This is a genomic window from Paenibacillus sp. FSL K6-0108, from assembly GCF_045040695.1.
Classification (GTDB): Bacteria; Bacillota; Bacilli; order Paenibacillales; family Paenibacillaceae; genus Paenibacillus; species Paenibacillus pabuli_B.
The window spans coordinates 5,651,617-5,766,959 of the sequence record NZ_CP150288.1 but is presented as its reverse complement, the minus strand read 5'-3'; the positions used below and the strand labels follow the sequence as shown (position 1 = coordinate 5,766,959).

General features: G+C 46.4%; 100 protein-coding genes (1 of these 100 running past the window's edge). 72 read left to right on the top strand and 28 right to left on the bottom strand.

From position 1 onward, the window contains the following. Positions 1–285: the start of an ATP-binding protein gene (locus tag MHB49_RS26220; protein WP_405153568.1), read on the bottom strand. The gene continues 2,658 nt to the left of window position 1, outside the view; the window shows 285 of its 2,943 coding nt (coding positions 1–285); it begins with the start codon at positions 283–285; its stop codon lies beyond the left edge, outside the window. 208 nt (positions 286–493) lie between these two features. Further along, the gene (locus tag MHB49_RS26215; RefSeq protein ID WP_405153567.1) at positions 494–1,636 is read right to left on the bottom strand and encodes a response regulator; all 1,143 of its coding nucleotides are present in this window, start codon (positions 1,634–1,636) and stop codon (positions 494–496) included. Positions 1,637–1,946: 310 nt separating this feature from the next. Here MHB49_RS26215 and MHB49_RS26210 point away from each other — a divergent pair, with 310 nt between their 5' ends. From MHB49_RS26210 to MHB49_RS26200, 3 genes are all read left to right on the top strand, one after another. After that, the gene (locus MHB49_RS26210) at positions 1,947–2,690 is read left to right on the top strand and encodes a collagen-like repeat preface domain-containing protein (RefSeq protein WP_405153566.1); all 744 of its coding nucleotides are present in this window, start codon (positions 1,947–1,949) and stop codon (positions 2,688–2,690) included. A 106-nt stretch (positions 2,691–2,796) separates the two neighbouring features. Then, the gene (locus MHB49_RS26205) at positions 2,797–3,054 is read left to right on the top strand and encodes a hypothetical protein (RefSeq protein ID WP_405153565.1); all 258 of its coding nucleotides are present in this window, start codon (positions 2,797–2,799) and stop codon (positions 3,052–3,054) included. 288 nt (positions 3,055–3,342) lie between these two features. Continuing rightward, positions 3,343–3,699, top strand: a complete 357-nt coding sequence (locus tag MHB49_RS26200) for a hypothetical protein (protein WP_405153564.1) — start codon at positions 3,343–3,345, stop codon at positions 3,697–3,699. A 188-nt stretch (positions 3,700–3,887) separates the two neighbouring features. On the opposite strand, the gene MHB49_RS26195 is transcribed toward MHB49_RS26200, so the two are convergent. The 3 genes from MHB49_RS26195 to MHB49_RS26185 form a co-directional block, all read right to left on the bottom strand. After that, positions 3,888–4,529 carry a peroxiredoxin-like family protein gene (locus MHB49_RS26195; protein WP_405153563.1) on the bottom strand — a complete coding sequence of 214 codons (642 nt, stop codon included), beginning with the start codon at positions 4,527–4,529 and terminating at the stop codon, positions 3,888–3,890. 56 nt (positions 4,530–4,585) lie between these two features. Continuing rightward, on the bottom strand, positions 4,586–5,098 hold the full coding sequence (locus MHB49_RS26190) for a hypothetical protein (protein WP_405153562.1): 513 nt from the start codon (positions 5,096–5,098) through the stop codon (positions 4,586–4,588). Between the two features lie 179 nt (positions 5,099–5,277). Next, complete coding sequence (locus MHB49_RS26185; protein ID WP_247898879.1) at positions 5,278–5,862, bottom strand: TetR/AcrR family transcriptional regulator; 585 nt, start codon at positions 5,860–5,862, stop codon at positions 5,278–5,280. A 675-nt stretch (positions 5,863–6,537) separates the two neighbouring features. On the opposite strand from MHB49_RS26185, the gene rarD reads away from it, so the two are divergent. From rarD to MHB49_RS26165, 4 genes are all read left to right on the top strand, one after another. Then, positions 6,538–7,416 (top strand): EamA family transporter RarD, encoded by an 879-nt coding sequence (gene rarD, locus MHB49_RS26180; protein ID WP_405153561.1) that lies wholly within the window; start codon positions 6,538–6,540, stop codon positions 7,414–7,416. Positions 7,417–7,765: 349 nt separating this feature from the next. After that, complete coding sequence (locus MHB49_RS26175; RefSeq protein WP_405153560.1) at positions 7,766–10,921, top strand: GNAT family N-acetyltransferase; 3,156 nt, start codon at positions 7,766–7,768, stop codon at positions 10,919–10,921. A gap of 1 nt (position 10,922) precedes the next feature. Next, complete coding sequence (locus MHB49_RS26170; protein ID WP_405153559.1) at positions 10,923–11,801, top strand: amidohydrolase family protein; 879 nt, start codon at positions 10,923–10,925, stop codon at positions 11,799–11,801. A gap of 253 nt (positions 11,802–12,054) precedes the next feature. After that, on the top strand, positions 12,055–13,218 hold the full coding sequence (locus MHB49_RS26165; protein WP_405153558.1) for an iron-containing alcohol dehydrogenase: 1,164 nt from the start codon (positions 12,055–12,057) through the stop codon (positions 13,216–13,218). 118 nt (positions 13,219–13,336) lie between these two features. Here MHB49_RS26165 and MHB49_RS26160 read toward each other — a convergent pair whose 3' ends face one another. Together MHB49_RS26160 and MHB49_RS26155 are read right to left on the bottom strand one after the other, a co-directional pair. Beyond that, on the bottom strand, positions 13,337–14,395 hold the full coding sequence (locus MHB49_RS26160; protein ID WP_405153557.1) for a hypothetical protein: 1,059 nt from the start codon (positions 14,393–14,395) through the stop codon (positions 13,337–13,339). Positions 14,396–14,472: 77 nt separating this feature from the next. Continuing rightward, positions 14,473–15,264, bottom strand: coding sequence for a hypothetical protein (locus MHB49_RS26155; RefSeq protein ID WP_405153556.1), 792 nt, complete (start codon positions 15,262–15,264; stop codon positions 14,473–14,475). 328 nt (positions 15,265–15,592) lie between these two features. Between MHB49_RS26155 and MHB49_RS26150 the strand changes: the two genes are divergently transcribed. Next, positions 15,593–17,623, top strand: coding sequence for a methyl-accepting chemotaxis protein (locus MHB49_RS26150; protein WP_405153555.1), 2,031 nt, complete (start codon positions 15,593–15,595; stop codon positions 17,621–17,623). A 262-nt stretch (positions 17,624–17,885) separates the two neighbouring features. Then, positions 17,886–18,308, top strand: coding sequence for a hypothetical protein (locus tag MHB49_RS26145; RefSeq protein ID WP_405153554.1), 423 nt, complete (start codon positions 17,886–17,888; stop codon positions 18,306–18,308). A gap of 162 nt (positions 18,309–18,470) precedes the next feature. Here MHB49_RS26145 and MHB49_RS26140 read toward each other — a convergent pair whose 3' ends face one another. Further along, a complete protein-coding gene (locus MHB49_RS26140; RefSeq protein ID WP_405153553.1) occupies positions 18,471–18,833 on the bottom strand; it encodes an iron-sulfur cluster biosynthesis family protein in 363 nt (120 codons plus the stop codon). Positions 18,834–19,089: 256 nt separating this feature from the next. On the opposite strand from MHB49_RS26140, the gene MHB49_RS26135 reads away from it, so the two are divergent. The 8 genes from MHB49_RS26135 (at position 19,090) to MHB49_RS26100 (ending at position 31,607) form a co-directional block, all read left to right on the top strand. After that, positions 19,090–20,118 (top strand): LacI family DNA-binding transcriptional regulator, encoded by a 1,029-nt coding sequence (locus tag MHB49_RS26135; RefSeq protein ID WP_247898866.1) that lies wholly within the window; start codon positions 19,090–19,092, stop codon positions 20,116–20,118. A 181-nt stretch (positions 20,119–20,299) separates the two neighbouring features. Then, positions 20,300–21,571: a sugar ABC transporter substrate-binding protein gene (locus MHB49_RS26130; RefSeq protein ID WP_247898865.1), complete on the top strand. Its 1,272-nt coding sequence runs from the start codon at positions 20,300–20,302 to the stop codon at positions 21,569–21,571. A 98-nt stretch (positions 21,572–21,669) separates the two neighbouring features. Beyond that, positions 21,670–22,557 carry a carbohydrate ABC transporter permease gene (locus MHB49_RS26125; protein WP_379442998.1) on the top strand — a complete coding sequence of 296 codons (888 nt, stop codon included), beginning with the start codon at positions 21,670–21,672 and terminating at the stop codon, positions 22,555–22,557. After that, the gene (locus MHB49_RS26120) at positions 22,550–23,395 is read left to right on the top strand and encodes a carbohydrate ABC transporter permease (RefSeq protein WP_072734634.1); all 846 of its coding nucleotides are present in this window, start codon (positions 22,550–22,552) and stop codon (positions 23,393–23,395) included. The genes MHB49_RS26125 and MHB49_RS26120 overlap by 8 nt, the downstream gene beginning before the upstream one ends. 82 nt (positions 23,396–23,477) lie before the next feature. After that, a complete protein-coding gene (locus MHB49_RS26115) occupies positions 23,478–25,010 on the top strand; it encodes a glycoside hydrolase family 30 protein (protein ID WP_405153552.1) in 1,533 nt (510 codons plus the stop codon). A 62-nt stretch (positions 25,011–25,072) separates the two neighbouring features. Next, positions 25,073–28,072 carry a beta-galactosidase gene (locus tag MHB49_RS26110; RefSeq protein WP_405153551.1) on the top strand — a complete coding sequence of 1,000 codons (3,000 nt, stop codon included), beginning with the start codon at positions 25,073–25,075 and terminating at the stop codon, positions 28,070–28,072. Positions 28,073–28,349: 277 nt separating this feature from the next. Then, entirely contained in the window at positions 28,350–29,684 is a 1,335-nt protein-coding gene (locus tag MHB49_RS26105; RefSeq protein ID WP_405153550.1) for an AbfB domain-containing protein, read from the top strand. 78 nt (positions 29,685–29,762) lie between these two features. Then, the gene (locus MHB49_RS26100) at positions 29,763–31,607 is read left to right on the top strand and encodes an RICIN domain-containing protein (protein WP_405153549.1); all 1,845 of its coding nucleotides are present in this window, start codon (positions 29,763–29,765) and stop codon (positions 31,605–31,607) included. 88 nt (positions 31,608–31,695) lie between these two features. Here the strand turns inward: MHB49_RS26100 and solA are convergent, their stop codons facing one another. Beyond that, the gene (gene solA / locus MHB49_RS26095) at positions 31,696–32,841 is read right to left on the bottom strand and encodes an N-methyl-L-tryptophan oxidase (protein ID WP_405153548.1); all 1,146 of its coding nucleotides are present in this window, start codon (positions 32,839–32,841) and stop codon (positions 31,696–31,698) included. A gap of 324 nt (positions 32,842–33,165) precedes the next feature. On the opposite strand from solA, the gene MHB49_RS26090 reads away from it, so the two are divergent. The 11 genes from MHB49_RS26090 to MHB49_RS26040 all read left to right on the top strand — a co-directional run bounded on the left by MHB49_RS26090 (position 33,166) and on the right by MHB49_RS26040 (position 42,539). Continuing rightward, entirely contained in the window at positions 33,166–34,110 is a 945-nt protein-coding gene (locus MHB49_RS26090; RefSeq protein ID WP_405153547.1) for an amidohydrolase family protein, read from the top strand. A gap of 61 nt (positions 34,111–34,171) precedes the next feature. Next, the gene (locus MHB49_RS26085; protein ID WP_405153546.1) at positions 34,172–35,521 is read left to right on the top strand and encodes an extracellular solute-binding protein; all 1,350 of its coding nucleotides are present in this window, start codon (positions 34,172–34,174) and stop codon (positions 35,519–35,521) included. Positions 35,522–35,548: 27 nt separating this feature from the next. After that, entirely contained in the window at positions 35,549–36,493 is a 945-nt protein-coding gene (locus tag MHB49_RS26080; RefSeq protein ID WP_405153545.1) for a carbohydrate ABC transporter permease, read from the top strand. 25 nt (positions 36,494–36,518) lie between these two features. After that, positions 36,519–37,382, top strand: coding sequence for a carbohydrate ABC transporter permease (locus MHB49_RS26075; RefSeq protein WP_405153544.1), 864 nt, complete (start codon positions 36,519–36,521; stop codon positions 37,380–37,382). Positions 37,383–37,582: 200 nt separating this feature from the next. Next, positions 37,583–38,056 (top strand): HIT family protein, encoded by a 474-nt coding sequence (locus MHB49_RS26070; RefSeq protein ID WP_405153543.1) that lies wholly within the window; start codon positions 37,583–37,585, stop codon positions 38,054–38,056. Positions 38,057–38,102: 46 nt separating this feature from the next. After that, positions 38,103–38,591: an NUDIX hydrolase gene (locus MHB49_RS26065; protein WP_405153542.1), complete on the top strand. Its 489-nt coding sequence runs from the start codon at positions 38,103–38,105 to the stop codon at positions 38,589–38,591. Between the two features lie 116 nt (positions 38,592–38,707). After that, positions 38,708–39,103 (top strand): hypothetical protein, encoded by a 396-nt coding sequence (locus tag MHB49_RS26060; RefSeq protein ID WP_405153541.1) that lies wholly within the window; start codon positions 38,708–38,710, stop codon positions 39,101–39,103. A 105-nt stretch (positions 39,104–39,208) separates the two neighbouring features. Then, entirely contained in the window at positions 39,209–39,964 is a 756-nt protein-coding gene (locus tag MHB49_RS26055) for an exodeoxyribonuclease III (protein ID WP_405153540.1), read from the top strand. A gap of 270 nt (positions 39,965–40,234) precedes the next feature. After that, positions 40,235–41,218, top strand: a complete 984-nt coding sequence (locus MHB49_RS26050; protein WP_405153539.1) for an alpha/beta fold hydrolase — start codon at positions 40,235–40,237, stop codon at positions 41,216–41,218. Positions 41,219–41,268: 50 nt separating this feature from the next. Beyond that, positions 41,269–41,415, top strand: coding sequence for a hypothetical protein (locus MHB49_RS26045; RefSeq protein WP_405153538.1), 147 nt, complete (start codon positions 41,269–41,271; stop codon positions 41,413–41,415). A gap of 146 nt (positions 41,416–41,561) precedes the next feature. After that, entirely contained in the window at positions 41,562–42,539 is a 978-nt protein-coding gene (locus MHB49_RS26040) for a diaminopimelate dehydrogenase (RefSeq protein WP_405153537.1), read from the top strand. A 181-nt stretch (positions 42,540–42,720) separates the two neighbouring features. On the opposite strand, the gene MHB49_RS26035 is transcribed toward MHB49_RS26040, so the two are convergent. Together MHB49_RS26035 and MHB49_RS26030 are read right to left on the bottom strand one after the other, a co-directional pair. Further along, positions 42,721–43,575 (bottom strand): pentapeptide repeat-containing protein, encoded by an 855-nt coding sequence (locus MHB49_RS26035; RefSeq protein WP_405153536.1) that lies wholly within the window; start codon positions 43,573–43,575, stop codon positions 42,721–42,723. A 107-nt stretch (positions 43,576–43,682) separates the two neighbouring features. Next, positions 43,683–44,726 (bottom strand): LacI family DNA-binding transcriptional regulator, encoded by a 1,044-nt coding sequence (locus MHB49_RS26030; RefSeq protein WP_405157240.1) that lies wholly within the window; start codon positions 44,724–44,726, stop codon positions 43,683–43,685. A 245-nt stretch (positions 44,727–44,971) separates the two neighbouring features. On the opposite strand from MHB49_RS26030, the gene MHB49_RS26025 reads away from it, so the two are divergent. The 5 genes from MHB49_RS26025 (at position 44,972) to MHB49_RS26005 (ending at position 51,262) form a co-directional block, all read left to right on the top strand. Then, positions 44,972–46,246 (top strand): DUF4038 domain-containing protein, encoded by a 1,275-nt coding sequence (locus MHB49_RS26025; RefSeq protein WP_405153535.1) that lies wholly within the window; start codon positions 44,972–44,974, stop codon positions 46,244–46,246. 63 nt (positions 46,247–46,309) lie between these two features. After that, on the top strand, positions 46,310–47,356 hold the full coding sequence (locus tag MHB49_RS26020; protein WP_405153534.1) for a Gfo/Idh/MocA family protein: 1,047 nt from the start codon (positions 46,310–46,312) through the stop codon (positions 47,354–47,356). Next, positions 47,356–48,453 (top strand): ethanolamine utilization protein EutH, encoded by a 1,098-nt coding sequence (gene eutH, locus MHB49_RS26015; protein WP_405153533.1) that lies wholly within the window; start codon positions 47,356–47,358, stop codon positions 48,451–48,453. The genes MHB49_RS26020 and eutH overlap by 1 nt, the downstream gene beginning before the upstream one ends. Positions 48,454–48,535: 82 nt before the next feature. Beyond that, positions 48,536–50,446 (top strand): beta-glucoside-specific PTS transporter subunit IIABC, encoded by a 1,911-nt coding sequence (locus MHB49_RS26010; protein WP_405153532.1) that lies wholly within the window; start codon positions 48,536–48,538, stop codon positions 50,444–50,446. Positions 50,447–50,719: 273 nt separating this feature from the next. Next, entirely contained in the window at positions 50,720–51,262 is a 543-nt protein-coding gene (locus MHB49_RS26005) for an NADPH-dependent FMN reductase (protein WP_405153531.1), read from the top strand. Between the two features lie 210 nt (positions 51,263–51,472). Here MHB49_RS26005 and gdhA read toward each other — a convergent pair whose 3' ends face one another. Then, positions 51,473–52,849, bottom strand: a complete 1,377-nt coding sequence (gene gdhA / locus MHB49_RS26000) for an NADP-specific glutamate dehydrogenase (RefSeq protein WP_405153530.1) — start codon at positions 52,847–52,849, stop codon at positions 51,473–51,475. A 389-nt stretch (positions 52,850–53,238) separates the two neighbouring features. Here gdhA and MHB49_RS25995 point away from each other — a divergent pair, with 389 nt between their 5' ends. The 4 genes from MHB49_RS25995 to MHB49_RS25980 all read left to right on the top strand — a co-directional run bounded on the left by MHB49_RS25995 (position 53,239) and on the right by MHB49_RS25980 (position 56,688). Continuing rightward, positions 53,239–53,712, top strand: a complete 474-nt coding sequence (locus MHB49_RS25995) for a GreA/GreB family elongation factor (protein WP_111618621.1) — start codon at positions 53,239–53,241, stop codon at positions 53,710–53,712. Next, a complete protein-coding gene (locus tag MHB49_RS25990; RefSeq protein WP_113053601.1) occupies positions 53,702–54,208 on the top strand; it encodes a cation:proton antiporter regulatory subunit in 507 nt (168 codons plus the stop codon). The genes MHB49_RS25995 and MHB49_RS25990 overlap by 11 nt, the downstream gene beginning before the upstream one ends. A gap of 3 nt (positions 54,209–54,211) precedes the next feature. Then, the gene (locus MHB49_RS25985) at positions 54,212–55,417 is read left to right on the top strand and encodes a cation:proton antiporter (protein ID WP_405153529.1); all 1,206 of its coding nucleotides are present in this window, start codon (positions 54,212–54,214) and stop codon (positions 55,415–55,417) included. 323 nt (positions 55,418–55,740) lie between these two features. Further along, positions 55,741–56,688: an alpha/beta hydrolase gene (locus MHB49_RS25980; protein ID WP_405153528.1), complete on the top strand. Its 948-nt coding sequence runs from the start codon at positions 55,741–55,743 to the stop codon at positions 56,686–56,688. 63 nt (positions 56,689–56,751) lie between these two features. On the opposite strand, the gene MHB49_RS25975 is transcribed toward MHB49_RS25980, so the two are convergent. Next, entirely contained in the window at positions 56,752–57,630 is an 879-nt protein-coding gene (locus tag MHB49_RS25975; RefSeq protein WP_405153527.1) for a PhzF family phenazine biosynthesis protein, read from the bottom strand. A gap of 180 nt (positions 57,631–57,810) precedes the next feature. Here MHB49_RS25975 and MHB49_RS25970 point away from each other — a divergent pair, with 180 nt between their 5' ends. The 7 genes from MHB49_RS25970 (at position 57,811) to MHB49_RS25940 (ending at position 64,959) form a co-directional block, all read left to right on the top strand. Next, complete coding sequence (locus MHB49_RS25970) at positions 57,811–58,737, top strand: NADP-dependent oxidoreductase (protein WP_405153526.1); 927 nt, start codon at positions 57,811–57,813, stop codon at positions 58,735–58,737. Positions 58,738–58,839: 102 nt separating this feature from the next. Next, entirely contained in the window at positions 58,840–59,469 is a 630-nt protein-coding gene (locus tag MHB49_RS25965) for a type 1 glutamine amidotransferase family protein (RefSeq protein ID WP_405153525.1), read from the top strand. An 82-nt stretch (positions 59,470–59,551) separates the two neighbouring features. Continuing rightward, positions 59,552–60,289, top strand: a complete 738-nt coding sequence (locus tag MHB49_RS25960) for a cyclase family protein (protein ID WP_247898834.1) — start codon at positions 59,552–59,554, stop codon at positions 60,287–60,289. Between the two features lie 255 nt (positions 60,290–60,544). Further along, positions 60,545–62,002, top strand: a complete 1,458-nt coding sequence (locus MHB49_RS25955) for an ATP-binding protein (protein WP_405153524.1) — start codon at positions 60,545–60,547, stop codon at positions 62,000–62,002. Positions 62,003–62,022: 20 nt separating this feature from the next. Beyond that, complete coding sequence (locus MHB49_RS25950; RefSeq protein ID WP_405153523.1) at positions 62,023–62,715, top strand: response regulator transcription factor; 693 nt, start codon at positions 62,023–62,025, stop codon at positions 62,713–62,715. Between the two features lie 119 nt (positions 62,716–62,834). Beyond that, complete coding sequence (locus MHB49_RS25945; RefSeq protein ID WP_405153522.1) at positions 62,835–64,340, top strand: S-layer homology domain-containing protein; 1,506 nt, start codon at positions 62,835–62,837, stop codon at positions 64,338–64,340. Positions 64,341–64,353: 13 nt separating this feature from the next. Further along, entirely contained in the window at positions 64,354–64,959 is a 606-nt protein-coding gene (locus tag MHB49_RS25940; RefSeq protein WP_405153521.1) for an ankyrin repeat domain-containing protein, read from the top strand. 103 nt (positions 64,960–65,062) lie between these two features. On the opposite strand, the gene MHB49_RS25935 is transcribed toward MHB49_RS25940, so the two are convergent. Continuing rightward, a complete protein-coding gene (locus MHB49_RS25935; RefSeq protein WP_247898830.1) occupies positions 65,063–65,263 on the bottom strand; it encodes a hypothetical protein in 201 nt (66 codons plus the stop codon). Between the two features lie 188 nt (positions 65,264–65,451). Here MHB49_RS25935 and MHB49_RS25930 point away from each other — a divergent pair, with 188 nt between their 5' ends. Continuing rightward, the gene (locus tag MHB49_RS25930) at positions 65,452–65,931 is read left to right on the top strand and encodes a hypothetical protein (protein ID WP_405153520.1); all 480 of its coding nucleotides are present in this window, start codon (positions 65,452–65,454) and stop codon (positions 65,929–65,931) included. A gap of 90 nt (positions 65,932–66,021) precedes the next feature. Here the strand turns inward: MHB49_RS25930 and MHB49_RS25925 are convergent, their stop codons facing one another. The 3 genes from MHB49_RS25925 to MHB49_RS25915 form a co-directional block, all read right to left on the bottom strand. After that, positions 66,022–67,848 carry an ABC transporter substrate-binding protein gene (locus MHB49_RS25925; RefSeq protein WP_405153519.1) on the bottom strand — a complete coding sequence of 609 codons (1,827 nt, stop codon included), beginning with the start codon at positions 67,846–67,848 and terminating at the stop codon, positions 66,022–66,024. 65 nt (positions 67,849–67,913) lie between these two features. Continuing rightward, positions 67,914–69,428, bottom strand: a complete 1,515-nt coding sequence (locus MHB49_RS25920) for an ABC transporter permease (protein WP_405153518.1) — start codon at positions 69,426–69,428, stop codon at positions 67,914–67,916. Positions 69,429–69,440: 12 nt separating this feature from the next. Then, positions 69,441–70,883, bottom strand: a complete 1,443-nt coding sequence (locus MHB49_RS25915) for an ABC transporter permease (RefSeq protein ID WP_405153517.1) — start codon at positions 70,881–70,883, stop codon at positions 69,441–69,443. Positions 70,884–71,029: 146 nt separating this feature from the next. Here MHB49_RS25915 and MHB49_RS25910 point away from each other — a divergent pair, with 146 nt between their 5' ends. Then, positions 71,030–72,781, top strand: coding sequence for a dipeptide ABC transporter ATP-binding protein (locus MHB49_RS25910; RefSeq protein ID WP_405153516.1), 1,752 nt, complete (start codon positions 71,030–71,032; stop codon positions 72,779–72,781). A 101-nt stretch (positions 72,782–72,882) separates the two neighbouring features. Here the strand turns inward: MHB49_RS25910 and MHB49_RS25905 are convergent, their stop codons facing one another. After that, positions 72,883–73,671: a hypothetical protein gene (locus tag MHB49_RS25905; RefSeq protein WP_405153515.1), complete on the bottom strand. Its 789-nt coding sequence runs from the start codon at positions 73,669–73,671 to the stop codon at positions 72,883–72,885. 112 nt (positions 73,672–73,783) lie between these two features. Continuing rightward, entirely contained in the window at positions 73,784–74,545 is a 762-nt protein-coding gene (locus tag MHB49_RS25900; protein ID WP_405153514.1) for a LuxR C-terminal-related transcriptional regulator, read from the bottom strand. 146 nt (positions 74,546–74,691) lie between these two features. On the opposite strand from MHB49_RS25900, the gene MHB49_RS25895 reads away from it, so the two are divergent. The 5 genes from MHB49_RS25895 (at position 74,692) to MHB49_RS25875 (ending at position 81,506) form a co-directional block, all read left to right on the top strand. Then, positions 74,692–74,982: a hypothetical protein gene (locus tag MHB49_RS25895; protein ID WP_405153513.1), complete on the top strand. Its 291-nt coding sequence runs from the start codon at positions 74,692–74,694 to the stop codon at positions 74,980–74,982. Positions 74,983–75,261: 279 nt separating this feature from the next. Beyond that, positions 75,262–76,719: a glycoside hydrolase family 1 protein gene (locus MHB49_RS25890; protein ID WP_062325655.1), complete on the top strand. Its 1,458-nt coding sequence runs from the start codon at positions 75,262–75,264 to the stop codon at positions 76,717–76,719. A 228-nt stretch (positions 76,720–76,947) separates the two neighbouring features. After that, positions 76,948–78,372: a glycoside hydrolase family 1 protein gene (locus MHB49_RS25885; RefSeq protein ID WP_405153512.1), complete on the top strand. Its 1,425-nt coding sequence runs from the start codon at positions 76,948–76,950 to the stop codon at positions 78,370–78,372. A gap of 234 nt (positions 78,373–78,606) precedes the next feature. Then, positions 78,607–79,458, top strand: coding sequence for a BglG family transcription antiterminator LicT (gene licT / locus MHB49_RS25880; RefSeq protein WP_405153511.1), 852 nt, complete (start codon positions 78,607–78,609; stop codon positions 79,456–79,458). A gap of 128 nt (positions 79,459–79,586) precedes the next feature. Continuing rightward, positions 79,587–81,506, top strand: coding sequence for a beta-glucoside-specific PTS transporter subunit IIABC (locus tag MHB49_RS25875; RefSeq protein ID WP_405153510.1), 1,920 nt, complete (start codon positions 79,587–79,589; stop codon positions 81,504–81,506). A 103-nt stretch (positions 81,507–81,609) separates the two neighbouring features. Here the strand turns inward: MHB49_RS25875 and MHB49_RS25870 are convergent, their stop codons facing one another. Further along, on the bottom strand, positions 81,610–82,503 hold the full coding sequence (locus MHB49_RS25870; RefSeq protein WP_247898818.1) for a LysR family transcriptional regulator: 894 nt from the start codon (positions 82,501–82,503) through the stop codon (positions 81,610–81,612). Positions 82,504–82,687: 184 nt separating this feature from the next. Here MHB49_RS25870 and MHB49_RS25865 point away from each other — a divergent pair, with 184 nt between their 5' ends. After that, the gene (locus MHB49_RS25865; RefSeq protein WP_405153509.1) at positions 82,688–83,272 is read left to right on the top strand and encodes an ankyrin repeat domain-containing protein; all 585 of its coding nucleotides are present in this window, start codon (positions 82,688–82,690) and stop codon (positions 83,270–83,272) included. Continuing rightward, positions 83,269–84,615, top strand: a complete 1,347-nt coding sequence (locus MHB49_RS25860) for a uracil/xanthine transporter (RefSeq protein WP_405153508.1) — start codon at positions 83,269–83,271, stop codon at positions 84,613–84,615. The genes MHB49_RS25865 and MHB49_RS25860 overlap by 4 nt, the downstream gene beginning before the upstream one ends. An 81-nt stretch (positions 84,616–84,696) precedes the next feature. Here MHB49_RS25860 and MHB49_RS25855 read toward each other — a convergent pair whose 3' ends face one another. Continuing rightward, positions 84,697–85,074: a PilZ domain-containing protein gene (locus tag MHB49_RS25855; RefSeq protein ID WP_405153507.1), complete on the bottom strand. Its 378-nt coding sequence runs from the start codon at positions 85,072–85,074 to the stop codon at positions 84,697–84,699. Between the two features lie 251 nt (positions 85,075–85,325). On the opposite strand from MHB49_RS25855, the gene MHB49_RS25850 reads away from it, so the two are divergent. From MHB49_RS25850 to MHB49_RS25840, 3 genes are read left to right on the top strand one after another with little or no spacing between them, the layout of a single operon-like run. Next, a complete protein-coding gene (locus MHB49_RS25850; RefSeq protein WP_405153506.1) occupies positions 85,326–85,775 on the top strand; it encodes a DUF6386 family protein in 450 nt (149 codons plus the stop codon). A gap of 35 nt (positions 85,776–85,810) precedes the next feature. Beyond that, complete coding sequence (locus MHB49_RS25845; protein WP_247898813.1) at positions 85,811–86,437, top strand: SMI1/KNR4 family protein; 627 nt, start codon at positions 85,811–85,813, stop codon at positions 86,435–86,437. Positions 86,438–86,472: 35 nt separating this feature from the next. After that, on the top strand, positions 86,473–86,799 hold the full coding sequence (locus tag MHB49_RS25840; RefSeq protein WP_405153505.1) for a hypothetical protein: 327 nt from the start codon (positions 86,473–86,475) through the stop codon (positions 86,797–86,799). Between the two features lie 360 nt (positions 86,800–87,159). Here MHB49_RS25840 and MHB49_RS25835 read toward each other — a convergent pair whose 3' ends face one another. Next, positions 87,160–87,630, bottom strand: coding sequence for a MarR family winged helix-turn-helix transcriptional regulator (locus tag MHB49_RS25835; protein WP_405153504.1), 471 nt, complete (start codon positions 87,628–87,630; stop codon positions 87,160–87,162). Between the two features lie 108 nt (positions 87,631–87,738). Here MHB49_RS25835 and MHB49_RS25830 point away from each other — a divergent pair, with 108 nt between their 5' ends. Continuing rightward, positions 87,739–88,659 carry an alpha/beta fold hydrolase gene (locus MHB49_RS25830; protein WP_247898810.1) on the top strand — a complete coding sequence of 307 codons (921 nt, stop codon included), beginning with the start codon at positions 87,739–87,741 and terminating at the stop codon, positions 88,657–88,659. Positions 88,660–89,041: 382 nt separating this feature from the next. On the opposite strand, the gene MHB49_RS25825 is transcribed toward MHB49_RS25830, so the two are convergent. Further along, positions 89,042–89,959 (bottom strand): hypothetical protein, encoded by a 918-nt coding sequence (locus tag MHB49_RS25825; RefSeq protein ID WP_405153503.1) that lies wholly within the window; start codon positions 89,957–89,959, stop codon positions 89,042–89,044. A gap of 116 nt (positions 89,960–90,075) precedes the next feature. Between MHB49_RS25825 and MHB49_RS25820 the strand changes: the two genes are divergently transcribed. The 6 genes from MHB49_RS25820 (at position 90,076) to MHB49_RS25795 (ending at position 97,943) form a co-directional block, all read left to right on the top strand. Continuing rightward, positions 90,076–91,005 (top strand): zinc-binding dehydrogenase, encoded by a 930-nt coding sequence (locus tag MHB49_RS25820; protein WP_405153502.1) that lies wholly within the window; start codon positions 90,076–90,078, stop codon positions 91,003–91,005. Between the two features lie 634 nt (positions 91,006–91,639). Continuing rightward, entirely contained in the window at positions 91,640–92,188 is a 549-nt protein-coding gene (locus tag MHB49_RS25815; RefSeq protein ID WP_247898806.1) for an RNA polymerase sigma factor, read from the top strand. Continuing rightward, positions 92,178–93,320, top strand: coding sequence for a DUF4179 domain-containing protein (locus MHB49_RS25810; protein ID WP_405153501.1), 1,143 nt, complete (start codon positions 92,178–92,180; stop codon positions 93,318–93,320). Before MHB49_RS25815 ends, MHB49_RS25810 begins: the two co-directional genes overlap by 11 nt. 199 nt (positions 93,321–93,519) lie before the next feature. Continuing rightward, a complete protein-coding gene (locus tag MHB49_RS25805) occupies positions 93,520–94,572 on the top strand; it encodes a polysaccharide lyase family 1 protein (protein WP_405153500.1) in 1,053 nt (350 codons plus the stop codon). A gap of 356 nt (positions 94,573–94,928) precedes the next feature. After that, a complete protein-coding gene (locus MHB49_RS25800; protein ID WP_405153499.1) occupies positions 94,929–96,410 on the top strand; it encodes a methyl-accepting chemotaxis protein in 1,482 nt (493 codons plus the stop codon). Between the two features lie 273 nt (positions 96,411–96,683). Continuing rightward, positions 96,684–97,943, top strand: coding sequence for a GNAT family N-acetyltransferase (locus tag MHB49_RS25795; RefSeq protein WP_405153498.1), 1,260 nt, complete (start codon positions 96,684–96,686; stop codon positions 97,941–97,943). A gap of 130 nt (positions 97,944–98,073) precedes the next feature. Here the strand turns inward: MHB49_RS25795 and MHB49_RS25790 are convergent, their stop codons facing one another. Then, positions 98,074–98,439, bottom strand: a complete 366-nt coding sequence (locus MHB49_RS25790) for a VOC family protein (protein WP_405153497.1) — start codon at positions 98,437–98,439, stop codon at positions 98,074–98,076. 190 nt (positions 98,440–98,629) lie between these two features. Then, on the bottom strand, positions 98,630–100,282 hold the full coding sequence (locus tag MHB49_RS25785; RefSeq protein WP_405153496.1) for an alkaline phosphatase: 1,653 nt from the start codon (positions 100,280–100,282) through the stop codon (positions 98,630–98,632). A 285-nt stretch (positions 100,283–100,567) separates the two neighbouring features. On the opposite strand from MHB49_RS25785, the gene MHB49_RS25780 reads away from it, so the two are divergent. From MHB49_RS25780 to MHB49_RS25765, 4 genes are all read left to right on the top strand, one after another. Continuing rightward, entirely contained in the window at positions 100,568–101,875 is a 1,308-nt protein-coding gene (locus MHB49_RS25780) for a hypothetical protein (RefSeq protein WP_405153495.1), read from the top strand. Between the two features lie 284 nt (positions 101,876–102,159). Next, the gene (locus MHB49_RS25775) at positions 102,160–103,674 is read left to right on the top strand and encodes an AbgT family transporter (protein WP_405153494.1); all 1,515 of its coding nucleotides are present in this window, start codon (positions 102,160–102,162) and stop codon (positions 103,672–103,674) included. A 50-nt stretch (positions 103,675–103,724) separates the two neighbouring features. Next, entirely contained in the window at positions 103,725–104,984 is a 1,260-nt protein-coding gene (locus MHB49_RS25770) for an amidohydrolase (RefSeq protein WP_405153493.1), read from the top strand. 414 nt (positions 104,985–105,398) lie between these two features. Next, positions 105,399–107,642 carry a carboxylesterase/lipase family protein gene (locus tag MHB49_RS25765; protein WP_405153492.1) on the top strand — a complete coding sequence of 748 codons (2,244 nt, stop codon included), beginning with the start codon at positions 105,399–105,401 and terminating at the stop codon, positions 107,640–107,642. Positions 107,643–107,747: 105 nt separating this feature from the next. On the opposite strand, the gene MHB49_RS25760 is transcribed toward MHB49_RS25765, so the two are convergent. Then, complete coding sequence (locus MHB49_RS25760) at positions 107,748–109,349, bottom strand: choice-of-anchor I domain-containing protein (protein ID WP_405153491.1); 1,602 nt, start codon at positions 109,347–109,349, stop codon at positions 107,748–107,750. Positions 109,350–109,607: 258 nt separating this feature from the next. On the opposite strand from MHB49_RS25760, the gene MHB49_RS25755 reads away from it, so the two are divergent. The 5 genes from MHB49_RS25755 (at position 109,608) to MHB49_RS25735 (ending at position 113,325) form a co-directional block, all read left to right on the top strand. Further along, complete coding sequence (locus MHB49_RS25755) at positions 109,608–109,826, top strand: helix-turn-helix transcriptional regulator (protein WP_062325685.1); 219 nt, start codon at positions 109,608–109,610, stop codon at positions 109,824–109,826. Continuing rightward, positions 109,807–110,250, top strand: a complete 444-nt coding sequence (locus MHB49_RS25750) for a hypothetical protein (RefSeq protein WP_405153490.1) — start codon at positions 109,807–109,809, stop codon at positions 110,248–110,250. Before MHB49_RS25755 ends, MHB49_RS25750 begins: the two co-directional genes overlap by 20 nt. A 163-nt stretch (positions 110,251–110,413) precedes the next feature. Beyond that, complete coding sequence (locus tag MHB49_RS25745) at positions 110,414–111,370, top strand: helix-turn-helix transcriptional regulator (protein ID WP_405153489.1); 957 nt, start codon at positions 110,414–110,416, stop codon at positions 111,368–111,370. A gap of 110 nt (positions 111,371–111,480) precedes the next feature. Continuing rightward, positions 111,481–112,692 (top strand): MFS transporter, encoded by a 1,212-nt coding sequence (locus MHB49_RS25740; RefSeq protein ID WP_405153488.1) that lies wholly within the window; start codon positions 111,481–111,483, stop codon positions 112,690–112,692. Positions 112,693–112,881: 189 nt separating this feature from the next. Next, a complete protein-coding gene (locus tag MHB49_RS25735) occupies positions 112,882–113,325 on the top strand; it encodes an Hsp20/alpha crystallin family protein (protein WP_405153487.1) in 444 nt (147 codons plus the stop codon). Between the two features lie 209 nt (positions 113,326–113,534). Here the strand turns inward: MHB49_RS25735 and MHB49_RS25730 are convergent, their stop codons facing one another. Both MHB49_RS25730 and MHB49_RS25725 read right to left on the bottom strand, forming a co-directional pair. Next, a complete protein-coding gene (locus tag MHB49_RS25730) occupies positions 113,535–114,092 on the bottom strand; it encodes a DUF1697 domain-containing protein (protein WP_405153486.1) in 558 nt (185 codons plus the stop codon). A gap of 34 nt (positions 114,093–114,126) precedes the next feature. Further along, the gene (locus MHB49_RS25725) at positions 114,127–114,777 is read right to left on the bottom strand and encodes a hypothetical protein (protein WP_405153485.1); all 651 of its coding nucleotides are present in this window, start codon (positions 114,775–114,777) and stop codon (positions 114,127–114,129) included. Positions 114,778–115,343: the final 566 nt, after the last annotated feature.

The window sequence follows — 115,343 nt, the reverse complement described above, 5'->3', positions numbered from 1 at the left end:
CTCGTATAGAAGGCTGCCATTAATATATATGCGATAAGCAGTCTTTATTTCAGGGATATGAATGCCATAGGACATATTGGATTTAGGCAAAAATACGCGAAGTTGATACGTTCCAAAATTGGACGCTGGACTCGTATCGTTAAAAGTACCGGGAACCTGTGTCAAATTAGCAGTATGTAATGTCTCATTAAAGGATGTACTGGGAGGCAGGAAAGTTTCTGGGTGAAATTTCCACTTTCCGTTCAGTGTAATCGTCTGTTGATCATTAAAGTTCCACTCAGACAAATTCAGATCTCCTTGTACTGCATGAGGCTGGCTGGGAGGGGAGAACTCCGTATACCAAAACAGCCTCATTCCGATTAAAGCGGATAAGTAAATGAGGATAAGCCATGCTACCCTATGTTTTGATAAACTTTTCTTAATATGAATGAATGATGGCAACATGAACAATCCTTTATCATACGTTATAGTGGGCTTGGAGTTCGGATGTTGATTATAATGGTAGTTTTTTCTTTTTCCATTCCTTGAACCATAATTGAATATCGTTTCCTGGGGGAATATCGTATTCCTCTTTTAGTTGTGCCGTATGTTCTTGATAACACTCCATAGTCTTCTGTGGCTCGCCCATTTTGTCATACAGTTTCATTAGAGCAAATAAAGACTTTTCTTCTAACGGATAGAGATGGTGAATTTGTAAATAGGTTGTCAAAGCATCGCTATATCTCTGCTGATCCTCATACCACTGACCGACGGATAAAGCCGTGTTAAGCCACAACTGTTTAAGTCTGTGTCTTTCTCCCTCTGCCCACCAATAATCGTAATCTTGCAAATATTCACCTGTATAGCTGCTTAACTTCTCCAGATAAAACTCTAGGTTATCTTTCGAAACATCAATTGTTCGCGAAGAGGTGTCCCATATGGATACGTCCAAACTAATATGATCTAACTCTAACAAATAACCTTCATTGGCACTCTTTATCTGAAATCTTTTTTCATAGGGGGTTAGACTTTTACGAATATGGTAAATCGTTGTATATAGCTGTGAGTAGGCCTTGTCTATGTCTGTATTACTCCATAATAAGTCTACAATAAATGATTTACGAACAAGCTGTCCTCTATGCTGCAGTAGATACAGGAAAAGTTCCTGTGCTTTGAAGGTTCTCCATTGCATTAACGAAAATTGACCCGGTGATTGCGGCTCCTCAATCATGACTTGTTTGAACATTGTCATCCTTAGGGATTGATGCTCGTCAGGGTAATTCACACGGGGTGTACTTTTGCTGAATAACCGATTCATCGTTTTGGATAACCGATCAAAACGGACCGGTTTTACAATGTAATCCATGGCGTTTAATTCAAAGGCTTCCACAGCGTACTCTTGATAGGCGGTAACGAATACCACCATCAGATCAGGATTAACTTCCAGCAATCGTTCTGCTAATTCAATACCATTGATCTCAGGTAACTCAATATCGATAAACGCGATATCCACTTTAGTATGTTTTACTATATCTATGGCATCGTTTGGGTTTGTGAATTTCCCTATAATATCAAGGTTGATGTTATCGATTTTCATTAATTGAAGCTCCAAATAAGACAACGCTAACAGTTCATCGTCAATAAGAACAGCTCTCATGATAAAGTACTCCTTGTATAGAGTTTATTTAGTTATATCAATTTTATCATGGATGTTGAAAAACGGAATAAAAACTCGAAATATGTAGCGTAGCTATTCACATATAAAAGAGTTATGTACTTCTCCACTTCCATGGCTACCTGAAATAGACATCTTCCATATTGAAAAGATGATATACGAGAATTTCTGATGATCATTTCAATAAAATGTACACAACCGCCACGCGCTACCTAGGGCTTAGAATGGCTGTCCTGATTATTTAAAAAATATTGCTCACCTTAAAGTCATAAGATGAATTGAGGTGAATAATGTGCCCAAGAAAAAAAAGCGAGGTCGTGTACTTCGATATCTGCCGGGAAGAGGAAGTGTTTTTAAATTATCGAAGGGTGATTTTGTAGAGATTTTTATTTCATATAAGGAACTGGAGCGTTTTACAGAATTATTAATTATATCTTCGAAGACAGCACCTGCTGCTATATCGAGACCAACCCCTTTTAATATTAGCGCTCTACAGGAGAATTTAAGGGGTTTACTTCAATTCACAAATACATCAGTGTTTCCGGTCGCTGTTAAAGCGGAATTGCAATCTGTTCTCGAACTTACCATCACTGGAATAGAGATTGTCCCCTTTCCTAGACTCAATACATTAATCAGTTTACAAGATTTAATAGCTCAACTATTGCAAATTACGCTTCTTCTAAACATTTCGTCTCTTCATAAGGATCAGCTAGTTAGTGTGATCAGGTCTACAAAAGTGTCACTAATCATCGCATCAGTGGGGATAAGTGGCTCAGGATCACCAGATCCACCAGACCCACCAGGATTGACGAAGACTGAACCGTTCAATCCTTTTATTGCTAGTTCATATATACCTGGTCAAGTTGTTATCTATGAAGGTAGTTCCTACGTTGTCGATACTGTCGCTCCTTTAGGATTACCAGGCACATCGCCAGATTTTACATTGTTAGTAAGCAGTGGATCGACTGGAGTTACCGGATCAGCTGGAGTCACTGGAGTTACTGGGGCGACCGGATCAACAGTTTCAAGTATCTGAAAACACACCAAATACATCAGGAAGTTCATCGATACCCTTAGGAGCTTCACCCACAACTTTACAAACAATTACGATCACAGCTGTTCCATCTGGAAGTAGAATTTGGTTGACGGGGATTGTTGGTTGGGAGTCAACTGCGGGCACCACTGCACTACAATTCCAAATTCGCCGAGGGGCAACTATTATATTTAGCATTAATCAGCATGCAGTGGGTAACAACACTTTTGGAGCGTCGAGTGTTAATCATGTTGACGTAACGCCTGGAACTGGTAATGTTACGAATACTTTAGCTGCTTTATCAACAGAAGGTTCAGCAAATGCAATAGGAGGAATTACTTTTACTGGGGCATTAATTCAGCCGTAAGATTTTCGATTGAAATCAGATAAACAAAAATCATTTTGGTATGAAACTTGGTTAAGATTAAGGATTACTACGGGGTATAATCATTTAGCTCCGACGTACTGTTAAACTAACGGGAAACGAGAATTGAATATAGAAGAGAAGGTGGCTGGTCAGAGCGATCAGTTGCCTTCTTAAGCTAACGGGCAGGTTCGTTCCAATATGTGATGTCACTAAGCTAGACACTAGAACGAGCTGTGTGGTGAAATATAGGAGTACTAATTAAAAAGTTGAGGAGGCAACAAATACATAATGGTCAATGACTTATTCCGAAAAATTGGTCCATCTCTTTTGAAGAAAAATCTGGTAAAGTTAGCAGCTCAGTTTTTTATTTCAGCGATAATCGGAATTATATATGCATTTATGATCATTGATGAAACAATAGGTGGATATATTAACAAACTATTGCCGAGTAAGGATGGACCGGGTCTTCATCAATATTTGCCCATTGTGATCACAGTGTTAATTTACTCGTGTTTCATTCAAAGAAAAGAAAGAATTTTTCTGGAAAAAATCTCATTCAGTTGTCTTCATATTTTGATTGCAATACTGAGCTTTATTTCTTCTCTTATCGTCATAATGATGGTTCAATTCCCAATGATGTACTAAGAAATGATTACGTTAACGGGAATGATTAGTTGAACAAAAACAAGAAGACAGCCGATCAACGTTGAACTGTACCTCTAATTGCCAGGTGATACCTAACAACAATTGGAGTGCAGTTCATTTAGGATCGGCTGCTTTTACTCAACTGAAGTGCTGAGTATTATGTAGATGGATAGTCGAGAGACAGAAACTTAAAGCTTTCTCAACTCATGCAAAATGTCTTCCGGATCCATTCGCTGCATAAAATCTGGATTGACATAGGCGGAACGAATAATACCCGATTCATCGATCATAAAGGTGGAAGGAATAGGTAGGACCCAGCGGTCCATGGCATTGTATTCCGTTAGGTCCATGCCGACCTGTTTCATAATGTTCTGGATGTAGTCCGGAACGTCGTAAAGAATATTATAGAAAGCTGCCACGAGACCGTTTGTGTCGCTAAGCACTTGGAAGGACAGTTCTTCTTTTTCTTGTTGGGAAAGTGTGTTGTCCGGACTTTGTGGACTGACTGCGATCAGCTGGCCCCCAAGGGCTTCAATATCCGGAAGCAGCTTCTGATAGCTCTTCAGTTGAGTGTTGCAGAACGGGCACCATCCGCCCCGGTAGAAAGTTAGGACAACGGGTCCTTTGGACAATTCGTCATAGAGATTAACCGTTTCTCCCAAAGGATTTTTGAGTGTGAAGTCCTTGGCTTTCTGTCCCTCCTGTCGGCCATAGGCTATGCCCGACTCCTGCTGCTCCTGAATTTGTCGGAACATCTCCGCTTGGATCTCCAAAGGGGTATGCGTTATAAATTCCTGTTTGGCTGTAGCTAAGGCTTGAGTTAATGACATGTGTATTGCTCCTCCTTATTAATTGAAAATATCATCTCAGTATTTCCTTCCCACTCTTAGGCTGATATCTCAGCTGATAGGTCAGACATCTCAAGCCTGCTTTGCCTGCGCAAATGGATGATTTGGGCTGTCAAACCAACGATTAGAATGACGAAGAGACTGGCTTGAGCGCCGAGAAGAATTGGCGAATTCAATTCAGTAACTATGGGGTTGCCATCTGGAACACGACGCAAAATCTCGGAAACAGTTGGCACCATTAACAGAAACGCTGTCAGGCTGAGGGAGATTGTTTCAAGGTACTTGCCCGCACGCCCAAACCTCGAAATATACCCGGTGCCGTATCCGACGAGCAGCAGCAGAATCGTTGCCGCACCAATACCATAGCTGGCTGACTGATGAGCGATGGGGAATACCGTGATAGAGCCGATTAGCATCGAAATAAAATAAACGACACCGGGCCGTGATCGTGGAACAATCCGTCCGTAGCGAGCAAACATATATATAGCTAGTGGAATGGCTGGCAAGCTGCTGAGTGTATGCACCCAGCCGAGTGATGAAATTCCAAACATAGATCTCTCCTTCCAGTCCTTAAGGACAAAGGGGGGTTATTTTGTTCTGCTGATTGATAGTTTTACACGTATGCTATAACATGTCTTCTTCGTAAACTGCGGACATATCATGAACAATACGTGGCCTCCTTCCTAAATAATTTTGGATTGAGAATCTGTAGTTTTCACCATTGGACCAATTACAATGGAAGCGCGAGTCGTTCCAGGAGCGGGCCTGTCACAAAGCTGAATTTATTCGGATCGCCATAGGCCCGCGCCGTAAGCATAGCTCCGTGAATTGCCGCCATGAAAGCTTCGGCCTCGGCATGCGGGGTATTCCTAAGTTGAAGTTGTCCAAGCTGCGATCCGCGATCCAGCACGGACGATAACCACGTTGATAGATACTGGAAATGGGCCCGAACCTCAATGGCAACCTCTTCGGGCAGGAGGGGGAGCTGACTTGCCAACAGCGCGCAGACACAAATCGGAGCGCTAGCGTCCGCAATGCAGGCTTCCCAATAGCCGGCGTAGCGGCGAAGCTGTTCTAGAGCATCGGATACATGGAGTTCAATATTCTCCAATCCGGCTTGAGCTTCTTCTCGATATTGCGCAACCAGTGTTCGAACCAGATCGACCTTGCTTGGGAAATGGTGATGGATGCTCGCCTTACGAATCCCAACCACTTCAGCGATGTCGGCATAACTGAAACCGTTGTAACCGCCAGCGATGATCAAAGAACGGGCACAAGTCAGGATGTCATTAGAGGTAGTAGGTAAATTTTTCATATCTTTATTCTACCTACCAGTAGGTAGGTTGTCAAGTGACTCCTATAATTTTAAATCCTGACTTCTTCAATTCTTAGATTATTGCATATTTGTCGAGAGACAAGAACTTGTACGATTACGCATGCTTTGTCATAACCGGAATTGGAAGCAGAGACTTTATTCGGGAGTCCTCAGTTTTCTGCCATCACGGCAATAATCTGCTGAAATGCCTGTTTTGCTTCAGGGATTGGATAGAGAGGGAACACATGGGATATTTTGGAATAATCATTAGAAATGGTGATCAATCCCCAATTCCTGCATTTTTACATGCCATAGGAGACTATCTGGATAACCTCCCTCATAAGTTCCCACAAAAAACGTTACTTTTGCTACATTGGTAAAATCACGAGCTTTTGGGCAAACGTTAATGAAATATTTCCCCCTGCGGAATCGCCCATAATTGTAATTTGTTGTGGAGAATCAACAGATTCCAAAACAGTTCGGATAGAGCTCTTCTACTAATTCAGATGTCTCTACATACGTATGTTGGGGGGCTTTGGGATAAATGGGGGCCACAATTTTGGCATCAACAGCCTGGTGCGAGACTTATCAAATACAATTCTTTTCTTTACTTGTGAGAGGTTCAAGACGTATAATCCGTTGAGACATCAGAGCAAAAAGAGGGGAAAAAGGATTATGAATAACGGGTTGGTCAACGCTATTATCGCGTATATCATGTGGGGGATTCTCCCGCTTTATTGGAAGTTGTTTAGCGAAGTTCCGGCAGGCGAGATTCTGTCGCATCGGGTTGTATGGTCGTTTGTTTTCATGGGTATTCTGGTAGCCGCCCAGCGCCGCTGGGGTGACATAAAGCGGATTGCGACTAATCGCTCGCTCCTGCTGTCGCTCGCCACAAGCGGACTGCTGATTGCTGCCAATTGGCTCATCTTTATCTGGGCAGTCAACAACGGGCATGTCGTTGAGACGAGTCTCGGCTATTATTTGAACCCGTTGCTGAACGTGTTGTTAGCGGTTCTATTCCTTCGTGAGAAGCCAAACCGCGGTCAATGGCTTGCGATTGCCATCGCTGGTGCAGCTGTACTCATCATCGCGATTGACTATGGGCGGTTTCCGTGGGTCGCGATCTCGCTGGCTGCGTCATTTGGTTTGTACGGCCTGGCGAAGAAGAAGATCAAGCAAGACGCTTCTATAGGCTTATTCTCAGAGACGGCTGTAGTCCTGCCTGTTGCGCTTGGTTACTGGATCTATTTGGCCGTTGTGGGGAAAACAACGGCGTGGACGCTGCCTGCGCCGACGTTCATCGAACTGCTTCTTTCCGGTGTAGTCACGGCGCTGCCGCTGCTCTTTTTTGCGCGAGCAGCCGCCCGGATGTCCCTGTCTACGCTTGGCTTTGTTCAATATATTGGGCCGACGATCATGCTGATACTGAGCATATTCGTATTCAAGGAATCGGTCTCGCCGGTTCTGCTCGTTGGCTTTGCGCTCATCTGGACAGCGCTCGTCGTATATGCTACAGCATCGATTCGCGGCACGAAACTCGCGAAGGCGAGCTGATGTCACAGGATCCCGGTATCATCAAAATGGCTCTTTCCGCCTTATCGGTCGGAAAGAGCCATTTTTTTTGTTTATGGTGTTATCTGCCGCACCCTGAGCACACTACGTTGACAGTGACTAACCCTAGCTTCGTCCATCCTTGACGCTTCGAACAAAAGCTTCCGAAAGGCACTTATATGATTGAAAAGAAAGATTTTTAATCCTCTGAAAATGTTTCCATTTATAGTATGATAAGACTATCGCTAGCTTCTTCAAACATGGCCTGTATCATCTCTGCGGCTATCGGGCAAAGGCCATATCGGAAAGATCACGAAGACCATCCTATAGATAAAGATAAGGAGACCCAAATATGACCGTAACTTCGATTATCGAACAAATCCGCATTATCGAATACGATCCCTCCTACGCTGCCGCACTCGCTGATATGTGGAACCGCAGCAATGAAAGTTGGGGAGGCGGAACCAACCAGAGAACGGAAGATACCGTTCGTCGGGAGATGGAGAGTTCGTCCAATCTCAACGCGTTTCTCGCTGTTCATGAGAATGAGGTTGTTGGTTTTTGCAGTTTTGCGCACTACCGCTATGACGAGAATGCATTGTATGTACCGCTATTGAATGTTCGTCCCGATTATCATGGCTACAAGGTTGGACGTAATCTGATCCTGAACGCCGTTCGCAAGACCGTGGAAGCGGGATGGCCCCGCCTGGATCTGTTCACGTGGGCAGGTAACACCAAGGCTGTACCGATGTACAAGAAATGCGGGTTCTTCTGGGAGAAAAAAGATGATAATGTGCATCTGATGAATTTTATCCCGACCATTTTGCAGACGGAAGCACTTGCACCTTATTTTGAGGAACTGGATTGGTACGCAGACAGCACGCGTGAACTCGTTATCGAGCCGGATGGCCGACGGGAGCGTGGTTTCGATTTCTTTGATTATTCCTGGCAAAAGGGAGATATCTCCTTGCGAGCCGAATTCGAGAAGTCCGGTCGAGGGCTTACAGCTCTCGAAACACCAGATTACGAAATCTTCACAGAGATCGACGATCATGATCTTGTATTTGGTTCCGAATACAAGGTTCGTTACCGGATCACGAACCGCTCAACTTCCGAGCTGAAGTTCGAGATCAAGGGTCACGACAACAAAAATATTCGTTTTGCGCTGGACGATGCGAGAGCTGTTGCTCCGGGAGAAACGGTATACGTGGAGGGGGCGTTCCACCTTGACCCGGTTAAGGAGGAGCAGAGTCAGAATAAGACCCATCCCGTTGTTGCGAGCACATGGCTGATCGGTGGCAGAAAAGCCGAGTTTCGTATGGGCGTTGCCCCGAAATTTCCGGCTAAGATCAACACGGTGTTGCCTGTAAAAGAGCTCTATAAAGGTATCCCGGCTGAGCTATACCTGAACGTGGATAATAATTTTGATTCCGAAGCGGAGTTCTCTTTTGACCTGCCGGAAGACGAATTTCTGGAGTGGGCAGAACGTTCGGTAAGCTTCACGGTCCCTGCAAAAGGTAAAGCATCTGTACCGATAGCCTTTACATTACATTCGTATGGACTTTATTCGCAAGAAGTCGAGGTAACGGCTGTTCCGACAGATAAACAGGCGGTATCTTTTACAACCAAGCTGTCTGTGTTGATGAAGGGGACAGAGGGACGTTATGGGGGGGAGAACGGAGACCAGTGGGTAGCTGTAAACGGCGCATTCTCTCTCCATATGGGCAAGCAGGATAATATCATGTGGGTTGAATACCCTGGGTCCCGTCACACGTTTTGGTGGACCTATCCGAAGCTGGGCAAGCCGTACGCAGAGGAGCTGTCCAAAAAACAAGCGAGAGAAGTGAAGATTTATCCCGAGGGAGAACGGCAGATTTTCGAGGCCATCTATGACTCGGAGGACTTCCCTGGCTTACAGATCAAGTCTGTCGTCAAGCTGTCTGCGAGCGGAATTGCCGAATTCCATCATGAGATTGAAAATACACGAGGCACAGCATGGGAAGAGGACTTATTTCTGATGAACAATTTTGGATTTTTCGGAAACGGGTTAATCCTTCCTTATCAGGGCCGATTTGTGGATATGGGTGATGATTATGCAGGCGATCCGAATCACTGGGACAGTGCGCAGATTACGGAGAACTGGCTGTTCTGCAAGGAAGAGTATGGTGCATGCGGCATCTATTGGGACCCTTCCCTGAAGCTGATCCGGCCAGAATACACGCTCGGGTTGCAGCATGAGATTGGACGTTTGGAGGCGGGAACTGTGGCGCGTACCAAGGAAACCGTATTTGCCCTGAACACCTTTGCCAAATGGTCGGATTTCCGGGCATTTGCCCGGAAGCAGCGTAACCTGGTCCTCCCATTGTTGGATAGTCACCTTGATCTGACGCTGAGTGGCGGTAATCCATTTACCCCAGAAGTGTTAAAGGTGGAGTTGAACGAACGTAAACTGGTTCCGCTCGCTGGCAAGCTGGAGCTATATGTGCAGTATGGCGGCGAACCGGAGTACATGGCAACGGCCACGGAATTCAATTCGGAACAGCAGTTGGATACGGCAAAGGTGGAGTTCTCCCCTGAGAAAACGAATCTTCATGACGAGCACGGAAGTGGTTGGAAGGTCCGTGGGGTATACCGTGGGGAGGATCGAATTCAGGAGCGAACGGCCCTCTGGTTTCCTCAGACTGGAACAGATGTTGAACGTGTAAGTGAAGAAGGACCAATGGGGACTTTGTACACCGTGAACAATGGCGTATTATCTATTGCTGTGGCTCCGAACTTCGGAAGCGTTGTACACTCTCTGAAATATCAGGGGGAAGAATGGCTGGATAGCTCGTATCCTGAATCGGCACCACGTTCGTGGTGGAATCCGTGGTACGGCGGACTGGGTGTGGGCATTCCCGGCATGAACGGTTTCAGCCGCCAATCGGAATCGAGAGCGGCCTCCTGGACAGAACAGAAGGATCAATCCGGCAACGTTTGGAAGGGCGTAAGGCTGACCACCCGAATTGAGAAGCATGAAATGAATCGAGGCATCACGATTCATCAGCACTATCTGATGCTGCCTGGCGTTCCCGTGCTCTGTACACTGCTTGCCGTAACCAACGAAAGCGGCTTGATGCTGACGAATTATTCCCTTGCAGAGGAGCGTTTTTTTCAACCTTCACCTGTGTTTGCAGAAGGTTGGATAGAGCAACCGGGCAAAGATCGATTCCCGCTTGGCAAGGTGGATGTGGGCCTGCCACTGCAGGATATTTTGCGAACAGGATCAGTTTCGCGTAAACACATGCTTCATGCGGTGAACCGTTATCCAAATCAGAGTGCGTGGGCTTTTGCCAACAATCAAGTCACTGGTCAAAACGTGAATCATCATCTGACACTCCCGAACGGGGAAACGGTCTGGACAGAGCCGACCTATCTGATCTTGGGGCAAATTCCTCTGAATTCGGAGGATCTACATGGCCTTTTGCAGCTAAACTTTGCAACTTCAAAAGGCGAAAAGGAGGCTTAACATGCCGATTATTGATATTCACATTCATCTGTCGGACATTGACAGCTTTCATCGAACGGCGATCGATTTGTCCAAAGTGGATTATTCTGCCGCTGGCCTCAAGGCGGAGTTTGATAAGAACGACGTTATTCTTGGCATCGGTATGGGGGTTACGGAGCAGACGAAGGGAGCATTCCCGGATTCCAGTTCACCCAACCCGATGGGACTTGATTTGGAAGAAACAGTTCCGCAATTCCTCATGGAATGCGTCGGCATTAATCCAAATCACCTTGGTGGTGAACACGCTCAGGACGAACTGGACCGGATAGAAGCACGACTGCAAGCTCCTGAGGTAGCTGGGATCAAGCTATATGCGGGATACTATCATCACTACGTGTATGACAAAATCTACACACCGGTCTATGAACTGGCAGCCAAGTATAACGTCCCTGTAGTCATTCATACGGGGGATACGTACTCCATGAATGGATTGCTCAAGTATGCACATCCGCTGACCGTGGATGAATTAGCCTTTCAACAGCGCGGCGTGAATTTTATGATCTGTCATTTGGGCGATCCTTGGGTGATGGATGCCGCTGAAGTAGTTGCGAAGAATCCTAACGTTTACGCAGATCTGTCTGGCCTCGTTGTGGGTGATCGCCCCCATTTTGAACGGTTTATGAACGAACCCTTGTTCATGGATCATTTCCGCCGGGCGCTGGTATATTCGGATCATTATGAGAAAATGTTGTTCGGGACTGACTGGCCGCTCGCGCCGATCGATCTTTATGCCGAATTCGTCCGCCGACTTGTGCCGGAGCAGCATCATGAGAAGGTATTCTACGAGAATGCTTTTAGTCTATTTCCACGCATTGAACAGCGAATTGCAGATCTGGGTTAAGCACCAGTTCATGATTATCATGAAGCTCCTGCTACTTCTGGTGGCAGGAGCTTTTTTGTCCGGCAAAAGAGTGAATTCAGATCAACCTGTGATTGATTCATACTCATCTGAATCAATAGTTGTCGAAGAAAATGGAAGCATATCGTAATATCTATTCCGATAAGGCATTGCACGCTCAATTTGTTTTTACGAATAAAGACAACTATAATAATGGATGCACAAAATTTCAGACATCTTTGGAGGAACATACGCTATGAAGTCTTTTCAATTTTATAATCCGACCCGGCTGATTTTTGGCAAAGGGCAAATTGAAGCACTAAAAACTGAAGTCCCAAAATACGGAAAACGTGTTTTGCTTGTATACGGTGGTGGAAGCATCAAACGGAGCGGGCTGTACGATCAGGTGCTCGGCCAGTTGAAGGAAATCGGAGCAGAGGTAACCGAATTGGCTGGTGTAGAACCTAATCCGCGTCTTTCCACGGTTCATAAGGGTGTAGAACTATGCAGAACAAATAACATTGATCTGGTTCTTGCTGTTGGTGGTGGAAGTGTGCTTGACTGTGGTAAAGCGATCGCAGTAGGGGCCAAATACGATGGAGACATGTGGGATATTGTTGTGCGCGAAGCAACTCCTCAAGGCGGACTCCCGCTGGGAACAGTTTTGACCATTGCTGCGACGGGTTCCGAGATGAACAACGGATCGGTTATAACCAATCAGGACACACAGGAGAAGTGGGCCTGGTTCAGCGAGTATTCCTTTCCGGCGTTTTCCATTCTTGATCCGGTGAATACATATACCGTACCTTTGGATCAGACCGTATATGGTATGGTGGATATGATGTCTCATGTGTTTGAACACTACTTCCATCTGGATACCAATACACCCGTTCAGCTTGGATTCTGTGAGACCATTCTCCGCACGGTAATTGAAACTGCGCCTCTTTTGATCAAAGATCCCGAAAATTATGAACTGCGCGAGACCATTCTCTATTGTGGAACAATGGCGCTTAATGATGTACTGAATATGGGTCTTGCCGGGGACTGGGCATCTCACAATATTGAGCACGCTGTGTCCGCCGTGTACGACATTCCGCATGGGGGAGGCCTTGCCATTCTGTTCCCGCACTGGATGAAGCATAATCTGGATGTGGACGTAGATCGCTTCAAACGCATGGCTGTTAATGTATTTAATGTGAATCCCGCAGGGAAGTCGGACAAACAGGTTGCTGAAGAAGGTATTGAAGCGTTGCGTACATTCTGGACCTCGATTGGTGCACCTAGCCGTCTGGCTGACTATGACATCGACGATAGCCAGATTGGTGCGATGGCTGATAAAGCGATGCGTTTTGGTCCATTTGGCTTCTTCAACAAATTGCAGCGTGAAGATGTGGTACAGATCTATCAAGCTGCATTGTAATGCAAATCAAAATTTCCATTCCCAACCTGTAGATGGGCCTATTCATCAAGGACGATCCTGTATTTCTCAGGAACGTCCTTGTTTTGGTTCCTTCTGTATGAATCTGATTACGTATTGATTATGGATTCGACAGAAGCATAAAATTATTAATGAATCCCTCTTCCTGAAGAAATATGGCTTCGACTTCTTGCGTTTTCAAATCATAGTAATAAATTCCTCTTTCATTATTCCCCTTTCCTTTCTCGCCTAGAAAATAGAAACCACTCCCATCTTTGGAGAGGAATAATTCACTACTTGCTTTAATCGGAAGATCAATTTCCTTTCTTTGTCCTGTATTGATGTTAATCATACTGTATTTAATTGGATACTTGTTAATATGCTCAGCCGTCGCAATGAGCATTTCGTCTCCTCTGGTAGATAAAGTCAAAATTTGCTCCTTATCTAGTTCAATGACTTTACGAGTCTGTTTGGAGATCGGATCTATCTCAATGATTGTATGTTTGGGAGGAACCATCGGTGTTTGCGTCTTATTGGACTCCTCCATACGATTATATTGCTCTTCTTCAGAATATTGGATGGCATAGGATTTTTTTGTTTCTGGATCATAGGAAATATCCCATGTCGTTGTGTCTGAATCGTGGTCATTCAATATAGTCATTTCTTGAGTTTCTTTATCATAGAAAATGACTTTGACAGGCCGTTCTCCCTTCTTAACAGCAGCCATAACCAATGTATGATCAACGGTATCCGGAATAATCGAATTGATTGCAAACAATTCGGAGCTTAATTGCTGGATTTTCTGTGTTTTTATATCATATGAAAACAACTCGTCCCCCTTATCTTTTCCAGCTCCTGAATAGTAGATGGTGTCTTCTGTTAAGGAAGCCACTGTTAAGGGGTATTGAGAGTTATAGGGTAAATCAGCCATTTTAGTTAAAGTTTTAGTTTGGATGTCATATGTGTAAACTCTCATTATCATTCCATCATTGGTATCTTTTCCATTAACATATTCGGTGTTTGTAATTGAAAGATATTCATGGGTTTGTGGACCGATGGTTTGCATATCGGTGGGGTTCACTTCTTCAATTGCTTGTTTGTCGGAACTACATCCCCCAATGAAGAGAAGGAGGGTAGTTATGACTAAAACGAATTTTGTGATTGAAGATTTTTTTTTCATGATTGAATCATCCTTTTCATTAAGAAGATACGATAAGGAGGCGAATATATCGCCCCCTTTATAAAATATCTTATAAATTAGAATGTATAGAAGTATCTTCCTTTAAACGAAAGGGAAGAAGACCATTTTAAGTCAAAAAGTTCTACACCAGTTTTCCAAATATCTAATGTCGCGTCTGGAAGTGCTCCATTATCTCTCTTAGTTACATTGGCAAAGACATTGTTATCCAAATTGCGCGCATCCAAAACTTGCTCATATTTAGGATTATCTATATCTCCTCTGGTTGCTGCATCACCTTTTTTCAGAGTGTTACTGTTTTCACCAGTTGTATCGGTAAAATTAGTAAATCGTCCTTCACCAAGAACAGTGCTCGTTGTAATAGTGATTTTATTATTGTTATCTCCATAAGTATAGGTTCCAGCTGCTTTTCTAGTGCCTCTTGGTAGTGCTTTATAAGCAGCTAAAGCGAAGTCGTTCCCTTGAGGGAAAACAAACTCCTTTATGTAACCCTCACCATCATATATAACCTTTAAACCTGGCTGTGGAAGAGGATTCTCGATTTTATATACGGGTAAATTTTTTGCTTCTTCTTTAATTTTTTCAACGAACTCTTCTTCACTTTTTAATTTTTCAAGATCCACTTTTTGTGTGATACTCTTTGTTGTTTGATCTTGATAGATGGAAGGGAGGTTTACTGGTTCACCCTTTTCCAGGATAACCATCTGATTGGATCCATCATACTCTAATATTGTCCCCGCCTGCATTCTGGTAGGAATTATACTAATTGACTCTTCCGAATAAGCGAAAGAAGCGACACTACCAACAAATAAGGATGCTGTAACTAATAAAGCTGAAACCACTTTTTTCATTTTTATATCTCCCTCTCAATTTTAAGTATATTTGAAAGCTGGCCAGCTATTCAAAACTCTCAATTATGGAAAAATAAGTATTAACATAAAAGAGTGTAAATTATTTTACAAATTAAGTCAATAAATAAAATATAATACTAGTTACATATAATTTTATTTTTAAATAGAGGATTATAAGATGTGAAAAAACATTTTTCAGTGCAAACGTTTTTCTTGCTGAAAGATTAGATACTATCTACCGATATAAAGTTATCCCATACAAAATTGGACACTAACATCGTAGAAATGGAAGGTGGATTTATTGTTTATCCCGAAGGCGAGAGAGCGCATGATCAACATGTCGTTCAGAGTCAAATTGCCGCTAATGATCAGTTTACTGGTAACCATCGTATTGGCGGTAACTGCGGTATTATCTTACAATGTAGCAGCCGTCATTACTCTCGAGAAAAGCAAGGATGAAATTAAAGCAACCTCTGATCGGATTGGTGCAGGTTTGTTCACCTCACTAACGTTGGAAGAACAGTCCACATTTCTCATTACAACACATCGCACATTCCAGGACCTGCTGGAAATTCGAAATAACGAAGGACAGAATGATGATGTTTTTTTCTCGGAAAATAGTGAACTCGCGGATAAAGCCAATGGGATATTGGCAGACAGCCTCACAGGGATGGAAGGCAACAGTGTTCTTATTCTGTTGGACCGAAAAGGCACCATTGTCGCAGCGAACAACCCTGAAATACTCGGTGAGGAACGCGCCGGCCGTACGTATTTTCAACAGGCAATGCAAGGGCAGAATGTCATCAGTGAGGGTATAATCTCTGAATCTTTGGGGACGCTGGGAACGGTCTTTGCAATGCCAATCTACAATGATAACAAGGAAGTGGAAGGCGTGCTGGCGTCTACTGCTTCAACCTCATTCTTCGTTGACCAGCTTCAGAACATCAATATTAATGAAGAGGGAAAAGTCATAATTCTGGACCGCGTAGGTACAGTAATGTTCAATTCGGCAGATGAAAAGATGGCGGGACAGAAGCTTGAATCTAATGAATATCAGTCACTGATTGATCTGCCTTCTAACAAGCAGTTGCAGCAAGGCGATGTGAGCACAGAGGACAAAGTCGTCTTTTATTCCAAAATTCCAAGATCGGACTGGACCATCATTGTTGAAGACAAACTAAGTGATGTGAAGAAGCCGCTAGGGGCAATAGCGAAGCAGATGTATATTGTCCTGTTCAGCGCGATTGCGGTGTCTGTTATCGCAGGTATACTAATCTCACTGCTGGTTACCAGACCAATCACGAGACTGACAGCATTGTTCAGACAACTTGCAGACGGGGATCTGACGGTGCAGGCCAAGGGCAAATATAGCGGAGAATTCAAACAACTGGTGGACAGCTTTAACACGATGGCGGCGGGCAATCAACAGCTGATTTCCAGTATGAACCATTCCATTAGCGTGCTGAAAACAAGTACAACTGAACTGGATCATTCCACCCAGCAGACCTCGACCTCCATTGCCGAAACCACAACAACGGCGTTTGAAATTTCACGAGCCATGGAGTCTCAGGCCAATGATACGGAAGCGATCGTGGATAAGTTCATGAACGTGGGCCATAAAATTGAGAACGTCAATGAGATGTCACAGTCGGTGAAGCTTAAGGCAGATGAGATCACGGATGCATTCAAGAGCAACCATGAGGTCATTGATGCACTGATTGCAGTGAATGGACAAAACGAGGCCGAAGTAGCCAACATTTCCAAAATTACAGTGCAGTTGGCTGAAAGTTCCTCGGGCATTCACCAAATTACGGGTACGATAACCGAGATTGCGAATCAGACGAAGCTGCTTGCACTCAATGCTTCCATTGAAGCGGCAAGAGCTGGTGAGCATGGACGTGGCTTTGCCGTAGTGGCATCGGAGATTCGCAAACTGGCAGAGCAGACTACATCACAGTCGGAGGATATCAAGCGGATTGTGATGCAGACAATTGATCATGTTGAGCAGAATAACCGGAGTGTACAAGCGATTGAAGCTATTGCCGAACTGCATAAGAGCAGTGTAGACCAGACCAAGGAAACGTTCAATTTTGTCACCCAAAATATGAATGAAATGATGAATCAGGTTCAAGCCATTGCCTCCGAGATTGAATCCATCGAACGCGATAAGGATGACGTCATTGGAGCTGCGCAGAACTTGTCTGCTTCGGGTGAAGAAGTGTCCGCATCCGTGGAGGAAGTAACCGCGACAATGGAGGAACAGTCCGGCATGACCGAGCATCTGTCAGAGATGGTACAGACCATCGATGGGTTGACCAAACAGCTTGCTGAAGCATCCTCCCGGTTCAAAACAAAGTAAACAAGCGCATGATGTCATTTGACATTAAAGGCATAATAAAAGCGTAACGATTCTGGTTCAGTTCAAACCAGAATACAATTCAACCTCCAAGCCTGTTTAGTTAAGGGCGAGGAGGTTTTATTTTTTTATAAAATAGAGACCCAATGACATCCATAGGAAAAATTATTATGGGAAAAGTGAGGTTAACAACGAAACATTTACTGTTATAGCAGTGTCTAAATAGGAAAGTATTGTAAATTTAGAGTGAGAAGGTGGGAACTTGATGCAAACACGAAGAAAAGTATTCATTGGCTTCATCGCATGTCTCTTATTCATTCCTTCAGTAGCTTCAGCTCAAGAAGCTCAACTGAGGGCACCAGTGGTCAAAGCAGTGAAAGTGAAAATGAAAAAAAACTGCCCTTCAGTGATCCTTGAACCACTTCAAACGCTCATAGACGAATATAAACTGAATAAAAAAGAAGAAAAGATCGAAGTGAGTATTATGCTTAGATATGATCTGAACATCTCCAAACAAAACTTTTTGAAAACGAAATTCTCTGCGTTCAAGGACGCTGTCACCGACAGGGAGGGATTCGGAGGATACAGTTTTTTTGCCAAGTTGACGATCACCGAAATAGAGGAAGTGAGTAAATGGGATGCAATCTCCACCATTTCACTCCCATCGGACACGGTGTCCATCTATTAATTAGGTTGAGTAGCCTTTTTACGCTGATCTAGGGGGATTTGGGAGGGTCAAATACAAATATTCATTCCATAACAGTTAATTGATGAGAAATCCACAGCAAAAGCCGGTTAACCCTTATGGGTGCCGGCTTTTGTCCTATGTGTAGTTTCAAGATCAGTGAGCTTATCGTACAAACCAACTGAGCGGCTGCGGCGAAGTGTCTGCGGTATCCCGAAGATCATGGACCTTGACATGATTGCCGTATATCATGGAATCACTGCTCAATCGGTAGGAAGGGAAACTGTTCTCTGATTGCAGGCGAAGGCAAGGCTCGAAATAGATCTGCTGCTGTTTGTTAATGAGAAAAGGAAGCGAATCGGACTCCATCCGAATGTCATCACTGTCAGGCTCGTTAACGATCAGAAGTACAGCAGTACCATCACATCCGCATCCATCGGTGTCATAAAACAGCTTGAAATACCCCGGCCGATCTCCCAGCATCGCGTTAAGTCTTGATTCTGCCAGCGGACTGACCTGAATGTTCATAACGTCGTTCACACTCCTCTAATCACCTTATGAATTCGCTTACAATCTAATATATGGAACAATGGTGTGAAATAGAAGGGGAAGCTGGCTGAATCCGATGAAAATTATAACTTGGTGGGTCATCCGACCGAACGGTTCAATTACCTGAATATCATCGGGGAGACGCTGTGATGGTGCCACGGAATGAAACCCATTTCATCCCGATTCCTTATCTGGTATGATAAGCAGGAAAATAGAGAAAAAGGAAGGTTCCGCTATGACACCGATCACCATATATGACATCGCCAAAGAAGCGAACGTATCCGTATCCACGGTCTCCCGGGTACTGAATGATACGGCACCCGTGCGTGCGAGCACGAGGGAGAAGATTATGTCCATTATTGAAAAACACCAGTTTCAGCCCAACGCACAGGCGCGCAGTCTGATCAAGAAGGAGACCGGCACGATTGCCATTATTCTACCGGACATCACGAATCCGTTTTTCCCGGAAGTATTCTGGGGTGCGGAGAACGAGGCACGCGGATTGGGGTACACGTTCTTTTTGTGCAATACCGCAGGGGATTACAGCCGGGAGTCCGAGTATCTGTCCATTTTGCGCGAGAAGCGGGTAGATGGCATTATTTTTCTAGGTGGACGAATCAACATGCAGGTCTGTCCGGATGACATGGCTCAGGAATTGATCGATATGGGCAAACGCATGCCGATTGTGTTGGTCAATGGCAATATTGCCAAAGGCGGATTCCATCGGGTGTATACGGATGAAGGCGCAGGCGCAGCTCTTGCAGCGGAACATCTGCTGGAACTTGGACACCGGGATATTGCTTTTGTGGGCGGGCTGAGGGAGTTGTCCACCACGATGGTCAAGGTCAGAGCCGTCCAAAAGAAACTCCGTGAACATGGGCTCGAAATTCCAAAAGAACGCCAGATGCTCGGCAGTTTTTCCATTGAAGACGGCAAACGTGAAATGGCAAAACTGCTGGATCGGGACAATCCGCCCACGGGGGTCATCTGTGTGAATGATTACACCGCTATTGGTGCAATCAAGGCAACTATTGAACATGGATTGTCGATTCCCAAGGATATTTCCATCGTCGGCTTTGATGATACGCCGCTTGCCAGCGCGGTAATACCCGAATTAACGACCGTATCCCAGAATACGTACCAACTGGGCAAGCTGGCTGTGGATGCACTGCATGAACTGATTAATCAGGGCAAGCCCAAGAAGCAGACGATCCTGCAGCCAGAGCTGATTATCCGTCAAAGTACAGGGCCTGCGTTACGATAAGGGTCCGATATATGGAAAAGAAAGCGTTGACATTCCCTCAAAGGGTGAAATATAATGAGTGCGTGAATGAAACCCCTTTCATAAAGTGGAACGGGTTTTAATTTCAAGGTTTATGAAACCCATTTCATGAAATGGGTTTCAGTAAAGTTCTTCCATTCATTATACTTAGGGGGCGTATCGTATGAGAAGAAATTTAAAGGTCATTTCGTTGTTGATGCTGGTCATGATTATGGGTCTGACAGCCTGTAGCAGCAAGGACAATGGCAGTTCAACTGGCGGGTCCGGCGGCAAAGTCGATCTTAGCATGACGATCTGGGGATCGGAGGACGAGAAGAAGATTTATCAAGAAAGACTCGACATTGTGAAACAAACGTATCCCGATATTAATGTGAAACTGAACGTCGTTGCCGGGGACTATGACCAAAAGGTTCAGACGATGATCGCCGGAGGAACTGCACCGGACATCATGATGATTGCCGAGAACTATCAGGCGTACGCCTCCAAAAACCAAATTATTCCGCTGGATGACATGATCCAGGCCAACAATGTGAACATGTCAGAACGCTATTCTGACGACATTGCCAACCTGATGAAATTCGATGGCAAACAATTCGGAATGCCTGACCGCGCAGGCGCGATGGTGCTCTTTTATAACAAGGATCTGTTCGACAAGGCTGGGGTGGAATATCCGACCAAGGAATGGACTCAGGAAGACCTGCTCGCTGCTGCTCAGAAGCTGACAGTGAAAGAGAATGGCAAAACGGTTCAATGGGGGTACTACCCTGGCAGCTGGTGGCCGCAATGGATGCAGCTGATCTACCAAAACGGTGGCTCCCTGTTCGATGAGAGCGGCAAACCAACCTTCAATACCGAACCTGTACGTAAAGCGCTGCAATTCATGAATGATCTGACCTTCACGCATGGTGTAGGACCAACACCAACCGAGATTGCCGACATGGGAAATATCGGTGCTGACCCATTGTTCGCCCAAGGCAAGATTGCCATGGAGACGACGGGATTCTGGAATATCGGTTCACTTGCCAAGGTGGAAGGCATCAATTGGGACATTTCTCCGATATGGGGAGAAACCAACGCATTCTTCAATGGCTTCACAATTACGAACGCGTCCAAACATAAGGAAGAGGCATTCAAAATCATAGAAGCGTTGACTACACCAGAAGCACAATTACCGATGATCAAGGCCGGTCAGGATGCTCCGGCAACAAAGGCAGGTCTGTCCAGTGATGAGTTCCTGAATGCCGAGTATGGCGGCAAGAAAATCAACATGGCTGCGTTCAGCGAATCCACCATCTACGCCGAACCATTCAATCCGCAATGGAATGAAATGATGAAGCTCATTAACGACAAGCTGGGTGTCTACTTCAACAATAAAGCCTCACTGGATGATACCGTGACTGAAATTCAGAGCGGACTGGAAAGAATCTACAAATAGATTGTTCAAAGCATAAATAGCATCGATAGGGGACAGACGGAATTCGGCATGAATGAATCCGGGTTTCGTCTGCTCGCTTCGTTATGGGAGGGCTTAACGTGAGAAAAAAGGACGGGAAATGGTTTTATATCTTCATCTCGCCTTGGCTGATTGGATTCCTCGGACTTACTCTGGGGCCGATCCTGTTTTCCATCTACATGAGCTTTACCAATTGGGATCTGTTCCAGTCTCCTGAATTCATCGGTGTGGACAATTACAAAAACCTGCTGACCGATGACCCGATCTTCTGGAAATCCGTAGGCAATACCTTCTTCTACGCATTAATATCGATTCCGCTGGGCATGTCCATCTCGCTCTGGATCGCGTATTACCTCAACAAAAAAATCAAAGGTATTACCTTCTTCCGCATCCTGTTCTATCTGCCATCTGTCGTTCCGGTGGTTGCAAGCTCACTGCTCTTTATCCATTTGCTCGCTCCAACGGAAGGGTTGATCAACCAGGCGCTTGCGATCTTCGGCATTCAAGGTCCTGCCTGGCTGCTTGATCCAAACTGGGTTAAACCAGCCTTGATCCTCATGTCGCTATGGGGCGTCGGGGGCGGCGTGGTACTGCTGCTGGCGGGTATGAAAGGTATTCCTCAGGAGCTGTACGAGGCCGCCGCCATTGATGGGGCGAAGAGCTCGCAATCGTTCTTCCACATTACATTTCCAATGCTGACTCCTGTCATCTTCTTCAATCTCGTCACTGGGATGATCGGAGCGCTTCAGACTTTCGCACAGGTATTTATCGTCACAGCGGGTGGACCAGACAATGCCAGTCAGATGGTCGTTCCTTACCTGTTCCAGAATGCCTTTCAGTTCTACAAAATGGGATATGCATCAGCCATTGCCTGGGTGCTGTTCATCATCATCATGGCGTTGACCCTGGTTGTGTTCCGTTCATCGGCGCTATGGGTGCATTATGAGGAGGGAAAAGCCAATGAGTAATCCATCCACTGTGGAGAAAACGATATCCTACATCTTTCTGATTCTGGTCGGGGTGCTGCTTGCTTCCCCTTTCCTGTACATGATCTCTATCGCACTGGCGAGTGACGCTACAACAGTAAAATCCGCCTTTACCTTCATACCGCTCGAATTCCAATGGTCCAATTTCTACACGATCTTTACGAATAACAATCTGGGTACGTATCTGAAAAATTCAGTCATTATTACCGTGATTACCATTATCGGATCGGTATTGTCAGCTTCGGTCGTATCTTACGGCTTTGCTCGGATCAAGGCGAGAGGCAGTCGATTCCTGTTCATTGTACTGCTCAGTACGATGATGATTCCGGGCGAAGTGACGATGGTTCCACAGTTCATCATCTTCCGTCATCTGGATTGGATCAATACATTCTATCCACTGATTGTACCGAGTTTTTTCGCCGGAGCATTTAACGTATTTCTCATTCGGCAGTTTGTCATGAGCATTCCGAAGTCGCTTGATGAAGCTGCGATGATCGACGGGATGGGGCATCCGGGAATCTACTGGAAGATCATTATGCCGCTCACGTATCCGATTCTTGCGGCTATCGCCATTTTCTCGTTTTCCTACAACTGGGGGAACTTCATGGGGCCGCTCATCTACATCAATGATCCGGAGAAAATGCCGCTCGCGCTCGGTGTTCAGCTTCTGACCACCGTAGGTGGCGGACAGATGCCGCCATGGAACCTGGTGATGATTGCTTCCCTGTTCCTGACCATTCCAATGGTGCTGGTGTATCTGTTCGGGCAGCGTTATGTCTATGAAGCGAATATCAGTGGTGGCAGCAGCGGAATCAAGTAACGGGAGGTGAACGCAGTGATGAAGCCAATCGTGCAAAGCAGGAACTATCTACGCCGCACAAGGGTTAAGGGCTGCATGAACCATGAATGACAGCAAGCACCCTTTCGACAATGTCAATCATAATCATCACAAGCAGCGCAGGCGGCGCAGCCGGAGTTACATCATGGTAGGTGTGGCCCTGGTCGCGCTGCTGGCGGGAGGAGGAATTATCATCAATCATTTTGCCAATGAATCATCCAAAACACTTGCATTCCAAGGAGAGCCGGTACGTCTGAAGCTGGACCAGTCCTATGATCATTTTGAAGGCTGGGGCACGTCGCTCGCGTGGTGGGCCAACGACCTGGGTGGCTGGAAAGATCAAGCAAAGGTCAGTGAAGTCATGGATCTGGTGTTTGATGCTCAGAAAGGGCTAGGTCTGAACATTGTCCGCTACAATATTGGTGGTGAGGAGAATCCGGACATGAAGGCACTTCGGCCCGGAGGGGATGTTCCCGGCTTTCAGCCTGAACCCGGTGTATGGGACTGGGAGGCCGATGCTGGACAACGTGCTGTATTACAGGGTTCTCTGGAACGCGGGGTGAACATTGCCGAAGCATTCTCCAATTCACCACCTTACTGGATGACGATTAGCGGCTCGGTTACAGGTGCTGTGGATGGAAGCAACAATTTGCGCGAGGATCAGTATGATGCGTTTGCCGATTATCTCACAGAGGTCGTGAAGCATTATCGCGATGAGTGGGGCATTACGTTCCGTACGCTTGACCCACTCAATGAACCTTCCTCGGACTGGTGGAAGAAAGGCAACATGCAGGAAGGCAGTCATTTTACCAATGAGAAACAGGCCGAGATTATCAAGAAGGTTGCGGCATCACTGCAAAGCAAAGGACTGGACGGGACAGTAATTAGTGCTGCAGACGATAACAGCATTGACGAGACGGTGCACAATTTCAGTCTCTATGATCAGGATACGCTCGATGCCATCGACCAGATTAATACACATTCCTATAATGGCAGCAAAATGGAGGAACTGCGTACTCTGGCCGAGCGTCACGGCAAGAAACTTTGGATGTCTGAGTACGGAACGGGTGGCAGCGAACCCCATAGTCATGAAGATATGACTTCCGTGCAGGAGCTCGCGGAGCGCATCATGTTTGATCTCAAAATTATGCAGCCTTCTGCCTGGGTGTATTGGCAGGCCGTTGAAGATGAAGGAGCCAACAATAACTGGGGCTTTATTCACGCCAATTTTAATGGAGAAGAGCAGTACGAGATGACCAAACAGTATTATGGCATGGCCCAGTTTACAAAGTTCATCCGTCCAGGGACAACGATTATTCCAACAGATGATGGACGATCTCTTGCTGCATACGATGCAGCAAATCAAAGACTCGTGCTGGTGATTCGCAATGAGTTATCGGCCGGAACCACGGCATTTGAACTCGGGGCGTTTGACCACAGCAGTACTTCTACAGCACAGGTATACCAGACGTCACCTGAACGGAACATGGAGCAGCTTGAAGATATTCCGGTGTACACCAATGGACTGGAAGTATCGACTGCGGACAATTCCATTACCACCGTTGTATTGGAAGGCGTAATGTTGCAGGCGAACTGATGGCATAAAGCAAATGAATTACAGGACATATGAATTCAAACACAGAGAAGGAGGGCTTATCTTTGACAGAGAAACCATCCCTTTTGCTTCAGGAGCAGGAGAAGAATACACAGATTACGACAGAGGACAGCATTCGATCTGAACTGACATACGACCAACGCAGCTTCATTATGAATGGAGAACGCATATTTCTGAACAGTGCCACCATCCATTATTTCCGCATGCCGAAGGAGGAATGGCAGAATGTGCTGATGAAGGCCAAGCTGGCTGGCATGAATTGCATTGATACCTATTTTGCATGGAACGTGCATGAACCTGAGGAAGGACAATGGTCGTTCGATGGAGACAACGATTGCGGGGCCTTTTTGGACCTGTGCGCAGAGTTGGGCATGTACGTCATCACGAGACCGGGACCGTTTATTTGCGCAGAATGGGATTTTGGCGGTTTCCCGTATTGGCTGGAAACGAAGCAGGGAATTCAGTTTCGGCAAAATAATGAAGTTTATCTGCATTATGTGGATTTGTATTTTGACCAGATCATTCCAATTATTCGCGAGCGTCAGCTATCCGCCGGAGGCAATGTTATTCTCGTACAGGTCGAGAACGAATACGGATATCTGATGGACGATGATGCAGCGAGTGCCCATATGAACCATCTTCGGGACAGTCTGGTTGGGCGTGGGATCGATGTACCTCTGATTACCTGTGTAGGTGGCGCAGAAGGCACGATAGAGGGAGCGAACTTCTGGTCGGGTGCTGACGGGCATTATGCAAAGCTTCGGGATAAGCAGCCGGATACACCGAAGATCGTTACGGAGTTTTGGACGGGATGGTTTGAAAATTGGGGTGGACCTTCTGCCATTCAGAAGACGGCGCCATTGTTTGAGAAGCGCATGATGGAGATTCTTCGTGCCGGATATACCGGGATCAGTCACTACATGTTCTATGGCGGAACCAACTTTGGCGGATATGGCGGCAGAACCGTGGGCAGCAGCGATATTTTCATGATTACCTCTTACGACTATGATGCACCGCTGAACGAGTACGGACGGGTAACCGCCAAGTATGCTGTAGCCAAAACGGTAACCTATTTTGTGCATGCATTTGGCGCATTACTGATGGAGACGGAGGAAGTCCCAACAGAGCAGATCATGGTGCGTTATCCGCAAGGTGTTTCTGTACGAGGCAGGTTTAAAGGCAATGAGAAGATCTGGTTCCTGGAGAGTCACAAGGATGAGCGCGAGACGTTTCACGTCACGCTGGAGGGAGGGCGGACACTTCCCGTAGCGTTGAATCCAGGGCAGATTATTCCGATACTGGACAGGGTGAGGATTGCCGAGAATGTATACCTGACAGGCGGTACGGTGATTACGGGCAATGAAGTGGTGAACGGAACATTGACCCTGTTCATCGTGGCCGAGGCGGGACAGCGTTCAGTCATTGAACTGGAAACGAACACCTTGATTGTACAGGGCAGCAGCATGCAAGTGCGGGCAGAACGTAATCCGTACAACGGAGCCTATCGCTTCGATCTGGTACATTTCCGTGAGCCAGGCATCATTCATCTGGAGGCAAGCGGTGTACCTGTTCGGTTCGTGGTTCTGGACAAGAAATCGATGGATCGAACGTGGAGAATCGATGGAGGGGACGAGCCGAATCAGGTGCGTTATGCCATCGGATTGGATGATGTAGATGTCTCACTTACCGGGCAGGTCACGGGTATGATCTCTGATGCGTTTCGGACGATTGTGCTTCTCGGCAGCTGGATTGATGGTGAACGGACGTTGACTGGACGTGAGTTCATATCCGCAGCAGGAAGCGATTCACAGAGCGGCATACAGGATATACAGGATTTACACGTTCAGGACTCAGCCGTAGCCATGCAGCATGCGGAGTTCACAACACCGCCGATGCCACCAAAACTGTCTGATTCTCCTGAGTTGTCTCGTGTGACATTGACAGCGGAACAGCGTTCTTCCAGTGGTCAACCAGAGCACTTTGCTCAGTACGGACAGGATTTCGGGTATCTCTTGTACGAGTGCGACTTTAACCATTCGGTCGATGAAGTCACGACCCTCATTTTGCCCGCTCTTCAGGACACGGCCAGAATATATGTCAATCGTGTGGAACAGGCACTGGTTCGTCAAGTTGGTGCAGCGTGTGTCCAAATGCATACGACGAAAGGAAAGAATACACTTCAGGTACTGGTCCAGCATATGGGCAGGCTGAATTTTTCTCCGCATTTGGGTGAAAGCAAAGGTCTAACCGGGCCTGTATACATCGGTGGGTCCGTTCAGGACATCCGCCGGAATTGGCATTCGGAGCTTGGGGAGGTTCACCTCGATGAATTGAATCATCTTCAAGGGGCCCCGATGCTGAGCAGGAGCTTCACGCTGGACGGAGCAGATCGGGCAATTCTCGTTGGCGCCGTAAGCCAAGGTCTGCGCATCAATGGCATGGATGTTTCAATGGAGGGGTACCAGGACTGGTTCTCGTTCACGACGCTGGATGTTTCCCTTTACTTGCGACCAGGAGAGACCAATACGTTGGAAATGCCTTTTAGCAAATCGCCGCTGAACCGGCTGGAACTGATCCTTTATCGGAGTGAAGATGAATTGAAGGATTGGCGTATGGCTGGTACGGATGCCTTGCTGCCACAACAATGGGAGACGTACGAGGCATTGAATGAGTCAGGTCATCTCCATATCGATGGGCAGGATGCGGCCTATAGTGGCAATCGAAATGCCATGTCTGTGGGAGATGGTTCCTATGGTCAGCCTGTTTGGTACCGCTGGCGCTTCTCCAAGTCAGCTGTACCTGAACACTTCCGAGTGCACTTGATGCTTCGGCTTACCGGGATGAGCAAAGGAACACTTCATCTGAACGGGCACCATCTGGGACGTTACTGGCAGATCGGTCCGCAAGAGGATTACAAAATTCCGGTATCCTGGCTGCAGGACGAGAATGAATTGCTGTTATTTGATGAGGAAGGCCGGAGACCAGAACGGGTGCGCTTCTTGTATGATAACTTGTCCCAGTATCCATGGGTTGTGGTCGAATAGATCATCCTTTAATCGTAGTAGTGCAAAGTTTAACTGAAGTATAGTTTTTCTCCTCAGTTGTTTCTATTCTCTTAGCGGAGACTGCTCAAATGATTGAATCTATAGATTCTGAATCTCCGGGCAGCTCGGCTAAAGTGAAAGAATGACGAGGATCGTTATAACCATTTGTTGAAACCGTTTACATTAATGGATGGCGTGTGGTCACGTGATTTGTGAGGGGGTGATGTTTGGCAAAAGAAAGTTATTCCTGTCCACATTTTCGATAAGGAGATGACCCATGTTCACGATGAAAAGATGGAATACAAGGTTATTTCAAACGTGTAAGTCCGGCATGATCATGCTGCTCGGAGCATTGCTTCTATTCTTTATGTTAGTTCCCAATACAGCCAGAGCAGCGACAAGTGTCTACACGATCTCGGCTTTTACCAATACGAGCGAATCCAATCTGTATATTTACGAATCCTATAATGCGACGAATTACGGGTTGTTAAAAGGGCCAGCCTATACACCCCCGGCCAATCTGATCCGTGATCCCAGCATCATGAAACATACAGATGGATTGTATTATGTCGTTTATACGACGAACTGGTCAGGCAATACGATCGGTATCGCATCAAGTACGGATAAGGTGAATTGGACGTTTGTCCGCAATATTACTCTATCCTTACCCACCACAATTGCACATACCTGGGCACCGGAATGGTTCAAAGACAGCAACGGCAGTCTGAACATCATCGTGTCCATCTCCCCAGGCAACTACGAGAACTTCAAACCTTATGTCATCACGGCGAAAAATGCGACGTTGTCTTCCACAACATGGACTGCCCCCACAGAGCTTACAGGCATTGCACCCAACTACATCGACACTTTTATCATCAAGACCGGCTCAACCTATCACGCGTTCACCAAAAATGAGACCACCAAGTATATCGAATATGCTACAGCCAATTCCCTCAGCGGACCTTACACATTCAAAGGAACAGGAGATTGGGCGGGATGGGGTTCCTGGGTAGAAGGACCTGCGCTTGTTCAGCTGGATAACGGTTCCTGGCGAATTTATTTTGACGGATATTCCACGCAAAAATATTATTACAGCGACTCTGCCGACGGATTCCAGACTTGGAGTGCCAAGCAGGAGCTTGCCGGTCTGACCGGATTGGTTCGGCATATGACCGTGCTGAAGGAGACAGGACAACCGGGTGATATTCGACGGCTGGAATCATACAATGTTCCGGGCAGCTATATTCGCCATTACAATTATCAGGCCCGAATTGACACCAACGTCAACCCTGCGGAGGATGCACAGTTTCGCATCGTTCCTGGACTGGCTGATTCATCAGGGGTATCGTTCGAGTCCATCAACTACCCGGGTTATTTCCTGCGCAATAACAACGGCACGATCATACTGGTGAAAAATGATGCCAGCGCTGCGTTCCGAAATGATGCCACATTCAAACGTGTAAATGGGTTAGCTAACGCAAGTTGGATCTCGTATGCCTCGTTTAGTAACCCCAATCTGTATTTGAGACATTACAATAATGTGCTGCGACTGGAAGCTGTCGTTACCACCCTCGACAAGTCAGACGCGACTTTCCGAGAAGTTGGGTCATAATTGGTGTTCGTGTTCGAAAGGATTGGATTTGTAATTCGTTCAAACGAATTAATCATAATCTCCTAAGGAGTGAAACGGATGAAGTTGTTCAAACGAATGAGTTCGCTGCTGCTTGCAGGAAGTTTGCTGACAGGCAGTTTGGGTCTGGGTACAGAAGCATCCGCAGCCGGTTCTTATACAGCGACAGCTGACCCTTCAAAGCAATATCAGACCATCGAAGGCTGGGGAACATCCCTGGCCTGGTGGGGCAAAGTGGTTGGAGAATATTCCAACCGGGACGAGTATGCGGAGAAGATGTTTAGCCCAACCATAGGGCTGGGTCTGAACGTTCTTCGCTACAACATTGGAGGCGGCGACAATCCTTCATCCAATGTCCTGGAATACCGCAAAGCCGTACCTGGTTATCAGCCTTCCCCGGGCGTGTATGACTGGAACGCAGACGCCAATCAGAGATATATGTTACAAGCTGCCAAATCATACGGGGTCAACGTCTTTGAAGCCTTTGCGAACTCCGCGCCCTATTGGATGACGATCAGTGGCAGTGTGTCCGGTGCGGCGAATGGTGGCAATAATCTCAAAGCGGATCATTATGATGATTTTGCTGATTATCTCACAGAGGTAGTCAAGCATTTCCGGGATAACTGGGGCATTACGTTTGATACGGTAACCCCGCTCAATGAACCGGTCTCCACCTGGTGGAAGCAGGGAAACGATCAGGAGGGCATGCATTTTGACCGGGCAGATCAGAACACCATCTTAAGTCAGGTGCAATCTTCCCTTACAGCAAAGGGATTGTCCACAAAGCTGAGTGCGCCGGAGGAATACAGTCTGGATGACACAACGACTTCCTTCAACAGTTACAGCAGCGCGGTGAAATCGGCGATCAGTCAAATTAACACACATACCTATGGGGGAAGCAATCGTACCGCATTGCGAAATGCAGCGACTTCAGCGGGAAAACATCTCTGGACCTCCGAATATGGAGACGGGGATGCCAGCGGACTCACGATGTCACGTACAATCCTCAAGGATATGCGCAACATGGGAGCGAGTGCATGGGTGTATTGGCAGGCCGTCGACAGTGCGGATGGCTGGGGATTTTTCAAAAATGTACTGAATAACACACAAACGACCAGCTACACTGTAAATCAGAAATATTATGTCATGGGCAACTACAGCAAGTTTATTCGTCCCGGATACAAAATTATCAGCATGAGTGATGCCAATACGCTTGCTGCTTATGATACTGCTTCCGGCAAAGTTGTGCTGGTCACCACCAATTCGGAATCGTCGGACACCAGTGTCACGTATGATCTGAGTCGATTTACCAGCGTCGGATCGTCTGCTCAAGTACATCGGACATCCTCTACGGAGAAGTTGCAGCAGCTGACCAATATCAACATTCAGAATAAAAAGTTCACAGCAACTGCCAAAGCAGGCTCGGTTACGACCTATGTTATATCCGGTATGACTTATAGCGGCAGTACAGGATATGAAGCAGGGGCAATCTATAAGCTCATCAATCGGAACAGTGGTCTCGCTCTGGATGTGAATGGGGCTTCCACTGCCGGGGGAGCAACGATTATCCAGTGGAATGACAATGGCGAGCTGAATCAGCAATGGAAGCTGGAATCCGCAAGCAACGGGTATTATAAAATTCGCAACGTAGGCAGTGGTTTGCTGCTGGACGTGAATCAGAGCTCGACACAAGGAGGAGCTGCCCTGATTCAGTGGCAGGATAACGGGGGCAGCAATCAGCAATGGCTGCCGGTGGATGTCGGAGGATATCTTGTGCTCGTGAACCGCAATAGCGGTTTAACCGTGGATATTAACCAGAGCTCCACAACTGCAGGAGCCTCGACCATTCAATGGGCAGACAATGGCGGAACCAATCAGCAATGGAATTTGGTCAAAGTGAATTAGAAGTGAGTATGCAGATTGTTGATCCTGATTAAAATTTGTTCACGGTGCTCCTTTCTTGAAACATGGCCTCTATATCACACGGCTCGATTCAAGAAAGGAGTTCACGGGAAAGGACGAACCGGCCAATATCCTGATCCGTATGTCCTGTTTGCACCAAGTCAGATAATATTTTACCGACTGCACTTGCAAATTTGAAACCATGACCGGAAAATCCGCCTGCCAGCCATACATGGTCATGGGCAGGATGTCGGTCGATAATAAAGTCTTCATCCGGTGTGAACTCGTATTTGCATACCGCACCACGCTTCAGTTTTCCGGCTGCCAGAGGCATCCGAAGTTCAAGCAATCTCCGCAGATCCCCCTCATCCGTCTCAACAGAACCAAAGGGAGCCTGTGTACTGCCTGGTGTCCACTCCTGCCCCGTATCGTGACGTCCAAGCTTAAGACCCGACCCGCCAATACTCGGAAAGCCATAGTATCCGCCTTCTTTTCCAGCCAGCGTGAAACCGGGAAAGTGATCCTCGGCGAACAATGCCTCAGGTGCATCAAACCACCCCACGGTTTTGCGTACAGCTCGAATGGGAAGGTTCACAAACGGCTTCAGCGTCTGAAACCATGCCCCGGCACTGAGAATGACCTGGTTCGCATAATACGTCTCACCAGCTGATGTGATGACTCCAACAGAATCTGCGCTGCACTCAATATGTTCGACACGTGTATGCGTTAAGAGAGTGGCACCCGATGCTTCGGCTGCCTGACGGAAGGCGAGAACGCAGCGTTCACTGAACAAATATCCTGCATCAGGCTCATACATTCCCTCGTAATGTTCGGGGATTTCAATACCTGGCCAGCGTTTCATGATCTCGGCTGCATGCAAGGTTTCGTACCGAATCCCCGCATCGTCAGCATGGGTTAACCGATTGTAAAAAGAATGGATGTCCGGGTCAACGATATTCAAAACGCCCGATGGTACAAGCAATTTGGCCCCCGTTGTATCCTCCAGTTCTTCCCACAGTTCCTGTGCCAGAAGTGCCATCGCTATATAATCAGGTCCCCCGCTGTACACATGGCGAATAAGACGGGGTTCCCCGTGATGGCTGCCTTCCGTATGCGGAGGATCAAAGGCATCAATTAGCAATGTTTTTAACCCGCTGCGCGAAAGATAATAACCTGCACTCATGCCCATGGATCCGGCTCCAACGATAATAACGTCATAGGATTGTGATATAACCATCCCTCCTTCCACTTATTTTGCAGAGACCCATCTTATACAGGATAATCTAGTCTTCAAATGTACGGCAGTCAATAGAACGGGTTATAGAGAAAGGCGATACAACAATAGAACATTTTGATTAAGGATAAAGTTGTATGTATACCAAAATAGTGGTAGAGTTTTGAACTAAACATTCCGACCTGATTAGTAGGTATTGATGGACTCTAAGTATTCAGTCAAACGTAAACCAAGATTTTCAATTCGCTGTTAACCAAGCAAACTGAACTACGCTTACCCATTACATCTGTGCCGTTAGCAATTCCCCTAAACGGAAGGAGCAAAACAATGTTTTCCAATCCCGACTTTAGAGTTTTTGATATCCATGCCCATCTGCCTTATAAACTTTTGCTGTCTGCTTACAAGAGCCATGAATTAGTGACGCGGTATGGCAAGGAACGAAGTGAGCGAATGCGACTAACCTGGGATTTCCCGTCGGTGGAGGAGCAGGGAGAGGAAGCAGCGAAGCCGTTAATCGAACGGTGGGTGGATGAATTGAACAAATACAATATTGCCGGACTTAACTTTCTGACGGCTCTGGATAATGACAACCTGGCTGAACAAATATCCCTATACCCGGATCGGTTTACCGGTTTCGCCTATCATCCGATCGAAGATGAAGACGCAGCCATTGAGCTGCGACGTGCGGTGGATGAGCTCGGATTGCGAGGATATAAGTTGTTTGGTCCCCTCACCCAGATTCCCTTTGACTCTCCTTCGCTTGATCCGGTGTGGGCGTTTCTTGCAGAGCGCCGCCTGCCTGTCCTGATTCATTTTGGCATGCTTGGTCATGCCGGAGGCATCGTTCATCATCCCAACATCAATCCCCTTGCCATCTTTAATACGGCCCGTGCCTATCCGGATATTCCGTTCATCATTCCTCATTTTGGCGCAGGGTATTTCCAGGAGCTTCTGCATCTAAGTTGGAGCTGCCCTAATGTGTACATCGACACATCGGGTTCCAATCAGTGGGTACGCTGGATGCCATACGAGCTGAACTTGGAGACGTTATTCCGCAAAACCTACGAACTGTTGGGTCCGGAGCGAATCATCTTTGGAACGGATGCAAGCGGATTTCCGCGTGGTTATCCCTATCGTTATTTGCAGGATCAGGTGCGTGTATGCCGTGAACTTCGCTTCCCTGAAGCGGACATTGAACTCATCTTTGGAAATAACGCAAGACGTTTGTTGAAGCTGCCTGTTGGCAAAACCGTCGGTTCTACCAACGCGTAAGCCAAGGAAATAGATAACGTTATAACACTTTTGTTGGAAAAAGAGGGGAGAGTGGCTTCACTTGACGGAATCCGGTTATTTTTCATTCAGGCCAAGCAAGACCCTGCAATTATTGATTGCAGGTTTACTCTTATTGAGCATTACAGCTTGTTCAACCAAGCCATCCGAAGAGTCCGGTTCAGCAGCTGTTGCAGCTTCGGGTGATCAGGCGGAGCCCATCACGATTGAGTACTGGCAGTACGAATTTCCAGCCAAGGTTGAACTGATCAATACCTTAATCCAGGAATTCGAGACTGAACATCCCAACATCAAAGTCAAACAAACCAATTTTCCATACGACCAGTACAATCAAAAGGTTGCCACACTTGTTCCCGCCGGAAAAGGACCGGATGTCATCAATCTGTATTACGGGTGGCTGCCCAAATATGTGCAATCCGGTTATTTACAGCCGCTGCCTGAAAGCAGCTTTCCGGGCATCGCCGAGGCCTTTTTCCCTTTTGTAGATACAGCCAAATTAAACGGAAGCTATTATGCTCTGCCTACAGGCGTGAGAACGCTGGGGTTATTTTATAACAAGGACTTGTTCACCAAGGCTGGACTTGATCGCGACAAACCGCCGACGACTTGGGAAGAGCTTGTCTCGGATGCCAAGGCATTAACGGAAACGGACAAAAACGGCCAGTTGGTGACAGAGGGTTTCGCGTGGGAACCGGGATCCCAGCTTCATCACTGGTTCCGAGACGGATTGTTATATCAAGCGGGAGGCAAAGATACAAGCGAGGATCGTAGGAAAATCCTGTGGAATGATACCCCTGCAGGGCTTGAAGCATTCAAGTATCTGGTTGATTTTGCAACCGTGCATAAGGTAGGAATTAACGGCTTTTACACCGATGATGCCAATGCATTCAAAACCGGGCATGCCGCAATGAACGTGGATGGTTCATATCGATTGGGATCTATCAAAAAAGACGCTCCCGATTTGAATTTTGCTGTCGCACCGCTGCCGGGTTATAAAGGAAAATCCACACAGGCTTCATTCTGGGCCAATGCGATTCCAGCCAATGTTACCGGAGAGAAGTTGGAAGCAGCTACGGCCTTTTTACAGTTTTTGATCAGCAAGGGCGTTCAGGAACAATGGGTGGAGAAGGTGGGTGAACTTCCCGCACAGAAAGAAGTGGCCCTTCAGGACAAGTATGTGAATGACCCGCTGCTGGGCCCTTTTATCTCCCAACTAAACGATGCCAACGCCCACTTCTTCATTGATGAGACGCAGGAGCGTACGTTGTTTGTGAACGCTGTGGATGAGGTGCTTCTTAATCATGTACCGGAAGAACAGGCTTTCAACGATCTGGTAGCCAAAACCCAGAAGCTCTATGACGACTACTGGGCGAAACAGGATAAGAAAAAATAAGTTCTCATTCAAGGAGGCTGCGCAGCTATGAGGACTACCGGGGTGATCCCTTCGCGGCCGAAACGGCGTTTATGGTTCGGACCGGGAATAGGAAGACTCAATTACAGGCATAAGCAGAGGTTATTCATTTATGGCGGTTTGTTGATTCCGCTGATCTATTTTGTAGTCATCCGCATCTTGCCCATCCTGTATTCCTTTAACGTGAGCTTTCGCGAATGGGGCATGCTCTCACCAGACAAACCCTTTGTGGGTTTTGATAATTATGTGACATTGCTCAGTGACCCTCTATTTCTCAAGTCGCTGGTGAACACAGGGATCTACGTCGTTGTTGGTGTGCCTGCACAGTTGATTGCCGGATTAATCGTGGCTCTTCTTCTCCAGCAAGTAGTGAAGCTGCGTGGATTGTTCAGGACGGCCTACTTTATCCCGTATGTAACCAGTGTAGTCGCGGTAAGCTGGATATTCCGGTGGTTGCTGATGAAAAACGGGATAATAAATGCCCTATTTATCGAGTTGGGTCTTGGACCGCAGTCATTCCTGTATTCGCCCTCACAGGCCATTTTCTGGATTATTGCGGTGATGGTATGGCAGAATATCGGCTTTCAAATGCTCATTTTCCTGGCGGGCCTGCAAAACATCCCCAAATTGTATTATGAGGCGGCTGCCATAGACGGAGCCACGGGCTGGCAGCGCTTTGTCCATATTACGATCCCTCTGTTGAACCCGGTCATGCTTCTCTCCGTCGTCATGGCAAGCATTGGGTTCCTGCAATCCTTTACCCAGATACTGAATATGACTGGCGGCGGGCCGTTGGACTCCACCATATCTGTCGTGCTTCATATATACAATTTGGCTTTCAAGAGTTTTGATATGGGCATGGCCTCGGCAGCCACCGTAATTTTGTTTGCCATCATATTCATGCTGACACTGGTTCAGCTTAAAGTGCTGGGCAGCCGTTTTCAACAGGAGTAAAAGGAAAGGAGGGTGCTTTTCAAGGATGAGCAGATCTGCAGCATGGGCCGAAACAAGAACAACAACGCTCCGCTGGAAACGTTCCGGGTCACTGATCAGTTATGCATTACTTACGCTCGGACTTGGGGTGATGGTATTTCCGTTTCTATGGATGATATCAACGTCATTCAAGATGCTGGATGAAATCTACTCTCTGAGCCTCATCCCCTCCAGATTCACATGGGACAATTATGCGGCCATTTTTCAGGGAACTCCATTTCCCCGCTGGATGTTGAACAGCCTATCTGTAGCCTTTATTGCCACCGTGAGCGTCTGTGTATTTGATTCCATTACGGGATACATTCTGGCCAAATTTACGTTCTGGGGGAAACAGGTTATCTTTGTACTCATTCTGAGTACATTAATGGTGCCAACTGAAATGCTGATTATTCCATGGTATCTGGTATCCAGCAGTTTCAACGGCATGGATACGTACTGGGGTATTCTGTTTCCAGGTTTAATATCCGGATTTGGCATTTTTCTAATGAAGCAATTCATGGAATCTCTTCCTTCGGAATTACTGGACGCGGCACGAATAGATGGCATGGGAGAATGGGGCATTTTCCTTCGGATCGCAGTTCCGCTGGTAAGGCCAGCGTTTGCCACCCTCTGCATTCTGACATTCCTAGGCAGCTGGAATTCGTTCATCTGGCCGCTCATTATTACACAGAGTGAGGAGATGTTTACCATTCCGGTCGGGATGGCTTTCTTCTCCAGCGAGGCCAAGGACAGCAGCAACTGGGTGCAGATTATGACCGGAGCAACACTTTCGGCGCTGCCATTAATCGTTCTCTTTCTCTGCTTCCAGAAGCAGATCATTCGTGGCATTGCGACAACAGGTCTCAAATAGCATTCATATGCTTATATAACAAAACAGAACAAAACAAAGCCGGTAACCCCAACAAGGGTGCCGGCTTTGTAATATACTGTTAAGCATAGTAAAATAACACAGAGCACGGTGCTTAACCATAAGCAGACAAATGATGTCTCGTAAGCTTGCCTGTGTCTAATAGCTGGTTGGGAAAATAGGAAAGGAGCTGAATGAGACAGATGCCAGCATCATTTTCACATGAGCCCGAAGGATATGAATGTCCATTTTGTCATGTTTGGGGTATTGAGCGACCTGATCAGGGAACAAAACAAAGGGATATCATCTACCAGAATGAAAAGGTAACGGCATTTATAGCGGGCAAATGGTGGCCAAACAATAAAGGACATGTTCTTGTTATTCCGAATCAACATTTCGAAAATATCTTTGAACTTCCTGCGGATTACGCAGTTGAAATTCACCGCGCGGCTCAGCTTACAGCATTTGCAATGAAAAGTACATATGGGTGCGATGGAATTTCTACGCGGCAACATAATGAGCCTGCTGGCAACCAAGACGTATGGCATTATCATCTCCATGTTTACCCTAGATATATGGATGATCAACTTTATCTGTCAAAGGGTTCTCAGTCTGATCCAGATGAACGCGCTTACTATGCTGATAAGTTGCGTTCTTGGATAAAGGAACACATTTAAGATCCAGAAATAAATATACTATTTTATCTGATTTGGAGGTTGTAAAATGGCGTTTCCGACACACATTGTATCTGCAGGCGGAATTGTAGAAGATGGAGCTGGAAATATCCTTTTAGTAAAAGCCCATGACGATGGTTGGGTGTATCCTGGTGGGATTACTGAAGTTGGGGAAAACCTGATTGATGGCGTGATTCGTGAAATTAAAGAGGAAAGTGGAATAGACGCCACGGTTAGCCATTTAATTAGTGTTGTTTCAAATACAGCAATCCATAAGTGGTATGACGGTGTGACTGATGTCCCTACGAAGGTCATGTTTGATTTCGTGTGTAAAGCTGTGGGCGGAGAGTTAGCCACTTCTAATGAAACGAGCGAATGCAGATGGGTTCCAAAGGAAAATGTTCTGGATTTGATTACTTTACCTGGAATCCGCATGCGTTATGAAGCTTATTTGAACTTTAACGGCTCTGTGAATTATATGGAGTATGTTACGGCGTCAACGACAGAATTTAATGTCAAGCTTCAAAGGAATGTTTAGTTGTACGAGGGGATGTGCATTTTCCATATGAAAATAGGTGATTCGTCCATGGAAGGCAGAACCGACCTTGGATATAATCGGAGACTAAAGCCGAAGCAACCAGGCGGAATACTTCATTGAAACAATTGACGAGACGTGACGGAACAGAACCAGAGGTAACTTTGCCGGGAACAGCTTTTTACCACATGCGTGCAGAACAGACCAAAAGAGAGTACGAGATCAGAGTTTGGGTGCCGGAGAGCTCTCCGCCAGCTTTTGATTATATGAGTGACTATTCCTGGGCTGAACGCCGCGGGTTAAAGCTGTATATGTACGTTGGGAGTCTGGAAGGGGTGTACAAGGATAATGCTCAAGCACAAATGCTGGAAAATACACGTTCTGCGTGTCGCATGATTTTGGCCCAGGGTTATCCTGCCGAGCGGCTGAATTACGTGGAGGAAGAGGGCGGGACGCATGATCTTTTGTTTTTTGCCAAGCATCTGCCCGAAGTATTATCCTGGTTGTATGAGTGATCATATGGCTTAGGTAGTCCTTATTCTGTTTGGATATCGTCACACCTCAGCTTGTCCTTCCGAATTCGCCCATGCTATATTGAGGAGATGTGAGGAGATGAGGATATGAAGCTGGTGTCCTGGAATGTGAATGGATTGCGGGCATGTGTTACCAAAGGATTCATGGATTATTATAACGAGAGTCAGGCTGATATTTTCTGTGTGCAGGAGACCAAGCTGCAGACAGGACAGATCGAGATGGATCTGGGAGAAGACGTATATCAATACTGGAATTATGCTGTCAAAAAAGGATACTCCGGCACCGCCGTATTTACCCGGATCAAGCCGCTATCTGTCTGGTACGGGATAGAGGAAGACAGTGAACTGGAAGGTCGAATGATTACGCTGGAGTTTGACCATTTTTATCTAATCAACGTATATACCCCCAATGCGAAGCGGGATCTGACCAGACTTCCTTACCGTCTGGAATGGGAGGATCGATTCAGAGGGTACGTGCTGCAATTGGAGCAGACCAAGCCGGTTATCGTATGTGGTGACCTGAATGTAGCCCATCAGGAGATTGACCTGAAAAATCCGAAGCCTAATCTCGGCAACTCGGGATTCACCCTGGAAGAGAGAGGCAAGATGACCGATCTGCTGGCTGCCGGATATGTGGACAGTTTCCGTCATCTGTACCCGGATCGTACGGATGTGTACAGCTGGTGGTCTTATATGCCAAAGGTTAGGGAACGGAACGTGGGCTGGCGTATTGATTACTTCCTCGTGTCCAATCAACTGGCTCCGAAGGTGTCCGATGCGCATATTGACTGTCATGTCATGGGCAGTGACCATTGCCCGGTAGGCCTTACGTTACAACTGTAGATGGCAAAGGGTGTATTTGCCTTTTTACAAAATGGTTATCATCAAAACCGCAGGTTTCCGTTATCGGGACCTTGCGGTTTTTTATGTTGTCTGTAAGGTGGTCTTCCCTTTGGTACACGTCTCAACGGTATTCTTCATGCTGCGGGTAGGGAACAGACCTAGACTTAGGTTGGGGAAAGAACTGGACCCGGGATCGTTCCGTTTCCACCCGTACTTGGGTAAGATTGAAGAATACATATAGAAGATGAGTCGGGTAAGGGGTAGAGAACGATGAAGAAGGGGTTACGGAGAGGTTTAAAGGGGCTGGGTGGCCTGATGCTGGCAACAGGACTTCTGCTGCTGGCAGGAACCGCGTACGAGGCGTATCAGTCGACACAGGACATGAAATCTTACACTGCACCGGGCAAAATGTATGAGGTGAGCGGACGCAACATGCATCTCTATACAACGGGAAGAGGAAATGCGACGGTTGTTCTCGCTTCAGGCTGGGGTACGCCTAATCCGTATGTTGATTTCAGCCCGCTATATAACAAGTTGAAATCCCAGGTGAACATTGCGGTGTATGATCGGTTTGGTTACGGGTATAGCGATTATACGGATCGGCCACGTGATATCGATACCATTACGGAGGAAATTCATCAACTGCTGCGAGTATCCGGCCAACGTCCGCCATATATCATGGTAGGTCATTCTCTTGGATCGCTGGAGACCGTGCGATTCGCACAAATGTATCCCGATGAGGTAGCAGGTATGGTCATGATTGATGGAGGTAGTCCCGAATATTACAGCACTGTGGCCATGGAGCCATCGGATTGGTATTTTGATTCAGCACGTTTTCTGGTGAAAACAGGCATTGCGCGTACATTGCTGCATTCGGATCGGATAACGGAATCTTTGGTCGTTGACCCGGATCTCGTTACGGAGTCAATGAGAAAGGCAGCCACCATTTCCACGCTCAAGCATGCTTACAATGACAACGTGATTGGAGAGATGCGCCATTCCAAGGCGAACGCAGCCCGTATCCTGGAGCATAAAAAGGAATTCTCCTTCCCGCTAACCATTCTGACGGCCGGTTCAGAGAAACCGAGCGAAGGCAGCCGGGCATGGCAGACAGATCAAGCCCATTTTGCTGCATGGTCCATTCAAGGAACACAGGTCACTGTGGCACACGCCAAACACGATATTCATAACAGTCAGCCGGATATTGTCGCTAGTAAAATTTTGGAGTTGGTGAAGCGGTCCGGTGAACTATGAAGAACATGATCCAGCAAAAATATAGCAAACAGGACGAGGAGGCAGGATGGATGAAAAAAATCAGAACCGTATCAAGATTCCTTTCCTTACTCCTGGCAAGCTGTCTGTTGTCTCTAACGGTGTTGTCCGTTTCCGTCTTGTTTGCTACTTCTTCCGTAGATGCCATACCTTTTATCCAATCGGTTGGACGTAATTAGAATAAAAGGAATATTTATCCTACCTTGCTGCTCTGCATGCAGGGTATTTTTATTTCAAACTGGAAACCTGACAATTTACATGTTATGTTATATCATTATACTAGATAAAGTAGGCAACTATAGATGAAGACAGGAGAGGATTGAACATGGTCAAAGTTGGTATCGTAGGTTACGGAAATCTGGGCAAAGGTGTAGAGAAAGCGATTACTCAAAACCCGGATATGGAGCTTGTTGCTGTATTTACACGTCGTAACCCGGAGCAGATGGTTGCAGAAGGTACGGAGGTTCGTTTCGAGCACATCTCTGCTGCTGAGCAATACATAGGCAAAATTGATGTGATGATTCTGTGTGGAGGTTCGGCAACCGATCTTCCGGAGCAGACACCTGCAATTGCAAAATGGTTCAATACAGTGGATAGCTTCGATACACATGCCAAAATCCCTGAATTCTATAAAGAAGTTAACGCTGCGGCAGAGCAAGGTGGCCACGTGAGCGTCATTTCCACAGGTTGGGACCCAGGCTTGTTCTCCATGAACCGACTGCTTGCCCAATCGATCCTGCCAGAAGGTAAAGAATACACGTTCTGGGGTAAAGGGGTCAGCCAAGGTCACTCCGATGCCATCCGTCGTGTTCCGGGCGTTAAGGCTGGTGTTCAATACACTGTACCTGTTGAAGAAGTAATCAACAGCATTCGTGCTGGGGAGACACCAGAGCTGTCCACACGTGAGAAGCATCTGCGTCAATGTTATGTGGTTGCAGAAGATGGTGCGAACCAAGACGAGATTCGCGAAACGATTGTATCCATGCCGAACTATTTCTCGGATTACGATACTACGGTAACGTTTATTACGGAAGAGCAATTGAAGGCTGAGCATGAAGGCATGCCGCACGGCGGGTTTGTCATTCGTAGTGGAGTTACAGGCACAGGCCAGAAACAAATTATTGAGTTTGGTCTGAAGCTCGACAGCAATCCTGAATTTACTGCAAGTGTACTGGTGGCTTATGCAAGAGCCGCACAACGTTTAAGTCAGGAAGGACACAAAGGGGCCAAGACAGTATTTGATATTCCACTCGGACACCTGTCTCCTAAATCGGCTGAGGACCTTCGCCGCGACTTGCTGTAGTCCGTTAATTCATTACCGCAGTTGTAAGTCCTGATTATGTATATCTAAAATGTAATACAACACAAATAGCTCGTCCTTCTAAACAGAGGGACGAGCTATTTGCTGTACAAACGAATGAGTACCTATCCATGGTTTAATCATATTCATTGCTAATTCATACTTCATCTTGGGTTAGTCTTCCCTACAGCCAATGTGAGGGAAGGTTTAAATGATAAGGCAACTTGGTATCTGCACTGCCTTTTGCCGAGTTGAGCTGGGATTGTGTCAGAAAGATACTGCCTCTCAGATCTGCTCCGCCCAGATTCGCATCCCGCAAGTCGGCCCCGATTAGATCGGTGTTTCTCATATCTGCGTTTCGTAGGTCTGCCGCTATCATTAAGGCACCTCTGAAGCTCGCTCCCCGAAGGTCAGCTCCTTTTAGATTGGCACCCAGAAAGTCTCTTCCGTTACGCTTTTTGGTCTTCGATTGGGATGGTCCCTTACCCGAAGCTGGAACCTTTGCCCGCACCATCTCGCTGGCCTGTACAAGCAGTTCGTTCACCACCGCCCGATGTGCGGGAATATCGAGACGTAATATGGCAGATGGCTCCAGATCGGTTAGTCGTTCCGTTTCCCGATATACGTCCTTCAACGCGGCATGGATGGATGATGTTTCCGGCAGCTGCAGCATTTCATTGATATAGCTCATCATCTCATGAAGCTGCTTCATGACAGGCAAACAATCGAACATCTCGGCAGCAGATTTGGGATGATTACGCCAATCCCTGCCCGCATATGTAATTTGCGATAGTTTCTGACCAGCTCCAAAACAATCATACACTGTACACCCCTTGAACCCTTTCTGCCGTAACTGTGTATGGATACCGCAGCGGTTATCGGTACGGAGATTGGGACAGGGGGTACCACTGGATTTATCAAAAGCAAAGTCGGAGGATTTGCCATACGGCAAGGCGACACAGCATAGACCAAAACATTGCTCGCAGTCTGCGCTTAAATGCAGAGTAGCCTGATTGCTACTGAATGCTTGGTTAGTCATTTGTACACTTCCTTTAATTAAGAAAATTGCTATTTTAAGGTCAGTACAACTTTACCATCACACTGAAATTTGATCAATATGCCGCATAGTAACGAAGGAAGCGTAGGCTAGAATGGACTTGAGGCAGCAATAGGCATACAGGATCTGCGCTCCACAATTTCCGTATTCACATATATGTGAGCTGCGTTCTTCTCGACACTATCCAGGTTATCCATAATTCGATTCACGGCAGTTTTGGCCAGCATGTCCTTTTTAACATGAACGGTTGTCAGTTCGGGACTGATAACTTTGGCTTCAAAAATATTGTCAAATCCCATCACGGAAATATCTTCCGGTACCCGGAGGCCGATATTCTGTAATGATTTGATCGTACTGATCGCCATATAATCGTTTTCGCAAAAAATGGCCGTAGGCCGTTCATGAAGAAGACTGATGGACTGTTGCAGATGTTCTTGCGGCATAACCAGCATCGGCTGCAGATCAAACGTCAATGCCTCATCAATGGTCAGATGGTGCTCTGCCAGAGCTGCCCGGAAGCCTTCCTCGCGTTTGATAAAGTTCGGAATACGGGTACTGGATTTCACGTAGCCAATACGGCTATGCCCGAGTTTAACCAGATGTTTGCCCGCCTGGTATCCGCCCAAGCTATTATTAATGGAAACAAAGTTCGCATCCACATGTTCAAACGCTGTATCCAGAATGACCACATTGGCATGAATGGATTGAATGGCTTCGATCATGGGTGGAGTCAAATTGATACCGAGTAACAAAATGCCCGCCGAGGGCTGTTCCTTTTCCAGGGTTTGCAATTCATGCTGCAAATCCTGCACATCGATGGATGAAATGACAAGCGTATTGCCGTGCTGTTTGACCTGCTCTGTAATATGGTGAATCAGCTCATTAAAGAATGGAAGAGAATCATAATGCTCTGTAATTATGTCTGTATTTTTGCAGGCCACAAAACGAATAATAGCATTGGACTTCTGGACTTCTCTTCCAGTTTTGATCGTTCTCGGTTTGTATCCATGAGCTTGTGCAATATTCAGTATATGTTCCCGGGTCTGCTCGCTCACGCCAGGTTTATTGTTAAAAGCAAGAGAGACAGCTGCTTTGGATACACCGGCCAGCCTCGCAATATCATCAATTTTCAACATACATCCTCCTAAAATGGACTATATGTGTACAGTATACCACGATTTAAGCTTAAATTTCAGTTGTTTACTAAACTAAACTTAACTAAAGTTTGTAAATAAAAACTAAAATTATAATTGACTGTTTACATATATGATGCTAATATTCAATTGTAAAACGCATTCATTACCCAATATTAGATTAAAAACATATTAAATTAACTAAAATAAACTAATTAATTTAGTTGGAAGGGTGAGGTGGTAAGATGAAGGTTAACATTGCGGCAAACCGCAGGACGTTTGAGGAACAAGGAGAATCGTTTTTCTATTTGGCCGATACCGTTTGGAGTGCGTTTACCAATGCTACGCTGGCTGAATGGGAAGAGTATCTGGATTATCGCAAAATGCAGGGATTCAATGTGTTGCAAATCAATGTGCTGCGTCAATGGGATGCCAGCGAATCTGATCTCGATCTAGAGCCATTCAAGCTGTTGGAGGATGGATCTACAGATTATGGCACATTCAATGAAGCCTACTTCGACCGTGCGGAAGAGATGCTTCGAATGGCAGTAGAACGAGGTTTTACACCTGCACTTGTGCTTTTATGGTGCAATTACGTACCTGATACATGGGCTACGAAGTTTCAGAAGAACAGCAAAATGCCGCTTGATGCCGTCGAGCCATATGTCACTTACGCTGTGAGTCGTTTCTCGAAGTTTGATCCAATCTATCTGGTCAGCGGGGATACGGATTTTCCATCCAACGAGGCGATTGCTTATTATCAAACAGCACTGGAGACGGTGAATCGATTAAATCCATCCAGTTTGACGACGCTGCACATTCAAGGAAGATTGCGGGACATACCGGAGAAATTTATGAATCATGAAGGACTGGATTTCTATATGTATCAGTCTGGGCATAATTCTGAATTTCAATATATGTCACATGAGATTGCAGAGCATTTCTATAACCAACCACAAATGCGCCCCGTGATCAATGGTGAGCCGTGTTATGAACAGATCAGTTATAGCCGCAACGTATATGGACGGTATTCTGCAGGGGATGCTCGCAAGGCGGCGTGGCAAAGTCTGCTTGCTGGAGGGGGTGCCGGAGTGACTTACGGTGCACATGGCATCTGGAGCTGGCACAAAAAAGGCAAGAAATTCGGCATCGTGGAGGGTGAAGGCTTCGACAGTCCTTATGATTGGAGAGCGGCTCTTCGCTTCGAAGGCGCTTGGGACTATTCATTTATGAAGTATCTGTTCCTTCAATATAAGCTGGTTGGTGTGAAGCCACTGGATATCGTATTGAATGCTACCAAAGAAATTCGTGCTGCTGGCAACGAGGACACGCTGGTCCTTTACGTTCCTGTAAATACCAAGGTTCGGCTCAATTTCCCTGTGGAAGAGTACCGGTTTACAACGATTGATCTGGTACATCGTCGCTTTGCTCAGACAGATGCGTTCCATGAGAACGATTACGGCGTACTCCCGATGCATGAGTTCGAACATGATGTGCTGGTTATTGGGACAAAAAAGTAAGGCATCGAACAGCCTGAAGCGGTGAAGCATCATGAAGAATTACATTATAGATGAGGTGAAGGTATGTGGAGAATCGGTATTGTGGGTACGGGATACTGGTCGGAAAAACACATTAAGGCTTGGCAGTTCATTGCCGATGCCGAAATTAAAGGAATATGCGATAGGGATGCGGCAACCCTGAATGATAAATCAGATAGGTTCAACATCCCGGCTGCGTATCGTTACTTGGACGTGGCATCCATGCTTGAAGAGGCTGACGTCGATGTGCTGGATATTATCACACCCCCGGATACACACTTGGAGCTAGTGAAGCTTGCCGCAGCGGCTGGTAAACATATCATGTGCCAGAAGCCATTTGCCCGCTCCATTGAGGAAGCCGAAGAAATGGTTCGGATTGTTGAAGATGCTGGCGTACGCCTCATGGTGACGGAGAATTGGCGCTGGCTTGAGCCTTTTCAGTTGATTAAGAAGCTTTTGGGAGAAAATGCGGTTGGTAACCTGAACACGATTCGTTATATTCATACGGACTTTTACTCACCACGATTTGCACCGGAGCAGCAGCTGCCACAGCCTTTTTTCAGAGATATGCCACAGTTGCTGTTTTATGAGATGGGTGTACATTGGTTTGATACATGGCGATTCCTGTTCGGCGAGCCTGAACGATTATATGCTGAGACTCGCAAGATAAGTTCTTACACGGTAGGAGAAGATAGCGGCATGGTCATGCTCGGTTATCCAAACTATGTGGGATTGATGGACATGAGCTGGGCAACACGACGTGAGTTGGATGAACCTTTGCCGGATCGGGTGCTGCCAGATCACAAGGAGCAGCTGATCATCGAAGGCGATAAGGCTTCCATCAAACTTTACAAGGATGGACGGTTGACCATGATCGATAATGCTGGTGTCGAAACTGTACTGGCTGAACAGACGGAACTGAATTACGAGGACAGTCATCGCAAACTGCAATCCCACTTTATTGAATGCCTGAATACTGGAGCGGAATTTCAGACCAGCGGTTCGGATAATGTCAAAACGCTCCGCCTGGTGTTTGATACGTATGACAGTGCAGCCAACCATAAAGTGCAACGGTATGAAGAGGGGAAATAATGTCTATTAATGATATCGTCATGATCATCATTGCCTTCTTTCTGGTGCTTGGTGCCGTGGACAAGGCTCTCGGGAACCGGATGGGACTGGGGGAGGCGTTTACGGAAGGGATCATGGCTATGGGGACGCTCGCACTGGTGATGGTAGGGATTGTATCTCTGGCGCCCTTTCTCGCAAGCATTCTTATCCCAATTATTTCGCCTATGTATGAAGCGATCGGTGCTGATCCAGCATCGTTCGCCAATACCATCCTGGCCGTGGATATGGGCGGATACGCTTTGGCGAGTCAGATGGCGCAGAGTGATCAGGCAGGACGCTTCGCCTGGGTGTTCCTCGGAACGATGTTCGGACCGACCATTGTGTTCACGATTCCCGTTGCGCTAGGTATTCTAGATCGGAAGGATCATCCATACTTTGCCAAGGGTGTGTTAATCGGCATCAGTACCATTCCTGTCGGTTGTTTAGTTGGGGGTCTGGTAGCAGGCATTGATGTCACGGTCATCTATAGAAACCTGATTATCCCAATTCTGCTGTCTGTACTCATCATAGTAGGTTTGCGCTTTTTTACGAAACAGACCGTGAGATGGTTTAAAATATTTGGAAGCGGTATCACCTTATTGTCCCTGTTCGGGCTGGTAGCTATAGCCGTAAAGACCCTCACAGGTTGGGTACTCATCCCGAATATGGCTCCACTCTCGGAAGGGATCATGACCGTAGGAACAATCGCCATTGTGCTGGCTGGCGCATTCCCAATGGTGGCTGTCATTAATAAGACATGTAAAGCACCGCTTGAACGCGCAGGCCGATTGCTGAACCTGGATGCGCCGACAACAGCTGGACTTGTCGCTTCACTCGCTCACAATATTCCGACCTTTCGGTTGGTCAGAGATATGAATCCAAGAGGTAAAGTGATCAGCATTGCTTTTGCTGTTAGTGGATCATTTGTACTTGGTGGACATTTAGGGTTCGTTGCGGGAATGGATAAAACAATGGTAACTGCCATGATTGTGGGCAAGCTTGCAGGTGGCATCAGTGCGGCACTAGTAGCATCATGGGCAACCCCAGCCAAAACCCAAACGAAAAATAAAATCGGATAACAACGAGATATGAATACAAGTAAATGAGCTTTCATTCATTTTAACGCAGATACTATGGCATCTATGTAAAGGAGCATATACCATGAATCACGACAAAACAGCAAAGGAAATTCTTAGCGCAGTCGGCGGCAATGATAATATTAATAGCGTTATTCACTGTGTAACCCGTCTCAGATTCAATCTGAAAGACATGGAAGCTCCCAATAAAGATGAGATCAAGGAGATTGACGGAGTCCTTACGGTGGTGGAGAGCGGTGGACAGTTTCAGGTCGTCATCGGGAATGAAGTACCCAAAGTGTATGAATCTCTCGTAAAAACGATGGGCATCAGTCCGGTAACTTCGGATTCGGATGCGGCTCAAGGCGAAAAAAAGGGATTGTTTAACCGCTTTGTTGATGTCATTTCCGGTGTGTTCATGCCCGTCGTTGGTGTCCTGTCGGCAGCAGGTATCCTCAAAGGACTATTGGCATTGTTCATAACACTGAATTGGCTCACCGAAGAGATGAGCACGTACAAAATTTTGTTTGCAACAGCCGATGCCTTGTTTTATTTCTTCCCCATCCTGCTTGGATTCTCAGCGGGCAAAAAATTCGGGGGTAATCCATTTATCTCGGCAACCATTGGTGCCGCGCTCGTCTATCCAACCATGACAGCAGCATTTACGGAAGGCACGGCCATGTCCTTTCTCAGCATTCCGGTCGTGTTGATCAACTACACATCGTCAGTTATACCGATCATTATTGCTTCATACCTGGCCGCGACCTTCGAGAAGTGGCTTGCCAAGATTGCGCCTGCTTCCATTAAAATGTTTTTTGTACCGCTGGTTACGCTGGCTGTCATTACACCACTTGTATTCCTGGCCGTGGGTCCGGTGGCAACATTGTTAAGTGACTACCTGGCCAAAGGGGCAATGTGGGTATATGGACTAAGCCCGATTATTGCAGGCTTGATTCTTGCGGGGATCTGGCAGACGGTCATTATCTTCGGATTGCACTGGGCATTTATTCCGATTCTGCTCAACAACGTCATAACGAACGGATTCGATCCAATCAATGGTATGTTGTTTTGCACCACTTTTGCACAGACGGGTGCAGCCTTTGCCATCGCCATCAAAACACGGGATAAACGACTGAAACCGATTGCTACATCCGCAACCATTGCCGGTTTGATGGGTGTAACCGAACCAGCGATCTATGGTGTGACATTGCCTGCCAAGAAGCCTTTTATTATGGCATCCATTGCAAGCGGTATCGCCGGGGCTGTGGCCGGTTTTATGGGTTCCAATGCTTACGGATTTGCCGGTGGCGGTGTGTTCGGTATTCCGCTCTTTATTAATCCGAAAGGGATCGATACCGGGTTTGTTGGATTCATCCTGTCTGTCATTATTGCTTTTGTATTGGGCTTTATTCTGACGTACATCTTTGGTTATAAGAATGCATCCTCGTCGAAGCAGGCTCAAGCATCCCGTGTGACTTCTGATTCGAATGAATCTGCTGACGTTTCTGTCATTACCCCAATCCAGACGGGGACGGAAGCACTGGAGGAGAAAACCGTGTTTAGCCCGCTCACAGGTAAACTGATTCCTTTGACAGGGGTGGGTGACGAAGCATTCTCCAGCGGTGCTATGGGGCTGGGAGCAGCGATTGTACCGACGAAAGGCGTGGCATATGCACCGTTCGATGGTGTGGTAGTTACGATCTTCAAGACGAAACATGCCATTGGTCTGCTGTCCGAGGATGGCGTAGAGATCCTGATCCATGTCGGCATTAATACCGTGAGTCTCAAGGGGAAACATTTTACTTCCTTTGTATCCGACGGGGATGTTGTCAAAAAAGGTGACAAGCTGGTAGAGTTCGATATCGATGGCATCGTGGCCGCTGGCTTGGATATAACGACTTCCGTGATCGTATCCAATACAGCCGTATTCAACGATATTCAGGTTAATGAACAAGGCAATGTTATGCAAGGAGAGACCTTGATTACTATAAAGTAATGCACAATGTATAAGCTTGAAATCACATAAGAACAGGAATCAGAGGGGCAGTTTCTTCGTGTATACGGGGAGACTGCTTTTTTTATTGGACTCTTATCATATATAGAATAAATTCATAACAATAGTTGTATGATAAAAACAAAGTGAAAAAAACATATACAAACTTTATGTAAGTTACTTGACTAAATGAATTTAATTACTTATTATCAACATTAACAGAATAAATTAAACATAACGAAAAAACAAACAACAACACATGAGGAGGAACAAACGATGACGAAACTTAACATTGGAATTATTCTTGGAAGCACACGTGAGGGGCGTTTGAGTCCACAGGTTGGAGAATGGGTAAAGCAGATTGCGGATGCACGTGGAGATGCCAACTATGAGATCGTGGATATTGCTGATTACAAGCTGCCTCTCTTGGGAGAAGCGGATGCAACGGAGCAGGCTACTGCTTGGAATGCGAAGCTGGCAAGTCTGGATGGGTTCGTATTCATTGTACAGGAGTATAACCACAGCATCTCCGCATCGTTGAAGAATGCACTGGATTACGCACGTGAGGCATGGAACAATAAGGCGGCAGGCATTGTAAGTTATGGTTCAGTAGGTGGTGCACGTGCAGCAGAACATCTGCGGGGCATTCTAGGTGAGCTGTCGGTTGCTGATGTTCGTGTTCATCCGGCACTGTCGCTGTTTACCGATTTTGAGAACGGAACGACTTTTAAACCGGCCGATCTGCATCTGACCAATCTGAACGGCATGCTGGATCAGGTGCTGTCCTGGAGCGGAGCTCTAAAAACGGTACGTTCATAAGTGCATGTGAGTCTACAGTTCTCTTTACAGAGGAATTAAGAGACTGATACTGCGATTCGAGTGACATCGTTATCTATATCAATGTTAAAGGGCAGTTCTCCATTCGGGAGAACTGCCCTTTGCTTATTATATCTATGCGATAAGATGCATCGTTTAGCTGTTCTGTTTAGCAGATGTTCGGTAATGCAGAGAGTTATGACACCCGAAGAATTAGACGATACCTTGTGCGAGCATGGCGTCTGCCACCTTCAGGAAGCCAGCGATGTTCGCTCCGGCAAGCAGGTTACCTGCGCAACCGTACTCATCCGCTGCCTCAACACAGCTAGTGTAGATGTTGGACATAATGTCATGCAGCTTGGCGTCCACTTCTTCAAATGACCAGGACAACCGCATGCTGTTCTGCGACATTTCAAGTGCGGACACGGCAACTCCACCAGCATTAGCTGCTTTGGCTGGTCCAAACAGAACGCCTTCTTTATGGAAAACGTCAATCGCAGCCAGAGTGGAAGGCATATTCGCTCCTTCCCCGATCGCTTTAACTCCGCCTTGCACGAGCAATGCAGCAGCCTGTTCGTCGATTTCATTTTGCGTTGCACACGGCAGCGCGATATCACACGGGATAGACCAGATGCCTTCACAGCCTTCGGTATACACAGCATGTGGATGCTCTTTGACATATTCGCTGATCCGCAGACGGTCAACCTCTTTTAATCTTTTTACGGTATCCAGATTGATTCCTTGAGCATCATAGATGTAACCACCGGAGTCACTACACGCCACAACATGAGCTCCAAGCTCCTGAGCCTTCTGAATGGCATAGATGGATACATTACCCGAACCGGAGACAACCACCGTGCTGTCCTTGAAGCTCAGTCCTTTGGATGCCAGCATTTCCTTCACAAAGTACACGCATCCGAATCCTGTAGCTTCCTTACGGGCAAGACTTCCTCCGTACAGCAAGCCTTTACCTGTGAGTACGCCAGCTTCGTGTCCACCACTGATGCGTTTGTACTGTCCGAACATATAACCGATTTCCCGTGCACCTACACCGATGTCGCCGGCAGGTACGTCCGCATCGGAACCGATATATTTGTACAGCTCAGTCATGAAGCTTTGAGTGAAACGCATAACTTCCAGATCTGATTTTCCTTTTGGATCAAAGTCGGAACCACCTTTACCACCGCCGATTGGCAGACCAGTCAGGGCATTTTTGAAAATTTGTTCGAATCCAAGGAATTTAACGATTCCCGAGTAAACGGAAGGATGGAAACGAAGTCCGCCTTTGTAAGGCCCAATTGCGCTGTTGAACTGAACACGGAATCCGCGGTTTACTTGTACCTTACCTTGATCATCTACCCAAGGCACGCGGAACGTAATGACACGTTCTGGCTCAACAAGCTGTTCAAGCAAGCCATTCTCCCGATATTTCGGATGAGCTGCAATGACCGGAATTAGCGAGTCCAGGATCTCTTTGACAGCCTGATGGAATTCACTTTCCTGTGGATTTCTGGCGATAACTGATTCGTAAACGGAATGAACATACTCTGCTGCAGATACTTGAGTTGAATCCTTAGTTATAGTCGACACTTTTTCAATGCACTCCTTTATTGTGTTAAAGTCTTGGGATGGCTATTTGTATAAATTGCATAAAAGTTTGTAGTTAAATATACATGAAACCCAATAAAAATACGAGATAAAAAGCCATAAAATGTTTTTTAAGGGTTATTAAAATCTTCTATGGATCTGTCATACGATGTAAAGGTTAGATATTGAAGACACGCTGAACATTCCTTTAAGCGCTATATAACGTGAAGTTAACCGAATATACTGGATTAAAAAATTTGTTTTGGTAAGATGGTAATAAGACCGCGGGATCCGTGGTTTTTTTATCTATATGAAGGAGGAGAACAACATGATGAAGAAAAACATGCGAATCAACATGGAGAACAAGGCTTGTATAGGAGGTGAGATCTATTATGAACCATAGGTCCTCCTTTCAAAATTGCAGAGAAATGCTGGTGAACCAGCTCATTATATTCGGTGAAGAGAAAAGAACATTTCTCGACGCCTATTTTGACGTGCGTGATCCGGAACGTTCGCAGATGGAACGGCTGCTTGCCACCTATACAACGTGTGTGGAGAAGCTGCTCCTCGGTTCGGATGAAGCTCTGGACTCGGTGGTACTTATCGGTAGCTTGATCCGTTTTGAATACGTTGACTTTCATACAGCTGATTCGTTCACCATTGTTATGCCGGATGATGCGGACCCGGACGCGGGGCATATTTCCTTTCTCTCCCCTGTGGGACGGCAATTATTGCTTGGACTCAAGGGAGAAGTGAGATCGATTAATATACCGGCTGGCTCCATGCGAGTACGCATTACGGATATTGCGTTAAACAATGACTCTTTGAACCGGATGTCCACTGGGGGTGCAGATCATGCACTTTAAAGAGACGGATTTGCCGGGAATTGGACGCAAATATTGGCTGCACACACGAAGCGGTGAGCATCTGGTCATTGTCATCCATAATGATGAGCGTCGTGATCTGTTTCACATGGAATCAGGCGATTCGCCTGAAGAACTGGGAGACATGGTGTCACTAGTCACACTGGATGATGATGAGGCACGTGCGGTTGCGGCTATCGTCGGTGGTATGACGTACAAACCAACCTTTCAGGATGAGCGTGAAGTGATGCTGGAGGGACTGTTAATTGAATGGCTCCGTATTGAGCCTCATTCAGAGAGCATAGGAAGAACGATCGGAGAACTGAATATTCGCCAGGCAACAGGAGCAGTTATTCTGGCTGTGGTGGAGAAGAACAGGACGAAACAGTTTAATCCAGGTCCGGATTATACTTTTACTGCGGGGGCTACGGTTGTTGTCGCTGGTGAACGGGATCAGATTAAACTGTTAAAACAATTATTATCCAATGGACGGCTCTAGCCTATGGATATGCTCATATTCGAAGTGGGAATTGCCGTTGCGCTGATTACACTTACGGGGCTAATATCTGCACGATTACGATTTTCGGTTATACCTTTCTATATCCTGATTGGCATGGCTGTTGGACCGCATGCACCACAGATTGGCATTGTGGATCTGCGTTTTATCGAAAGCTCGTCATTTATTGAATTTATGGGCAGGCTTGGCATTCTGTTTTTACTTTTTTATCTGGGGCTTGAATTCTCGGTATCCCGTCTATTGAAGTCGGGCAAAGCCATTCTGACTGGAGGCATGTTCTACGTTGGACTAAATTTTGCTTCCGGTCTGCTGCTGGGTTGGTTTATGGAACTTCCGCTCAAGGAAACGTTGGTGGTCTGTGGCATTATGACGAGTTCTTCCACAGCGATTGTGGCTAAAGTGCTCGTAGATCTGAAGCGCACAGCCAACCCCGAGACGGAGATTATTATGGGCATGATTATGTTTGATGATCTGTTCATCGCCATTCATATCTCAATCCTGACAGGGCTTGTACTGAGCGGCGCTACCTCATTCCTCAGCGTCTTTCTTGTATCCCTGTCTGCGCTGCTGTTTATTGTTCTATTTTTGATTATAGGCAGGAAATGCATCAAGTATATCGACAAGGCACTCAACATTAAATCATCCGAGTTGTTTCTGCTTACGGTTATGACACTTCTCTTTCTGGTGGCGGGTTTCTCGGAAACCTTACATGTAGCCGAGGCGATTGGGGCTCTGATGATGGGGCTGGTTCTTGGGGAATCGAGACATGCCAGCCGAATTGAGCATCAGATCATGCCGTTTAAGGATTTCTTTGGTGCCATTTTCTTCTTCGGCTTTGGCCTGACCATTGAACCTTCATCCCTCGGGGGTGCCGTTGGAATGACCGTCATTGCCGTGATTCTCACCATCGCCAGCAACTATGGTGCGGGCATAATCGCTGGCAGACTCTCCGGGATGACACCGAAGGCTTCTCTGAACGTGGGCTTTACGCTCGTGTCCCGCGGGGAGTTCTCCATTATCATGGCGAACATCGGCAAGGCAGGAGGCCTGATGGCATCCATTCAGTCCTTTGCCGTGTTATATGTATTGATTTTGGCAGTGCTTGGCCCGATTCTGACGAAAGAATCACCATGGATCTACAATCAATATGCTCGCTTGAGGAAAAGAATGAGGGGGAAAGAGACGGGATGAATTGTGCATCTGTTTGCCACGTCTTTACAGCATAGGTTAGTACACAGATGCAAACACATATTGAATCTTAATCCACTGATAAACCGTACACGCCACACTGCTTGGAGTAGTAATTCTCTCCTTGGTGTGGCGTTTATTTTACCTGGACCGGGGAATGTACTATCCATTTTATTGACAGATGTATGAAGGCTGTTATACAAAGAAGTATACTTATAGATGTATCTTAATGAAAGTCACGGAATGCACGGCTTTTTTTGGTTATATAAGATGATGCTCATGCAATCTGAAGGGGACTCATCTATGACAAGAGGAGAATGAACATCATGGATAATCTGTCTTCATATCATTCAACACATCATTACTGGAAACAGTATCAAGCCTTTTTCCCGGAAGAATTCAGGCTAGGAGACCATGCGAATCCTGAAGAGGAGTGGTGGGAATCAAACGGGGTTCATCTGCACATCGATCGGTTGCCCGCGCCCGAGTCGCCGATCAAAATTCTGTTCATCCACGGAGCCGGAGGCAATGGCAGGTTGCTCGCTCCTTATGCTCGAATGTTGCAGCTCCGAGGCTATGAGGTAGTATCGCCAGATCTTCCGCCGTATGGGCTGAGCTATCCGTTGTCCGGGACACATGTCAACTATGAACTATGGATTAAGCTGCTTGTTTCACTCGCTGATCGGGAATATAGGAAAGACGGCAAACCGATCGTGGCGTTGGGAAGCAGCATTGGAGGCATGCTGGCCTATCACACGAGTGCACGAAGTGAGCACGTACAGGGCTTGATCGTAACAACATTTGTGGACACGAGTGATGCTGATATGCGTGACCAGCTTGCACCGAACCGTCTTATTAGCCGATGGGGCAAACGTATGATGGATCAGTTTCCGGCTTTACTGGATCATATACGGATCTCTGTGAAGCAAGTATCACGTATGAAGCTGATTACCAATAATCCGGATTTAACCCGACTTATTATGAATGATCCACAGGCGGCAGCGACGCGTGTCCCGTTGGAACTATTAAGAACATTCCTGGATAAGAAGCCAGAGGTAACCCCGGAACAGTTTGATCAATGTCCCGTACTGCTGGTTCACCCCGAACTGGACCCGATGACACCATTACGGTTCAGCCAATCTTTTTTTGATCGATTGAAGGTGGAAAAGGAATGCGTAGTGTTGGAAGGAGCAGGCCACTTCCCTATAGAACAGCCAGGGCTGAATCAATTGGAAGAAGCCGTGTTACGATTTTTACATAAGATTCAATTATAAAGGTCATGAAAAATCTTCAGATGAGACAGGTATTCGTATTATAAGTACTGAAACACCTTCTGCTTAAGGGAGGTGAATTTGGATGTTTTCTATCTGAACTGCGACACCGCCGACCTGAATCTGTGTGACTTCATTGGAACTGCCCAGAGTTAATCTGGCTAGGATCTCTGAGGGCCGGTTCATGGTATATCCTTGTTTAATCGTATAAGTCTGATCATGAGGAGTTGGAAGTTGCTGATACTTATGCAGGTAACATAGCAATGCCCCATTGGATGTACCTGTTGCACTCTCTTCCGGTATATCGTAAAGAGGTGCAAAATTACGACATTCTGCCAGAGTGTTCTCTGCATCTGGTTCTAATGCAAACACGTGATAACCTATGACATGATGAGCCTTGCATATTTTAGTGATAAGCTGGAAGTCAGGAACGATTTTTGCCAGAACATCAACATGTTTGACGGCTATCAAGATATCGGGTAGTCCGGTAGATACGATCTGTACAGGTAATTCGGCGTGTAAATCATGTAAAGGAATATGCAAAGAATCGGCAATCTGCTGTCGGTCCACGATCTCTCCAAACTCCGGCAACGTCTGAGACAGATATACTTCACCATTTGCTTCGATAACTACTTTAAGAATTCCAGCCAATGTCTCCAGTGTGTATGTACCAATATCAACGAGCTGTTTTGCCTCCATCAGATAAAATAGCGCAACCGTTGCATGCCCACATAGATTAACTTCATCGTTGGGGGTAAAGTAACGAACTTTGAAATCAGCCTGATCCGATGGCATAACAAACGCCGTTTCTGAGAATCCAACTTGTCTGGCAATCTCCTGCATCTGGGAGTCGGACAAGTGTCCTGCTTGCAAAACAACTCCTGCGGGATTTCCGCCTAAAGGCTTATCCGAAAATGCATGTAAAGTACTTACTTCAATTTCCACATCGCTACCTCGCTTGTTCGTTATTAGGTTCAATAGCTCTACATTATATCACGATTCCTGATCTGGATTAAGAATCCAAAACCTGCTGCTAATTCGTGAGTATAGGTCAAGTGAACGTCCGGGAAGGGTAATGAAGAAGGAGGGTATAACGATAATGCTATAGAAAGGCTGGGATCTCTAATGAAAGCCATTGTGATTGAAAAGTTCGGCGGAGCGGAACAATTGAAGGAAAAGGAAATGCCCAAGCCGGCATGTGGAGTGAATCAGGTGTTAATCCGCATTCATGCTACTTCTGTGAACCCGGTGGATTTCAAAGTCAGACAAGGCCATATGAAAGAGGCAGCGGATTCTTTTCCACTTATATTGGGCGGGGATGCTGCCGGTACGGTGACTGAAGCGGGTTCGAATGTCGCAAGGTTCAGAGCGGGAGATCGCGTATTTGCCCGTCCTCGTCATTTCGGGACCTATGCAGAATATGTGGCCGTGGATGCGGACATCATTGCCCGCATTCCGGAAAATTTGAGCTTTGAGGAAGCAGCAGCCATACCACTGGCAGCCATGACAGCCTGGCAGGCACTTATTGACCATGGGCGACTTGCCAAAGGGCAGAAGGTTCTCATTCACGCCGGAGCAGGCGGTGTAGGGACCTATGCCATTCAGATTGCCAAATATCTTGGTGCTGAAGTAGCTTCCACCGCAAGTGAGTCGAATGAGGAATTGCTTCGTTCGCTGGGAGTGGACCATTTTATCAATTATAAAAAAGAAGACTTCTCGGAGATTCTCTCCGATTATGATGTCGTGCTGGACACGATGGGTGGCGACATTCAGCGTAACAGCTTCAAGGTATTAAAGGCCGGCGGGCATCTGGTATCGCTTGTGGAACAACCAGATGAAAAGCTGGCTAAGGAAGCTGGTGTAACGGCCAACGTGTTCATGATGGAACCCAAAGGGAACCAACTCGATCAGCTGGCTGAGCTCGCTGCTGAGGGCAAGCTGAGACCCATCATTGATGAGACATACCCCTTGAGTGAACAAGGACTGCGTGAAGCACACGAAAAAAGCGAAACCCATCACACACGCGGGAAACTGGTCATACGAGTAGAATAGATGAGAATTACCACTAATATTTCAAATTTAAAAACTTTACTGACGGAAGATGTCAGTGAAGTTTTTTTATACTAGAGGTATCGACTAGAAGGGAAGTGCACTATGCATACCAAAAAAGCATATCTTTATGTATTTGATACGATGTCAGACTGGGAGGTAGGTTATTTAATTGCTGAACTAAACTCGGGAAGGTATTTTAAAAAAGGACTTGCACCGATAGAAGTGGTTTCCGTGGGTGTTGATCAAAATCCGGTGACTACCATGGGAGGATTGGAAATATTACCTCGCATTTCAGTTGACGAGTGTATGTTGGAAAGTACAGATGTGTTGATTCTTCCAGGGGGAAATACTTGGATGGAATCCATTCATGAGCCTATATTGAAAAAAGCTTCGACATCTTTGGAAAAAGGTCATGTTGTTGCGGCAATATGTGGTGCAACCGTTGGACTTGCGAGGATAGGATTGCTGGACGCCAGAAGGCATACAAGCAATGATCTGGAATATTTGAAAATGATTTGTCCTCATTACGTTGGAGAAAAATACTATGAAATGGTATCGGCCGTAACGGATGATAATTTAGTTACAGCATCGGGCATAGCCCCGTTGGAATTTGCGATGCAAGTATTGAAGGTGCTGGATGTATTTACTCCGGAGACTTTAGATTCGTGGTTCAATCTATATCAGACTCATGAACCGAAATACTTCTTCGAGTTAATGAATTCGATTAAATAGCTGACATTTCGATATGTTCGCATGGAGTGGAATAAGATATAATAGTAACAATTTATTCCATTCTATGTATGAGGTGATTCGGATGTCCAATGAGCTCATTCAAGCAATTCAATTATTAAAAGAAAAGAAGTGGGTGGATCTGACCCATACGTTTGGACCGGAATCTCCGCATTTCTCAGCTTTTGATGCGGCGTCATTCGATACGTTGTTTAATCACGATCAAGGTTTCTTTGCCCAGAGTTTCAGGTTTCCGGGTCAATATGGTACGCATCTGGATGCGCCGATCCACTTTGTGCGGGATACCCGGTATCTCGATGAACTGGGCTTGAAGGAGCTTGTGCTACCGCTGGTTGTCATTGATCAATCTGAGGCTGTAGAGAGCAATCCGGATTTCACGCTCGATGTCGAGCATATTCTTGAGTTTGAAAAAGAGCATGGTGTTATCGAACCTGGCAGCTTTGTTGCACTGCGTACCGATTGGAGCAAACGCTGGCCCAGTCATGAAGCATTCGACAACAAGGATGCTGAGGGCAACAGTCATGCACCCGGATGGTCGGTCAGTGCGCTAATGTTTTTATTCGAAGAAAGAAAAATACAGGCGATTGGCCATGAAACCTTCGACACCGATTCAGCCGTGGATTATCAAAAGAACGGATCACTTCTGGCAGAGTATTATGTACTTGCCCAAGATACATATCAGGTAGAGCTGTTAACAAATCTGGATCAGGTACCGGCCAAAGGTGCGGTGATCTTCAACATCGTTCCCAAGGCGGAAAAGGCGTCCGGCTTTCCAGTGCGTTCATTTGCCATTTTACCGTAAAATAAGGTTGACCATAGGTATATGGTAATTGACTCACACGCAGTTCTTTCCGATTGATTCGTATATGTAAATAACAAAAGAGGCGTATTACTCCTCTAATTGTCGAGAAACCCAGGTCATTTATACGACCTTGGGTTTCTCTTGCGTTCAGGCAGAGCAGATTGGAAATACCCAAATTGATATGGGCATTAGGCTCAATCTTGTGTTAACATGTGCACTAAACTAACCCAATAGCATGATTGAGAAGGGGATACCATGTCCATTCGAATAAAAATGTTGCTGTCCTTCACGGGAATGCTCGTCATAAGTCTGCTGTTCATCCTGCTTACGGCGAGTCTGTATACGATTGCTGCAACAGGCGATCTGCAGGGGTTTCGTGATATTTACAAAGTACATTATCAGGTCAACCCGCTTACGGAACAGGGAGAAGCGATCTTTCAAGAGATGAAGTTTCTGGCCAAAAATGATCCGGATGAGCTGCAGAACAAGGTTTTGCTGCGCGAGTACGACATGAAGCTTCGAGCCGAGAAATCAGGGCTCTACATCAGACGAGAGAGTAGCCAGATCTTCGAATCGCTGACCTTCAACCAGCCAGAACTGAAGCAGGCACTGCCTGCCTATGATCTTAACAATTATCAGATTCGCAGCACCTTCAACATCGGTGAGCGATTCTATGCATATGCAAAATTTGATTTTCAATATTCAGATGGGGAACGGGGGAGTATCTTCGTCATTCGTGAGAGAAGTCCTTTCGCTGAACTTACTCGCAAGCTGCTGCCTGTGATGTCACTTCTGCTCATCGGTGTCCTCATCATCGCGAACCTGCTCTTATTCCGCTGGATCACTCGCAGCTTTATTAAGCCATTGAATCAACTTCGGAGTTCAGCCGAACATATTAAGGATGGGAATCTTTCCTTCAAGCTTCAAGTCAGCTCCAATGATGAGGTTGGACAACTCAGCGACGCATTCGAGAGCATGCGAAATCAATTGCAGCGCTCCAATGAGTTACGTCAGCAAGACGAAGCGAATCGCAGAGAGCTCATCTCCAACATTTCGCATGACCTCCGCACACCGATCACCAATATTAAAGGTTATATTGAGGGGATTCGTGATGGAGTGGCCAATACTCCGGAAAAAATGGAGACGTACGTCAATATCATTCACTCCAAAGCAGTTAGCATGGATAAGTTGGTGGATGAACTGTTTTTGTATTCAAAGCTTGATCTGAATCAGGAACCCTTCCTGTTCAAAGTGGTAGATCTTGTTGATTTTCTGGAAGATAGCATTGAAGAACTGAGGTACGATCTGGAGGATAAAGGGGTAGCTTTGGATTGGGATAATCGGGTATCTGGTCCGGTCATGGCTTCGGTAGATCTGGATAAATTAAAACGCACCGTTGTCAATATAGTGGATAATGCACTCAAATATATGGAGAATGAACCAAAACGATTCGGGATTACACTTCAAGCAGATGAAGAATGGACTACGGTAGCCTTTAAAGATAATGGCAGTGGAATACCGAAAGAGGCGCTGCCTTATATATTTGAACGCTTTTATCGGGCAGAGCAATCTCGCAATTCCTCAACAGGCGGAAGTGGTTTGGGGCTGGCGATTGCCCGCCAAATCATCGATGGACACGGAGGCTGCATTTGGGCGGAGAGTAAACCCGATGACGGCACGATCATTTATATCAAACTAAAACGGCTGAAATGAAGAGGGGGGACTAATTGGTAATGACAAACATTTTGATTATTGAGGACGAAACAACGATAGCGGAATTGGAACGGGACTATTTTGAACTCAACGGGTTTTCTGTGGAGCTCTGCCATAACGGGGATGAAGGGCTAATGCTTGCTCTGGAAGGGAATTACAATCTGATTATTGTTGATCTTATGCTTCCGGGACTGGATGGCTTCGAATGTTGCAGGCGCATTCGCGAGGTGAAGGAGGTGCCGATCCTTGTCGTCTCTGCGAAGAAAGAGGAGATCGATAAGATTAGAACGTTCAATTTGGGTGTTGATGATTTTATTACTAAGCCGTTCAGCCCAAGTGAGTTGGTTGCAAGAGCGAAGGCTCATTTGAACCGATATGAGAGACTGCTTGGCAAAAGCAAACCAGCCGAACAGGATGAAATCCATATTCGCGGGCTTCATATCGATAAGGGAGCGCGCCGCGTTTTTGCTAATGGCGAAGAGGTAGCCATTACAACCAAGGAATTCGATCTACTCGTATTTCTTGCGAGTCATCCGAACCGTGTATTCAGCAAATCCGATCTGTTCGAGCGGATCTGGAGCATGGATTCCAGCGGAGATATTGCGACGGTTACCGTCCATATTCGCAAACTGCGTGGGAAGCTGGAGGCAGATCCCAAAAATCCGGAGTATATTGAAACTGTCTGGGGTGCGGGTTACCGGTTCACCGTATAAGTTTCGAGAAAAATTAGATTCAGTTTATAGTTTTTTCATATTTTTGTCCTTGGGAGTTTCTTTTTGTCCTCTATTCTATAGATACAGGCAATTTCAACCTATAGAGGAGGAATTCAAATATGAATCCGATAACCCGAAAAATGGCTACATTTTTAACGATAACTGCATTAAGCACAGCAGTATTCCCGCTAACTACCAATCACGTACAAGCAGCTACATACGCTTCTAACGTTGCAGATACAGCGACACAGCTTACCGACCTGCAGATTGAGGCTGCCATCAAGGAATTGAACAGCTTGGGAATCATGAATGGGTATGCCGATCAATCCATGGGTGAACATAGAGCCATTACCCGCGCAGAATTAGCATCACTGGTATTCAAAACGTTTAATTTGGAGGAGAAGAAGGGAGAAAGCGTTGAATTAACGGACGTTAATCCTGACGCGTGGTATGCACCGTATGCATCAAAGCTCGTTGAACTTGGCATTATGCAGGCGAATAACGGACAATTCAATCCACACAGTCAAGTGACGGATGCAGAACTCGAACAGGTCGTATCCAAAGCGATGCAGCGTGACGTGAAATCCGTTCACCATTGGATGAGTACGTTCTATTCCGAGAACGGTTCGACCACACGCGGGGAAGCAGCGGTTCTGTTGCAAACGGCCCACCAGGCTATTCCTTCGGAGCAGGCTCAAATCCAGAGTGTTAGATCGCTGAATGCCATTACGTTAATTGTCACGTTCGACAAACCGCTGACAGCAGCGGATGAAGTATTTGCCAAGGCCAAAACCGATTTTGCGCTTAGTGGTGGGTTGACGTTGACCAACATGCCTCGTCTGAAAACAGGGTCCATCGCGACCTACATCGTTCCAACTTCCGTTCAACGTGCAGGTGAAGTATATAGCCTGACTTTTAAAGGCCAAGATGCGCGTACCTTTGAAGGCAGTGGCACGAAATTAAGTATGACAACTGCGAGTCAAATAACGAATGATACGTTCGAGATTGAAGCATTACAAGAGAACGGTGTAGTGGATTATGGTTATATCATTTCGGCCTACAGCGGTGGTCGAGGGGCCAATGCGTTTGTGTTGAATGACCAAGAACAAGCAGGAGGCAAAACGTATCAAATTATCTCCTCCATGCAGGCGAGACAAGTCGTGATTACACCAGAAGGTGGCGAGCCCATCGTTGCCAAATATGTTCCGTTCACGCAATCGACAGATGGCAAACAAGAACCGAAGTTCCGTTTACCTGAAGGACAAACATTGCAAACCGGTGTGACATATACGGTTTCTTCTGACTGGGCGAACATCAATAACGCTTCATTCACCGCAAGGTCGTTTGATTCGTTGGAGGTGGCGAGTGCCCAAGCTGTGAGTGAAACTTCAATTGAAGTTACGCTGGCGCAAGATCCTGGAGATGAACTGTTCTCCGGTCGAAGTGTGACATTAATATCACCTAACGGTGACGTTCTGACAGCTACATATAAATATTCAAGCCGGAAAGGCGCCACGGGCGTATTCGACCTTGTTAATGATGGCAAGTTAATCCCAGGCACGACCTATACGATAAGTCCAGTTGGAGATTGGAGTGTCGCTTCTTCGGTAACAGTGACACTGTAGTAAGGGAGGCAGTATGAATAAGTCGCTGATGATAATTATCCTGATAAGCAGTATTTTTGTCTTTCAAGGCTGTGTGCCTGAAGTGAACAATGACTCGAAGGTGGAGGAAAAGATATCGACTTCATCGGATGAACAGCTACTAAAGGCAGCTCTGGAAAAAGACACCGAAAGTATTGAAAAATGGATTCAAGAGGGCGCCAATATCAATGCTCAGGATCAGAGCGGAAGAACAGCTGCCATGATTGCAACATACAACAATGATCTGGCATCATTCCAAGTGTTGATTGAGGCGGAAGCGGACCCATCGATAACGAATCGATATGGAGGGACTGCACTTATTCCGGCTTCGGAGCACGGATACGTTGATGTGGTACGAGAACTTCTGACCCAAACCTCAGTAAATGTGAACCATGTTAATCAACTGGGGTGGACAGCACTACTGGAAGCAATCATTTTAAACGATGGCAATAAAGGGCAGAAGGAGACGATTCAACTACTCATTGATCATGGAGCAGACGTAAACCTTTCAGATCGTGACGGTGTGTCACCGCTGATTCATGCTAAGAATAAAGGCTTCAAGGAAATCGAAGAAATTTTGGTCCAGGCTGGTGCGAAATAATATATCATTTTTATTTTGCATGTATCCTATTAATACAACTTCTAGACTAATAGGCATTCATATAAATAATAAAGGAGGCGTATTCCGCCTCCTTTTTATGTGGTTACTTTTGATCCGAAGAGGGATCCTGATTGAATCGTTGTGAAATTTTCTTCTCTGTCTTCTTACGCCGAATCCAGCGCTTGAATATATTTTCTTCTTTTCTTCCCTGCAATGTTTCCTTCATGCCTTGGATCATAAATTCGGATCTTCGTCTGTCATCCCGACTAATCTCGCGTAGTTCCTTAATAAATTTGTCGTCCATATCTGCCTCTCGCTCATTAAGTATATCCCTATTATACCGAACGTACGTTCTTTTATCAAGTTTTACCATAATCGATTTATTTGGGTTGATTTTTAGTGAGAAAGAGCACAGGTTTCAACCTTCTCCATATGTGAAAATGAAATAGAATTTTCGGTGAAATCGATAAAACTATGTTATGGAGGGTGACGATGAGGACTGGTGGTGATGGAATGAAGCGTGAATGTGTACCAGGAAGATCATGGGCAATCATTATCATGCAAGGGTTACTGAGCATTGGTGCGATCTTTGGAGGAGGAGCACTCATTATCGATCCATCGGGAAATCTTGTTCAGATGCCGAAATCATTGTTGGAACATTCCCCGTTTGGCAGTTTTTTGATACCGGGAATTATACTGTTGTTGGTTCTTGGCGTTATGCCGGCGATTATTGCCATTTCACTCTTTCGTCGCACTCACTGGGAAATAGGTGAAAAACTGAATCCCTATTCGAATCAATATTGGGGGTGGACTTTTTCCTTATATACAGGATTTGCTCTGATTATCTGGATTATGGCACAGGTATACTGGATCCAGCATGTATCTGTTATCCATCTGGTCTATTTTGCTTGGGGAGTCGGTATTCAGATTGTCACTCTGATGCCTGATGTACAGCGAAGATATGCGAGGTAGACTGTTCAATATAAAATACTAATCCTTATTATATGAAACGGCTGCCACGGGATCTTGAGTGATCCGTGTGACAGCCGTTTATATTTATTGTTACTTGGAAGCCTGGTAGGCGCTCAAAAATTCTTTCACTTTTGCCGGATCGGACTTCAGTTCATTCCCGGTCTGCACGAGTGGACTTACTGTAGAGTACGCCTTAAGTTTGTTGTTTTTGTAGAACTGCAAAATGTCATCCTGATTGATGGAGTACAGTACGGCTTTTCTCAGGTCACTACTCTTGGCAACTTCCCGATTGGCTGTGTTAAACAGCAGATAGGAAACCGCATTGCTCGGAATGCTCTGCAATTGCAATTTGCTGTCACCTTTGATGATGTCATACTTCGTTTCAGGTACCCCGTAGTATAAGTGGATTTCGCTACTGCGAAGAGCAGACAGCGCACTGTCAGCATCGGAGATGAACCGAACATTCACCTGAGAGATTTTGGGTGCATATTCGGAGCCTTTACGGTAGCCAGGATTCTGATAGAATACACCTTCGTAATCATTTTTATATGCCAAGATATATGGGCCGCTGGCATACAGGGTGTTGTTGTACGCAGCACCTTCAGTCACAGTATTCTGATCGCCGTAAGGAATGTCTTTATTCACGTCAAACGAAGCTACATCATACGTATTGATGCTCTCAACCTGCTTTTTGGACACAATGCCAGCAGATTGGTGAGCCAGATAGTTCAATACTTGCGGGAAAGGTTCGGTTGTTGTGAGTTTCACAACTTGATACTTCCCGGCAGCGTTATCGGCTTTGTTTTTGTCCGTGACCAGTTCCGTAATTTTGGTACCAAGCCCTTGCTCCAATGCGTCTTTAACCGTGCCGCTGCCACTGGATTGCTGAACGGATTCCAAGGCCCCCAGATCCGTTACCAACTCGGCTTCCTTAATATGTTCGTGAAGGCTGTATGTCCGGTGATCCGGTACGGAATCTTTGTTTTTGGCGCGATCGAGCGAGAAGATGACGTCATCTGCACCGACACGTTCTCCCGTATCTACTGCTTTTTTATTATCAATTTTCGCAAAGTTGATATCGTCTCTGAGAATGAAATAATATTCCGAGTTCCCCTCAGCAATGCTGAAATTGTGGGAGAGTGATCCCTCTGCTGTAAGCTGATCGTCATCTGTCAGGTTAACGAGACGTACATACATATTTGTGTTCAGTTGGTTGATGGAACCGTCATTTCCTTTGATTGGGTCAAGGGAAGTCAGGACGGAGGCGGTTTGTGTCAGAATTAATGGTTCTTTTGTATTTTTGGAGCTATCTTTGAATTCAATAGGTTCCCACGCCATGGCGCGGGATTTGGATAAGCGAACGGTGTCTACATTGAGAATGTCTTTGTTCACAGCCTGACTTTTCAGGGAAATGTACAGTGGAGCGATATAGGCTTGATCGGTGACCAAGCGGTCCTCCAATTGTTTATACGTATCCTTGTATTCTTCCGGAGTTTGGGAAGCGGCCTGATCAATAAGTTTATCGATTTGCTCATCAGCCAGAATGCTGTAATCTCCGCCTGTTTTGAAGAGTGAACGAACTGCGTAATCCGGATTCCCGGTTACCGTTGTCCAACTGGACAGCGCAATGTCATAATTGCCTGCATCCTGCTGGGATTTGTAGCTGCCATAATCTGGCTGCAGGTTCAGCTTAACATTGAAGCCATTCTTGGTGAGCTGGTCCCGGATAATGTTCACGTCATTTTCGGAAGAGCTCTGAGCCAGTAATTCGATGTCTACCGGTTTTTGGTTTTGCGTGTTTTCTGTTGTATCCGATGGTGCGGTTTCAGGCTGGGACTCTGACTTGGTCTTCACACTGCAACCGGAGACCACAAGGACGAGAATCAATAATAGTGCGATCAACGTACGTTTTTTCATGAAAATACCTCCAGATAAGTTCATAATCAATGAAATCCAAATTGAGTTGAATGTTGTATAAGCGGTTAAGCCTTTTCAAGCTTCGGATCAAGCGCATCACGTAGTCCGTCACCCAGAAAGTTGAACGATAGTACGAGCAGAATGATCGCAAGACCTGGATAGATGGCCAGATACGAATGGGTTTCCAGATACGTACTGCCCAGCTTGAGAATGTTGCCCCACTCGGGAATATGCGGCTCCACGCCGAGCCCCAAATAACTCAGACTGCTGGTGGCGATGACTGCTCCGCCGATGGTAAGCGTGGACTTGATAATCATGGGTGCGAGCGAGTTCGGAATAATATGTTTAAAAATAATGGAACGATTGTTGTAACCCAGCGCACGTGCAGCTTCAACAAATTCAAACGTAGATACATAGAGCACACTGGCCCTCATGGTACGTGCATAAGTTGGGATTGAGCCCAGGCTGAGTGCCAAAATAAGATTGACTGTATTGGCTCCGAACGCCGCAATGATGGCGATAGCGAGCAGAATACCCGGAATGGCATAGAGAATATCCAGCAGCCGCATGATGATATTGTCTGTATGTCTTCCATAGAATCCCGAGAATGCACCGAGAATACCGCCAATCAATACCGGAATCAGAGTTGACATGAAACCCACAATTAACGATATACGGGCACCGAATACAATCCGGGAAAATAAACATCGTCCAAAGTCATCTGTTCCCAAGGGATAGGCGAGCGATGGAGACTGAAGCAAAGCCGAGTAGTTATTTTCTACAGCCATGCTGTAATCAAAAGTAAAGAAGCTGCAAATCGATATCGAGAACAGGAAAATGATGAAAAACATACCAGACATGGCTGTGACATTCGGAGCAAGACGCTCCCACAGATCGTTCCAGAAGTTGGATTTTTGTTTACCCTGTCTGCGGATTCGTCCAATGATGGAAATACCCAGCAGCAGTGCGAACACATTCCCTGTGACCGAAGACAGAACCACTATGAGGCTGACCCACAACATCCAGCGTGGGATGATCGAGGCTGAGGTATATCGGGATACGATAAACAGCACAACCAAATCAATCACCAGAATAAACACCAGCGCCGCCATGGCTGGCAAAAACGTGTCCGCAACATAGGGTTTGAATATATTGAGTGCCGAGACCCCAATAACGAACAGCTGGGTCAGCAGCATATACACCGCAAATGTATACTCAATGCTCTTTGTCTTTTTGATCAGGTGAAAAGCGGCCGCCACGATAAAGATATTGCCTGAAATGATACCCAGCAGCTGGACCCAGGCGAGTCTGCGAGTCAACACAGAGATTGTCCCCTGCTGAATCAGATCTCTTCGAATTTGGAGCACCAGCACACTTTGGACCAGCGTGAAAAATAGGTAGATTCCTAGTGCAGTCAGTAGAAATGGCCTGAACACCTGAAGGCTCCAGTCATAGCTGTTGAATAACAGTATCGCCGACAACAGAAGGGAAGTGATCCAAGCGAAGCTTGCCTGACTGTACTCCTGTGAAGACTTAAGACGAAAACGCATTTCTTGTGTAAGTGAACCCGATTTTGTCATAGTGCACCTGCTTTAATATTGTTTCATCTTGGAACGGACTCTGGGATCGACAAAAGCGTACAACAGATCTACCACCACATTAATGATGGAGATTGTAATCGCCGTGTAAACTACTCCGCCCATAATACTCGGAATATCGGGTATAAATTGTTTATCCACAATATAGCTGCCGAGACCGCTGATGTTAAATACTTTCTCTGTTACAGCCGCCCCGCCAAGCATGCCTCCGAATTGAAGACCTACAACGGTTACGATTGGAATTAGCGCATTGCGCACAGCGTGTTTCAGCAGTACCTGTCGTTCGCTTAATCCTTTGGCACGAGCAGTCATCACGTAATCCTCATGAATAACTTCCAGTGTGGAAGAACGGGTCATACGGGCCACCGCAGCGGTTAATCCCGTTCCCAGAACAATCGTTGGCATAATAATGGACAGCCAGTTCTGTGGGTTGAAGGTAGCCGGAAGCCACTGCAGCTTGATCGAAAAATTCAGGATGAAAATAAGTCCTTGCCAAAAATTCGGAATTGATAATCCAATCAATGCAATAAACATGAAGGTGTAATCAAACAGTGAATTGGGCTTGATCGCCGAGATGATACCGATTGGCAAGGCAATGACAAGGGCAAGCAGCAAGGAGATAACGGCCAGTGTTAGCGTGATTGGAAACTTTCTGGCGATCGTAGCCGTGACATCTTCATTCCCTGAAAAGGACTTGCCGAGATCAAATAGCGCTATGCCCTTGATATTGTTCCAGAGCTGGACAAGATAGGGCTGATCCAGGCCATACACATGGTTAAAAGCTGCAATCTGTTCCTGTGTCGCCGTCTCTCCGAGAATGTTGGCCGCCGGATTGAATGGAGACAGGTACAAGATGGTGAATACAAGTGTTGCTACGCCCAGAATGACGAATACGGTCATCAGAATTCTTTCGAATATGTACTTTAGATAAGGATTGCCATACAAAAACATCATGGCGTACATCAGACAGCCCGGAATAACCGATATTGCAAGGAACCACGGTTTATCAATCAATGATTGGAATGTATCGGCCATCGTCAGGCGCTGCTTCCCCTGTTCCTGAAGCTTGCTGAATGTTCGTTCCTTTAATTCCTTCTGAACGGATTCCTCCAGCCACTCCTCCGTCTGTCGTTTAAACTCTGCCTCACTAACTTGCTGCCGAAAAAAACGGTGTTTACGCCTCAACTGTTGTTCTACGTCCGTCCGGAGTGTATCCCGGTAAGAAGTGGAGAGCATATCGCGCTCAACAGCTTGCTGAACCACGGCCCACTCATCCCTTTTTCGTCTGGATTGCCAGATCAGAAGCACAACCAAATTAACGGGCAGTCCGAGAATAAATAGAACATATCGATAGGAGGGATGAAGCAGCATTTTGCCATAATTAAATCCCAGGGTGTAAACAAGCTGTGACATTTTGCTGGATTTTGCAAGATTCAAACCATGCGAGCCTCCTTTCATCTCACTTTAAATTGCATTATTCCGATTGATATAGTATATATTATTTAGAGTATATTTAATTGTCAAGGTATGGAAGAGTATACATATGAGCACAAGTGAAAATATGGATGAGGGCTGGTGATTACATGCAACCTTTGTTGAAAGTAAATGAGTTGTCCGTTTCTTTTCATTCCGGAGAGAGTGAATTTCAGGCGGTGAAAGAAGTCAGTTTTGAAGTGCGGAAAGGGGAAACCCTTGGCATTGTAGGGGAATCTGGCAGTGGGAAAAGTGTTACGGCACGTTCCATTATGCGGCTGCTTGCCTCTCCTCCTTCGCAGATGAAAAAGGGTGAGATCCTGTTTAAAGGGGTAGATCTGGTTCATAAAACACAAAAAGAGATGGAGAGTATCCGTGGCCGTGACATTGGCATGATCTTTCAGGACCCTATGAGCTCTCTTAATCCGACCGTGAAAATCGGGAAACAGATCACCGAAAGTCTGATTAAACATCAGAAGCTTTCCAGAGGGGAAGCAAAGAAGCGGGCGATTGCCATGCTGGAGCTCGTTGGTATCACCAAGAGTGAAATACGTTTCAATCAGTATCCACATGAATTCTCCGGAGGTATGCGTCAGCGGGTGATGATTGCCATTGCTCTCGCTTGCCGTCCTGAATTACTGATCGCAGATGAACCGACAACTGCGCTCGATGTTACCATTCAGGCCCAGATCCTTAATTTGATGAAAGATATGCAGGCACAGCTGGGCACTTCCATTATTCTGATTACCCATGATCTCGGAGTCGTGGCAGGCATGTGTGATCGGGTCGTGGTCATGAAAGACGGGCAGATTGTGGAATCCGGGACAACCACCGAGATTTTTGCCAATCCGAAACATCCATACACGTCCAGACTGCTGAATGCATTGCCTCGATTAGACGAGAAGAAAAAGCCGAAACTCGTGTCGTTGGTACCACGCGATCTGGAGGATGATCAGCCTTTACTGGAAGTGAAGTCCCTCAGACAACATTTTAATCTGGGGAAAGGCAACACTTTAAAAGCTGTAAACGATATCAGTTTCGAGATTCGCCAGGGGGAGACGTTGGGGGTTGTAGGTGAATCGGGCAGCGGGAAATCGACTACAGGCCGAGCCATTCTGCGACTGCATGAACCTACAGGTGGGGATGTGCTGTTCAAGGGAGTGCCGCTCAACCGCCTCTCTGCCTCGGAGATGAAAACGATGAGGCGGCATATGCAAATTATTTTCCAGGACCCGTATGCCTCGCTTAATCCCAAATTTAGAATCATGGACATTATTGGAGAAGCTTTGGATATTCACCATCTTGCCAGCAGCCCCGCTGAACGGGAAAAGCGTGTGGAGGAATTGCTGGAGATGGTGGGTCTCGATCCGGCACATGCCCAGCGATATCCTCATGAGTTTTCGGGTGGGCAGAGGCAGCGGATTGGGATTGCTCGTGCGTTGGCCGTGGAACCTGAATTTATTGTATGTGACGAGCCTTTGTCTGCGCTGGATGTGTCCATTCAGGCTCAGATCGTACAACTGCTTGAGGAATTGCAGCAGCGACTTGGTCTGACATACCTATTCATCGCACATGACCTGTCCATGGTTAAACATATCAGTGATCGTGTAGCTGTCATGTATAATGGGAAGATTGTGGAGCTGGCAGAAAGTGAAGAGCTATATTCGAACCCTCAGCATGCATACACAAAGGCTTTGTTATCGGCCATTCCGGTTCCGGACCCGGCTGTAGAAGCGAAGAAAAAACGTCATGCTGTGAACGAAGTTCCAAGAGAGATGGCAGAAGTGGAAGATCGCTATAATCTGGAACAGTCCCGATGGGTGGAAGTAAAAGAGGGACATTGGGTGGCCATTTCCGGATAAGGTGAACCATTCATGTTTACTCAGAAAAGAACCCCGGTAGTGATCTGTGGAAGATCATTGCGCGGGGTTCTATCCCATGCCCAGGAGGCACGGTAAATATATTATTTGAATTGAACCGATTTCTTAATGTTGTCGATCTCGGCCTTTGTAGTATCATCCAAATAGGTAAAGATGAAGTTGAATGCATAACCTTCAATAATCGTGCTGTAGTAATCTTGCGTAATGGTTGAACCATTGCCAGCATCCATCGTAATTTGCATCAGATCCATTTCTTTACCACCGATGGTTTCGGTTGTGAACTCCTTGTATTCATAAGGGAACTGGCTGTCCTCCATGAATTTCTTCGTTGCTTTCAGGTAATCTTTACCTGTGCGAATTCCTTGCAGCAGGCTTACTTTTTCAGCAATCGCCATAGCGGAAGGGCCAACTTGACCTCCGTCCAATGGATATTGTGAAGCCATCAACAGGTTCAGTGTTTTGGCCTGAGATAGTTCAATTTGTTTTTTCTTCGTTTCATCGTCTCCAGCAATAACTTCGGAGGAAGCGTTAGTCAGCTCGTTCATGCCCGCGGCATCCTGGAACTCCCAAGCTTCCGGGAATTTCAGTGATACACCGAAATAGTCATTGTTATAAGAGCCTTTTTCCGTAGTTCCCAATTCCACGTCTTTGGAGTTATCTGTTTCCTTGGACTCGGAAGTGGATGGTTCGGAGCTCTCCGTTTTCTCCGTATCTTCTGTCTTGGCTGTGTCTGTATCAGTGCCGGCAGTGGTTTCTGTTGCAGTTGAGTCATTCGTTTTGGCGTTGTTATCCGCCTTGTCGCCGCAGGCTGCAGCAACCAACAGAATCATAATTAACATGGCAAACAATGAAGCTTTTTTTGGAATAGACATAATACCCTCCTGAAAATGTGTGTGTGTTCTTTCTCTCTCTAATTCATGTGTACCTAAAAATCTTAGCACAGATGTTCGTGTTGACCACCTATAGGAATCTATAGGGGTACCATTATAAATAAGACAGACGGCTGGCAATTGAAACAGCTTCCGCGCTGGATTGCACGCCTAATTTGTTGAAAATTACTTTTTTATGATGGTTTACGGTACATTCTTTAATTTTCAATTTAAGGGCAATCGCTTTAACCGTCAGCCCGCTCGAGATCATTTTCAGAATGGTTAACTGGCGTTTGGTGAACTCAATCGATGGCTGCTCCGTTACCGACGAGGCAAGGTTAGACTGATACCGATTTTGCATATGGGCTGGAATCAGCTTGGCAATTGCAATTAGTTCCCCTTGCATGTCCGCATTAATAGTGGAGACGTCGAGATAGCCGGCGCGTTGAAAGCCAAGAGATAAGGGGGTGGCGTAACAATGCCAACTTTGGAACAGAGGATTCTCATGCTGCTCGGGTGGCAGAAGAACCGGTTCGTGTGTGTCCATAGTTTCCGATATGGCATTTACACCACAACTCTTGGCTGTAAAAACCATGCCTGGACGAATCGGCGATTGTTTTACGACCTGTTCCAGATCACAGCTGTAATCCATGGCAAGCAGTACCCCGTCAGCATCTGTAAGAAGAAAGAGGTACGTGCTGGACAGATTCTCTTTAATATCCGAGAGACTATGCTGGAATGCGCTAATTAGAAAATGATTGATTTTGCGAACCCTGTCCAGATTGGTTGGAGTTACATACTTGATGCGAGCCATACCGGGATCGTGCAATTCGTTCTCGAACCAGCTCTTCCGTATGGCAGATATTTGTGCAGACATAAGGTGTCCTCCTTGACTATCCATTTTCCCAAAAAACATTTAAAATTAAGTTTACCTTTTTCAGACTCGGTTTCAAGCGGCTTAAGGATGAATTGCTTACTGTAGGACTTCGGGGTTACGATGTCTATTTGAGGGAGGAAATTTACATGAGTATGAAAGAGTTATTTCTGGCGGAGTTTAATCAAAGCAGTTGGGACTCATTTGTGCTGCTCTTCGAAGAAGCATATTTGCATGTGGATCCAAAATGGGCTGAATGTGCAGAACAGCGGGGGATTCCGGCAGATATTAGCAAGGTTCTTTTATGTGAAATGGGTGAATATGCACTGAGATGGATAGACATGAAAGTACCCGCAATGGGAGACGAAAGTCCTGCCAGTTACCTCAAAAAAGAGGATACGAATGCCCTAAGAGCAGCAATTATGCAAATGCCTCGATAACGTCAAAAGGGGGTGTGCGAGCGCATTGAGCGGAAAGTTGATTTTGCAAAATAGATATGTTACGCTTACATTACAAGAGAAAAACAACCGAATACGCAATAACATCTTTTGATGGATTGTAACTGTGCAGACAGGCAAAACCTAAACTGATGGTGAAATGAAGGCTCTTTTTTGCGAGCTATTTTACCTTGAGTTTAGGTTTTTCTTGTTTTTTGGCCTGAAATACAGCCGGTGTATTCGGGAAAAACCCAAATAAAATTCGAAAAGAGGTTGTTCGTTATGACCACGGCAAAAAAAGGATTCCCCGAAAACTTCCTGTGGGGAGGCGCTACTGCTGCCAACCAATTGGAAGGTGCATTCGATAAGGACGGCAAAGGTCTCTCTACTGCGGATATGATTGCGCATGTTCCCAAAGAGAAGCGTACAGGCGGACATGCCATGGAAATCTCCTCTACACGAATCGAAGAGATCCTTTCCGGCAAAATTGAAGAACGTTTCCCTAAACGTTTTGGTATTGATTTCTATCATCACTATAAAGAAGATATCGCATTGTTCGCCGAAATGGGCTTCAAAGTATTCCGTTTGTCCATTCACTGGGCACGTATTTTCCCGAATGGTTACGATCAAGAGCCGAATGAGGCTGGCTTGAAATTCTATGACGACGTCTTCGACGAATTGTTGAAATACGGCATTGAACCGCTGGTAACCCTGTCTCACTACGAAACACCGCTCGGTCTGACACAGAAATACAATGGTTGGGCAGGTCGTGAAGTGATTGGGCACTATGTGAGATATGCAGAGACTGTGTTCAACCGTTATAAAAATAAAGTGAAATACTGGTTGACGTTTAATGAAATCAACGTGATGCTGTTTAGCCCATACACAGGCGGCGGTATCCTGATCGATAAAGTGGACAACCAGCTGCAAACGACATATCAAGCGCTGCATCACCAATTTGTAGCGAGTGCACTCGTAACCAAGCTTGCACATGAGATTATTCCTGGTTCACAAGTGGGCTGTATGCTCGCTCGTATGGAAACATATCCGGCGACTTGTAATCCGGTAGATGTGCGTCTGGCGCAACATGAGAATCAGATTAACCTCTTCTTCACGGATATGCATGCTCGTGGTCAATACCCGAACTACATGGCTCGTTATTTTGAAGAAAACAACATCGTGATTCAAAAAGAAGCAGGCGATGATGAGATCTTGCTGAACAATACCGTTGATTTCATTTCCTTCAGCTACTACATGTCCGTAACCAAATCTGCATCTGCAGACAAGGAAGAAACAACAGGTAACCTGACTGGTGGCGTTAAAAACCCTTATCTGGAAGCTTCCGACTGGGGCTGGGAGATCGATCCGATCGGTCTGCGCGTGACGTTGAATAACTTCTGGGATCGTTACCAGAAACCATTGTTTATTGTTGAAAATGGTCTGGGTGCATATGACCGTGTCGAAGAAGACGGTTCAATCCATGACTCCTATCGTGTGGACTACCTGAAGAAACACATCGAACAAATGAAAGAAGCGATCAAAGACGGCGTGGACCTGATTGGATTTACGGCATGGGGCCCGATTGACCTTGTGAGCATGTCCACGTCAGAAATGTCCAAACGTTATGGTTTCATCTACGTTGATCTGGATGACGAAGGTAACGGAACACTCAAACGTTCCAAAAAAGATTCGTTTGACTGGTACAAAAACGTAATTGCCAGCAATGGCGAGCAGTTGTAATTTGGTCTGATTCCTATTCTTGAAACCGGATCTCTCCAAATAATTGGGCTATTCGGGATTGTTACCGCATAAAGCGGGCAAAACCCAACATAAAGCAGGCTATTGTGATCCATCTGATCTCATGCCCTTTACGTTGGTACGTTGTCCGCTTTTTGATGTGCTCGCAGGCATAGGGTCAACTGTTTTAACAAAGAATGAATATAACGTAACCAGAGAGGAATGACTGATATGACAACACCATTTCCGAAGGATTTTCTATGGGGCGGCGCAGTCGCAGCCAATCAGCTTGAAGGAGCCTATAACACGGATGGCAAAGGCCTGTCTGTTCAGGATGTAATGCCGCACGGGATTACGACGCCAAGAACGGAAGGACCGACAGAAGATAACCTGAAATTGATCGGTATCGATTTCTACAACCGCTACAAAGAGGACGTTAAACTATTTGCGGAAATGGGCTTCAAAGTGTTCCGTACATCCATCGCCTGGTCCCGTATTTTCCCTAAAGGCGATGAATTGGAGCCAAACGAAAAAGGTCTTCAGTTCTATGATGACTTGTTTGACGAATGCCATAAATACGGAATTGAACCCCTTGTAACGATCTCTCATTATGAGACACCGCTGCATTTGTCCAAAACGTATGACGGCTGGGTTAACCGTAAAATGATCGAGTTCTATGAGCGTTATGTAACCGTCTTGTTTAACCGTTTTAAAGGCAAAGTTAAATACTGGCTGACGTTTAATGAAATTAACTCCATCCTGGAAGAACCATTCATGAGTGGCGGTATCTACACGCCAAAAGCGGAACTGTCCAAGCAGGATCTGTACCAAGCGATCCATCATGAACTGGTGGCAAGTGCGCTCGCGGTCAAACTGGGTCATGAGATTATGCCTGAAGCGAAAATTGGTTGCATGGTACTAAGTATGCCTACGTACCCACTGACACCAAATCCGGATGATGTGGTTGCTGCGATGCATGCTGAACAGCGTAATGATATCTTTGCCGATATTCATGCACGCGGTTATTACCCGAAATATATCAATCGTTACTTCAAAGCGAATAATATCAACATCAAGTTTGAAGATGGCGATGCTGAAATTCTGAAACATACGGTGGACTTCATCTCATTCAGCTACTATGTAAGTATTTGTGAGACAGGTGACCCGCAGAAGCGTATTGAAGGAAAAGGAAACTTGTTTGCAGGTGTACAGAATCCTTATCTCAAAGCTAGTGAATGGGGCTGGCAAATTGATCCGCAAGGTCTGCGCGTAACGCTGAATAAATACTGGGATCGTTATCAGAAACCGTTGTTTATTGTCGAAAATGGTTTGGGTGCAGTAGATGAACTGATCACAGATGAAAATGGCAACAAAACGGTGAATGATGATTACCGTATTCAATACCTGAATGATCACTTGGTACAAGTAGGCGAAGCGATTGAAGACGGCGTTGAAGTCATGGGTTATACCGCATGGGGCTGCATCGATCTGGTGAGTGCATCCACGGCAGAGATGAAAAAACGTTACGGATTCATTTATGTGGATCGCAACAACGATGGAACAGGTACATTGGATCGTTACAAGAAAAAATCATTCCATTGGTACAAAGAAGTTATTGGTACAAACGGCGCAAGTCTAAAATCCGACAATTATTAATTTCTGGTTCCAAAGACATATGTGGGCAGCATCTTCTTGTGTCATATTCAAGCACATTAACCGCTTTCACAAAAACATTGTCAGATGGATAATTATATGGTAAGATGGGCCTAAGGCTAATGAATACTGGATTGTTACTGTTCAATCAGGCAAAACCAGAAGCGGGGCATATGTTTTATGACCTGTTTTGGTTTTGCCTTTTACTACTTTGACGGTGCAAGGTGATGTGAAGAAATGAAAATTGAGAAGGTGCTGAACAACAACGTAGTTACTGTGATTGATCCAGGAGGAAACGAACTGGTCGTCATGGGGCGGGGCATAGCCTTCAAAAAGCATACTGGTGAAACGATAGACGATAGTCTGGTCGAAAAAATATTCTCACTCGAAAGCAAGGAAGTATCGCAGAAACTGAAAACGCTTCTGTCTGATATTCCAGTTGAATATGTTGAATGCTCGGATGAAATCATCCGTTATGCAGAGACCGTGTTAGGTGAGAAGTTACACGAAAGCATCTACATTTCACTGACGGATCATATTCATTTTGCCATTGACCGGCATCGTCAAGGCTTGCTGATTCGTAACGCATTGTTCTGGGAGATCAAACGCATGTATCGCAAGGAATATGCCATTGGGCTCAAGGCGCTTCAGATTATTGAAGAAACATTGGGCGTCCTGCTTCCTGAAGACGAATGCGCATTCATCGCAATGCATCTGGTCAATGCCCAGATGAACGGTGAGATGAGAGAAACCATCAGCATTACGAATATCGTAAAAGATATACTCAACATTGTACGACGCAGCTTTGTCATTGAGCTGGATGAGGATTCGCTGAGTTATTATCGATTCCTGACACATTTGAAGTTCTTTGCTCAGCGCGTATTACACGGTACAGCGATTGAAGATAAGGAAGCAGATAATCCGCTTCATGACCTGGTGAGCAAACAATATCCTGAGGCACATGCTTGTGCTTGTAAGATTAACGACTATACTCGCAAGATCTATAGCCGGGTCTTATCCAAGGAAGAAATCTTATATCTGACCATTCATATTGAACGGGTTGTCAGAACGGAACAAACAATCGAATAAATTGGGATTGTTACTGCAAAAAAGGCAAAACCTAAACGTTGAATAATGATAAGCTGAAACGGCTTTGTCATTATTCAGTGTTTAGGTTTTTTTTTAACCTTCATTACACATAAAAGGAGCAAAACACAATGGATAAACAACAATTGTCCAAGGATATCCTGAAGCTTGTTGGTGGCGAAGAGAACATCGATCAAGTCACACACTGTATGACAAGACTCCGGTTCAACCTGAATGACAACAAAAAAGCGGACAAAGCGACGCTGAAAAATACACCAGGCGTTATGGGCGTTATGGAGAACGGTGGACAGTTCCAGGTTATTATCGGGAACGATGTGCCTGTTGTGTATAATGCACTTGTAGGCAACATGTCCAAATCTCCAAATGCAGACGCTGGATCAACTGGTGCTTCGACTGGGGAGAAGAAAAAGAGAAATCCAGTAAGTGCATTGTTCGACTTTATTTCCGGCATATTCACACCGATTCTGCCAGCGATTACGGGTGCCGGTATGATCAAAGGGATCGTTGCAATCCTGGTAGCTATAGGTTGGTTGTCTGAAACCAGTTCAACTTATATCATTTTGTCTGCTATTGGTGATGGTGCATTCTACTTCCTTCCGATTATTCTGGCGATCAGTGCCGCACGTAAGCTCGGTAGCAATATGTATATTGCCGCAGCGCTGGCAGCGGGGATTATGCATCCGACGATTACAGCCTTGCTTGCCAATGGCGATACCACATTTGTGGGCATTAAGGTTATAGCAGCAACCTATTCTTCTACGGTTATTCCGATTATTCTCGCAATCTGGATTGCTTCCTATGTAGAGAAAGCGGTTGATCGTATTACACATGCTTCGCTTAAGCTTCTGATTGTTCCAACGGTTACCCTGTTAATTATGGTTCCTCTAACCTTGATGACGGTTGGACCATTGGGTACAGTACTCGGTAATGGTTTGTCTGGTGGTATTTCATGGTTGTTCGACAACATGTCCATCTTCGCAAGTATCTTGATTGGTGGTACGATGTCACTTCTGATCATTACAGGTATGCACTATGCACTGCTGCCGATCATTGTTGGTTCGATGACATCACTTGGTTACGATTTTATTATTCCACTGATGTTTGCAGCTAACTTGGCACAAGGTGGTGCAGCATTTGGTGTAGGTCTTAGATCGAAAAATGGTAAAACGAAATCGCTTGCTTATTCTACAGGTCTTACGGCTATCATGGGGATTACGGAACCGGCAATGTATGGGATCAATATGAAGTTCAAAAAACCATTTATAGCAGCCCTGATCGGTGGAGCTGTTGCAGGTGGATTCATGGGGATCGTCAATGTTAAAGCTTATGTACTTACAGGTCTAGTGGGTCTGCCAAGTATTGCAGCATTTATCAGTCCGGCAATTAGCACACTGCTCTACGCTCTGGCTGGTGGTTTGATTGCCATTGTAGCAGCAGCAGTACTGACGTACATTCTTGGTTTCCAAGAAGACAATGTTCCACAATCGGTTGAAGCTACGCCAGCTGCTGAGCCTACAACACCAGCAGCAACGACTTCTGCTTCCGCAGTAACTGCTGTTGAAGAAACGAAAGCACTGGATCAAGACGTATTCAGCCCGATCACTGGTGAAGTTAAACCATTGAGCGAAGTTCCAGACCCTGCATTCTCCGAAGAGATTATGGGTAAAGGTTTTGCCATCCAGCCGTCGGAAGGCCGCGTGGTTTCTCCGATCAACGGAACGGTATTCTCGCTGTCGAAGAGTGGACACGCCATCGGCTTGGTAAGCGACAATGGCGCTGAGATGCTCATTCACATCGGGATTGATACCGTGAAACTGAAAGGTCAATTCTTCTCCCCTAAAGTTCAAGCAGGAGCGAAGGTTGCCGTTGGTGATGTACTGATGGAATTCGACCGGGAAGAAATTGAAAAAGCCGGTTACACTACAATTACGCCGGTTATCATTACGAACATGCATCAATACAATACAATCGAATCTGCCGGACGTACAACGATTAAAGAACAAGAATTGTTGTTCACGGCAAAAGCGTAACGAATATTAAAAAGCAGCAGTCTTATCGGATGAAAATCCGGCAAGGCTGCTGCTTTTTTTGTAGATGTGGCTACCTTTCCGATTGTCGACATCCTATTGGAGGCTAAACCGAGCAAGCAGGCAATAGCTCCCGAACCAATTGCACAAAGTGCTGCGCGGGCTTGGACAGATGGCGATTTCGATGCCACACAAGCGCAGAATCTACGGTGGATTGCGCATCCAGAATACGATAGACATGAAATGGATGCTCATGATATAACTGCAGAACCGTATGGGGCACGATGGAGCTTGCAAAACCGAGTCGTACAAGTTCCAACAACATGTTAATATCCGAGCATTCGCCAGCAATGGAAGGATTCACGTGATGCTCCCGGAATTTCTGCAATATCAGTTCGAACATTCCAAGCCCTTCGGTACTGGGAAGCAAGAGAGGGATGTCGGCCAGCTTCTGAAAATAAATCCCGCGCTCATCCGCTGACCTCAGCGGTGTGGAAGAAATATAGAAGAGGGCTTCCTGCGGTAGATGCAGCACTTCATATTGCTCTGTTTTGACAGGCATTCGCACACAGGCCAGCTCGATTTTGCCTTCCCCCAGGAGCTGGCAGAGCTGCGCAGATTCATTTTGCTGGATTTTATAGGTTACCTGGGGGTGTGTTGTCCGAAACTGCTGGAGCGCTTGCGGGATCAAACGATCTGAAATGGTATTAATGCCAAGCGACAGCTTGCCCCGAATGCCATAGCGGAAACTTTGCATCTCCATGACAGCCTCTTCCATGTATTTGGTCATCGTAACCGCATAATCATAGAAGCTTCGACCCGCCTGTGTCAGCTCCATGCTGCGTCCTTTGCGTTCAAACAAAGCCACGCCGAGCTCGTCTTCCATCAGCTTAAGCTGCTGACTTAGAGGAGGCTGAGCCATGTGCAATCTGCGCGCTGCCGCTGTGATCTGTCTCTCCTCAGCAATCGCGATGAAATAGCGACATTGTTTGATATCCACGTATGTTCTCCTTATTTGCAACGATATGTTTTTCGTATGGGAAACCAACAAAACATGTATTTTTATTATACTTTCATCCTATGTTACCATACATAAGGTTTAAACACTTCAAATCACACATGTAGATTATGATCATTCGAATATATGCCTTGAGGATGAGGATGAACTGGAGGGTGAAGGTGCGGTGCTGAAAACAATACATGCTGCTGCTGAAGCTGGACATACAGATGATGTGCTGCGGTTTATCGCACAAGGGACCGGTGTGAATGACCGGGATGCGCGAGGGCGGACGCCTCTGATGGCCGCGGTACATGGCAACAAGCCAGAGACGGCAAGTATGCTTATTGAATCGGGAGCAGATGTGAACATCCAGGATCAACGACTGGACAACATGCTGTTGTATGCCAGTGCGGAAGGTTTGCGTAAAATGGTCGAACTGGCTATAAAAGCAGGTGCCGATACCCGGCTTACGAATCGTTTTGGAGGTACAGCACTGATTCCTGCTGCAGATCGAGGACATGTCGATATTGTGGAAATCCTCCTGACCAGCACAGATGTGAATGTGAATCATATCAACAATCTGGGCTGGACAGCCTTGCTGGAAGCGGTCATTCTGGGGGATGGCGGCACACGCCATCAGCAGATCGTAGCATTGCTTTTGCAATATGGTGCGGATCCCTTGATTGCTGACCGGGATGGAGTTACAGCACTTGCGCATGCCCGCAGAAATCATTATATAGAAATGGAGCGAATGTTAACCCAATCATGAACAGACATCAAGAGCAATCTTTGCAAAATCATATAAAGGGTGCGTCATCACTTATATTGGCAGGCATTCAGTGGTTCTTCTTCCTGTTTACCAACACGGTAGTGGTGCCGTTATCCATCGGACATAATTTTCAGCTTTCACCGGAGGCCACTGCTGCGTCAATGCAGCATGCCTTTTTGCTGACCGGGGCTGTATGTATCTTACAGGCGTTCTTTGGACATCGTTATGCCGTGATGGATGGTCCCTCGGGGTTATGGTGGGGGCTCACGCTAAGCTTAACGGCCTCGGCTTCATCGGCAGGCATGAGTTTGGAACGTATTGGGGGAGGACTGGCTGCGGGTTTTCTGTTAGCGGGTCTGACGATGATGATTCTTGGCGCGCTTGGAGCGGCGCATGTGCTTCAGAAGCTGTTCACACCCATGGTCAAGAGTGCAATGTTATTTCTGATGACGATTCAATTGACCATGAATTTCTTCAAAGGCATGATTGGATACACCGAGTTTGGCACATTCAACCTGCCTGTGGCGGCGTTGTCCGTTGCCATTGCGTTTTTTGTGGCCTTGATCCAGCTTAAGGGAAAAGGTAAGCTGGGCAATTACTCCATCCTGATTGGCATCGTGACGGGATGGATTGCCTACAATTTTGTGTTCCCAGGACAGCATGCAGGAGTATCCGGTCAACAGGATTTCAACCTGTTTTCCTGGTTTCCGTGGGGGACGCCGAAGTGGGAGCCGGGCATTGTCATCACCGCTTTTTTTGTTGGGCTGGTGAATATGACGAACTCCATCACCACGTTAAGCTCCGTCGAAAAAATATATGAAGTACAAACGACCAGCCAACAATATAAACGATCGTACATGCTCACAGGATTGTTCACCATGTTATCTGCATGTGTAGGTGTGCTGCCGTTCGGTTTATTTGCTTCTTCAATTGGTTTTCTGGAGAGCACTCGTATTCTGAAACGAGCTGCGTTTGTTGTTGGAGCAGGCATGTTATGTATGTTGGGACTTACACCTTCAGTGACAGCTTTTTTTGCACAAATCCCGCCCAGCGTTGGGAGTGCCGTGCTATTTGTAGCGTATTTGCAGATGTTCGGGACGGCCCTGAGAACACTTGAAGGCATCAAATTTAATTCCAAAACCATCTATCGTGTAGCATTGCCGGTTCTTACAGGTGTTGCTGTAATGAATATTCCTGCTGAAGCCTTTCATTCTTTGCCTATGTATCTCATCCCGATCATTAGCAATGGACTCGTCATTGGGGTCGTAGTGTCACTGCTGCTCGAAACCACAGTGGATTGGTCCAAGATGGACAACACAACGATTGCAACCAAAGCAGCCTGAATATCTAAAATCTTGAACAAAATATTGAAACAGTCCGGTTGAGCGGGCTGTTTTTTTGTTGTTGGGTTGGTAGCTCCCCGGTTACTTCACCACAATTTTGCCTTGTCCCGCAAGCATTCTCATTTCTCTGGATAAACGCTCATGATTGTCTTGCTGGATCTCCAACTGTACACCGTAATGCCACCGGTTTTTCTCTTCATTGCCCCAACGCAGCGTTCCTTCCAAGTATAAGGGGTCTTCAAAAAGCAGCAAGTTCATGCCGATTCGGATGTTATTGGACTCCACATGCAGATTTAACGGGAAAGAAAGCTGACAGCCGGATCGGCTGATATCGCATAATTCAGCTTGAATGGGTTTGGGTGGTGCAGAGGCACCGTTAATGCTGAGAATAAAAATTTCGAACGTTATTGGTTCCTTTAAAGTATAGCGAAAAGGTTCTCTTCTAAGGTTGATAGCCATGGTTTCCTCCACAAAATCAAAAAAAGTCAGTTATGATTATATCGTCAATTTTGCTAAAAAAATGAAGAGTTTAACCTTGTTTGATAACATCATCAATTTTCTGCAGGTGCAACAGGATCACAGATAGCCCCAAGGTTCCTTTAACCCGTGTGTATGGCTTGTTATAATGGTTGGATATGGTTCTGATTTCTCACCTGGATCAGTTGGGAAAGGAACGGGTGTTTATTTTAAATAAAGAAGGGGGAACTAGAATGAACGGAAAATTTCAAGTGATCACAGATACGGCAGCATTATGCCTGTATGATCTGGCTTCACTAAAACATCGGGTTGAGGATACAGCGGACTGGTGGTCTATTGCAGAGGATGAACTGGCGGAAGTAAATGCAGGCAACTGTTTGTTTCTGAACTTGGGTGAAGACGGACAGTATGAGGTGCAATGGAGTCTGGATGAATCGGTTAAGGAAGTGGAGATCGAACTGTTGTATCATTTTCGAGTTCCTTCCGGTACCGTATATGTGGGAGCTGCTGATGATGTCACTGGAGGCGAGCTGGAGCCCGATGATTCGTGCGGGGGCATGTTGCTCCAGTTGGAACCCGGAAATTATGCGTGCAGAATAACGAAGGAAGATAATCAAATCTCGATTGCCATGAAGCCCAGTCTGCAAAGCGAGAACAACTTAAGTGACTTGATTCGAATTTAGCGTTATAGATAAGCGATTGAAGGAGGCTTACGGACATGTACAAGGCCCAGTTGGAACGCATACAGGGAAAATTGAACAAGCTGCAAGCTCTGGACCCGGAACGGAATCTGTTTGGGGCGGAAAATCATCAATATGAGATGGCTCCAGTATGGACGTTGGACGAGATTAAGGCATTTGAACAGAAATGGAAGATAGAGCTCCCAGAAGAATATCAAGCGTTTTTGCTTGTAATTGGCAGTGGCGGAACAGGTCCTTATTATGGGCTGGAAAAACCTGAGGATGGCGTGTATTTGGTAATGGATTATGATGATGAGTTGAATGCCATTTCCGAGCCGTTCCCACATGTGGAATCCTGGAATTGGGATGTTGACTGGTACGATGACAGTAAGGATGAGGACGAGTGGGCAGCGCTTGAACATGATTATTATGATCCGAAATGGTCGGCAGGGATGCTGCGAATCAGTGATTTTGGCTGTGGCGTGTCGCTTAATCTGATCGTGAAGGGATTGTCTCATGGACAGATTTGGACCGATGATCGGGCGAACAGTAATGGAATTTATCCGGATCATTATATGGGCAACACGGAGCGGCTGGGTTTTCTGGACTGGTATGAATTGTGGCTGGACCGCTCGATCAATGAAAGAAATAAGCAAGAGCAGTAGTTCTTAGCTAACCGTCAGATTGAAGGAGGTACCATGTGGGCTGGGAATATGGCATTAGAGCAACAAATCCTGCAATATTACCTGGGGTTGTGAAAAGACTGGCGGACTCCTTAACTTTCTCCGAAATGTATAGGCTGGAGTATTATGAAGATGGTTTTGTTTTGCTTCAAGAGGGTTCTTCCTGGTCTGAAGCTCTACAAGTCTCGATTGAAGTGGCATCGGAAATGGATGAAGTTGTGGCTGGAGAGTTATACATATATTGTCTATTTCATATCGGGGGGGAGTTCGCAGCAGATTGGCTGAGACAGCTGAAAACGGCTACGAACCGGGATGACGGCGCATTGGAATGGTTTGAATTTTAACAGAGATATGGATTTTCAATACAGAGCCTCATCGTGAATTTTGCCATAAGTCGAAAGTGGAAGCATAAAGTTGCCGTGAGTCCCCATTAGTGCGACTTTTCATTAAACTAACGGGCAGTTATCTTCAATAACCACATAGGATCAAAGGAATTTGTCTGCATTTGAAACGCCAATATTGGGAGTTATTTTCGTTCCATTTCTCGCCACCTCACGGAACTTGAAGCGTGTATTATAAAATTTATAATAGCAACTGCTTGTTTTTAAAGTCAGAGAATGTTGCGGTACTTGAGGGGGCATTTTGCTTTTGGAAAGCAAAATCCCCCTCCATCGTTTTGGTGGAAGGGGCTTGAAAATACGCGGTCATGGCGTTGGGGCATTATAAGATGCGGCAGATCCTTTTTTTGTTCTTTCCGCCAGCTTCGTAATCGACTCCACGTCTTGATCGGTTAATTGATCCAGAAAATGTTTGCGTATGGCCATGGAGACGATGGGACGGGCATCATTTAAGGCTGATTTGCCAATGGGAGTAATGATGACCTGAACACCACGATCGTTGTCTAATGGCTTCCTCATCACCAGCCTGCGTTTCTCCATCCGCGTCAGATGATGTGACAATCGGCTCTTATCCCAGTCCATGGATTCGGCCAGCTCCTGTTGGCGAAGGTTACCGTCCCCCAGAAGGTCTAACCGATCCAGTACTCCATAATCGCCCTCTGATAGTCCGGTGTGATCGGACATCTCTTTGATTACGCGACCGAAGATGCTGTGAAAGGAGCCTTTCCACTTATACCATAATTGAATTTCTTCTTCGTTCAGTTCGCTCTTATTCATGGAATCAGTATAGCATGGTTGACGTGTCAACTGCAATATGATACAGTTGCTTAAGGTTGATGTGTCAACCTAACTAATGCTGAGAAGGCCAAGAAAGGAACATCCATTATGCAAATGAACGTAAGTACGTCTACTCCAGTTATCTCGTTTAAGCCGGTAATACTATCGGCCCCGAGTCGTGGCGAGGATTTGCAAGTGCGGGTATCAGCGCCAGCGACGGGTAGCCAATTGCCTATTATTATTTTCTCGCAAGGCTTTGGTTGGTCGATGGACAGCTACGGTCCGTTAGTCGACTACTGGGCTGCTCACGGCTTCGTGGTCATTCAACCCACCCATCTCGACTCGAGGACGCTGAATCTTCCTCCTGACGATCCCCGTACACCACTGATTTGGCGTTTCCGCGTCGAAGACCTGAAGCTCATCCTTGACCAACTTGATCTTATTGAAGCTTCCGTTCCAGGCCTCAGCGGACGTCTCGACCGAAGTCGTATTGCCGCAGCCGGACACTCCTGGGGAGGCCAAACGGTGAGCATGCTGCTTGGCGCGCGAGTCCTCGATGCCAATGGCGAACCGGGAGAGGACATGTCCGACTCGCGGATCAAGGCGGGTGTATTGCTTTCCACGACTGGCCTTGGTGGAGCTGACTTGACTCCGTTCGCGGCAGAGCACTTCCCTTTCATGCACCCGAGATTCTCTGAGATGAGGACGCCGACTCTTGTGGTTGCTGGGGATCATGACCAATCACACCTGTCCACTCGGGGGCCTGACTGGTTCACGGACCCCTACTTCCTGAGCCCTGGCAGCAAGAGCCTGCTCACCCTCTTCGGGGCAGAACATATACTTGGCGGAATCTCCGGGTACAACGTCGCGGAGACGACGGACGAGAACCCCGAACGTGTTGCTTTGCTTCGGCAGCTCACGTGGTCGTACCTGCGCGATGCGCTCGGCCTCGACAATTCCAGCTGGATAGAAGCCCGCAAAGCTCTGGAAGAGAGAACCAATCCGTTAGGCCGAATTGAATCCAAGTAAGAATAATTGATCATAGCGATCTTAAAGAAGAGGCCATCCTTAAATTAGGGGCATTCCTTATGTAAGCGATGAAAAAAAAGAAGCTGTTTTGCACGCAATCGAGTTGCGGAGGAGAGGCTATGGAAGAATACGCAGTTCGCGGGGAGAGACAGTGATCGTGCCTTTGTTGCTGCTGGGCCAACGGAAGGTACAGTGCTCGAGCCTACCAACTTCTCAAGTTAGTTGATTGTGCCGCCGTACACGGCCTGTTATTTGTGTCCTTCAATATATTTGGCATTGCCTCTATTCTTGCCTTGAGCTAATGCGTTTGCTTCCTCTCCCTCTTTCATACTTGGCCTTTCCAAGCTACAATCAGTTTCACATGTTCAAATCGTCATTTATATCATGCGTAGGGTCTACTTTTAAATGAGCAATCAATAGCACAACCCCAAGCAGCAAACACTTGCCGTGCGGATTCATCCGCCGGTACAAAGAATTCGATTCGCGGGTAAGCTTGATCGGTCACGGCAAGGTGCAGTTGGTTATACCGTATGGGTCTACGTTCTGCTGAGCATGGCTGCCGCGCGAGGAAGTATTTCGCCGTGTTCAAATCCTGCTCAACCGTCCATGCCTCTCTATTCCAAAACTCGTGAAGCTCTGCGTATTTCTCCATCAACCCATGAAAACGCGCATATTTAGGGTCAACAAATAGAGCCGGGTGGTGGCTCTTAAAGGCTTGAATGCCAACAATTCCATGGGACTCCCAGCGGGCCTGCGACTTCTCGTCAAAGGAAGAAGCCGCTCGAATAGGCATATCCTTATTGAAATGAAGATCAATCATATTAGGCGGGTTGGAGGCAAAAGAGAAATCGGACAGACCAAACAAGTTACAGAAAGCCTCATTATATTCGACGATATCCAGCACATCGGTTACGATCATCCCCGGATAAGGCAACTGATGCATCATGGATCTGGCTTGGTCCAGAACCCGGTCCAATTGTCGGTCAGATAAGGGAAGGGGAATTGGCACATAACCTGCGGATAGAAGCAGATCATTCCGTTCTTCGCCTGTGCATTCCAAATAATTCGCGATGTCCATAAGGGTTTGACGATCAGGCAAGCGTCGAGAACGTCCCGTCAGCAAGTTTTTGTATGTGCCGCAAGCCTCATCATTCAATTCTTGTTGGGTAAAACGCTTCATGTTCTGGATCCGGGAGACAATCTTACCCGGGTTCTGCTGCCGCTGTATCCGAAGCCGTTCAATCGTGTCTAGTACACGTTTTAATTCGGCAGCGCTTCTATCTTGATTCGATGTCGTCACGGTGTTCTCCCCTTTCAAAAAACAGGTGTAGTTCTGCACTTGGGAAATGAAATTGCTGCGGATATACTACAAAGTATACCAACTCACCATACATTGAAAAAAGGGGGGGAATCATCATGATACGTGCGATTGTTGTCAACCCGCACAACAAAGATCCATTCACTATTCAGGAAGTCGAAACACCTCAAGCACAACCGTGGGAGACCATCGTGGAAGTTAAAGCCTTTTCGCTTAATCGCGGCGAAGTCGTCGATGCAATCCAGCGCCAGGAAACGAGCAGGCCCGGCTGGGATTTCTCTGGTATTGTACGGCAGCAGGCCTCAAATGGCGTTGGCCCGAAGAAAGGGAGCCGTGTGGTTGGTCTTTTGCTAACGGGAGCCTGGGCGGAGCAAATCGCGGTACCTGCCCTCACTCTGGCTGAAATTCCTGACGAGATCACCTTCGAACAAGCTGCTGCCTTGCCAGTTGCCGGCCTCTCGGCTCTATACGCCTTGCGTAAAGGAGGACTCTTGCTAGGCAAGCGAGTGTTAATTACAGGTTCAACCGGAGGGGTCGGTGCATTCGCTCATCAGTTGGCTGCCTTATCTGGCGCTTATTCAATCGGCGTTGCTCGTTCCGAGTCCAAGGCCAAGCAAGCTATGGCTTTTGGCGCAGATGAAGTCCTTGTTGGGGAAGACGTGACGAAAGCTATCGCTACGAATGGCCCCTATGATTTTATCATCGATTCCGTTGGCGGAGATACGCTTGCCGCTCTTTTCCCGCAGTTGATCCCACAAGGCGTCTGCGTATCCCTGGGTCATTCTTCTTCAGATACCTCTTCTTTGCACATACTCGGTTTAGGCGGAAGGACGCTGTATAGCTTTTTTCTCGGTGAAGAAATGAACCGCCATGCGCCTTCGCAAGATCTTGCCATGCTCGCTCGGTTGGTTGAAGCAGGCAAATTGCAGACGGTTATCGCGGTGCAAGAATCCTGGGAGCAGATTGACGCCGTGGCACGTCAATTAATCAATCGGCGCTTTACAGGCAAAGCTGTGCTTACGATCTAAAATATGAGCTTGGTAGTAACCCTCTAACCAAGAAGAACTGGTACGTATTGTTGGAAAGGTCTTCAAGAAAGAAGTGCAAGTACAGCAAGTTGATTTTGAAACATACGGCAAAGTTATGCAAGCGGCTGGAATTCCTGAACAAATGGTTCCTGTTCAGATATTAATCCAAAAGGGGCAGAAAATTTCCCATCAGTTATTCAAGATTATTTTGTGAAATATCTTAAAGGAGAAAATTTTTTGTTAGACTAACGGGAAACGATAGCTCAATAAATTCAAGTGAAGTCAATCGTAATAGTGGTTGGCTTCTTTGTCATTTAAACCATAATTTAAACTTCCTACTAACTCAAATTATACATTGTGAAGGTGTTACTGACTTCCCGCAACCGATATTTTAGTGTTTTTCATTCATAAAGGTCCTAGAACGGGCACTTTTTGCACATTTTCAAAGCGAATAGGAATGTGTGTTTGTAGATGCTTGAATTGGAAGCATAGTTTGTCATGAGTTTTTGGAAGCATAAGCTTGCCAAATGGCAAACTTATGGGTAAAGTCTCATTTTTGCTGAGAAATAAATAAAACCGTTTGGAGTGCTCGCCCGTCTTATACCACAGAAAGAGAGAAGGAGGGGATTGCGGGGTGGAAACCAAAGCCGAGATGAAGAAGATACTGTTTATACAGAGTGAAGATGAGACGGTATTTGTCCAGTCCATCATGGAGCATCAGGACACGCTGATCTCCATTGCCTACAGTTACCTGCGTAATCGTCACGATGCACTTGAAGCGGTGCAGGAGATGACATGCCGGGCCTGGATCAAGCGTCGCTCTCTGAAAAATGAGAAGGCATTCAAAGCGTGGATTATTCGTATTCTGATCTACGTGTGCATTGATGAACAAAGACGTCGCAAGCGGGCCACACCACTGCCGAGCGAAGGGTTGGAGGAGGCGATAGCCGAGTCTGCTATTGCCGAATTCAATGATAACAAACTTGCGATGTGGTTCATGCTTGAGAAAATTAAACCGAAATACCGCCATGTGTTACTGCTGAAATACTATAACGACATGACGTTGATTGAGATTGCCTCCATTCTCGGCAAACCGGAAGGCACCATCAAGACCTGGCAGCATAAAGGGTTGGAACTGTTACGGAAGCAGATGAAGAATAGGGGGGATTGGCATGACAACTAGTCCGGAGGAACAGGCGCTTTTGGCAGATGCTTCCCAGGCTAAACTGGAGAGACAGCAATTGAATCCGGCGGACACGGCATTTGCCATTCAGCGAGGTATGGCACAGGCCAGAACCCGGCGAATGACAGGTCATGTGCAATTAAAGTGGATAACTGCGGTGCTCGTAACAGCTCTAGCAGCTGGTTGGCTGCTAATGGGTCCAATTGGCGGTTCTATGCCACAACAGGCAATGTACAGCCAGCCCGCACAGAATTGGGGAGTTCTTGAACCTTTTCGGGAGTTGGCTGAAAAGGATGTAGACGGAAACACGATTGCATCCGCAATTAACAATGGTTATGTACAGCTTGTGAATCGTTCTGTGAAATCAGGAATATATCAGTTAACCGTCAATGCTGTGATGGCGGATGAAAACAAGATGATCGTATTGTATACTGCCCAGACGGATGCTTCCCAGGAGATCTATTCGGTTCCCAAAACGAATATGGTCAATGGCATGACGAACCAATCACTTGGTAATGGCGGTATAAGCAGTCTGTATAGCTCCAATGGAAAGTATACACTTTATGGACGTAGCACCGTTGAAATGGATGGAAGTACACCGCTTCCGGGACAAGTGAAGTTCGATTTTCGCATTTCATCTGTAGTTCCTGATCTGCTGGCTGACACGAATAAGGTTAAAAAAGATACCAAATACCAATTTTCGAAACCGATGGAAGTGAGCTTTGATCTGGACCCTAAATTTTCGCTCGCTAAGACGGAGAAAATTGAACATAATCAGTTATTTACGATTGGGGGGCATGAGGTGATGTTATCTGAAGTAGAGACATCCCCACTGGTTATACGAGCAAGATTTATCTTTGAACCTAATCAAAAGATTGATTATAAAGCCAAACTTTCCGTCAGTGATGTTGTGAGCCCTACCGAGATTGTATCCACAACAAAAGACGGGAAGAAGACTAAACTATCCATGGTGTCGGGTGGCGGAACGGAAGACGGTATGATCTATTCCTTCAGCAGTAATCTGCTGGATGACCCACAATCTCTGGTGTTAAAACTTCGCGGTGAGCCGGGCAAAGTTTACTATGATTTGCAGGAAGCCGAGAAAAACAAGCTGGAACTGAAAATCAAATAGGAGTAAGAGGAAGGGCGATACAAAAGTCATGGTTTTTACAGATGACGTTGTGTCGTCTTTTCATTTTTCTTATACGGGGACTGCTGTTGCAAAAAAATAAAATTAATGTTTAAATTGCAATTTTTGTATTGTCACATCCGATGTTACACGATATAATCTACTTGTCTTGCAGGATAAAATTATAAAGGATGGTGAAATTTTGAAGAAATTTTCGATTCTTTTACTCGCTGTAACGCTGTTATTGTTGACGTTCTCCACGCTCTCTACGGCACCTGCCACATATGGTGCGGCCAGTTATCCCAACACAGGCACGAATGGTTTAACGGGGTTTGCCGGTAACGCCAAAAATGAGAGTGGTGTATCCAAATCAGCCACGACAGGTGGCAAGAACGGTCAGGTTGTCTACGTCAGCAATCTGAATGATTTGCGAACGCATATGGCAGGCTCAACTGCCAAGATTGTAGTTATTGAACAAAATATATCTTCCTCTACGCTGCAAAAAGTCGAATTTGGATCGAACAAAACGTTGGTCGGTTCCTTTGATAAACACACGCTGACGAACATTCATTTCAGATCGACGTCCAGCTCAAGCAATGTCATTTTTCAGAATCTGACTTTTGAACACGCTTCCAATATTAATGCCAACGATGACATTCAGATGTACATTACTTCAGGCTCCAACTATTGGATCGATCACGTGACATTCTCCGGGCACAGCTACAGCTCGAGCGGAAGTGATCTGGACAAGCTCTTGTATATTGGGGATCGCGCAGATTATATTACGATCAGCAATTCCAAATTTGCAAACCACAAATATGGAATTATTCTCGGATACCCGAATGATGGCAACAGCAGCTATAATGGTGTACCTCATGTAACGATGGCAAATAACTACTTTGAAAACCTGTATGTACGTGGTCCTGGTCTCATGAGATACGGTTATTTTCACATCAAAAACAATTACGCCAACAACTTTAACCAGGCCATTACCATTGGCGAGAAAGCACGTATTTATTCCGAAAACAATTATTTCGGCGCAGGTGCTGAAAAAGGCGGAATTCTGGACGATAAAGGAAACGGTGAATTTACAGATACAGGCAGTACACCTGCGCTAAGCAGCCCGTCTTCTCCCAAAACGAGTTGGAGACCAAGCACCAACTACAGCTATGAAGTGCAGACAGCCAGTTATGCCCGCGAGTTTGTCACCAAGTATGCAGGTTCGTCTAACACCACACTTGTGTTTGGGAAATAAAAGGTAGCTGATCTCCTTCTGGAATAACAGATTAGAAGCCATGGTCCCCAATGATGATGTGGATTGAATGGATTAGCATGTAAAAGCCCGTATCCCTGATGCGGGTTTTTACTATGAAGAAAACCAAATAAATTATCTGAAATATTAGTACATATTATATTCCTTCATATATTAAAAATTTATAATAAAAATCCGATATACATTAAGTGTGTTTTCATGTTTATGAAGACCTAATGTACTATAACAAAGCCCTAGGATTTTGCGATTCGTTCATAAGCAAGGACCATAGACTGATAAATGATAGTACAGAAAATGTTTCGCCATGGTATTTAATTGATAAAAAGGACGGGAAATTCATGAATCGTTATGATGAAATCATCTGGAAAAGGAACAAGCTGATCTGTATCATCCTGTGGGTTATTATTGCCATCGGTTTTGGTCTGGCCTTTCTGGAACCCAAGCTGCTCGTTTCGAATGGGGTAGCTATTTTATTCGCGGGTTGGGTAACCTACGCAAACATCAAAAAGAAATATATCCATGTGATCCCGTGGCTGTGTACACTCCTGATTACGGTCTGTGGAGTTTATGCAGGCTGGGGAAGTGTTAACATCACTTTAAGTCTGGTTATCACTTCAGTGTTATTGCTCTATCCTGACAAGAAACTGTTCACAACCGGATTTCTCGTGCTGCTTGCCATTAGTATTCTTCAGGTTGTTCTGGTGGAGACAAAGAGCTCCGAGGAGTTTATTGGCCATATTGTTGATGTAGGATTGTTTGCACTTACCGGAGCTATTCTGATGATGGTTTCCCAGTTAAATCAAAGGCTCTTTTGGGATAGCGAAGCCCGTTGGCAAGAGGTGGAGCATTCCAAAATGAGAGTGGAAACCATGCTTGTAAGGGTCAAAGAATCTGTAGAGGGCCTATCTCGTTATACGGACCAACTGAAGCAAAAAGTAACCGACACCGGCTCCATTACCCATGAAGTGACGCTTGGATTCAGCGAGGTGGCCAAAGGGGTCGAATTCCAGGCCACCAGTGTGGCTGAAATTTCAGAGTCCTTGTCCTTGTCGGATCAACATATACGCGATGTAGCTTCCTACTCGCATCAGATGAAAGAACTGTCTGCGAGCATGGCAACGAGCACGGAAACAGGCAGTTCACAGATGGATCAACTGAATGTTCAGATGCAGGAGCTGTATGAAACGATTGATACCACAGCCAGCGATATGAGCAAGTTTAACGAGGAAAGTGAGTCCATGTCTCTAATGCTGAACAGCATCTCGGATATTGCAAATCAGACGAATCTGCTTGCGCTTAATGCAGCGATTGAAGCAGCACGTGCAGGAGAGCATGGACGTGGGTTTGCAGTCGTATCGGAGGAAGTTCGCAAGCTGGCGGAACACTCGGGTCAATCGGCTAATGATATTGCAGTCATTTTGTTCCGTTTGAGAGGACAGACTCAGGCGTTGACGGATCGATTCGAACGCATTCGCCTCGCTTTGCAAGCAGGGAAAGACAGTGTTGAAACGGCAGAAGAGGTTTTCCGTACGATCAACAGCAATTCGCAGCAAGTATTGAATCAGGCCGCAGATATCGAGAGCAGTTCAGTCACCATGAGAGAATCTTCTACAAAAGTGGTTAATGAGGTTTCAGAAATTTCAAGTGTGACCCAGCAATCGAGTGCTGCAACGGAAGAAATTCTTGCCAGTATGGAAGAACAGCGCAATCTGACCCAGAAGATGGTGGACAGCTTCGGAGAATTAGAGCAACTGATTGTGGACCTGAGCGAGTTGGTATCGGACAAGAACGAGGTACGTTCTACAACGGATACGCTGTAAAATAAAGCAAGGCAGAAGCTGGCCTTCTGCATCGGATTCACCTGATTACACCAGTTGATATTCGAAGTTCAGTTACTGAGCCTGTCTCCAAGCATAATGTGGGGGCAGGCTTGGTTGTTTTTTTGGATGGGATGATCTATCTCTGGCTGTTAACAACGAAATCATTGTGGATGTTCATCCAGGCCCACTATAATGGGAGGAATAGGAATACATAAAAACGTTGGAGAGAACGAGATTCTTTACTTACATAAGGAGGCAGAACGATATTTATCAATGAAGCGCCAATATTATCTCGTGGGGGAGCAGAACGTGAAGATTGGAATAACGGAACAAAAGGAGGCGAGATGCGACCAGACAGATGAAACGACGAATGAAAATTGCGGTAGTCGCGTTCGCTTCTATGATCGGAACTCGTTTGAAGATATGGACTGGCCTAACACCGGGGACGGCAGATATGCAAGAGCATATTTGGAACCCCTGATGTTGCAAGGGACGCGGGGCTTCATGATAAATGTAAGCACAAACCTGCTTATCGCACGGATCGACGATCTTGTGCTTCCGTTGACGGTAAATGAGGCAGAGTATGAAAATTCTTACGTTTGTTCGCCTTATACGCATTATGTACGGTATGCCAAGCAGGAGTTGATACTGCTTCAGAAACCATTACTGGAAAAAGGGCTCTCCGCGCTGCTCAGTGTGGTGGGGTGGGGAATGCGGCATTCACAAATAAACAAGGTTGTACATGTCAACAACTGGCTGTTCTCAACAAACCTGTATCCAGCCATGTCAGGAGAGCAGGCGGTTTGTCTGCTTGCAGCAGTAAGGGAGCGTTATCCTGAGCATGCCGTCGTATTTCGCTCCTTGTGCCCCGGGCTTCACTCTGATCTGACGGAAGAGCTGAAGCAAGCAGGTTGTCAACTGATTCCGAGCCGTCAAATCTATCTGTACCAGCCGAATGACCCGAATTTTGGTAATGCGAAGTCGCGCTGGCTGCTGAAGCGGGATTACGAATTATTGGCCAAGCACGGATATGAATTCGTTTCCGAAGCGAATCTGACGGAGGAAGATATTCCACGAATTGCGGAGCTGTACAAGCTGCTATACCTTGAAAAATACTCTTATGATAATCCGCAATTCAGTGAACAGTTCATCGCCACAGCAAAAGCTTCTGGAGCGCTGGCCCTGTATGGTCTGCGGAAGGAAGGGCGTATAGATGCGGTTATGGGATACTTCTGTCGAAATGGGGTGATGACAACGCCGTTGTTCGGTTACGATACGGCGCTACCCCAATCCATCGGGCTGTACCGCATGCTGTCAGCTTGCCTGATTAGACAGGCCCGTGAGAACGGCCATCTGTTGCATGAGAGTGCTGGTGCTGCGCAGTTCAAGCGCAACCGTGGGGCTGTGCCCAATTTCGAGTATTCCGCTGTGTATGAGCGCCATCTGCCAATGAGCAGACGTTGGTGCTGGCTGCTGCTTGAACGGCTTTTGAATCGCGTGGGTGTACCGCTAATGCGTCGGATGAAGCTGTAAACTTGTACAACAGCACGCTGACGCCGTCCTATGTGGGGTGTGCGTGTAGGTTTGACTCCACACACAACAGGTCAGTCATCCTGAAACGTACACTTATTTGGAACCGCTCCCCATCATGCTCGAGCCTTAATCATGCATGTTCGGCCAACTGCACTTCGAAGCCATCTGGGTCGGCAATGTAAATAAACCGCAGATGCGGATTGGGCTGGACGGGGCCTCGTGCAATCGGGATGCCTAATGTAGCGAGCTGCTCCATAGCTTCGTCCAGTGACCTTACCTCATAGCCAATTGAAACGCCGGCCTCTGGCTTGAGAGTGGTTTCGCTGCCCTCAATCAGTTCCAGCTTCGTTTCATTTTCTGGGCCCAGCATGGCAATCTGCCGTCCACGGCTTTCGAATCTGCGCTGAATCGGCAGCCCGAGCATGTCGTGGTAGAAGCGGAGTGATGCTTCCAGATCGCGTACCCGCAGTGTGATCCAGTTTAATCTGATCAACATCTTGAGTCTCTCCTTTTTTGCGTCATATTTATCAACGTTATGCTTATTATACGATAAGCTTGTGCGTGGGCCTACCATACACGTTACCTTTGTATATAAAAGTTGCACTTAAAAGTGAAATCGAAAAACTGCCCAACAATTTTCTTGGACAGTTTAGTTAAGAGTGCCGTTCAATGAGCGGGCACTTTTTTTATTGAATCAGATCAATCGCATCCTGTGAAACAAAGGCTTCTACGCCATTGTAGACAATAACACCATCCAGGGTAGTCTTTTTGCCATTAACGAGCGCGATATTTTTATAAATTTGCAGTTCAAGCTTGGTGCTGCCTTTGGTTACAAGGATCTTCGGATTTTTGGCATCTGTCAGATCCAGCTTGTACGTTGCTCCTTTGGCAGTAAAAGCCTGTTTTGCGGGCACAAACAATTGTTTGCTCACGCTATCGAGGTCAAGGTCCAGCACGCGTGCCATATATTTGGCAACATCCGTGTTGTCGATGACACCAAAAGGTCGATCATTATTCGGAGCGTACGTATAAAGCACAACATCTCCGCCCGTATGTCCACCCGTAGTCCAGCCAATGCCGGAACGTTTGCTGATCATCGGTCCAACCGCATAATTGAGGCTTCCCGGGCTGGCCGCTTTGATGGCCGCGATTTCCTCGGAAGTCAGGTCGGTAATGCCATAGTATTGCTTCATCACAGCTTTGATATTGGTACGTTTGGCATTGAGCTTGGACTCAACGCCTTCGCCTGTCAGCTTGGCCTTTTTTAAAGGTCCGATAAATGTGGACAACGGCTCTTTATCGTAAGTGCCTGTAGTGGAGGCGTTACCGATAGTCAATCCACCGTTCTGGTGGTCCGTGACTGCGACAACGACGGTTTCTTTATCTTTTTTGGCAAAATCCATGGCTACTTTCACGGCATCATCAAATGCCAGCACATCACTGATAATACCGATTGGATCATTGGCATGCGCTGCCCAGTCCACTTTGCTGCCTTCAACCATCAGGAAGAAGCCGTCTTCGTCTTTGGACAGAACTTCAATAGCTTTAGAAGTCATCTCGGCGAGGCTAGGCTGCTTCGCTGGATCACGATCCATGTTATAGGCCATGCCTGCAGGGGCGAACATGCCCCACAGCTTGCCTGAAGTGGAAGCTTTCATCGCTGCCGGAGTCGTTACATAGTCGTAGCCCAGTGCTTTAATGGAAGATACCAGGTTTTCGCCATCTTTGCGTCCAGCAGGCTCTAAATAACTGCTTCCTCCGCCAAGAACAACATCCATGCCGTTATAGACCTGCTGTTTGCTCAGCGCATCATAGTTTTTACGATCCGGATAATGAGCCGAGAAGTCGGCAGGTGTAGCGTGCATAATTTCAGATGTTGCAATGATGCCAGTTGCTTTGCCTGCCAGTCTGGATGCTTCCAGGATCGAAGCGACCGGTTTTTTGGCATCCCCTGGGGCGATGGCTTTTTGTCCAGGCATCGTGGCTTTATCCGGCAGCACTCCGACATATCCTGTATGTGATTTGTGACCTGTAGCAAAGGCAGTTCCCGCAGGGGCCGAGTCTGCAATCGGCGCATCTGCAGAATGTGTCCGAACCATGCCACTAGCCATGGAATCCAGAGTAAGAGAGGAACCTTTGTACCAACGGGCCAGAGCGGTGGCATCGTTAGCCATACCGTCAGGAATGAGTATGATGACATTTTTGATTGGTGAACTAGAAGGTGTTGAGATGGTGTCTTCCACAGCCCAAGCTGCACTACTGCCTCCCAGCGTAGCCGTAACAATCGTCGTTACCGCGAGCATCATTTTGGCCGCACGGGTATTGAATCGGTTTAACATGAACACATCCTCCTAATGTTATGTATAGTTTGGTATCCAAAACCCAGTGTATACAATGAATGATAAGTGAGCGTATGCACTGGATTAACTAAATGTAAAGTTTACGATTAGGGGGAAGGAATCGAATCAAAAAAATGAAGATGAGTAAGGTTGGAACCGTTCTGTATATATTAGGCTTTACACTGGTTGTTTATGGAGAGGTTTACAGCGGAACTTCAGTTCGGTATGATTTTTGTATTGAAATATGTGTCTGAAGAAGCGGAGTGTGGACAAGGAGGTGTGCGAATGTATTACCGTATCGGAATTGTTGGGCCGAAGCCGTCCATCGAGCGTACCATGCGTGCTTTGCACGAGCAGAATCTGGGGGCGAGCTTTGAGCTATACCCGTATGAACACGCCAGGGAAACGGGGGACATTATTGCCAGGAACCGAGAGAATGTACATGGGTGGGTGTTTACGGGTCCGATTCCCTATCTGACAGCCCAAGCCGTGTTGCATGAAAAAGAACATGCCATCTACTGTCCGCCTACAGGGGCCAGTTTATACAAAGCAATGCTCCAAGCCGTTTATACATTGGACAGCCCCGTGAAAGACATCTCTATTGATATGACTGACAATGAGAGCTGGGGGCTGATGGACAGCCTGGAAGAGCTGAATTTCTCGGAGGAGCAGTTGCGCAAATACGTGTTTTCTATAGACTATGATGTACAGGAAATGATCGAATTCCACGTTCGTCACTGGCAGGAAGGGCACACCAAGGCAGCGATTACATGCCTGTATGCAGTATATGAAGGACTTTTCGAGAGAGGGGTTCCAGTCTTCAAAATCGACTCGACCAAGTTAGAGACGGTGCAGGCCGTTCGCATGCTGATTGAACAGATTCGCAGCTCCGCATTCAAGGACAGTCAGATCGGTGTGCTTATGATCGAGATCGACCGGCTGCATGAGGCAGGAGAACAATCAACTGAGCGTTATCAGCTGCAACATATGGAGTTGAAGATCAAGAGTGTCCTGCTCCAGCATTGTGAACAAATCGATGGTTCTCTTCACCAGGATGGCACAGGAAGATACCTGATGTACGGATCAAGGGGCGGAATGGCCCGTAATATGGACTCGCTGCATGCGACGATGCACCAGCTGGAGCTGGATACGGACTTGCTTTCTTTCGCGGGAATCGGGTTCGGAGAGACTGCGTTTGATGCCGAACGGCATGCCCGCAAGGCTATTCAATATGCCAAGGACGACGAGGCGGGGCGGATCATTATCTATGAGACGGATGGTACGATTGTGGAGGCGGCAGGCGAGGACCATGAATTGTCCTACGAGACGTATTCAAGTGATACCGAATTGCTGGAACAATTGAACAAGGCAGGAGTTAGCATCCGCACATTCCAGAAAATAAAGGCATACATACGTCGAATGGGCAAAGAAGAATTTACAGCCAGTGAACTGGCTTCAGGATTGTCAATGACCATCAGGCACGTACAGCGCATTATGGGCAGCCTCACCGCGTTTTCCCTGGCCGAAATTACTGGAAATGAGCTGAATACCCGCCGGGGACGGCCAAGCAACCGTTATCGTCTTTTGTGTTAGATTATCGAACATCGAATATGAACAAGTATACCGATTATGCAACCCTATGTCTCATGTCCATCTGGGGTGGACAGTGTGATAAGGATTGCTGATCGGTTTTTTTATTTTTTTGTGTCAAAATACATCACATAGGTATTGAGTTTTATGTGGTGTTAATTATATAATGTCCTAAAATTACGACATTATCGTTAAATGTTCGTTAATAACTGCTCACGAGGACATGACCTTCATCCGCATGTTCAGTCCACCGAAAGGCAGTTCCATCACAGTCAGGGGGTATTTGCATGGTGAAAGCTGACAGGCAGGAGAACACAGGACTTTTTGGTTGGGTAGAGAAAATGGGGAACAAACTACCCAATCCGTTTTTATTGTTTATCTATCTCATTGTTGCGCTGATGGTTGCCACACTGGTGTTATCTTTCTTTCATGCGACAGCACACAATCCGATTGATGGGGAGAAGGTTCAGGTTAAGAACCTGTTGAGCCGGGAGGGAATTCAATGGCTGCTGCCGAATGTGGTCAAGAACTTTGCCGATTTCAAACCGCTGGCTTCGATTCTGGCTTTGGTGCTGGGGATTGGTCTGGCTGAGAAAGTGGGTCTCCTGGAAGCGGTTATGCGTAAAATGGCCGTTCGGGTACCTGCACGCTATGCCAGTTATCTTGTCATTTTCATCGCTTTCTTCAGTCATGTGTCCTCAGACGCAGCGCTTGTCATCATGCCTCCACTCGGAGCGTTGATCTTTCTCGCCGTAGGCAGACATCCAGTTGCTGGATTGATTGCCGCCATTGCCGGGGTTGGCGCAGGCTTCACAGCCAATATGCTGATTGTGACTACGGATGTATTGCTGTCAGGCATCAGTACCGAGATTGCTGCTTCGGTTGATCCGAACGTGGGCGTTACGGTTTTGGATAACTGGTACTTTATGTCTGCCTCTGTGATTGTCCTGACCCTCGCAGCGGGTTTCATGACTGACAAATTCCTGGAACCCCGTCTTGGACGCTACGAAGGAGAGCGTGTCTACAAGCTGGAAGCCCCTACGCTGGAAGAGAACCGGGCACTGCGTGCATCCGGAATCGCTGCTCTCATTTTTATCGCTGCAATCGCGTTCATGGTTATTCCTTCGAATGGGGTGCTCCGCAACCCGGAAACGGGAAGTGTAATGGGGTCACCTTTCCTTGCAGGGATCGTACCTGTCATTTTACTGTTCTTCTTCACCGTGGCACTGACATACGGCATTAAACTCAAAGTAATCCAAAACCAGAACGATCTGCCGAAACTGCTCATTGAGCCGATCAAAACGATGGCCGGATTTATCGTAATGGTTTTCCCGCTGTCCCAATTTGTGGCGATGTTCAATTGGAGCAACATGGGTAAGTTTCTGGCACTCACCATTACCGATCTGCTTGAAAAAACAGGCATTAACGGCATTCCGGTCGTGATCGGACTGATTTTCCTGTCCGCCCTGCTGACGATGTTTATTGCGAGCGGATCTGCGATCTGGTCCATTCTCGCCCCGGTATTCATTCCAATGATGATGCTGCTCGGATTCCATCCGGCATTCACGCAGGTCATTTTCCGGGTATCGGATTCGGTAATCATTCCACTGGCGCCGGTATCGCCCTTTGTACCGTTGTTCGTCGGGTTTCTGCAGGAGTATCGCAAGGATGCGAAGCTGGGCACATACTATTCATTGATTTTGCCATATTCCATTGCATTCTTCTCCGTCTGGGTTGTCATGGTTATTCTGTGGTACGTCTTCAATCTGCCGCTCGGTCCAGGGGTCAACGCAAGATTATAGGAAATAGAGAGATTGGAAAGCAGAAAGAGTTGAGAGAGGGGTAAAAAGTAATGATCGATATTATCGCGCTTCGCAGAGATTTGCATCAACATCCCGAACTTGGATTCACCGAATTCCGTACAGCGACAAAAGTGGTGCACATGTTAACGGAACTGGGGTACCAGGTGACTTATGGAAAGAATGCAATTGACGATACCTCCCGGCGAGGCTTGCCCAAACCGGAAGTGCTGGATGATGCCTACCAGCGGGCGATCCGTGAAGGTGCAGATCCGGCGATTGTGCAGCAGATGCGTGGCGGGTTTACCGCCGTTGTTGCAGAACTGGAGGGATTGCAGGAAGGACCCACAACAGCGTTTCGCTTTGATATGGATGCACTGCCAATTCGTGAAAGCGGGCTGGACAAGCATGCACCAACGGCCGGGCAGTTCCGCTCAACGCATGAAGGCCTCATGCATGCCTGTGCGCACGATGGGCATACAGCGATCGGTTTGGCGCTTGCGGAACGTTTGAGTGACAGACAATTTGCCGGGAAAGTCCGGCTGTTGTTCCAGCCTGCCGAGGAGGGTGTGCGTGGTGCCTATGCGATGGTGGAAAAAGGGATGTTGGAACAGGTGGATCGTCTGTTCTGCATGCACCTCGGTACCGGCGTACCCTCAGGTCATGTCAGAGGGGCGTCTGCCGGATTCCTGGCAACGACTAAACTGGAAGCCCGCTTTACAGGTGTATCCTCCCATGCGGGCGCTTCACCGGAGGAAGGACGTAATGCGCTGCTTGGTGCGTCTACGGCGTTGCTGAATATTCATGCGCTGCCACGCTTCAGTTCGGCAGATACCCGCATTAATGTGGGCATTCTGGAAGGGGGAACGGGAGCGAATATCATTGCCGAACAGGCACGCATGGTCATTGAGACGCGTTCTACGAACGATGAGACCAACCGGGAATTGGAGCGGCGGGTGCGGCAGATCATTGAGCACAGCGCAGCAATGCATGAGTTAAGCTCAACAGTGGAGGTGATCGGCGGCGCAATCCCCATCCGGTGTGATATGGAACTTGCAGAGCTTGTGGTACGGGAAGCGGAAGGAATCGCCGGGTTCACCTGTGCCGAGGTCATTTCCGATAGTGCCGCACTTGGCAGTGAGGATGCCAGTTATATGATCCGGCGGGTGCAGGAGCAAGGAGGCAAGGCTACGTATATGATTGTTGGCAGCGAACTGCCTGCCCCACATCACCACCCGGAATTCGATATCGATGAAGCGGTATTGGCTTCGGCCGTGGAACTGCTGGAAAGATTGGCACGAACGTTTGATTAATCGTGCTTCATTCAAAAGAGCCATCCATGTAGGGATCACTTCCTAGTCATGGGTGGCTCTTTACTTCGGGTCCCTAGTGGAGTTCATAATGAGTATGATTAAAAAATATTGCTAGCGCTTTCATTTCGTGCTAACATCTCCATAACAACAGGGTTGTAACCAATCTCTCGGGCAATACCTGTACCGGTTCATTCGTTTATGATTTCATTATCAAACTATTAATTGCGTTTACAACTGAAAAATGGATCTAACCTCATTAATCCTCAGGGTTGTTACTGATTGCAGGCAAAACCTGGATTGAGGGCAGAAGACCGCGTTAAGCGATGTCTGTTTGCCTTTGATTCAGGTTTTTTTATATGAAATACGCCTGATTCATTCCATCACACACTATTAGAGAGCGAGGAGATTTATGACATGAAAACCATCAAACGTACGATTGCCGTAGCAACCATTCTGGGTTTATGTGTATCAGGTCTGCCTGCGTATGCGGCCGGAATGTCAGGTTCCGCTTCTTCCACAGCCATGGACAAACTGATTCAATCCCAGCTGATTCGTGGCAATGGTCAGGGCGTTAATGAAGCTTATCTGAACAAAAAGGCAACCCGTATACAGGCTGCCGTGCTCTACTTGCGTCTATCAGGTTTGGAACAGGAGGCACTCGCCTACAACGGTACGGATACGTATGAAGATGCTGCACAAGCAGGCAAGCTGCTGCAACCGGTGGTTGGGTATTTGAAGTTGCATCCGTATCTGTCTGGAATTGCAGCAGGAAGCGAACGTTTTGAACCTAATGCACCGTTGACAACGGAAGGATATGCCGAAATGCTGCTGAAGGTACTTGGATATGAAGCAGGTACAGACTACAATCAAGGAGAAGCTTCCACTTATGCATCCGTTAAGGGGGTGAAGGCGCTTCAAGGTAAGGGTACGAGCGAACTTACCAATCGCCAGATGGCGGAGGCAACCGCACAGGCATTGCAGGCACAGCTCAAGAATGGCAGCGGGACCTTGGAGCAGCACTGGATGAAACATAAACAGGTTCAGGCATTCAAACCTCAAACGTTGCAGCAGACGAAATATGGCGCCATTGATGGCATAACCTATGAACAATACGGTACGCTCGGCTGGCTCGGTGTTCCTTATGCCGCACCTCCGGTAGGTGAACTGCGCTGGAAAGCTCCGCGTGAACCGGAGGCATGGACGGAAACCAGACCAGCGAAACAATTTGCTGCGAACAGCTTGCAGTTATCCGGTAAAAATACAGCCGGCAGCGAGGATTCGCTGTACCTCAACATCTGGCGTCCCGATACAACCAGCTCGAAACTTCCGGTGATGGTGTTCCTGCACGGAGGCGGGAATATGACCGGATCAGGCAAGGATTTTCAGGGTGAACAGCTTGCGCGTAAAACGAACAGCATCATCATTTCCGTGAACTACAGACTTGGAGCACTTGGATTCTTTCAAAACGCGGCGCTGAAAACCGGCAATGCTCTGGATGATTCCGGCAACTACGGTTTGCTGGATGCATTCCGTGCATTGCAGTGGGTACAGGATAATATCGAAGGTTTCGGTGGAGACAGGGGCAATGTGACTTTGGCCGGACAATCTGCAGGAGCCCGTGATGTTCTCGCAACCCTCATATCTCCACTCAGCAAAGGGCTATACCAGAAAGCCGTCGCCTTCAGTGGAGGCTTGACCACAGCGGCACCGGAAGATGGAGAGAAGAAGTCCGAGAATGCGCTCGTAAAGTTGCTCGTGGCAGAGGGCAAAGCGACTACGGATGAAGAAGCCAAGACATGGATTGCTGAACAATCTCAGGTACAGCTGGAGACCTATCTGCGCGAGTTGCCTGCGGACAAGCTGGTCACTGCATTCGGTTCCACGGCGATCCGTATGGAGCCGTTCCCTCATCTGTTCCGTGATGGTACAGTCATTCCAAAAGAAGGATTTGACGCCATTAACAGTGGTAATTATGCACAAGTGCCTGTACTGCTGGGCAGTCTGGAAACCGAATTCTCCGGATTTGCCTTTGGTGATTCGAACTTTGTTCCATCGATTGACGATGGAACCCTGTTTACCGATAAGACCAAGGCTGAGCAGTATGCTGCAGCCCTGAAGTACGGCAGCGAGGCTTATGCAGGTTTTAATGCAGAGCGTGTGGCTGAACGTTTGACGAGTGAGAAGGGACAACCTCCGGTATATGCATACCGTTTTGCATGGGGTACACAGCCTGGCGTCATCTCCGAACGGTTGCAAACGTTGCTTGGCGCACCACATGGAGCGGACATGGACTTTTATACAGGGCATGCGGACGGTATAGCAGCCTATTTCCCGGAAGGTTATTTCAGTGAAACGAACAAACCTGGTCGTGAGCAATTGTCTGAAGCCATGGCAGCTTACCTGAAACGGTTCCTGTACACGGGTAACCCGGGTAATGGTGGCTCGACTGACCTGGCGGCATGGACACCTTGGACGAAAGATGCCAAAACTCCGATCATGCGTCTGGATGCAAACAATACCACAGCAGAGATTGGCATGTCCTCACAGTATAACGAAGGCAAGGAAGCGGTAATGGCGAAGATGAAGAAAGAACTGCCTGAAGAAACGTACAAGCTGTTGACGGAAAAAGTATTTGCAGGCCGATTCTTCTGGGAATAAGTCCGGTTTGGTTGGGAAGGTATATGGGAGTCAGTAAAATGAAAGGACAAGAGAGCACGCTCTCTTGTCCTTTTTATTTATGGTTGCGAGGCTAATTCCTTCTACCTAAAGGTTGCTTGCCCTATTTTTTTCGAAAAAACTAAGTGTTCCTGTGCTCTCGTCCGCGCTTACAAACAGGCTTCGCCCATTAACCCGATGGATGCCTTCCGGCGATTCACCAGCAGTGGGGATAAGCCCGAGGTAAGCCGGATTTACCGGATCAGCAAGATCGAAGAACAAAATGGCATCTGCCCTTTCGGAAGCCACTGCCGCGTAAGTCTTGCCTTCGATCGTTGCTACCGTCAAATTCTCAACTTCACTGCCTTTGTTGGGACTGCGGTCATCCGGGTACAAGCCAGTCTTGGCCGTTGCTTCGTCAATGAGGTTCTGGCTATCGTACATCCGCTTTCCCTGCAGATCCCAGACCGCAATATTGCGTCCGCCTGCTTTTACCGCATCGTCAAATTCATCCTTGCCCAAATCACCTTCATTGGCAGTCAACAGGTATTTGCCATCAGCAGAGAAAGCAATACCATCCGGCTCATAACGAGCGGTTAAACTCTCAGTAAATTGGACAATGCCGTCATCTTTCAGATCGGCTTGATGTGAAGTGGTGCCTAGCGAAAAGATCGAGCTGATCTTCTTCGTCTCCATATCAACAACAGCAATGGCATTGTTCTCCTGCAACGTTACGGCTGCTGTTTTGCTGTCAGGACTAATGGCAACATACTCTGGTTGTGGATCATGCAGATAGCTTGCTCCAGCTACATTTTCCAGGGCTACCGGCAAGTTGGTGATCTCACCTTCAAGTACGTTTCCGCCAGCAAAAGATACAATCATGATGCTGCCTGGACGCTTCGCATTGGCATAATCAATCTCATCGGCGGCTTTGTTAAGTTCTTCATCCTCAATGGCAATAACTGCATGCAGGCCGTCAGGTGACAACGCGATGGAGTCTGGCCCGATGCCAAGTTCATACGTCTTCACGGTTTTGTAGGTTGTGAGGTCAACAATCGCCAGCAATCCCTTATTGGCTTCAGTGTTTGTATCGCCTGTACGAATCACGGCAAGCCCGTATTTGCCATCCTTGGATACCGTTACGCTCGTTACTTCCGCTTTGACGGAGAGGTCATGGAAGCTGACGGTCTTCAAAACGTTGATGTTATTCAGGTCTGCAATATCCAGCACGGAAATGCTGCCATTGTCCGCTTCGGTTACCAACAGACGTTGACCATCAGGAGTAGAGGCTGATATTTCAGCTTTGCCTCCGGGCATCTGAAAGGCCGCAGTCTGTTCAAATCCGGTTTTATTTTGGTTCAGGATCAATTGATTCGTGATTAGCTTTAGCGTTTTGGGAGATACATACGTTGTTCCATTGGCGATATAGCTTTTGCTGTCCAGTGGAGTTTTTACACCGTTAATGGTGGCTGTGGCCGTTCCGATCGGGAGCTGTGCCTGTATGCCTCCGACCTGAATATCGACCCTTTGCTTGCTTCCGTCCCAAGTGACTTTTCCCTGCATATTTTGTATCGCTGTTCGCAGTACGACATGATCGTTAGCAGGTTCAAGTGTGTTAGCCGCATTGGCCATCGGCGTGTAGCTTGTTGCTCCTGTAGTGAGTATGGCTGTCATGGACATAACGGCGAGCCATTGATTTCTCTTTTTCAATGTTCTAGATCCCCTTTACCGTTTCGTGTGTGATGGTATGTACAATTGTTTTAGTATAGGGATGAAATGTTACGAAAGGGTAAAAACACAAAGTGAGTTGTGTAAAATCGTAAACAGGGACGATTTTCATCTGAATAACAGCTGAGATAGCGGGAAATCAACAACAAATCCCTGAAATGGAAAGCTAGCTTTACATGTTGAATGAATTTTGATATATTTACGGAAAGTTAACTTTCCATTTTTGAAGGAGCTATTATATTGAAAAACAGACTGGAAGAAATTCGAAAGAAGAATGGAATCAAGCAGGAGGAACTTGCCGACAGATTGGAGGTGTCCAGACAAACGATCGGATCATTGGAGAACGGTCGTTACAATCCTTCCATTATTCTTGCATTCAAAATTGCCCGTTATTTTGACATGAGCATCGAAGAAATATTCATTTACGAGGAGGAGCAGGATGATGAAAGCAACCAATAAGTGGGTGCATGTACTACTGGCATTGGCAGGTCTGGTTATGACATGTATTGGTGGATTTGCTCTGAGAGGTGAAGCATTAAGCGGAGTCTCGGGTTTGTTGATCGGTTCAGGTTCGGTGCTTCTGGTTCTGGGGCTTGGCAATACGGTGCATTCCATATGGATGAACAAGTCTTCTAATCAGGCAATGTATGCTAAGCGATTGAGACAGAAGGAGATCGATGTTCAAGATGAACGCACCATTCGGTTGAAGGAAAAAGCAGGCTGGAAAACAAACATTACTATTTTTTATATTCTGATGGCCGTAACCGTGCTATTTAGTCTAATCGGTGTAGAACCGATTGTCGTGACTGTACTGGCGAGTGTTTTCATTTTTCAAATTGGGCTGGGCATCTTTCTATTCAATTATTACGCGAAAAAAATGTGAAAATGACCCTTGGGACGACAGCTTCAATATGAAGGGTAACGATCTCGTCATGGGACTGGTCGAAAAGGGAAAATTGCGGTAAAATTAATTGAGAATAGTTCTCAATAAGATTGAATCCATTCCTTTTCGAGGATCATGATCAATACAGGCGAGGTGAAAACTCATGGGCTCTGATGCGTTAGCCGTTGTATACCAGCATTACTTAACGCAGGAACCATTCCGTCAGCACGATGAACATACGTACCTGCTCTCTGCTAAAGCAGGCAGTGGGAGTATCAAAAGGGTAACCACGTATAGTGGTATCGAAATTGTGTATTCTCAGATTAATTATAGTGAGCCGTGTCCTACATTCTTTGCGTCGAATATTCCCATCATTGAGCTGCAGTTTGCATTGTCAGGTGCGCGTTATGTAGACATATCCGGTCAGGAATATACGCTGTCTACTGGACAGGGAGCGCTCCTTATGATTCGTGATTTTGAAGCCTGGTTCCATCCACCTGCACAGGAGAATTATACTTCTTTTGCTCTCGGGATTCCGATCTCGTTGTTCAATTATGCGGGTGCACAATTGGCAACAAGCCAATGCATTCGGTTCAAGGACATTTTGGGGCATCGTGTCTTCAAACCCATCGTATTTCAGTTGGATCACAGAATACGAACGATGATTGACAGTCTGATTGGGGAATTGAACAACCCCTTTAGATCATCTTTGATGATGGAAGCAACCGCTTTGGAGATATTGAATCGGTTTATGATTCAGCTGTTTGATCTGGCACCTATCCCTTTAGGATTCTCCAGAGAGGATATACGGAAGCTGCATACCGCCCGGGAGATTATGGAGGCCTGTATGGTGGACCCTCCATCCCTGCTGGCGTTGTCCAAACAGGTGGGTCTGAATGATTTCAAATTGAAAAAAGGCTTCAAAGCGCTGTTCGGCACTACCGTTTTTGAATATTTGCGTCAGATTCGTCTCGACAACGCCATGAAATTGCTGCGCAGCCAAGAGAACAACGTCACTGAGGCAGCGATCGCAGTTGGTTACAGCAATATCAGTGCCTTTTCCCAGCAATTCTATCGCAAATTCGGTGTGAAGCCATCGGAAATGAAAAAAATATATTAATAATCCGTCTAACCGTTAATTGTTCCGTATGGAGGCAGTCGAGATTCTTTCAACCTTATATACTCCAGGTACAGTGGTTACTGTACTGAAAAATAAAGGAGTGTATGAGCGTGAACAGAATTAGAGGAAGTATCTTTTTTAGCGTATTTGCAGCCATGTTGGGTCTTATGCTTATTGCTCCCATTATGCCGCCGCTTATTCGTGAGCTGGGGATGAAAGAAAGTCATTCCGGGCTCATTATTTCACTCGGGTCCATCGCCATGGCTGTAATGGGTCCGGTATGGGGCAGATTCAGTGATCTGAAAGGCAGAAAACCCATCATATTGATTGGATTCATAGGCATGTCCATAAGCTGTGCGTTGTTTGCATTGGCGATGTATAGTGGATTAAATGCGTGGATCGGAGGAGGCCTGCTGTTAACCCTTCTCATTGTAACGCGGAGCTTGATCGGTATGTTCATTCCGGCAGTGTTATCCTCTTCTCAGGCATATATGGGCGATGTGACGGAAGGGGAAGAGCGGGGAAGCGGGATGGCGATTATTAGTGCCGCCAATGGGCTGGGACTTGTATTTGGCCCTGCGATTGCAGGTGCTTTTACCATAATCGGGCTGCTGTGGCCGCTTTATTTTGGTATTTTTATTGCGGTAGTGGCGTTTATTATCGCTTTGTTGCTCATTCCTGCTGCCAAGCCGGTCATTCAGGAGAAAGCGCCCAAGGTTAACCCGCTCCAACGCGGTTTGCGGATGTATCTTGCTGCTGGTTTGGTTACAATGATGGGCATTATGACGTTACAGGTTGTCGGTGGGTTTTATTTTCAGGATCAGCTCGCATTATCTCCAGGAGCTACAGCCAGAATGGTCTCCTTCGGACTCATGTTCTCCGGAGCTGCGATGCTGATCATGCAGGTGATCCAGATGAAGTGGTTGAAATGGCAGCCGCGGCCGATGATTTTGCTCGGGTCCCTTTTTCTGCTCGCAAGCATGGTATTGTTTCTGATCTCCAGTCAATTGGTTGTCTATTATCTCTCCTTCTTCCTGTTCGGCATGGGCTCGGGTCTGATGATGCCTGGTTTCATGGCAGGAGCTTCTCTTTCGGTCAGCAAAGAACAGCAAGGTGGCGCAGCCGGATTGGTTGCAGCGATTCAAGGCATATCTGCCGTGATAACCCCTTTACTGACCACAACGCTGTATCAGGTGGATCAACATATTCCGTTCATGCTGATAGCCCTGTTGGTTCTAATCATGGGTATTATTATGCTGGGCATTAGAAAAGATCAATCTGGTCCAGCGAAGGCAAAGGAAGCCATACGTTCTGCATTATAGTCAGATAAAGCCAGAAGGTCAAAAAAGGTCAAAATAAAAGAAAGCAGAATCTATTTTAAGGGAATGAATCGTGGCGTGGAAAAATCGTTCTTTTTGAGCTTTAACGAATTTTGAGCAATGTTGGGGTCGCTCTTATAATAAGACATGTAAGCAACAACTAAACCAACCACACATAAGGAGCTGATTTTGATGTTTGATCTGATTCCGTTTCGCAAACGAAATGAAGACCTGTTCGGACACATGCTGAAATCCTTCAATGACATGGTTGAGTCTCCATTCCTCTCTCCATTCGGAACTGGCTTACAGCCATTTCGGACCGATATTCGAGAGGAAGAAAACAAATATCTGGTAGAAGCCGAGCTTCCCGGCATCGCCAAAGAGGATATAGATATTCACGTTGAAGGTAATGAACTGATCATCCGAGCCAAACGGAATGAAATGACTGAGCAGAAGGATGATACGAATCGAATCATTCGGCAAGAGAGACGTTCAGGTGAATTTATCCGACGTTTCTATGTGGAGCATATTGATGAGGAAAACATCAAGGCCAGATTGGAAAATGGCGTGCTGAAGCTCGACATTCCGAAACGTCCGGGCGAAGATCACAGCCGCAAAAGCATTCAGATTGACTGACACATGTAAATATAGGAACGTTATTCCTCCCTCATGGCAGTCAGCCAGCAGGAGACGCTTCTGATGTTATTCCCCGGGGCGCTTAGCCCGGGGATTTTTTTACATCATCATTTAACGGGTTTGATATGGACATGTACAGTCCATTTCTTGTTCGCTGGATGACCTCAGTTTCATCACAAAGCGCGTAGCATGATCCCGGCTGATTCACATTACTTCTCTGCCGCTGCCTGCATCAGCTTGTAAATCTGGCGGGTGGTGTTCACGTTCCGGACCGTCATATATTTGTAGACCTTGGAGCCTATGAGCTTGTTCATACCACTTTTGGTGACAAGTTCTTTGCTGACGGAATATAAAATGGCTCCTGGAACATACAGCAAGGTACCGATTTCCGGTTTCATGGGCAGTTTGTCCAGAACTGAAACGTCATTCACCTCATCCCAGAGGAACATGACATCACTTTTGGCTGTGGCATCATTCGTCCAGTTCTCCGGCAGTGCTTGAATAACGGTCCGGACTTCGTCCAGATTACGTACCATCACCTTGATCTGTAAGCCAAAATCGACAGCTATGGCTTGTTCAAGAATCTGGGATAATTCCGTATTCGCATCCATGCGTTCCTGATGGTCGGCAAAAATAATATTGCCTGAGTTGATGTATGTGACCACACCCAGCAATCCCGCTTGTTCAAACGTTTCTTTTAACTGCTTCATATTGATTTTGTTATTCCCGCCCACATTAATGCCACGAAGCAGAGCAACATAAATCATGATTCAACCCTCCGTATCTTGTGATCCTTTACTTCTAACGAAATGACAAATACTCGAATAAATGTGCAGTATGCTCTTCTCCCAGTACATCATTCAATATAGGTTCAACATGCTCCAGATATTCGGGTTTGGTTTCATACGTTTCCTCGTCCATCAATTCCCCGGCATAGGCCCGTGCAGCTTCAATCAGGATGGCGAGTGCATTAAAAAAGTCTGTTAATGAATCAGCAATAAGTTGAGGTTCTTCACCTGCAAAAGCCGCATATACCGGTGAGTCCGGTGCAGCTGTATCAACAATTAATGGATCATCGTTAAAATTCGCGATGACGACATGATTTTTTGGCCAAGAGGCTGACTCCTCATAAGGTTCGTTCATGCCGATCCAGCGGTGACCTAGTTGCTGACGATGGAGATGTTCAGGTGCAACAAAGAAGAGCAGAGCCGCATCACCGATCTCGACGGCTGCACTTTTCATTTTGAGTGTGCCTTTGGCCAGTTCATCCATCATCTCGTAGTGGCTGTACAGATATTGAAGCTCTGGAGAGAGCGGGATTCGTTCATCCACTTCCGGCAGGCGGTGTTGTTCACGAGGACGCAGATCATGATTTTTGAAAAGTCCATATGCTTCATTATATAAGTCTTGTTGCTCTACCAAACGGATGAGGGCGGCATTTAGCTGTTCCATCGGTGGCTGATTCCTCCTTGTATTAGGCTTGTTTTCAAGCAGTTACATTCCCTTATAGTCATAAGCATAATCATATATCAAAATGGGAAAAGCTTACACCCTGGTTATATAAATTGAACTAAAGAATATTTACACTTGCCACTCCGATGACAGAACAACCTTCCGATCGCTGTTATCCCCAGATTTTTTTGATTTCCTCTTTTAAAGGTGAAAATCCGGGAATAAAGGCGAAGCGTATGCTTTCGATGTAGCTTTCTTTCAGAAAGCTTTTAGCTCCGCTTCTTCAGGTTATTTCTGTCCTCTCCGTTCTCGTGTAAATGTGTAGATCAATTGATATACTTAATATTGAATACGTTTACATTAAACTGCGAACATGTTATACTTTTTCTCAAATGAGGATTGTTACTGCTTTGGCAGGCAAAACCTGAATGTCGATATGTGTGGACTCCGTCCAGCTCATATTGATGTTTGGGTTTTTTTGCATTTTAAGGTCCATATTAAGTAGCAGGCCAACCTCGCAGACATTCCCAAATCACATCGCGTGCAACACAAGAAAGGGGAGCATC

Bases quoted from the DNA above. Each gene is read 5' to 3' on its own strand.
- MHB49_RS26215 (WP_405153567.1), bottom strand. From the start codon at position 1,636: ATGAGAGCTGTTCTTATTGACGATGAACTGTTAGCGTTGTCTTATTTG.
- MHB49_RS26200 (WP_405153564.1), top strand. From the start codon at position 3,343: ATGGTCAATGACTTATTCCGAAAAATTGGTCCATCTCTTTTGAAGAAA.
- MHB49_RS26195 (WP_405153563.1), bottom strand. From the start codon at position 4,529: ATGTCATTAACTCAAGCCTTAGCTACAGCCAAACAGGAATTTATAACG.
- MHB49_RS26190 (WP_405153562.1), bottom strand. From the start codon at position 5,098: ATGTTTGGAATTTCATCACTCGGCTGGGTGCATACACTCAGCAGCTTG.
- MHB49_RS26185 (WP_247898879.1), bottom strand. From the start codon at position 5,862: ATGAAAAATTTACCTACTACCTCTAATGACATCCTGACTTGTGCCCGT.
- rarD (WP_405153561.1), top strand. From the start codon at position 6,538: ATGAATAACGGGTTGGTCAACGCTATTATCGCGTATATCATGTGGGGG.
- MHB49_RS26175 (WP_405153560.1), top strand. From the start codon at position 7,766: ATGACCGTAACTTCGATTATCGAACAAATCCGCATTATCGAATACGAT.
- MHB49_RS26170 (WP_405153559.1), top strand. From the start codon at position 10,923: ATGCCGATTATTGATATTCACATTCATCTGTCGGACATTGACAGCTTT.
- MHB49_RS26165 (WP_405153558.1), top strand. From the start codon at position 12,055: ATGAAGTCTTTTCAATTTTATAATCCGACCCGGCTGATTTTTGGCAAA.
- MHB49_RS26160 (WP_405153557.1), bottom strand. From the start codon at position 14,395: ATGAAAAAAAAATCTTCAATCACAAAATTCGTTTTAGTCATAACTACC.
- MHB49_RS26155 (WP_405153556.1), bottom strand. From the start codon at position 15,264: ATGAAAAAAGTGGTTTCAGCTTTATTAGTTACAGCATCCTTATTTGTT.
- MHB49_RS26150 (WP_405153555.1), top strand. From the start codon at position 15,593: ATGATCAACATGTCGTTCAGAGTCAAATTGCCGCTAATGATCAGTTTA.
- MHB49_RS26145 (WP_405153554.1), top strand. From the start codon at position 17,886: ATGCAAACACGAAGAAAAGTATTCATTGGCTTCATCGCATGTCTCTTA.
- MHB49_RS26140 (WP_405153553.1), bottom strand. From the start codon at position 18,833: ATGAACATTCAGGTCAGTCCGCTGGCAGAATCAAGACTTAACGCGATG.
- MHB49_RS26135 (WP_247898866.1), top strand. From the start codon at position 19,090: ATGACACCGATCACCATATATGACATCGCCAAAGAAGCGAACGTATCC.
- MHB49_RS26130 (WP_247898865.1), top strand. From the start codon at position 20,300: ATGAGAAGAAATTTAAAGGTCATTTCGTTGTTGATGCTGGTCATGATT.
- MHB49_RS26120 (WP_072734634.1), top strand. From the start codon at position 22,550: ATGAGTAATCCATCCACTGTGGAGAAAACGATATCCTACATCTTTCTG.
- MHB49_RS26115 (WP_405153552.1), top strand. From the start codon at position 23,478: ATGAATGACAGCAAGCACCCTTTCGACAATGTCAATCATAATCATCAC.
- MHB49_RS26105 (WP_405153550.1), top strand. From the start codon at position 28,350: ATGTTCACGATGAAAAGATGGAATACAAGGTTATTTCAAACGTGTAAG.
- MHB49_RS26100 (WP_405153549.1), top strand. From the start codon at position 29,763: ATGAAGTTGTTCAAACGAATGAGTTCGCTGCTGCTTGCAGGAAGTTTG.
- solA (WP_405153548.1), bottom strand. From the start codon at position 32,841: ATGGTTATATCACAATCCTATGACGTTATTATCGTTGGAGCCGGATCC.
- MHB49_RS26090 (WP_405153547.1), top strand. From the start codon at position 33,166: ATGTTTTCCAATCCCGACTTTAGAGTTTTTGATATCCATGCCCATCTG.
- MHB49_RS26080 (WP_405153545.1), top strand. From the start codon at position 35,549: ATGAGGACTACCGGGGTGATCCCTTCGCGGCCGAAACGGCGTTTATGG.
- MHB49_RS26075 (WP_405153544.1), top strand. From the start codon at position 36,519: ATGAGCAGATCTGCAGCATGGGCCGAAACAAGAACAACAACGCTCCGC.
- MHB49_RS26070 (WP_405153543.1), top strand. From the start codon at position 37,583: ATGCCAGCATCATTTTCACATGAGCCCGAAGGATATGAATGTCCATTT.
- MHB49_RS26065 (WP_405153542.1), top strand. From the start codon at position 38,103: ATGGCGTTTCCGACACACATTGTATCTGCAGGCGGAATTGTAGAAGAT.
- MHB49_RS26055 (WP_405153540.1), top strand. From the start codon at position 39,209: ATGAAGCTGGTGTCCTGGAATGTGAATGGATTGCGGGCATGTGTTACC.
- MHB49_RS26050 (WP_405153539.1), top strand. From the start codon at position 40,235: ATGAAGAAGGGGTTACGGAGAGGTTTAAAGGGGCTGGGTGGCCTGATG.
- MHB49_RS26045 (WP_405153538.1), top strand. From the start codon at position 41,269: ATGAAAAAAATCAGAACCGTATCAAGATTCCTTTCCTTACTCCTGGCA.
- MHB49_RS26040 (WP_405153537.1), top strand. From the start codon at position 41,562: ATGGTCAAAGTTGGTATCGTAGGTTACGGAAATCTGGGCAAAGGTGTA.
- MHB49_RS26035 (WP_405153536.1), bottom strand. From the start codon at position 43,575: ATGACTAACCAAGCATTCAGTAGCAATCAGGCTACTCTGCATTTAAGC.
- MHB49_RS26025 (WP_405153535.1), top strand. From the start codon at position 44,972: ATGAAGGTTAACATTGCGGCAAACCGCAGGACGTTTGAGGAACAAGGA.
- MHB49_RS26020 (WP_405153534.1), top strand. From the start codon at position 46,310: ATGTGGAGAATCGGTATTGTGGGTACGGGATACTGGTCGGAAAAACAC.
- eutH (WP_405153533.1), top strand. From the start codon at position 47,356: ATGTCTATTAATGATATCGTCATGATCATCATTGCCTTCTTTCTGGTG.
- MHB49_RS26010 (WP_405153532.1), top strand. From the start codon at position 48,536: ATGAATCACGACAAAACAGCAAAGGAAATTCTTAGCGCAGTCGGCGGC.
- MHB49_RS26005 (WP_405153531.1), top strand. From the start codon at position 50,720: ATGACGAAACTTAACATTGGAATTATTCTTGGAAGCACACGTGAGGGG.
- MHB49_RS25995 (WP_111618621.1), top strand. From the start codon at position 53,239: ATGAACCATAGGTCCTCCTTTCAAAATTGCAGAGAAATGCTGGTGAAC.
- MHB49_RS25990 (WP_113053601.1), top strand. From the start codon at position 53,702: ATGCACTTTAAAGAGACGGATTTGCCGGGAATTGGACGCAAATATTGG.
- MHB49_RS25985 (WP_405153529.1), top strand. From the start codon at position 54,212: ATGGATATGCTCATATTCGAAGTGGGAATTGCCGTTGCGCTGATTACA.
- MHB49_RS25980 (WP_405153528.1), top strand. From the start codon at position 55,741: ATGGATAATCTGTCTTCATATCATTCAACACATCATTACTGGAAACAG.
- MHB49_RS25970 (WP_405153526.1), top strand. From the start codon at position 57,811: ATGAAAGCCATTGTGATTGAAAAGTTCGGCGGAGCGGAACAATTGAAG.
- MHB49_RS25965 (WP_405153525.1), top strand. From the start codon at position 58,840: ATGCATACCAAAAAAGCATATCTTTATGTATTTGATACGATGTCAGAC.
- MHB49_RS25960 (WP_247898834.1), top strand. From the start codon at position 59,552: ATGTCCAATGAGCTCATTCAAGCAATTCAATTATTAAAAGAAAAGAAG.
- MHB49_RS25955 (WP_405153524.1), top strand. From the start codon at position 60,545: ATGTCCATTCGAATAAAAATGTTGCTGTCCTTCACGGGAATGCTCGTC.
- MHB49_RS25950 (WP_405153523.1), top strand. From the start codon at position 62,023: ATGACAAACATTTTGATTATTGAGGACGAAACAACGATAGCGGAATTG.
- MHB49_RS25945 (WP_405153522.1), top strand. From the start codon at position 62,835: ATGAATCCGATAACCCGAAAAATGGCTACATTTTTAACGATAACTGCA.
- MHB49_RS25940 (WP_405153521.1), top strand. From the start codon at position 64,354: ATGAATAAGTCGCTGATGATAATTATCCTGATAAGCAGTATTTTTGTC.
- MHB49_RS25935 (WP_247898830.1), bottom strand. From the start codon at position 65,263: ATGGACGACAAATTTATTAAGGAACTACGCGAGATTAGTCGGGATGAC.
- MHB49_RS25930 (WP_405153520.1), top strand. From the start codon at position 65,452: ATGAGGACTGGTGGTGATGGAATGAAGCGTGAATGTGTACCAGGAAGA.
- MHB49_RS25925 (WP_405153519.1), bottom strand. From the start codon at position 67,848: ATGAAAAAACGTACGTTGATCGCACTATTATTGATTCTCGTCCTTGTG.
- MHB49_RS25920 (WP_405153518.1), bottom strand. From the start codon at position 69,428: ATGACAAAATCGGGTTCACTTACACAAGAAATGCGTTTTCGTCTTAAG.
- MHB49_RS25910 (WP_405153516.1), top strand. From the start codon at position 71,030: ATGCAACCTTTGTTGAAAGTAAATGAGTTGTCCGTTTCTTTTCATTCC.
- MHB49_RS25905 (WP_405153515.1), bottom strand. From the start codon at position 73,671: ATGTCTATTCCAAAAAAAGCTTCATTGTTTGCCATGTTAATTATGATT.
- MHB49_RS25900 (WP_405153514.1), bottom strand. From the start codon at position 74,545: ATGTCTGCACAAATATCTGCCATACGGAAGAGCTGGTTCGAGAACGAA.
- MHB49_RS25895 (WP_405153513.1), top strand. From the start codon at position 74,692: ATGAGTATGAAAGAGTTATTTCTGGCGGAGTTTAATCAAAGCAGTTGG.
- MHB49_RS25890 (WP_062325655.1), top strand. From the start codon at position 75,262: ATGACCACGGCAAAAAAAGGATTCCCCGAAAACTTCCTGTGGGGAGGC.
- MHB49_RS25885 (WP_405153512.1), top strand. From the start codon at position 76,948: ATGACAACACCATTTCCGAAGGATTTTCTATGGGGCGGCGCAGTCGCA.
- licT (WP_405153511.1), top strand. From the start codon at position 78,607: ATGAAAATTGAGAAGGTGCTGAACAACAACGTAGTTACTGTGATTGAT.
- MHB49_RS25875 (WP_405153510.1), top strand. From the start codon at position 79,587: ATGGATAAACAACAATTGTCCAAGGATATCCTGAAGCTTGTTGGTGGC.
- MHB49_RS25860 (WP_405153508.1), top strand. From the start codon at position 83,269: ATGAACAGACATCAAGAGCAATCTTTGCAAAATCATATAAAGGGTGCG.
- MHB49_RS25855 (WP_405153507.1), bottom strand. From the start codon at position 85,074: ATGGCTATCAACCTTAGAAGAGAACCTTTTCGCTATACTTTAAAGGAA.
- MHB49_RS25850 (WP_405153506.1), top strand. From the start codon at position 85,326: ATGAACGGAAAATTTCAAGTGATCACAGATACGGCAGCATTATGCCTG.
- MHB49_RS25845 (WP_247898813.1), top strand. From the start codon at position 85,811: ATGTACAAGGCCCAGTTGGAACGCATACAGGGAAAATTGAACAAGCTG.
- MHB49_RS25835 (WP_405153504.1), bottom strand. From the start codon at position 87,630: ATGAATAAGAGCGAACTGAACGAAGAAGAAATTCAATTATGGTATAAG.
- MHB49_RS25830 (WP_247898810.1), top strand. From the start codon at position 87,739: ATGCAAATGAACGTAAGTACGTCTACTCCAGTTATCTCGTTTAAGCCG.
- MHB49_RS25820 (WP_405153502.1), top strand. From the start codon at position 90,076: ATGATACGTGCGATTGTTGTCAACCCGCACAACAAAGATCCATTCACT.
- MHB49_RS25810 (WP_405153501.1), top strand. From the start codon at position 92,178: ATGACAACTAGTCCGGAGGAACAGGCGCTTTTGGCAGATGCTTCCCAG.
- MHB49_RS25800 (WP_405153499.1), top strand. From the start codon at position 94,929: ATGAATCGTTATGATGAAATCATCTGGAAAAGGAACAAGCTGATCTGT.
- MHB49_RS25795 (WP_405153498.1), top strand. From the start codon at position 96,684: ATGAAGCGCCAATATTATCTCGTGGGGGAGCAGAACGTGAAGATTGGA.
- MHB49_RS25790 (WP_405153497.1), bottom strand. From the start codon at position 98,439: ATGTTGATCAGATTAAACTGGATCACACTGCGGGTACGCGATCTGGAA.
- MHB49_RS25785 (WP_405153496.1), bottom strand. From the start codon at position 100,282: ATGTTAAACCGATTCAATACCCGTGCGGCCAAAATGATGCTCGCGGTA.
- MHB49_RS25780 (WP_405153495.1), top strand. From the start codon at position 100,568: ATGTATTACCGTATCGGAATTGTTGGGCCGAAGCCGTCCATCGAGCGT.
- MHB49_RS25775 (WP_405153494.1), top strand. From the start codon at position 102,160: ATGGTGAAAGCTGACAGGCAGGAGAACACAGGACTTTTTGGTTGGGTA.
- MHB49_RS25770 (WP_405153493.1), top strand. From the start codon at position 103,725: ATGATCGATATTATCGCGCTTCGCAGAGATTTGCATCAACATCCCGAA.
- MHB49_RS25765 (WP_405153492.1), top strand. From the start codon at position 105,399: ATGAAAACCATCAAACGTACGATTGCCGTAGCAACCATTCTGGGTTTA.
- MHB49_RS25750 (WP_405153490.1), top strand. From the start codon at position 109,807: ATGATGAAAGCAACCAATAAGTGGGTGCATGTACTACTGGCATTGGCA.
- MHB49_RS25745 (WP_405153489.1), top strand. From the start codon at position 110,414: ATGGGCTCTGATGCGTTAGCCGTTGTATACCAGCATTACTTAACGCAG.
- MHB49_RS25735 (WP_405153487.1), top strand. From the start codon at position 112,882: ATGTTTGATCTGATTCCGTTTCGCAAACGAAATGAAGACCTGTTCGGA.
- MHB49_RS25730 (WP_405153486.1), bottom strand. From the start codon at position 114,092: ATGATTTATGTTGCTCTGCTTCGTGGCATTAATGTGGGCGGGAATAAC.
- MHB49_RS25725 (WP_405153485.1), bottom strand. From the start codon at position 114,777: ATGGAACAGCTAAATGCCGCCCTCATCCGTTTGGTAGAGCAACAAGAC.